Origin of the sequence: Clostridium sp. AF19-22AC, from assembly GCF_003479085.1 — a bacterium.
GTDB classification, from domain to species: Bacteria; Bacillota; Clostridia; order Lachnospirales; family Lachnospiraceae; genus Faecalicatena_A; species Faecalicatena_A orotica.
This window is the reverse complement of sequence record NZ_QUGN01000009.1, coordinates 115,343-220,224: the sequence shown is the minus strand read 5'-3', so window position 1 is coordinate 220,224 and position 104,882 is coordinate 115,343. Positions and strand designations below refer to the sequence as shown.

Sequence of the window (104,882 nt, the reverse complement as noted above, 5' to 3'; positions counted from 1 at the left end):
ATTATTTCACTTGTCTACCTAGAAGGGAGCATATCAAATTTATAGGTGCGGCAGCCTTTTTCTGTTTTATATTCGGAACTATATAAAATACACAAATAAAAACAAAAAAAGTGTTTCATTTTAGTACTATTACCTTATGAATTATGGACGCTTTTTGTGATACATGCTATTTTAATCTCATCAAACAGACAAGGAGGTATGCAAAATGCCAGTAGTAAGAAATTATAATTATGAGGATTTACCCGCATGGACAGAATTGAAGATGTTCCGGAAAATCTGCTTTCATCAGGAAGAAAGTATTCAGGTGAATGAAGACTGTCCGTCATTAGCATTCACTGTACTCTGCGGGGCATGCGAGGTTAATGACAAAGGAAAGGTTACGGTGGTAAATCAATATGAGACCTACAAGACAACTTCAAAGGAATTTACGGTAAAGGGTATTTTTAAACCCCCTTTCTTCTTTATCAGGAATGTCGATATTCTTCTGATTGGCGGGGAATGGAAGGACGCGGATATTAATCTGTTCATGGTGAATAACAGTGATATACCGAAAAACGAGAGTGCACTTGGAGCCGGAACTCCGTGTTACTATTACCGGAATACCAATTTTGATAACCACTATCATGATTTTGATGAATTCTGGATCATCTGTGAAGGAAGCGGAGTTGTACAGGACAACGGAGATTTCTACGAGGTAAAAGAAGGGGATTGTGTAGCGACGGGAAATGGAAATCATCATGATTTCCCAATTGCCCATTCACTTGTAAAAGCATTAGCTATTGAAATTGCACCAGAGGGCGATGCAAGACATGGCCACTTATGGGAACCTATTCATGGAAAGGCATCGGGCAACCCGGATAAGGCTTAAAAATAGCATAGAGATAATATCACATAGTCGAAATTGGAAGGAGAAAATTTATGAAAATAAGGAAATTAACATCAATCTTTATGGCAGCAGCAATGGTAGTTATGTTAGCAGCCTGTGGAAAAACAGAAAGCGGGACTCCAAAAGACACATCACAGCAGACAGAGACGGACAAGACTAAGGATTCTGGTAAAGGCGGAAGGAAGATAGCGGTTCAGGTGGGAACTCTGGAACAGACATTCTATACCATGTGTGTAACCGGCATTAAAGAAGCCGCAAAAGAAGGGGACGAGGTTATCGTTTATTCTCCGGAATGGGATCAGGAAAAACAACTTTCCCAAGTTGAGGATATGATTACCAAAGGTGTGGATTGTGTACTCATGGCCCCGATGGACGCTGACGGCTGCCTGCCAAGTATGGACCTTCTGAAACAATCAGGAATCCCGCTTTTGACCTTTGACCGCCCTCTTAATGAAGAGGACTATGATCTGGCTGTAGCACAGTGCCTGATTAGCGATTATGATATCGGCTATAACGGCGGAAAAGCTCTCGCTGAGGGGCTGAAAGAAAAAAACGGGGAATACAAAGGGAAGGTTGTAACCTATTGCTATACAAGTACATTAGCGGGTGTGGACAGGCTGAAAGGTTTTGACGATGCAATTGCTGAATACCCGGATATCGAAAGGATCTACAACTGCGATGATGAGTGGGACTCCGAGACGGCAACCAGAGTTATCGAAAACGTAATGACATCAAATCCCGATATGAATGGCTTCTGGGGATGGAGCAGCCCTTCCACCACAGCATGTGCCCAGGTATGTAAGTCGGCAGGACGTGACGATATTGTGATCACAACAAATGAGTGCACGAAAGAAGTATATGACTATATTGAGGAAGGTGCAATGTATGCCGGGTTAGATATCAATCCGGTCGGACTTGGGAAAACGGCAATGAATACGATGTATGATGCTCTTGATGGAAAGGATGTCGAAGGGATTATATACAACGATGTCACCCTGATTACAGCTAAGAATCTGAATGAAGCAGTCACGCCTTCTTATGAGGAGTAATAACAGGCGGATGATAGGAGGGTTGTATATTGAGTGGAAAACCATTTTTGGAAATGAACCATATCAATAAATCATTTTATGGCGTCACCGTTTTAAAAGATGTCAGATTTGCATTAGAGAAGGGTGAGGTACATGCACTTCTGGGAGAAAATGGTGCGGGAAAATCCACACTGATGAAAATACTCTCAGGTATCTACCCGATGGATTCCGGAGAAATATTCCTGCAAGGGGAAAAGGTAAATATCCATTCCCCGGGAGCCGCAAGGGACTTACATATTAGTTTCATTCACCAGGAAATCTGCCTGGTGAATGAAATGACAATTGCAGAAAATATTTTCTTAGGAACGGAGAAAAAGAAGGGAAAATACTTTTTCGACAATACCGAAATGAACCAGAGGGCACAGCGGATTCTGGATGAGCTGGGACTTGGCCTGGATGCCACGACTAAAGTAAAATACTTAAGTATTGCCAAACAGCAGATGGTGGAGATTGCAAAATCCCTGCTATTTAATGCAGAGATTATCATCATGGATGAACCTACGGCCGCCCTTACTGATTCAGAGGTAGAAAGCCTGTTTGTGCAGATAGAAAAACTGAAAAAGAAACAGGTTTCTGTTATCTATATCTCCCATCGGCTGGAGGAGATTTACCGTATCTGTGACAAGGTAACTATATTGCGGGACAGCCAGTTTGTGGCAACCAGAAAAATTGGGGAGATTACACAGGATGAAATGATCTCTCTGATGGTGGGAAGACAGCTGGAGGAGTTATTTGAAAAAATTGAATTTCAGGTGGGAGCTCCGGTTCTGGAAATAAAGCACTTCAAAAACAAGTATTTAAAGGATGTTAGTTTCAGCTTAAAAAAGGGAGAAATTTTGGGATTCGCAGGTCTTGTGGGCGCGGGACGCACAGAGCTTGCACGGGCCATCTTTGGGATAGACCCGCTAAAAGAGGGGGAAATGCTTATCAAAGGAGAGAAAATATCGATTCATTGCCCTGCGGATGCCATAGACCACGGAATTGCTCTGGTTCCTGAGGACAGGAAAGTATCCGGTCTGGTTTTGAAAAAGAGTGTCTCCTATAATATTACACTTACTGTGTTAAAGCAGTTTATCCGTGGAATCCATATAGACCGGAAAAAAGAGCAGGAGATTATTGATGAATATGCCCACCGTCTGTCTATAAAGATGGCGGACACCAACCAACTGTGTGAATTCTTAAGCGGAGGCAACCAGCAAAAGGTAGTTGTTTCCAAGTGGCTGGCAACGCAGGCAGACATCATTATTTTTGATGAGCCTACAAGAGGAATTGATATTGGCGCAAAATCAGACATTTATTACCTGATCTCGGATCTGGTAAAACAGGGGATATCAGTCATATTGATTTCTTCGGAACTTCCGGAGGTATTGAATTTAAGCAGCAGGATTGCCGTGATGTATGAAGGCAGGCTGATGACAATCCTGAACAACTCCGCAGAAGCCGGATTAACGCAGAAGGAGGTTATGAAATATGCAACGGGCTATACGACAGAAAGGAAAGAATGAGGGAATGAAAAACAATTTAGGTAAAAAGCCTTCTATATTAAAGCAGCAGCGGGGGATTTTAATTGCGTTTGCGGTCATGTTTGTTTTCATGTGTGTGGTATCTGAAAATTTTTTTACCGTAATGAATTTTAATAATCTCTTAAAACAGATTGTAACGAATGGTCTGCTGGCGTTTGCCCTTACATACTGTCTGATTATCGGTGAGATTGATTTGTCAGTAGGTTCCATAATTGCATTTGCAGGAGTGTTTATGGTCAAGCTGTTACAGCTGGGGTTAGGCTTCCCGGCCGCTCTGCTTGTTACATTTCTGGCTGCAGTACTGATTGGATGTATTACCGGTGCATTGGTGGCCTGTACGAAAATACCGGCTTTCATCGTGACACTTGCGATGCAGAATATCATTCGCGGCGCCGCATACCTGATATCCGGAGGCATTCCTATAAAGGCAAAAAATGAGCTGTTTTACAGCTTTGGAAATGGAAAGATATTGGGAATCCCGAATACTGTCTGTGTCTTGATTCTGGTTATCATTATTTTCTCGATCCTGCTGCACCGGACTATATTCGGCCGCCATATGTACGCGATCGGGGGTAACCGCAGTGCAGCAGTATATGCAGGGATTCCGGTCCGCAGGGATGTTGTGATTGTTTATGTCCTTTCGGCGGCACTGGCGATTCTGGCAGGAATCATGTCTGCATCCAGAATCTATCAGGGACAGCCAACAGCCGGAGAAGGACTGGAATGTGATGCAATCGCCGCTGCGGTTTTAGGCGGGGTCAGCTTTAACGGTGGAGTCGGCAATGCATTTGGAGTCGTGATGGGTGCTCTGGTTCTCGGACTGATGAGCAATGGACTAAATCTGTTGGGAGTTTCTTATTACTGGCAGCTTCTCTTTAAGGGAATTCTGATTATAGTCGCGGTATTTGCAGATGTGCAGAAGAAGGATGTATAAGACAAATTCATTAGTCGGAATTGAAAAATGGAGGGAAACGGCTTGAAAACAATAATGGTAATAGGGACTCTGGATACAAAGGGAGAAGAGAACATTTTTCTGAAGCAGAGTCTTGAAACATATGGATATCAGACACTGTTAGTAGACATTGGTATTATGGAACAGCCGGATGTCACACCTGATATTTCAGCCCGGGAGGTGGCTTTAAGAGCAGGATATGAACTCGAAGAACTAAAAAATAGCGGGAAACCGTCCTGGTGCCTGGAGATCATGGGAAAGGGAGCCTCCCGAATTGTATCCTCACTTTTTGAAGAACACAGAATCGACGGTATTATTGGAATGGGCGGAGGTCAGGGGACTTTCATGATTTCAAAGGCAATGGCGTGCCTGCCTGTAGGCTTTCCAAAGGTTCTGATATCGACGATTGCGACGCTTGACGGAGACCAGATGCAGTTCTTCGGCATAAAGGATACGATGGTTTTAAATCCGTTGGTAGATATATCCGGAGTGAATTCTATTTTCAGAATGATTGTCGGGAAAGCAGTGGCAGCACTTGATGGAATGCTCCGTGCTGAAGCGCCTTTGAAAGCGGCCGAAAAAAAGGTTATTGCGGTCAGTATGTGGGGTGTTGTAACACCGTGCGGAAATCACATCAGGGAAAAGCTGGAACAGGCGGGGTTTGAAGTCTGGGTATTTCATACAACAGGTATCGGCGGAAAGATTATGGAGGACCTGATTGACCAGGGAAGCATTCAGGGGTTGGTGGACTTATCCCTTCCGGAACTTAGCAATCCGGTCTGTGAGGGATGTTACCCTGACGGGGCATACCGGTGTACGGCGGCCGGAAGGGCGGGAATTCCGCAGGTAGTCATCCCGGGAGGAGTCGATATGATAAGAGTTGTCCCGCCGAATCCTGTCCCGGAACGTTTTGCGGGCAGAAAGACTTACCTGCATAATGCAAATTTAAGATTTGTAAGAAGTAATGCAGAAGAAAACAAGAGAATCGCTGGTGATCTCTCGGAAAAATTAAATCAGTCAAATGGGAAAGTAACTGTAATCCTGCCACTTGGGGGATTATCCGCTGTAGACAAAAAAGGGGCCGCTTTATATGAGCCTGGTACAGATGAGGTACTGTTTCAGACATTAGAAAATAAATTATGTCCACAGATTCAGCTGATAAAATCGAAATATCACATCAATGATGCGGATTTTGCTGAACTGGCTGCGGATACGATATTGGAAATGCTGGCGTAAAATGAATAAGGAAAACCACAGAATATGTGGGAATGGAGGAGAATATGGAAAATAATCATTTAAGATCCAGAAGGATTGAAAGGACTGAAATTTTAAGAAGGTTTCGCGAAAACATGGAACAGGGGATTCCGATCATCGGTACTGGTGCAGGAACTGGAATCAGTGCAAAACTGGAAGAGCAGGGGGGCACTGACCTCATCATAATTTACAATTCAGGGAAATACCGTATGAGCGGAATTGGTTCAACAGCAGGACTCATGCCTTTGGGAGATGCTAATACTACTGTGATGGAACTGGCGCGGGAGGTGCTGCCTATCGTTGAACACACTCCTGTTATCGCAGGAGTCTTTGGGAATGATCCGTTTCGGTTCATGGAGCAGTTTTTACAGGAAGTAAAAAATATAGGTTTTTCCGGTATACAGAATTTTCCGACAATTGCCAATTTTGATGGAAGAATGCGCCGTGAATTTGAACAGACTGGTTTTAAATTTGACAATGAAGTGGAGATGATCCATATTGCACACGAGATGGATTTGTTTACCACGCCTTATGCCTGGGCAGTTGATGAAGCGGAAAAGATGACGAAAGCCGGTGCAGATGTGATCGTTGCCCATTGCGGATGCACCACCGGAGGCAGTGTGGGAATGGAATGGGCCATGTCTCTGAACGAGGCTGCCAAGTTTGTACAGGATGTCTGCGACGCGTCAAAAGCGATTAACAGCGAGGTAATCGTAATGTGCCACGGGGGGCCGATTGCGACGCCTGAAGATGCACAGTATATTTTACAGAACACGAAGGGTGTTGCAGGCTTTTACGGGGCATCCAGTGCAGAGCGGCTTCCGATAGAACCCGCGATTACGCAGCACATCAGAAGATTTAAAGACATCCGTTTCTAATGATTTCGCACAATGTATCAGGAGGAGGTATTATATGGAAACAACGAAACGATTGAAGGATAAGGTCATTATTATTACCGGAGCCGGTTCTGGGTTCGGGAGAACAGGAGCCGTCCGGTTAGCGCAGGAGGGGGCTAAAATAATTGCCGCCGACATTAATGAAGAAGGGACGAAAGAGACTGTCCGTATGGTAGAAGAGGCCGGAGGCAGCGCAATTGGTGTCAGGACGAATGTGGCAGATAAAAATGATGTGAAAAATATGGTTCAGGCAGCAGTAGATAAGTTCGGAAGACTCGATGGGATCTGGAACAATGCCGGAATCCAGGGAGAGACAGACTATGATATTTTCCACTGTCCGGAAGATATGATTGACCGTTATCTGGATATAGATGTCAAAGGGGTCTGGTATGGCTGTCACTTTGCAGCACCGGAGCTGGTTAAGACAAAGGGTGTGATTCTGAATACAGCATCTATTGTTGCATCGCTAGGCACGTTTGGATGCAGTACATATGGTCCGGCAAAAGGGGCTGTTCAGACATTGACCTACACGGTGGCGTGGGAACTGGGTATGCATGGAGTGAGATGCAACTGTATTTCCCCATATTGTGTAGCGACGCCAGGAACGATTGATCAGGGACCAGAACTGCTAGAACTGCAGAGCAGCGGAACCGTCTACCACCGGTTGGCTGAAGTAGATGAAGTGATTGGGGCCGCCTTGTTTCTGCTTTCGGATGCCTCTTCTGCGGTAACAGGATTTGACCTGAGGGTAGACCTTGGTGCGGCTGTCCGGACGATGCCCTGGGATATTGAAAAATTTAAGCAAAAAAATCCCTATGAGATTTAAAGTGGTATAAAACAGAAACCATGAACAGGAAAACAAGGAGGTAAGCATGAAAATTTTGAACGATAAAGTTATTATAATCACTGGTGCGGCTTCCGGATTCGGAAAGGCCGGAGCAATCAGGTTTGCTGAAGAAGGTGCAAAGGTGGTCATCACAGATATCAATGAGCAGGCCGGGGAACAAACTGTGGAGGAGATACACACTTTGGGCGGTGAGGCGGCTTTTGTTAAAGCGGATGTAAGCAAGGCAAGAGACTGCGAGGAGATGGTCGCATTTGCAGTCAGGACTTTTGGCAGACTGGATATGATCTGGAATAATGCAGGTATTCAGGGCGAGACCGCATATGATATTGCGCATTGCGAGGATGATATGATTGACCGGTATATGGATATAGACGTCAAAGGAGTCTGGTATGGCTGCCGTTTTGCCGCACCGGAACTGGTGAAAAATAAAGGAATTATCCTAAATACGGCATCTATTGTAGCAAGCCTTGGTACTTTGGGGTGCAGCACGTATGGGGCAAGTAAAGGGGCTGTCCGTAATCTTACCTACGTACTTGCCAATGAACTGGGAGTGTACGGAGTACGCTGTAACTGTATTTCTCCCTATTGTGTCGCTACACCGGGAACGATTAAACAGGGAGGTGATCTTCTCCGGATGCAGGAAAATGGCACCGCACTCGGGCGGCTGCCTACAGTAGATGAGGTTGTCAATGTGGCGCTGTGGTTATTCTCCCCGGAGGCCAGTGGAGTGACAGGACTGGATTTCCGTGTAGATATGGGAGCGGGGGTACGGACTATGCCGATGCTGGTAGATGAATTCAAAAACAATAACCGTTACGAATAGTGAAAGGATGGTAGGATGAAATGAAACCTTTGATTGGAATTACAATGGGAGAACCTGCAGGAATAGGAGCTGAGATTGCGTTGAAGGCACTTGGGCATCCAGAAATCTATGACACCTGTATCCCTGTTATTATTGGTGACACTGCAGCGCTTGAGGATGCCCGAAGATTTCTGAATTCAAAACTTATATTGAGAGAAATCGAGGACGCAAAAGAAGCAAAGGGAGAATTCGGAACTGTCGATTATGTAAATATGGGATTTTTGGATCATCAGGACTGGAAGTATAAAGTCTCGACAGCTTTAGGAGGAAAGGCTTCTTACGGGTACATAGAAAAAGCAGTCCGCTGGGCAATGCAGAATAAGATAGATGCGGTGGTAACCGGTCCGATTAGTAAAGAATCCATCAATATGGCTGGTTATCTATACTCAGGGCATACGGAAATTCTGGGAGCATTAACGAATACTGAAAAATTTGCCATGCTGCTGTGCAGCGATGAACTTCGTGTGATTCATGTGACAACCCATGTATCTATGAAGGATGCCTGTGACCTGATTACAGAGCAGCGTGTTTATGATGTAATCGGACTGGCAAAGGAAGGAATGCGCCTGCTGGGGTATCAGGACCCAAAGATTGGGGTCGCGGGATTTAATGCACACAGCTCTGAAAACGGTCTGTTTGGTGATCAGGAGGAAAAAGCAATTATTCCTGCTGTCGAACGTGCGAAAAAGGAAGGTGTTAATGTAGAAGGTCCGGTACCTCCGGATACAGTTTTTGTAAAGGCTCTGGCAGGGCAATACGACATTGTAGTGGCTATGTATCACGACCAGGGGCATATTCCGCTGAAACTTAATGGATTTAAACTTGATATGGAAACCAGAAAATATACGAGCATGAGCGGAATCAATTGTACGATCGGACTGCCGATTATCCGTACCTCCGTTGATCATGGCACCGCCTATGGGAAAGCCGGAGAAGGGCGTGCAAATGAGGAAAGTCTTGTGGAAGCAATAGAGGCGGCAATTCTTATGTCAAAAAACAGGAAGGCTTGATATGGCAGAGTGTCTGGTGATTGCAGATGATTTCACCGGTGCTTTGGACTGCGGTGTATTGTTTGCAGAAAAAGGATATATGACAAAAGTTGTTAGGGAATATCCTGTAAGTATAGAAACGATGAAAGAAGATACTCAGGTGTTGGTAGTAACAACCGAATCAAGGCACTTAAAAAAAGAAGAGGCCTATGAACGGGTATATCGGACGGCGGCAGATGGAAAAAAAGCAGGAATCAGGTATTTTTATAAAAAAACAGATTCTGCGCTTAGAGGGAACATCGGAAGTGAATTAACAGCTTTTGCAAAGGCATTAAATATTCGGGAATTATTATTTCAACCGGCTTACTTGGATCTGGGACGGACAACGAAAGAGGGAATTCAGTATATACAGGAAATCCCAGTTGCACAAAGTACTTTCGGAAAGGACCCGTTCGAACCAGTCCTCAGTTCGGAAATAGCTGAAATCATAGCTGAACAGTCGGATTCGTTCTGTATGTCTTATAAGGTGTGGAGAGAGAATCCAGAAAGAGTCACAACCCACCCCTGTATTGTGCTGCCGGACACAATTATAGAAGCGGATTATATAAATCCTGTTCGGGAATTGAATGAACAGAAAGAAATTAAGGTAGCGGCGGGGAGCGGAGGTTTGGTTCCGGCATTTTCAGAGTTATTTGGATGTGTTGGGGGGATGAAAGGAAAAGAGATTTCAGATGGGAGAATGCTGATTGTATCAGGAAGCCTTCATCCAATAGCTGTTGAACAGAGCAAAAGTTTGAAGACAGAGGGGGTTCCTGTCTGCTACATGACAAATACTAGTGACCGGTATATTGTTAAAGAGATTAGGGGATTCTGGGAAAAAAACAGGGCTGCTGTATTGGCGGCAGACCCGCAGGTATCTGTACCTGATTTTGAGTGTGGTATCGAACTGGAAGACAGAAGGAAAAAGACGGCAAAAAGGTTTGGCAAACTGACGGCTGATATTCTGGAAGGAATGGAAACATATATTCTTTTAGTGGTCGGAGGCGATACCTTGTATGAGGTATTAAAACATCTCGCTATCCATATTCTACAGCCGTTGTACCAGATAGAACCCGGCATTGTAGTATCTGTGGCAAAGGACAGTAAGGGAAAAACGATAAGTGTCATTTCAAAAGCCGGAGGCTTTGGTGATCCTGAAACCCTTACCAGAGTTTATAAAAAATTTATTTGAAGGAAAATATTTAACAAATCAGATAGGTTTGGTGATATGATTAATAGAGAAACGAAAGTAAAAGGAAAATAATTGTAGGTATTCGTGACTTGAAAAAGTTCTTAATAATATATGGATACTTGTTCGTTTTTAAATGGGAAAAGGATGGATTGCAGATGAATAATAATCTTTTAGAACGTCAATTTGATGAAATCCTGTCGATGTCAATTGCACAGCATCATCCAGAAGCAAGAAAAGGGAATCTCTTTCCTATCATCATGGATATGCGCTATGTTTATCCGCTGCCGGTATTCTATTCGTACTGTATGCAGCGAAAAGTCATTAATACCATTGATTTGAAAAAGAGAATTAATGATTTTTTTCCGTGTACTATTATTGGGGAAAAGGGAACATCCAGAAGTACGTTAGCTTATATACTATACCAGTATGCTAACAGGGAGAAAAGTGTACTTTCCTATCGGGTGGACTGTGCCATGTTAGACCGTCCTATTTTCGAAAAATTATTTTTATCATCCAAATCTCCGCTTTATGCGCAGGATTCTTTTTTATTTTTATTTGACCTGCCTAAACTACAGCCGGAAGTGCAGATCCTTCTATATGATTATCTGGCAGAGAGGAACTGCAAAGTTGTAGCTGCAGTGAATGAAAATAGTGGTAATTCTGATGAGAGCCCTGAATTATATGAGAAGCTTTTAGAGTGGATGGGGAAAAATGTTTTTAAAATGCCTCCTCTCAGGAATCATAAAGGCGATATTGAATTCCTGAGCAATATTCTTCTGAATTATTATAACGCAGATTATGGTAAAAGAATTTTCGGTTTTGAGGAAACTGCAATGGATGAATTGAAAAAATATCCCTGGCCGGGGAATATTACTCAGCTTTCACAGATAATATCCCTATTAGTAATGCAGACAAAAGACTTATACATCAGTGAATCAATGGTACGTTACCAACTGGGTGAAGAAAAAACAGTGGAGGATGCATTCTTCCTGAAAGTAGATACATCTATGCCCCTAAAGCAGATAGATAAAAGAATCATTGAATGCGTCTTGCAGCAGGAAAACTGGAATCAGTCGAAGGCAGCCAAACGCCTGAAAATCAGCCGTAGTACATTGTGGAGGATGCTGCAGGAGAACTGATACTTCAAAATGTTAGCTATTTCCACCCCCGGTTGCGCAAATATACAGCCTCCTATATAGAGTGCAACCGTTTTATCTGCTATGATGGTGACATCAACTAAAGGAGGCTATGAAATGAATTTTTCAGAAAAATTATTAGCACTGCGAAAAAGCAGGGATTTAACACAGGAGCAGCTGGCGGAAAAACTAGATGTGTCAAGACAGTCGATATCGAAATGGGAATCGGGTCAGGCGGTACCGGAATTGGAGAAGATTGTAGCTTTAAGCGGTCTGTTTGACGTTACAATCGATTATCTTCTGAAACCATCTGAAATAGATGAACTTTCCATAAAAACAGAGATGCTTGAAAAGCAGCAGGAACAGATGCTGGTGAGGGAAAGAAAACGCACAAAAATGATCCACTGTATCTTGTATGTAGTTGGAATTTACCTGATATTTTTTGCAGTATACTTCGTTGGACACTTTTATCTTGAGATATGGAATGGTTCAGTGATATTTGCTGAATTTCTTATTGCAACGGCAATTGCAATCTTCGTTACACTGAAATGCATGAAATCCCGGACATAGTTTCCGGGATTTTTTGTGATTGGGCGATACAGTTGTTAAGTGGAGGTCCATATGTTAAAATAAGCAGGTGAAATAACCGTACTATTTCGGCGCTGTTTGGAGGAGGAAATAAGGGATGAATTTTGATTACGAAAAGAATAAAGATAGTGATATGAACAAAGACCCCTTTAAGGAATATTTGAAAGAGTCTGAGCCTGATAAGCGCAGTAAAGGTTATGCATGGAGTACAGCGATCGGTTTGCAGGCGGTAGACGGATTAAAACCTTCAAAATATCTGATTGACACCGCTATTCAAAATATCGAAGGTAAAATCACGATAAAGGAAGCTCAAGATATTATTGACAGTTATTATGAGGAAAGACCGGAGGCTTCCGATGGTGAGCGTACTGAAGAAGCGGATAAGGTATCGGCACGAATTGCAGGGATACTGTCGGAAACAGCGTTTTCGTTTTCTCCAAATGAATATATATCAATCCACCGAAAAGTGTTTCAGGGTATATATAAGCACGCCGGAAAGATAAGAGATTATAATATTACAAAAAAAGAGTGGGTTTTAGATGGTGCGACTGTTATATACGGAAGTGCTTCAGAACTTCGTGCTACTCTTGAATATGATTTCTCGCAGGAAAAGAGCTTTAGTTATAAGGGACTTTCAATGAACGATATTATCCATCATTTTGCGGTATTTGTTTCAGGGTTGTGGCAAATCCATATCTTTGGAGAAGGCAACACAAGAACAACCGCAGTATTCTTTATTAAGTATTTACAATCACTTGGTTTTTCTGTGACTAATGATATGTTTGCGGAAAATGCATGGTATTTCAGAAATGCACTTGTTCGTGCTAATTATACGAACCTGCAAAAAGGGATTTACGAAACAACAGAGTATCTCGAGGTGTTTCTGAGAAATCTGCTTCTGAACGAAAAAAATGAATTGCATAATCGCAATCTGCACATAAGAGGGCTTATGAAATAAGGTAAAGGGAGAGGACATATTTTCAAAGGAATTGTTATATTCGGGGTGCCGGTTAATTGCGGCACCTCTTTTTCATTTAGTTTAAGCAATGACAACCACATCAGAAAAATGCTATAATTTGTTTTATAATGCCAAAGCAGTACGTGACGCATGAAAAAGAGGTGGGAAATATGATTCGCATTGCGGTTGTAGAAGATGAAAAAGAATATCAGGGCAGGCTGGATGCCTATATCAAACAATTCGAGCAGGAGAACGGCCAGTCTTTCCAGGTTACATTTTTTAAGGACGGGCTGGATATTGTTGATGATTACAAGCCGGTATGGGATATTATCCTGATGGATATTAAGATGAAACATATGGATGGGATGGAGGCGGCAGAAAAGATCCGCCGCAGTGACCCGGCCGTTATTCTTATTTTTATAACAACAATGGCGCAGTATGCGATCAAAGGCTACGAAGTCGATGCTCTGGATTTTGTGCTGAAACCGATTACCTACGCACAGTTTTCCATGAAGCTGAAGAAGGCGTTAGTACTGCTGAAAAAGAAGGAGGAGAAATATCTTCTGCTTCCGGTTGATGAGCGAAAAGAGCGCGTTTCTACAAATGATATTTTATTCATAGAGGTGAAGAACCATAATCTCCATATTGTATCGAGGAATAAGACATATGTTATGCGCTGCTCCATGCAGCAGATGGAGCGTGAACTTGCGGAGTGTCATTTTGTGCGGTGCAGCAATTCCTATCTGGTTAATCTGAAAAATGTGACAGGGGTCCGGAAGGAAACTGTCATGGCCGGGGAATATGAACTTCCCGTCAGCAGGCCCAAGAAGAAACAGTTCCTGAAAGCATTGTCGGATTATCTGGGAACCGGGTATCTGTAGAAGGAGAAAATCGTATGGAAAATCTGTCTTTCCCGATAGAATTATTTACGGCCCTGATTGTTTATGCAGTGCGTCTGGAGAAAAGGGAAAATTTCTTGAAAAAGTTTGTGTTTACAGTTTTACTGGAGTGCATGGTTATGGTGGCCCTGTTTGAATATCAAGATGGTATTTCAGTGTTTATGACAGCGGACACCGGAATGACCGTGACGGGTACCATGCTGGTCTGTGCTTTTGTCTTTTTCCTGATGGCAGTACTGGTGTGGATTCCGTTCAGGGTATCTTTGAAGGAAGCTGTGTACTGTGCAACCTGCGCGTATCTTACGGAGCATATCGCATACTGCCTGAGGCTTATCATAAAAGGCTTCACTGGTTTAGGCACAGGTCCTGGCACGCTTCTGCATCTGGCCGTCCATGCAGGTGTTTATGTGCTGTCCTATTATATTTTTGCGAGGAAGATGGCAAAGGAGAAGCATTATGCGACCAGCGCCGTGAAGTCTTTTGGGTTTATGACAATCGTATTGTTCCTTGTTCTGGGGATGAGTGTGGCAGCTTCGGTCAGGGACTTCGAAACGATACACGGTATTTACGCCCTGTTCTGCTGTATCTTTGTCCTCTACAGCCAGTTAAAACAGATGAGCCAGCTTAGTCTCCAGGAGGAGCTAAATGTGCAGAAACAGCTTTGGATGCGCCATAAGGCACAGTACGAGATGTCGAAGGAGACGATTGATATTATTAATCGCAAATGCCACGACCTGAAACATCAGGTGGCGGCGCTTAGGGGTATCGATAATCTGGAAAAGAGGTCTGATGCGATTGACTCAATCGAGGAGTCGGTGATGATTTATGATGCCATGCCCCAGACCGGCAATACGATTCTGGATACTGTTTTGACGGAAAAAAGCCTTGTCTGCAGTCAGGAGCAGATTAACCTGACCTGTATCGCGGACGGCGGGCTTCTGGATTTTATGGATGCCGTGGATCTGTATACACTCTTTGGGAATGCGCTCGACAACGCGATTGAAGGTGTCCGGAAACTTCCGGCAGACCAGCGGTGTATCAGCCTGCTTCTGCATAAAAAGGCGGGACTGATTTTTATTCAGTTTGAGAACCCGTATCAGGATGATATCAGGATGGAAAACGGAATTCCGAGAACATCCAAGCATGACAGGAATTATCATGGTTTCGGGATAAAAAGTATCATCCATACGGCTGAAAAGTATGGGGGATTTGTGACAATAGAGACGGAATATAAAATCTTTCTTCTGCGCCTTACGATACCGGCTGTGCAAGTTACGACGCAAAAAAGGCAGACTGGGACAGACGGGAACGAATAAGGTATTTCTTGTGATATACTCCGATAAAAGCCGGTGTGGCAGGCACACTCCGGTGGGATGAAACAGGTTTAAAGGAGGAAATCATGAAGAGGAAAGAGAAAAAGGAAGGAAAAATGTTTGGCAAGGTAATCCGCACGATTATTTCAGGCGTCCTTGCCATTGTACTGGTTGTGCTGATGGTGGCGGCCAATACCGTGCTTGCGTCAAACGACAGGATGGTAAACTGCATTCTGGGTGATGTAGACAAGACAATCGATAACTCGAAAGCGGAAACAGAAGGTCTGGACTTAAACTACAACAAGGCAGACTATACAGAAGACGAGATCGGCGATGCGGAGGCAGACCTGTCCGGGCGGATTTCTCAGGAGGGGATTGTCCTTCTGAAAAACGAAGAGAATATGCTGCCGTTGTCGGAAGACTCTACATTCAGTTTCTTTAGTGCGAACACGGCAAAACTGACCGTAGGCGGCGGTATGCTGGGAGGCGGAACTGGCCTCAGGGATGTATATGAGGAAAAGGGAGCGAAAATCAACGATACACTCTGGCAGTTCTATGCCGAGGGGGCCGGAAAGGATTACGGACTTGCAAGTGGTTCCATCAGTTTTGGTGACGCCGAGGATTTCCGGATCAACGAGTGTCCTTTGTCAGAGTTTTCGAAGGAAGCACTGGACAGTGTAAAAGATACGGTTCCGGTTTATGTTCTGAAAAGGGTGGCAGGCGAGGGCCGCGATATGCCCCGTTCCATGTATAACCATGCAGACAGTCAGGAAGATAAAGAGAGAAGCTATCTAGAGCCGGATTCTGCGGAAAGAGAAATCCTGCAGTATTTGAATGACAATTATGACAACACCGTCCTTGTCGTGAACTCAAATGCGGCACTGGAACTGGACTGGCTGGCTGATTACCCGAATATTCACTCTGTCATCTATGCCCCGGGCAGTATGGATTCGGTCACAGACGTCCTGACAGGGAAAGCCAATCCTTCCGGACGTACTGTGGATACATTTGCGGCAGATGCACTGGCATCACCGGCAGCACAGAATTTCGGGGATTATGCGTATTACAATGAAGACGGAACGGTCACAAAATATAATTATGTCAGCTATGTAGAGGGCATTTATGTAGGCTATAAATATTATGAGACGAGATACGAAGACACCGTGCTTGGTCAGGGGAATGCAGGAGAGTTTGACTATGCATCGGAAGTCTGCTATCCTTTCGGCTACGGATTATCCTACACAGAATTCCAGTGGGAGAACTTCAAAACGGCATGGGACAAAGACACGTGCACAGTCACGGTTGATGTAAAGAATACGGGAGACGTTTCCGGCAAAGATGTGGTAGAAATCTATGCCCAGAGCCCATACACGGAATATGATAAGGCCAATGGTGTGGAAAAAGCATCGGTACAGCTTGCCGGCTATGCTAAGACCGAGGAACTTGCACCCGGCGAAGCACAGACGGTAACTGTCACATTTAAGGAAGAACAATTAAAAGCATATGACTATAAGACTGCAAAAACTTACATTTTAGATGCCGGGGATTATTATATTACGGCTGGCCGAAATGCCCATGATGCAGTCAATAATATTCTTGCAGCAAAAGGAAATGCTGATGTACAGAAAATGACAGCGCAGGGAAATGCGGGAATGACAGATGTTTACGTTCCTGAAAATCCGGATGTAGATACAGTTACCTATGCAAAGGATTCCTACAGTGGTCAGGAAATCAGCAATCTGTTTGATGAGGCGGCAGGCGATGTGACATATCTTTCCAGAAATGACTGGCAGGGAACATGGCCGGAGCATGACGGCAAGGCGATGGACCAGGTCAGCACGTGGGGAAATGAAATCAACGGGACAGATAAAGAAGGCAATCCGGCTTCGTTTGTCTACGGGAAGACGGTTAGCAGTGAACTGCTCGCTAAGATCGACTCCTTTGACTCCTTAAGCCCTGTGGATCCTAAGAGTTTTGACGATGAAATCGTGTATGGAAAAGACAATGGGTTATCACTGATCGATATGCGTGGTCTGGACTTCGATGATGCTCTCTGGGAGGATCTTTTAGACCAGCTGACGGCAGAGGATTACTTTACAATGATTGCACAGTCCGGTTACGGGACAGATTTTCTGGAATCCGTCAACAAACCGTTCTGTGTTGATGCAGACACCGCGTCAGGACTGATTTACGGAGGTACCGGGGCAATGTTCCCGAATATGATGACACTGGCACAGACATGGAATCAGGACCTTGCACTGGAATACGGGACAATGATCGGGAATGAAGCACTGATTGGCGGCGCTGACGGATGGTACGCCCCGTCCATGAACATCCACCGCACACCGTTTTCCGGCAGAAACGGGGAGTATTACTCTGAGGACGCCTTCCTTTCAGGAACAGTTGCTTCACAGGAAGTATATGGGGCCGCATCCAAGGGCATGTATACATATATCAAACATTTCGCATTTAACGATCAGGAAAACCACCGCGGTGACAGAGAGGGGCAGTTTGCAGTCTGCACCTGGCTGAACGAACAGGCAGCAAGGGAGATTTACCTGACTCCATTTGAAATGTGTATGAAGAACGGCGACGTGGAGTTGAACTACGTCCGGAAAAATGACGACGGGACATACGAAAACGCAACCCGGGAAATCCGTGCCTGCCAGGCGGTCATGACAGCATTTAACCGTGTGGGATATACATGGACCGGCGCGTCCTACCCGCTGATCACAGGAATCTTAAGAGACGAATGGGCATTCAATGGATTTGTCCTGACAGATAACGCAAACACAGGCGTATTCATGGATGGATACCAGATGATCGAATCCGGGGCAGACGGAAAGCTGACCTATGCAAAAGAATCCGCCCGGTTCGACTTCGATGAAAACGACCCGGCTGTATACCACTATGGAAGAGAAGCCATGCACCGCATGCTCTATACTATCGCTAACTCCAAAGCAATGAACGGTGCAATGCCGGGAAGTGTATTTAAAGATACGATTACACTGGTGGATAAAGTGAGACTGGCAATTAACATCATCTGCCCGCTGCTGATCCTTGGCATGGCTGTGCTGACTGTACGCAGATTCAGGAAGAAAAAGGCGAAAGTGAATGTTGAGTCAACAAGTGGACATGAAGAATCTTAAAACGAGTTATGACCAATAAGATTTAACAGATACAGGAAAGCGAAAGGGAGCTGCTGTACCGGCTGATGAATGACATCAGCGGTGTAGCAGCTCCCTTCAGCTTTTTCATGCTTTTTAAGGATGTTTTCCTGATGATAAAAGGGATGACTTACGTGTGGCGTAATGGTATAATGCTAACTGTGAGCGGACAAGAAAATAAAGAAGATAAAATAAAGTATATTAAGAAGCAGAAAGGATATGACAAATGAAGAAAAAAATATTAATAATCTCAGCCATTATGTTGGCTGCATTCTCACTTGCCGGCTGTCAGTCAAAGACAGAACAGGAACCAGAAGAGCAGGCACAGCAGAGTCGGGAAGACCAGAGCAATGCAGACCTCCTGTCAGGAAAGCATCATGCAGAGATAACCGTGAAGGATTACGGCACAATAAAGGTAGAATTAGATGCAGATACAGCCCCGGTCACAGTGACGAACTTTGTAGATCTGGCGAATGACGGATTTTATGACGGCCTTACATTTCACAGGATCATTTCCGGTTTCATGATTCAGGGAGGAGACCCACAGGGAAATGGGACAGGGGGTTCCGGTAAGACAATAAAGGGTGAATTTTCGTCGAATGGTGTGGAAAATCCTATCTCACATAAACGCGGAGTCATCTCGATGGCCCGGTCCCGGGACTATGACAGTGCCAGTTCCCAGTTCTTTATCATGCATGAAGACACAGACTCATTAGACGGAGAGTACGCGGCATTCGGGCATGTGACAGAAGGCATGGAGATCGTGGATAAAATTTGTGAAGATACAAAAGTAGAGGATGGCAACGGCACCGTTGCGGCAGAAAACCAGCCGGTAATTGAGACGGTGAAGATTACAGATTAAGTTTTTATAATGATACAAATATAAAATCAACAAAAATGAGCGTTTAAAGTATGACAGAGTGTCTTTAAAGATATGATGGATTCTTAAACGCCTTTTTTTATCTAAAATAAGATTGACGCATCCGGGTTTAATGTGTTAAACTCACAATAAAGGTTGAATAAATTAAACCCACAAGGAGGATGAACCAATGGATACACCGAAAGTTTTTGAAAGCGAATACCGTTTCTGCCTGATTCTGTGGGAGAATGAACCTGTTGGGAGCACACAGCTTGTTAAGCTCTGTAAAGAAAAGCTGGGCTGGTCCAAGGCAACAACCTATACAGTCATCCGCCGTCTTTCGGAACGCGGCGTTTTGAAGAATGAAAATGCCGTTGTAACATCTCTCATTTCAAAAGACGAGGTGCAGGCAGCGGAAATTGATGAACTATTGGAGAAAACCTTTGAAGGCTCACTTCCCGCATTTGTTTCGGCATTTACAAAACACAAAAAGCTGTCATCAGAACAGATAGAGGAAATCCGCCGAATGATTGATTCTTATGAGGAGGAATAAGCATGGAGGCAGTTTTTTTAAAACTTCTGAACATGAGTATTGCAGGCAGCTGGATGATTTTTGCAGTGATACTTTTACGTTTCCCGTTAAAGAAAGCGCCAAGGTGGGTTACCTGTGTACTCTGGGGCTTAGTTGGCATCAGGCTTATTTTTCCGTTTTCAATTGAGAGCATTCTCAGTCTGATTCCAAGTGCCCAGACGATACCGGAGAATTTTGTTCATATGGAACAGCCGGCAATCAGCAGCGGGATAGATGTAGTTAACCAGATTATGAACCCGGTCCTGTCACGGCAGTTTGCACCCGATCCTGCATCCAGTGCAGACCCACTGCAGATTATTACATATATCGTGTCTGTCATCTGGCTGATCGGGATGGCACTCATGTTGTTATATATGGTTTGCAGTTTTTTTATACTAAAGGCCAGAATGAGGACGGCCGTGCGGGTGCGCGGAAATATATGGCAGAGTGAGCGCGTCAGGTCTCCTTTCGTATTGGGGATGATCCGTCCCCGGATTTACCTGCCCTTCCACATGAGTTCTGCAAAGATGAAATATGTGATAGCACATGAGAAGGCCCATATACGCCGGCATGATCACTGGACAAAACCGATAGGATTTTTAGTCTTAACAGTGTATTGGTTTAATCCGGCCATATGGGCGGCATATATCCTGCTATGCCGTGATATTGAGGTAGCCTGTGATGAGAGTGCGGTCAGAAATATGGGGGTGGACGAAAGGAAATCCTATTCTATGACGCTGCTTTCTTTTGGAAGCGGGCATCATACACCGGCAATTTGTCCGCTGGCATTTGGCGAAGGAAACATCAGACAGAGAGTTAAAAATGTTCTGAATTATAAAAAACCAGTATTGTGGATGCTGATTGCAGCAGTAATTGTATGCACGGCTGTGGCAGTATGTTTCATGACAAATCCAAAAGAAAAGATTCAGAAAGTGGATGCACTGGAAGTAGCTGTTAAAGAAGCAATACTTGAGTATTGGAAAGACGACAGAGAAGAAGTTGATTTTCAATGTGAAAGCCATGTGACTCTGGCTGAGCTGTCAGGGGAACGTACGAACGACAAGACAGGAAAGACGATTGAAACAAAAGAGGTTTATGCAATGGTATGTGAACAGTCGGTCAGCTATGACGAGGAGCCATTCACACTTGTGGGTGCAAGTTCCATGCCGGCAGTACTGAGCTTTGACGTGGCTTCAGATGGTTCTTACAAGCTCACAGATTATTGGGTGCCTCAGGACGGAGATTATAATGAATCCAGCATCAGGGAACGTTTTGCGGCCCTTCCTCCGGAGGTGGCAGAGGAGGCACTGGATACGCAGAAGTATGCGGTTTCACAGATACAGGACTGCTATATGCAGATTGTAGAGCATGGCGGTGTGGACACGGACCGGGTTATAGAAAAGTTATTCGATGTGATTATGGCGTCACCAGATGAAACGTTGAGTCCACAAGATATCATACAGGCACATCCGGTAGAATATCGTGAGCTTATTTTCTATAACGATTACACCGTGCAGTATATACGTTCAAAAATCAAGGAAGACAAGGTTTCAGGAACAGAAGCGGAAGTCATGCGGCGTATCTTGGCGGAACTGACCGGGGAATAGACGAAAATGTAATGCTAGTACTGTTTTTATATTTCATAAGATTTAGGTTAAACAGGCATATCTCACAGGAGGTATGCCTGTTTGACTTTCCGGAAAAGGAATGAATTGCAGGTTATGTCCTCCAAGATGACAATCCGTGAACAACCTATTGTCAAATTGTTAAATTTATTTAAAATAAAAGCATAAGTTTTGTGCAAAGTAATTACTGCAATCTTATGCCAAAAGGATATATCAGCGCTGATATAGGAAAAAGGAAAATTAGGGAGGACAACATTTATGAAACGCAGCAGATTGTGGACCGGTCTTGCATCGGCCACCTCGTTCTTTCTGGTAGTGTCAACTCTGGGAATGAACTGTATGATGGGCTATCAGGGAACGATTAACCAGGCACTCGGGATTTCTACCAGCAAGGTTGTAAATGAAAGCGATTCAGAAACAGAGAATACGACATATTTTGAGAGTGAATATGGAGAGCTAAACGCGGAAAACCTTCAGAAATTAATCGCGGATACATATGACGAAAGCGTAATGGAGCAGGAGGAGGGAAGCGTCCTTTTGAAAAATGAAAACAATGCACTCCCGCTTTCGGCAGAGGAAACGAGGATCACCCTGTTCGGCCATGCAGTGGCACAGCCGCTCTACAAGTCAAATTCGGCCGGATCAAGTGGGTATGAGGGAGAATACTGTATCGACTTGTACACAGCAATGACAGATGCAGGCTTTGCAGTAAATGACACGCTGTTTGATGCTTACCAAAGCAGCAGCACATCTCGTTCAAGCGGGGTAGCAAGCTTCGGACAGGAAGAGACGGAATGGGCGCTTGGAGAGGAAGACAGTTCCTTCTATACAAAGGAGCTTCAGGAATCATGGCAGGATGACTATAATGATGTAGCAATTGTTATGCTCTCCAGAGAAGGCGGTGAAGGTGCGGAGGTTCAGACAGAAGATCCCACAGGAATCAGCCAGCTTGCCCTTCATCAGGAGGAGAAAGACCTTCTCCAGATGATTAAAGACTCTGGCAAATTTAAAAAGACCATTGTTCTGGTTAACAGCGGCAATGCGATGGAGCTCAACTGGCTGGACGAGTACAATGTAGATGCATGCCTCTGGATTGGCCTTCCAGGGCAGAGGGGATTCGAAGGTGTCGCCAACATACTGACCGGAGCGGCGAATCCGTCAGGACACCTTACCGACACGTATGCAGTCAATTCACTTTCAGCTCCGGCAGTGGTCAATGGGAGCTTTAACAACCAGAATTGGACAAATCTGGACTATGTACTGCAAAATACGGAAGATGCTGAAGAAAATCTTGCATGGTACAGTGTGCAGGCAGAGGGAATCTATGTGGGATATAAATATTATGAAACCCGCTATGAGGATACCATTTTGGGACAAGGGAATGCTGCTTCTGCAAAAGGTTCCACTACAGGAAAAAACTGGAACTACAATGAAGAGGTTCAATATCCGTTTGGCTATGGACTGTCCTACACTTCCTTTGAACAAAAACTGGACGGTGTGGAGATAGACGGGGACGACATTAAGGTTGCCGTGACAGTTACAAATACGGGCAATACTGCCGGAAAATCCGTTGTCCAGGTTTATGCACAGACTCCATACGGGGATTATGAAAAGACGAATAAAGTAGAAAAATCTGCGGTTCAGCTACTGGATTTCGGAAAAACAGATGTACTGGAACCGGGAGCATCCCAGACGGTGACGATTGACTGCGATAAATACCTTCTGGCGAGCTACGATTATGTAAATGCCAAAAGATATATCATAAGCGAGGGCGCTCATTACATTTCCATCGGTGATGATTCCCACGATGCATTAAATAACATACTTGCAGCCAAAGGGGCATCCGGCATGGTTGCGGTTACTGGAAGTGCAGCGGAAGGAAATGCAGATAAGGCTTATAAGTGGGATGAAACATTTGATGACACATCCTACCGGAATTCTGAATATACAGGCGAAGAGGTCACGAACCAGTTTGCGGACTGTGATATCAACTACTGGCAGGAGAATGCAGTCACCTATTTATCCAGAAATGACTGGGATGCGACTTACCCGGTGAGTGCAACGAAGATCGAAGCAACGGATGAGATGATAGAGGTGCTGAACGGGATTTACTATGAAAAACCGGAAGACGCCCTGTCAATCAGTGATTATACATTGGGCGATAATCAGAATATCCCGCTTGCAACTCTGATTGGAAAAGACTATGATGACGAGGCTTGGGAGACATATCTGAACCAGTTTACACTGGAGGAACTGTCAGTCCTGACGGCCGATAACTTCGGGACAGCAGAAATCGCAAGCGTTGGAAAACCGGCAGTTGTTGTCGGTGACGGACCGGACGGTGCGGGCGGAAAGTTTGATGAAAAAGAATACGGCGACGGCAGAGATGACTGCTGCTTCCCGTGTGAAAACATTCTGGCTGCAACATTTAACAAAGATTTATTAGAGCGAAGAGGGGAACTGATGGCAGAAGAGGCAATGTATCTGGGCATGGCTGAAATATGGATGCCGGGTACGAACCTCCACAGGACTCCATTCGGCGGACGTAATTTCGAGTATTATTCAGAAGATGCGGTCATGACTTATCTTTGTTCCGTGCAGGAAGTACAGGCAATGGAATCAAAGGGAGTGCATTCCGGAGAAAAACACCTGACAGGCAATGACCAGGAGAACAACCGTCAGGGAATCAGCGTGTTCTTTAACGAGCAGGCATTCAGAGAAGGTTCCTTAAGAGGCAGTGAAGGGGCATTAACAGAAGGCGGCGGTCAGGCAGTTATGCATGCATTTAACCGTCTCGGTATGAAATGGTGTTCTGCAAGTATGGCACTCTGTACACAAGTTTTAGGTAATGAGTGGGGCTTTAACGGACAGCAGGAAACAGATGCGGTCGCTACGGCTGAGGGGTACAAGGCTCATTTTGCAACCACTCTGGCAGCAGGAACGAATACATACTGTCTCGATTTCAGCGGCGCAAGTTCAAAAGCACTTGTGAAAGAGATCAAGGCAAATGATGACGGATACCTCCTCGGAAAACTCAGGGATTCCGCACACAATTATTTATATATTATCGCAAACAGTGCTGTCATGAACGGCTACAGCACAGACTCAAAAGTCGTATCCATCACACCTTGGTGGCAGCCGGCAATGTATGCGGCAATCGCAGTATTTGCCGTTCTTGAGATTCTATTTCTTGCGGTATTGATTCGAAGCAGACGAAAAGCAGCTATTAAGGTTGAGGAGGTGCAGAAATAATGAAAGAGAAATTACAGACAAAATCAGCTGGATTTTACTTTGTGGTCCTTGCCGTAATCGCGGCGGTTGTCTCTGTGATCCGCTTTATGATGTGGGCTCCTAAGCACAACAGTATGGACGGCGTAATTATTGCGGCACTTGCAGCGGGTATCATTCTGGATATTGTGCTGATGGTGAAAGATAATGACTATGTAATGGTTCTCTCCACGATCTGTTACAGTGTGGCAGCAGTAAAGATACTCACGGATTCCGTAGGGTCCTTCGTAGATGCGTTTCAGGGGATCAACATGTTTGGAGATGCAAGTCAGGTAAACACGATTATTTCCATCGCGGTTGTCATGGGAATCAGCGTGCTGCTCTCTATCATAGCCAGCTTTCTAAAAAGAGTGAAGGAATAGGTGGGATATCATATGCAGAAAATTGCATTTAACGAAGGATGGAAATGTTACAGGACAGGGCATCCAGACGGGGCATTCGCGATAGCGGTGCCCCATGATGCGATGCTCCTTGACAGCAAGAGTGAAAACAGTCCGGGCGGCGTAAATACCGGCTGGTATGACGCGCAGGATTATACTTATGAAAAACAATTCAGCGTACCTGATGAATACAAGGATAAGAAACTGCTCCTTGAATTTGAAGGGGTATACAGGAAGGCATCTGTTTATCTGAATGACAGGAAGATTGCATTCCATGACTACGGGTATACCGGATTTTATGTGGACGTGACAAAGGATCTTGTTTTTGGGGCAGACAATGTGCTGACAGTAGAGGTGAAAAATAGTGACCAGCCTAACAGCCGCTGGTATTCCGGCACAGGGATTTACCGCCCGGTATGGCTGCATGTATATCCTGAGAATCACATCCGGCCGGAGTCTGTCCGGATCACAACGCAGGATTACAAAAATCCGAGAATCCGGGTTCAGGCAGAGGCATCGGCGGCAGGCCAGATAAAGGTTGAGATTCTGGACACGATGTCAGGAGACGGTGCAAAAGGAATGTGTATTGCCGAAGTAACGAAAGAAACCGAGGGCAGGCTGGACTGTGAATTAGAGATTCCGGAGGCGGTGACATGGATGCCTGAACACCCGTATCTGTATACATGCCGGGTAACATATGGGGAAGACATGCAGGAGGAGCGGTTTGGAATACGCATGATCGAGTGCACCCCTCAAAAGGGGTTCTGTATCAATGGAAAGCGCATCATCCTGCGCGGAGCGTGCGTCCATCATGACAACGGCATCCTGGGCGCCTGCGCCTATGAGTTCTCAGAGAAGAGGAAGGTACGGCTTTTAAAGGAAAACGGATACAATGCAATCCGCTCGGCGCACAACCCATGCTCCAAAGCACTGCTCAATGCCTGTGATGAACAGGGGATGCTTCTGGTGGATGAGTATGTGGATGTATGGTACATCCATAAGACAAGATACGACTATGCAGGAGAAGTAGCGAAGCACTATAAAGAGGACCTGAAGGCAATCACTGACCGGGACTACAACCATCCGTCCGTTATCATGTATTCGACTGGAAATGAAGTATCCGAGACGGCGCAGAAACAGGGGATCGAGCTGTGTGGAAGGATGACACAGTGGCTGCATAAGCTGGACGGCACAAGGCCGGTGACCTGCGGAATTAATATTTTCTTTAACTTTTTAAGCTCTATGGGCTTCGGTGTGTACAGCGACAAAAAAGCAGAACAGGCAGTGAAAGACGCTAAGAAGAAAAAAGCAGTGGGCAGTGAATTTTTTAATACAATTGCAGGCATCTTTGGCGCCAACTTCATGAAATCCGGCGCAACGCTCTATCCATGCGACCTTAAGACGAAGGATGCATTTGCCCGGATGGATGTGGCAGGTTACAATTACGGTATTTTCCGGTACCGCCATGATTTGAAGAAATACCCGAAACGGCTGATTCTCGGGAGTGAGACATTTTGCGCGGATGCCTATCGTTTCTGGGAGGAAGCCAAGAAGAACAGACGCATTATTGGAGATTTCGTATGGGCGGGCATGGATTACCTTGGAGAAACGGGTATCGGCTCATGGGAGTATAAGGATTACGCCCCACGTTTTGATAACGGAATGGGATGGGTAAGCGCCGGTTCCGGAAGGATTGACCTCACCGGAAAGCCGCTTGCGGAAATGAAGTATACAAGGGTGGCATTTGAACTGGATAAGATCGGAATTGCCGTGGTTCCGGTAAACAATACAGATAAGAAACACTCCCCGTCTGCATGGAAGATGACCAATGCCATTGAAAGCTGGTCGTGGAATGGCTGTGAGGGGAAAGATGCCAAAGTAGAAGTCTATGCCCGTGCAGACCATGTCAAACTATACATCAATGGGAAATGTGTGGGAAAAGAAGCTGTAAAAAATGACTGCAGGGTGGTATTCCATACGAAGTACCACGCCGGCGTGATAAAAGCAGCTGCCTATGATTCAGGCGGAGTGCTTATCGCCGAGACTTCCCTCCGGACGGCAGGGGAGGAAACCTGTCTGACACTGGAACCGGAGCAGAAAGCATTCAAAGAGGGTGAACTGTGCTATGTCCGGCTGAAATATACAGATAAGAACGGCATCGTGAAACCGTTGGCGAAAGGTCCTGTAAAGGTTGCTGTAAAAGGAGGGACGCTCCTTGGACTGGGAAGTGCCTGCCCGTTTTATACGAGAAGCTATCTGGGAGACACTGCCGACACCTATTACGGCGAAGCAATGGCAGTGGTAAAGCCGGATCATACAGGAGAAATCACCATATTTGCGAAAAGCAGATACGGAGAAGCTCAGACTGTAATCCGGCCGGTCAAAGAAGAATAAAATCTTTTTTGCCCTGTATTAAAATATAAAAGCAATCATAAGGCAGGTTGGCGTATCATGGAAGAAAAACAAAAAAAGGGTCTGGCCGGCTGGTGGCTGGAAAAGTGGGGAAATTACAGCAAGGCGCACCCAAAAGCCGCCAAATGGATTTACCAGATATTTTACTTCTGGGTATTTAGTATGAGTGTTACCATTTTTCAATATCTGGCATTCACATTTCTCCCCTATCTGTTCGGCATCGGACTTGCGGGCACAGAGTTTATGTGGCCCCAGATACCTGTGCATATCGCCGGGTTTGATTATAAATGGAATATACTCGGGTATGAAGTGGCAAAAAATACTGCCGGGGAAGTGGTGATTGGCGGCGGGCTAGGATATTTTATCAGCTATGAACTGGGAACCTTCCTTGCCCAGTGCATTAATTTCCCGCTTCAGAGAAACATCACATTTAAAAGCCACGGAAAGATTTCCTGGCAGGTCATGTGGTACTTTATCGCGTGGGTGCTGATTTCACTTGTATGCAACGGCGTGAACGGACTGTGGATGCCGGTAGCACAAGCCTACTTTGCACCGGCGGTCTATAATCTGCTTGTTACATTTATTACAGGCGGGGTATCAATGATTATTTATTTCTTTGTATTTAAAATTATTTTTCCGGAAGGGGAAGCCGCAAAAAGGGCATAATATAGTTAGCGCAGATGGCGAAGGGAATATCTTGGGATGTATGGCGGATCAGGTTGTGCATGTGTCTGGATATTACCTCCGCCGTTTGCTATAATAAAAGAAATATGTACGCAAAAAGACTGTAACAAAGCCGGCAGGGTGAAATCAGACCCGGGTCCTGGTAACGTAAACAGGGGGATAAAATGGTAAAAATCGCAGTTGTGGATGATGAGGAACAGGAACGTAAGACGCTGTCTCAATATTTTATGGAATTGCAGAAAGAACTTGGAGAAGAGCTAAAGGTGCAGACATATGCATCGGGGGAAGAATTTTTACCGGCATATGATGATTCCTTTTCCCTCGTCTGTCTGGATATTGACCTTGACGGGATGGATGGACTGGACACGGCAAAAAAACTCCGCGAAATGGACAATGAGGTAACCATTATATTCGTGACAAACATGGCTCAGATGGCGATCCGTGGATACGAGGTACGGGCTCTGGATTTTGTGGTAAAGCCGGTGAATTACTATTCGTTTGCCATGAAGATGAAGAGCGCCTTAAGCATCATTGGCAATAAAAAGAGCAGGAATATCGTTGTAACGACTCCAAACGGGATACAGAAGTTTTCTACCGACCATTTGTACTACGTGGAGGTAGAAGGACATTACCTGTACTACCATACGGACGAGGGGGAGTTTAAACAGAAGGCTTCCATGAAAGAGCTGGAAGATAAGCTTGCGGGGCTGTCCTTTAAACGGTGCAATAACTGCTATCTGGTGAATCTGAAATATGTGGACTGTGTGAATAAGGAGGATATCAAGGTCGGCGGGCAGTGGCTGAAAATCAGCCGTCCCAGGAAGAAAGAGTTTCTCCAGGCACTGGCAAATTATATGGGAGGGGTTAGCTTATGATGGCGTTCTGGGATAAAATATCATATATGGTTCAGATCCTCTCAGCCTGTATTGTTTTCGCAGTTCCGGCAAGGAAACGGAGCCATTTTGCGGTCAGGGCATGGGGAAGCGCCGGGGTTCTGGTCGCCAGTTCCTATTTTGTAAACCTGTACTATGGCGTTCCCGAAAACGGAGCATTCCCGTTTACATACTGGGCCTTTTATATTGTTGTCTGCATCATGTTTGCGAAGTTCGTGCTGGATGCGACGTGGCAGCAGGCGGCTTACTGCGCCGTGTGCGGATGCGGGATGCAGCATATCGCATTCGATATTTATCTGATCTACCAGATTTCAGGAGGGGAAAGCGGCCTGATCTCCCTCTTAATTTATGTCGTGATCTATCTGCTCTTTTATCAGTTCTTCGCAAAGAAACTGCCTGAAAAGGGAGAATTTGCGGCAAGCAGGCAGGCGCTGTTCCCTATTGCTACGATCATTCTGCTGGTTTGGATTCTCAGTATCCTCGATAACTCTGCGATCGCAGGATTCGAGGCCGGAATGTGGCACAGAATCATATACAGGGTGATCGACGGGCTCTGCTGTTTCTATGTACTTTGGGTGCAGATTAACCAGAAAGAAAAGATGAGCCTGCAAAGAGAACTCGACGGCATCAACTCCGCGTGGCGGCAGCAGAAAAAGCAATATCAGGTAACGAGTGAGACGATAGAAAGCATTAACCGGAAATGCCATGATCTGAAACACCAGATCCGGGCACTTCGGGAGATCACGGATGAGAAGGAAAAGGAAGAATACTTCAATGAGATAGAGAACGATATTATGATCTACGACACTGCCCTGAACACCGGAAACAAGGCGCTGGATACGGTTATGATGGAAAAGGGCCTGTTCTGCAAGAACCACAGGATCCAGTGGTCCTGCATGGCGGACGGAACGAAACTGGACTTCATGAAGCTGGAAGACATCTATGCTATTTTCGGCAATGCGCTGGATAATGCGATAGCGGCAGTGCTGGACTTAAAAGAGCCGGAGAAACGGGTGATCAGTGTCAAGATTATAAATCAGAACAGCCTGTTAATGATACAGATACAGAACTATTACGAAAACAAACTGCATTTTGAAGGCGGCCTTCCGGTCACAACAAAGAAGAACAAGCGGGACCACGGGTACGGTATGAAGAGTATCCGGTATACGGCGGAAAAATATAATGGCACTATTACCGTGAATGGGGAAGGGAATATCTTCATGCTGCAGATATTAATACCGGTGCAGCGTGGGGGATGCTGATACAGCAGAAAATGAAGTTGACAATTCCAACTGTATCGTTTATAATCAAGAAAAAATTGCGAAAGAGGTAGTGTATGTTAATTGTGGCAGTAATGGAGAACATGGCTAATTAAATAGTTGTGAAGGGTGGCTGTATTCCCGTGCTTACGGGTGAACTGCGTCCTTTTATCTGCCTTACAAGAATGCTGCATAACACATAGCGTGTATATCTTTGAATTCATAGATTGCTTATAGCATGGCTGTATGGTCATGCTATTTTTGCGCCGCGGGGATAGTATGTCTGGAAAAGGCAGATTGACTATTCCCGTGTTTTTATTTTAATATGGAGATTTTAAAAGCAAAATGTCAGAAAGCTATAGCGGGTCCGTCCGCAGGCAGTGAAAAAGTAAAAGGAGTTTAGATTGAAATGTTAAATACAGAAAAAATACTTGAATTTGATAAGATAAAAAACAAGCTGTCAGAATTTGCATACACGGAGAAAGCAAAACTGGAAATTAAAAACCTGGCCCCATACCTGTCAGAACTGGAAGTCAGAAAGAAACTCAGAGAAACGACAGAAGCCAGGACGATGATAGAAAAGTGTGGAAATCCGCCTGCAACAGCCCTTCAGGGAATCGAAAGCATGATTGAGACCGCAGGGAAGGGCGGCTGCCTGACTCCCGAACAGCTTGAGATTGTGGCATCCACACTGACTTCTGTGAGAAGATTGAAGGATTATCTGAACCGGTGTAAAATGTATGAGATAGGACTGGCCTATTATGAAGAGAATCTGGAATCGCTGGATGATATATATGAAGAACTGAGCGCGAAGATCAGAGGAGGGAGAGTCGATGACTATGCCTCAAAAACCCTAAAATCCCTGAGGGAGGCAATTGACAAAACAGATGCAAAAATGCATGAAAAGGCAGATGCAGCTATCAGGGCAAATAAATCTTACGTGTCAGATAATTTTAGTACGATGCGAAACGGCCACATCTGTATTCCTGTCAAAAAGGAGTATAAGTTCAAAGTCAGTGGTTCCGTACTGGATAAGTCGTCGACGGGCAGTACGCTGTTTATAGAACCCGCTTCTGTGGGAAAACTTTATGATGAATTGCAGGAGCTGCGCATTGATGAGGAAAATGAAGAAATAAAAATTCTATATACACTGACGGGGATGCTGTCAGATAAAGAGGAGATAATCCGCAGGAATAACCAGTCAGTGGAAAAGCTGGACTTCATTTTTGCAAAGGCGAAACTAAGCCTGGAGTACGGAGGTATAAAACCTGAGATCAATACAGGGCGGTATATCCGGTTAAAGAATGCCCGCCATCCGCTGATGGATAGAAAGATCAATGTGCCGCTGGATTTTGAGATAGGCGGACGTTTGGCTGATGAGCAGGAAGTGAGGGGCGTAATCATTACCGGGCCGAATACAGGCGGAAAGACTGTGGCGATCAAGACCGTGGCACTGAACTGCATGATGGCGCAGTGCGGGCTGCATACGGCCTGCGAAGAGGCAGACATCTGTATGAATAATGCCATACTGTGTGATATCGGGGACGGGCAGAATCTGTCTGAGAATCTTTCTACTTTTTCTGCCCATATCAGGAATGTGATGGATATTTTGAAACAGGCTGGACGGGAAAGTCTGGTCATAATGGATGAACTTGGCTCCGGTACAGACCCGGCAGAGGGCATGGGGATTGCAGTTGCGATTTTGGAAGAACTGAGAAAAAGCGGTGCTCTGTTCCTTGTTACGACACATTATCCGGAGGTAAAGGACTATGCCGGCAAGACTCCGGGTATCATCAATGCAAAGATGACCTTTGACAAGGAAAGCCTGCGGCCCCTGTATCAAATGGTAATCGGGGAGGCCGGAGAAAGCTGTGCCTTCTATATCGCAGAGAAACTGGGAATGCCGAAATATATGCTGGAGAATGCAGCACGGGCGGCCTACGGAAAGGATGTGCTTAGAAGTGGGGAAGAACAGAAGTTAGAGAAGGCGCCGCAGCCTAAGATCCAGAGGAAGAAAAATGTTAGAAAGCAGACAGATGCATTGAAATTTCAGGTCGGAGACAGCGTAATGGTTATGCCTGACCGCAAGATTGGTATCGTGTGCCAAACCGCGAATGAAAAAGGTGTACTCAGAATACAGATGCGGGACAAGAAAATATGGATGAACCATAAACGGGTAAAACTCCACGTTCCGGCGGACCAGCTGTATCCTGAGGATTATGATTTTTCCATTATCTTTGACAGCGTGGAAAAAAGAAAAGCGGAACATGATATGTCGAGAAAGTATACGGAGCAGACAATCATGATGGAAGAATAAATTTATGGAAAGAAGTCTATGAAAAAATGAAAGAGAGGAACAGATATGAGGCTGAGATTAGAGGAAGAAAAAGATTATGAAGAGGTTGAGAACCTGACAAGAGAAGCTTTCTGGAACGTGTATAGTCCCGGGTGCAGTGAGCATTTAGTCCTTCATAATTTGAGAGGCCAGAAGTCTTTTGTGAAAGAGCTGGATTATGTTGCGGAGGATGAAGGAAAGATTGTCGGGAATATTGTATATAGCAGAATGTTCCGCGGCGGGGAAATGTGCGATGATATCATTGTATTCGGTCCGGTCAGTGTCCATCCCGATTATCAGAAAAAGGGGATTGGGAAAGCATTGATCCAGACAACAATGGAAAAGGCGAAAAAATTAGGCTTCCGGGCGGTTATAATTACCGGGAACCCGGATTATTACGGAAGGTTTGGGTTTCGTGCGGCGGCAGGTTACGGAATTTACCTGCCGGAAATGAATCCGGGGGAAGAGGCTGAATTCTTCATGGCGAAGGAACTGGAGGAAGGATATCTGCAGAAACATTCCGGGGTTTTGGAGTTTGACAGCTGTTTCGAGGTTGAACCGGCTGAATTAGAGCTGTTTGAAAAAAAGTTTCCTGCAAAACGGAAGCGGGATAAAAAGTAAGGAGATCTTATATAATAAATGCTTGACTCTTACCTTACGGGAGGATATACGATGTTTCCTGTAAGGAGGAATGAAAGCATGAAATTATGTATGGAAGTGAACCAACTCACAAAATCATTTAGGGGCAGGACTGTTGTAGATCATCTGTCTTTCCGGGTGAAGGAACAGGAAGTATTTGGCCTGCTCGGGCCGAATGGAGCGGGAAAGAGTACGACGATTGAGACTGTGCTTGGCTTAAAGAAAGCTGACAGTGGGACGGCCGAGGTTCTGGGGTGTGACCCGGTCAAAAAAAGACGGGAGATCTTTGAACGCATTGGCGTCCAGCTGCAGTCTTCTCATTATCAGAACTATATCCGCGTCGGGGAGATCTGCGAGGAGATGTCGGTATTGTACAGTCACCCTTCTGACTATCACAAGCTTTTACGTCAGTTCAAGCTGGAACAGTTTGAGAAACAGCCGGTGGATAAGCTGTCCGGCGGAGAACGGCAAAAACTGTCGGTAGTGCTGGCGCTGATTCCAAATCCGGAACTGGTATTTCTGGATGAACTGACAACCGGGCTTGATACCGAGGCGCGCAGGGAAGTTTGGCAGACACTAAAGGAGCTGAAAGAGAAAGGAACTACCATATTTCTGACGACACATTATATGGAAGAGGCAGAAAGCCTGTGTGACAGAATCCTGCTGATTAAGGATGGGAAGAAAGTCACGCAGGGGACGGTCAAAGAGGTTGTTGACGCCAGTCCCTTCGATAATCTGGAGGATGCGTATCTATGGCATATGAGAGGGGGGAGAGAGCATGAAACGTTTCTGGACCTTATATAAAGTAGAGCAGAAACTGGGACTGAGATGTCCAGATATGCTGATTTTCGGCGTGGGCATGCCTGTGGGAGTTCTTGTTTTGATTGCAGTGGTAGCAGGAAACAAGACGGCAGGAGGCAGCAGCTATACGTTTCTCCAGAGCGCATTCGCATCTCTGATGGCTGTAGGGATCTGTGCAAGCGCATTTATGGGGATTCCCCTTACTGTTGCGGACTATCGGGATAAGAAGATTTTAAAACATTTTTTTGTCACACCATGTACACCGATGACGCTGATGAGTGCGATCGTGGCCTGCTCTGTTGCAACGGCGGTTCTTTCCGGGATTGCAGTATCTGTTGTAGCGGCATTTGTGTTTCAATACAGGATGAAAGGCAGCCCATTCCTGTTTATATGCTCCTATCTGCTGGTGATGACTGCCATGTATAGTATCGGCGTATTTCTGGCGGGACTGTGCAAAAGTGTAAAGATGGCAAATGTAGTTACGACTGCAGTATATTTTCCGATGCTGTTTTTATCAGGCGCGACAATTCCTTTCGAGTTGTTCCCGAAAGGGATGCAGACAGTGGCATCTGTTCTGCCACTGACTCAGGGGATTAAGCTCATGAAACAGATTTCAATGGGAGATCCGGTTGAAAATGCGGCAGGAATTATTATTTTGATGATTGCTATCACAGTAATCTGCAGTTTATTGTCAAAATTCACTTTCCGATGGGAATAAAGTGGAGAATATCAGAAGAGAATGTGGATAACATAAAAAAGCCGGCGGCCTGTGTATGACTGCACAGGTCCCGGCGACAGGAGGGCGAGAGAATTGAGGAAAGATCATACATGTGAAAAAGTACCGAGTAAACTGTATAAGATCGGGATGTTTGCGGGGATGAACCATGTAACGGTGAAAGCGCTGCGTCATTATGACGAGCAGGGCTTGCTGGCCCCGGCTTATGTAGATCAGGAGAGCGGATACCGTTATTATACCGCAGGGCAGCTGCCGGTTATCCACCAGATCCTGGCACTGAGGAATATGGGATTTTCTCTGGAAGAAATAAAGGCGGTGCAGAACGGTGCATCTGAGCGGAAATTACTGCTCGCCAAGAAGCAGCAGATTCTGAGTGAAATAGCAGAGAAAACGGCTAAGCTTGCACAGGTAGAATGCTATCTCGCAGAAGACAAAATAGACACAAATTATCATGTGCTGATAAAAGAACTGCCGGAAGTCATTGTTGCTTCTATGCGGACGGTTATGCCTGATTATGACACAATGTTCGATATCTTTCCCGGAATGGGACAGGAGATGGAACGGCTAGGTTGTGTCTGTGCAGAGCCGGAGTACTGTTTTTCGATCTATCATGACGGCGGGTACAGGGAAGAAGACATAGACATAGAAATCTGTGAGGCTGTTGTTGAACAAAAGCCGGATTCTGAGATGATTCAATTCAAGGTACTCCCGAAAATCGAGAAGGCGGCCTGCCTGCTGCATAAAGGGCCATATGAAGGTTTCCCGGAGGCATATGGCGCTGTCATCAGGTTTGTAGAGGAAAACGGGTATGAAATATGTGGAAATCCGCGGGAATCTTATATTGACGGAATCTGGAATAAAGATTCCGAGGAGGAGTGGCTTTCGGAGATACAGTTTCCGGTCAGGGAGATCCGGTAAACAACAAATATACAGAACAATGAAAAGCCTTTTTCAACGCACCATTTATATAGAAGAAACAGGATAAAATAATAGAACTTTTGAATGGGCTTGGTATACCGTTATAGTCTGCGCCTTTGGGTCGTACTCTATAACGGTATTTGTCGTCAGAGGCAGAAATCTGTAGTAAAAAAATGTGTTTTTATGGTAGTTTTATGCCGGATTTATTGATTGCTGGTTGTTTTTTGACTTCTCCTGTGCTAGAATAGAACAGATTCTAGGGATAATAGAGGAGATTTTAACAATGGAAGAACAGTTAAGGGATGATGAGATAGAGATTGATTTACTGGAAATATTCCACGCATTATGGAGGAAGGCATGGCTGATTATATTGTGCCTGATAGGAGGAGCTGTGATTGCAGGCGCAGCTACTAAGTTTTTAATGGTACCTCAATATACCTCTTCCTCCATGATCTACATATTGACAAAGACGACAAGTGTTACATCCCTTGCAGATATACAGATGGGGACACAGCTGACAGTCGATTTTGAGACACTGGCAACAAGCCGTCCTGTTGTAACTGCGGTAATTGACGAACTGAATCTGGACGCTACATATGAAGAGCTGGTTGGTACAATTACCATTAATAATCCGGCAGATACACGTATTCTAAAGATCAGCGTGGAGAATCCGGACCCTGAGCTGGCAAAGGATATTGCTAATGCGATGGCTGATGCTACTGCTGACCGGGTTGCCGAGGTAATGAGCACAGACAAGCCGAGTATCGTTGAAGATGCCGTTGTGTCTGAGAATCCTTCCAGCCCGTCCTTGAAAAAGAATATAGCAATCGGAGGACTGCTTGCAGCATTTCTTGCAGCGGCAGTGATTATAGTAATGCTTCTTCTGGATGATACGCTTAAGACCGAAGAGGATATCAAGAAATACCTGGAGCTGAATACTCTGGCAATGATTCCATTGGAAGAAGGGGAATCCGCTGTTAAGAAGCAGCACATGGAGAAAAGCGGTCACGAGAAAAAGAAAAAGAAAAGGAAGTCCGGCGCTTCCCAGACTCATAAGAAATAGGAGGAAGGGAACAGACATTGAAAAAGACTACAAAAAGAATTTTAACAGTTGTTCTGGTTATCATTGCAGCAGTATGTATTGCGTATATAGCGTATTATTTTGTTTCACAAAATAAAAAGGGCAAGGTCTATGATGAAGTGCAAAAGCAGGTGAATCTGGAACCGGAAAAGGAAGAGGAACCGGAAGCAAAAGACCCAGAGGCTCCTAAGGAAAAGAACCCTATTGATTTTAAGCAGCTTCAGGAAACGAATAAAGACATTTATGCATGGATTACAGTTCCGGATACGAACATCAACTATCCAATCGTGCAGAGTTCCTGGGACAATACCTACTATCTTGACAATACGATTGATGGACAGGCAGGACTGCCGGGTTCCATATATACCGAGAATTACAATGCGAAAGATTTTACTGATTTTAACACAATCATATACGGGCACGATATGAACGATGGAAGCATGTTCCAGAACTTACATAAGTATGAGGACGAGACATTTTTCAAAGAGCATTCAAAGGTGTATGTCTATACTCCGGAGAAGAAGCTTACTTATGAGATCTTCGAGGCCGTAGTCTATGATGACCGGCACATTCTGATGTCCTTTGATTTTACGCAGGATAATCAGAGGCAGGCATATTTAGATTCACTAAAAGCGGTCAGAAATCTGAACAGTAACTATAACGATGATGTACAGGTAGGACCCGACAGCCGAATCATAACAATGAGCACCTGTATTGCAACCCAGCCTGATAACAGATTAGTAGTAGGAGCTGTATTGACAGATGAGTACGAATATGAAGCACAATAACAATAGGCGTCCGGAAAGTCCGAAGCGTAAGAGCGATATACAGCAGAGTCACAAAAAGAAGAATACCGGGTTTATTATTGGTATTATCATTGTCGTTATTCTGGTCGCAGTGGCTGGAACGCTGTTCTTCCTCCAGTCCAAGAAGAAAGAGTCTCAGGTTCAGGCAAAAGAAGGCACCGGGGAAACTGTGAAATCTGAAAGCCAGTCTTCTGGTGACAGTAAGACGATCAGCTATGAAGGCCAGACTTATGAATACAACAGGGATATTAAAACAGTCGTCTTTCTTGGGGTAGATAAAAAAGGTGATATGGGATATGCGGAACATATGGGGGATGGCGGTCAGGCAGACAGTATTATACTAATGGCCCTCAATGAGAAGGAACAGACTGTTAAGGTTTTCCAGATATCCAGAAATACAATGACAAATGTGGATGTATATTCCGAAAGAGGAGAATATCTGACAACACAGAAAATGCAGATTGCCCTCCAGTACGCGTATGGTGACGGTGAGAAGAAGAGCAGCTGGCTTATGAAAAAAGCAGTATCCGACCTAATGTACGGAGTCCCGGTTAGTTCGTCCATCGCTATGAGCATTGATGGTATTTCAGCAATTACCACCCTGATGGACGGCGTCGAGATCACAGTGCCGAAAGACTATACCTATGTGGACAAGTCCTTTGAAAAGGGGAAGACACTTTCATTGAAAGGTGCGCTGGCAGAAAAGTATGTGCGGTACAGAGATATCACAGTCACCGGAAGCAATAATGACAGAATGGAAAGACAGACACAGTTTCTTATGGCGTTGGTATCGCAGCTAAAAAATGCATCACAGAAGGATACCGAGATTTATTCAAAACTGATGACAGGTGCCAATCCATACTTCACAACAGACATGAGCGCTGATGAGATTATGGCGTTATCGAAATATGAGATAGACGGCGAGATTCAGACGATCCCGGGCGAAGAGAAAGCCGGTAAAGAACACGATGAGTTCTATACGAATGAAGCAGAATTAAAGGAAATTGTTGTCAAAACCTTTTACAAATTAAAAAATATGTGATACAATGTGTAAATGAACTAGATTAAATATATTTTACTTAGGAGGGACTAGTCATGAAAACAAGTAGAATGAGAAAGTTAGTGGGAGTATTACTTTCAGCCACAATGCTCTTCACTATGACAATGGGCGTATTCGCAGCAGGAAGCCCATCCGCTGATTTCAAGAGCGGAACAAAGGCCGTTGATAAAAACGGCAATGCAGTAACTGTAACATATGCAGCTGCAACACAGACACCTGACGAAGGAACTATTAAAGCAGTGGTTCCGAACGGAACACTTGTATCTGCATTTGATTTAACAGCACCTGACTGGGATTTTGAAAAAGACGGCGCTCTTACAATCACATTCCCGTTGCCGGGAGCAACATCCAGCACAAAAGCAGCAATTCTTCACTTTGGTGAGAACGGCTGGGAAGATGTAACAACAAGTGTTGGTGACGGTGTGATTACTGCTACATTTACAAGCTTATCACCAGTAGCAGTTGTAGTTGATAACAGCACATTAACAAACACAGGAAATGGAACAAGCAATGGAACATCACCAAAGACAGGTGAGTCTTCATTAGTTCTTACATTAGGTTTAATCGCAATGGCAGCAGCTGCTGGCGTTTACGGATTAAACAGAAAAAAAGCTTATAACAAATAATACATACTTTTTCAAGTATTATTAAATGGCTGAAAAACATAAGCGTACAAGATCTCTTTCTGACTTGAAATGGTTGGAAAGAGATTTTTTTGTTTTAAAGGAGCACATTCTATAAAATAAAAAATTCTCCTGGCAGTATCCCTCTCTGATCCGTTAAAGATAAATGCTAAAAAATAATGACATTTAAGGAAAATTTTACTTTTGTCAGATGTTAATAATTATAAGCCGAAATATTGGGGGAAACAGTGTATTTTTCATAAAGAAAGTATTCATGTGTGATTGCAAATAGGTTTTTATAATAAAAGAAACTGCCTTTTTTATGGGTTTATGGTCATTTGCATAATACGACAGTTTGTGATAAGATTCCATCTATTTTGCGCAGTTTCCTTGACAAAACAGGGAGTTAGCGATAGACTAAAGGATGTATCTGATGGTTCATATGATATAGGATAAATTTGATGCCATAGATGCTTAAAATGATAGGAATAGATATAAACGACTAGGAGACCGCCAGATGGAAAGATATATTGACATGCATTGCCATATTCTTCCCGGCGTAGATGATGGGGCTGCTAACATGGAAGAGACAGAGAGGATGCTTCGCATTGCGTATGAAGAAGGAGTCCGCTGTATGATAGCGACACCGCATTATCACCCACGCAGAGGGCACGAACAGCCTGAGATACTGAGAAAGAAGCTGACCCTGGTTCGTAAAGCTGCACAGAGGATTGACGACAAATTCCGCATCTACCTAGGTACGGAAATTTATTTTGGTCAGGATATCCCGGAGAAACTGCGGCAGGGAGAGGTTCTTTCGATGAACCGCAGAAATCAGGTGCTGGTGGAATTTTCTCCCGCAGATAATTTCAGCTATATAAAGCAGGGGCTTCAGCATATACAGCTCGCGGGCTATGAAGTGATTCTGGCACATGCTGAGAGGTATCTATGTCTGGTTGATAAGTTTGAACTTACAGAGCATATCTGGAATATGGGAGTTAATATACAGGTTAACTCAGGAAGTATAACAGGAGACTCGGGCAGAAGGGCAAAACAGTTTGTAAGAGAACTGCTGGAGCATGAGATGGTGTTTGCGGTAGGTTCGGATGCACACAATTCCGGCAGCAGAGCTCCACACATGGAGAAAGCCGCCGCTTATGTGAAGAAAAAATATGGCACTGAATATATGAAAAAGATATTTTATACTAATGCAGCAGCCATGCTGAAGAAAATAGAAACTGAGCCGGGACATGAAATGAGTCATTAAGGCTAGGAATGAGATAAATGAAAGAAGAAGGGTAACTAATATGCAGGAAATGATCTTAAAAGGGATGGATAAGGATTTCAGGAGTAATGAAGCGTACAAGACTCTTCGTACTAACTTGGAATTTTCCGGAGCGGATAAGAAAGTTATCGTATTTACAAGCTGCACACCAAACGAAGGGAAGAGTACGGTGTCCCTGTCCCTGTCAAATTCCCTGGCAGAGGCTGGAAAGAAAGTCTTGTTTATTGATGCGGATTTGAGAAAATCTGTACTCGCCGGACGTCAGAAGATGACAGGAACCATTAAAGGGCTATCACACTTTCTGGCAGGCCAGGCTGAAGTAGGCGACATAATGTACAAGACACAGCGCCCGGGGCTGGTTGTCATGTTCGCAGGCGTAGTACCTCCAAACCCGGCAGAGCTTTTGGGACATAAGAAGTTTGAGTCCCTGATCAGCAGCGCAAGAAAGGTATATGACTACATAATTATAGATGCACCGCCGCTTGGCAGCGTAATCGACAGCGCCATAATAGCAAAACAGTGTGATGCAGCGGTGCTGGTGATCGCATCCCAGGCAATCAGTTATAAGTTTGCAAGAAATGTAAAAAAACAGCTTGAAAAGTCAGAATGTCCTATTCTGGGAGTGGTACTGAATAAAGTAGATATGAAGCAGAATCAGTATTACGGCCGTTATTACGGTAAGTATTACGGCAGCTACGGCGAATAATAAAAGCCGTAACAGGTGGAGGCCTGTTGTTGATCTGAGTATTGTATGAGGGTGTGAGTGAACAATGAATCAGAACTTCCTGAAGGGGTGGACTAAGCATTTAGATTTTACCATAATTGACATACTGTGTCTGGAGACCGCATTTTTTATATCTTATTTAATAAGGAATGGTTTTCCAAAAGGTGGATTAACAGACCAATATCAGAATATGGTATGGGCGATTGTTTTCGTAAGTATTCTAGTAGTATTTTTCATGAATAGCTATGAGAATATAATTGGCCGTGGATATGTGGCTGAGATAAAACAGTCCCTGTTCCATGCAGGAGCAGTTACAGTCGGACTGATTGTATGGATGTTTATTTTTAAAGAATCAAGTTCGTATTCCAGAATTATCGTAATGGCGATGTATCCGGCTAGTGTTTGCATGATGATTGTTGCAAGATTGTTTTGGAAGAGAATCATCCGAATCAGAATCCGCGGAAAAAAAGTACTCAGAAAAGTCCTGATTATTTCCACGGACGGCAGGATTGAGGATACAATTGAAGGACTCCTGCAGCCGTATAGAGACTACCAACTAACAGCATGTGCAGTTTATGATAAACCTGATAAAGTAGGGCAGGTTATTAAATATGTCCCTGTCGTAGCTGATAAGGACAATATCATTAAATACATACAGGATAACATTATAGACGAAGTGTTTATCGATCTTCCGGGTTATGAAAAAGAAGCAGAAAGGCTGATGAGCATTTTTGTGAGCATGGGTCTGGTCGCTCATGTGAACCTTGCAAGATTCACAACGAATGTTGAGAATAAAAAGATTCAAAGGTTTGCAGGCTATATGGTATTATCCTCAAGCATGAAATTTGCAACACCGCGGCAATTGTTCTTCAAACGAACCCTGGATATTCTGGGTGCCCTGGTGGGATTACTTATAACAGGAATTGCATTTCTGATATTTGCACCGATCATCAAGAAGCAGTCACCGGGCCCTGTGTTCTTTTCACAGGAAAGGGTGGGACGCAATGGAAGACGGTTTCGAATATATAAATTCCGCACAATGTATCCTGATGCAGAGGAGCGGAAGAAAGAGCTGATGGCTCAGAACAAAATGAGTGGGTTCATGTTCAAGATGGATAATGACCCGAGAATCATTCCGATAGGACATTTCCTGAGGAAAAGCAGCATTGATGAACTTCCCCAGTTCCTGAATGTTCTTAAAGGCGAGATGAGTCTGGTCGGCACAAGGCCACCGACAGTGGATGAGTATGAGCAGTATGAAGTCAGGCATCGCAAGCGGCTCGCAATGCGGCCGGGACTAACCGGTATGTGGCAGGTAAGCGGGAGAAGCGACATCGTGGACTTCGAGAAAGTCGTAGAGTTGGATGCCCAGTACATAACAGAATGGACATTGGGGCTGGATCTGAAGATCATTTGGAGAACAGTGCTTATTGTGTTGGGTCAGAAGGGGGCAGTCTGAGGATGGAAACTCAAAATAATAACAATTATTTGGAACTGAGGGGGGATTTGTGTGATACAGAAGGTTCTAAACAAAGCGACAGGTGAAGTTGGTCTTCCTCTGTCGCCTTGCTCTGTGTGCAGTAGCCGATACTGGTTATGTAGGACTATCTCTGGCAGTGCTTTTAGCACAGCACAATAAGGTCATAGCTGTAGATGTTATGCTTGAAAAAGTTGAGCTGATTAACAATAAAAAATCGCCCATACAGGATGACTATATTGAAAAATATCTTGAGGAAAAGGAACTGAATCTGACAGCCACACTGGATGCGAAAGCAGCGTACTCGGATGAGGATTTTGTGGTAGTCGCAACCCCGACAAATTACGACAGCCGGACACAGCACTTTGATACATCTGCTGTTGAAGCGGTGATCAAGCTAGTAATAGAGTATCCCCCCACGCCGTCATGGTTATCAAGTCTAACATCCCAGTTGGATATACACAGTCTGTACGTGAGAAGTTCGGCAGCAAAAATATCATCTTTAGCCCGGAGTTTTTGTGTGAATCCAAGGCTTTCTACGATAACTTGTACCCGTCCCGTATTATCATGGGCACAGATATGAATGACTAACGACTGGTTGATGCTGAGAAGGTCTTTGCAGAGCTGTTGGCTGATGGTGCATTGATACGCTGTTTATGGGATTTACTGAAGCAGAGGCCGTAAAGCTCTTTGCCAATACATTTCTGGCTCTGCGTGTTGCATATTTCAATGAGCTGGACACCTATGCGGAGATGAAAGGGCTGAATACGCAGCAGATCAATCAGGGTGTCATGAAGCGCATCAAGGCTAAGGGGGCGACCATTGTAATATATGAGCCGACATGGGAAGATGGTGAAACCTCCCTCGGTTCTGTGGTTGTGAATGACTTGGCAAATTTTAAGTCAATGAGCAATGCAAGCATTGCGAATAGATATGGCAGTTGCCTGAACGATGTGAAGGATACGGTTTATACAAGAGATATTTTCCAAAGGGACTAACAAGACATGCAGAATTCTATAGCAGGAGAAAATGTGAAAAGGAATCGTATAAATCGTAGTACTAAAGTAGGTGTAATCCCGATGCTCTACCCGGATGATAAGTAAGGAAAGGATCTGAATGAATGAGTGGAAAGAAAAATTTGTTGATTTATGCTCATTATTACATCCCGGATACTGCCTCTACCGGTCAGATCCTGAGAGAGTTGGCGGAAGGAATGCAGGAAAAATTTGATATCACAGTGATTTGTGTTGTACCTAGTTATTTAGGGATCGTGGAAGATGAGTATAAGACACAGAGGTTTTATAGAGAAAGTATAAATAATGTAGAGATTCTTAGAATTCGAGTTCCTGAATTTAGTAAGACCAACACGAGAAGCCGCATCAAGAATATATTGACCTATTTCCTTGGTTCTATGCTGGCAACTTTCAAAGTTGGTAAACAAGACTATGTGTTTTCTATTTCTCAGCCGCCTATTCTCGGAGGTTTGCTGGGTGTGTGGGGAAAATGGATGAAACACGCAAAGTATATTTATAATATTCAGGATTTCAACCCAGAGCAGATACTGGCGATTAATTTCAGTAACAATAAACTTATTACTGGTGTAATGATGTTTTTCGATAAGTTCAGTTGCCGCCAGAGCGACTTGATAATCACAGTTGGCCGAGATTTAGTTCAGACCGTACATAACCGTTTTAAAGGTCAGAAAGTGCCTAAGACAGTAATGATCAACAATTGGATTAATGAGAAAGAAATCTATCCAGTGGAAGCAGATCATCCTAAGGTCGTAGCTTTTAAAGAAAAGTATGGGCTAGTAGACAAATTCATCATAATGTATTCCGGTAATATTGGCTTATACTATGATTTGGAAAATTTGATGAAAGTTATTGAGATGTTTAAACCGGGAACCAAGACTGCGATTGGTCGAGAGGTTGCATTCGTGTTTGTCGGGGCAGGTTCCGTATTTGATAAGCTAGTATCTTATAAAGAAGAAAAGAACATGCATAATGTAGTCTTCATTCCTTATCAGGACAAAAATGATTTGATTTATAGTTTGAATGCGGGTGATGTTCACTGGTGTGTAAATACAAAGGGGATAAAAGGCGTTAGCTGTCCAAGTAAATATTATGGAATTGCTGCAGTTGGCAAGAGTGTACTCGCTGTACTGGAAAAAGATAGTGAAATTCGTTGCATTATTGAGGAAACTAAAGGCGGATTGTGTTCTGACCCAGGCGATTACGAAGATGTAATCGCTAAAATAAAATGGTTTATAGAAAATGATGGCACAAATAAGGTAATCGAGATGGGAAAAAGAGGCCGTGAGAATTTGGTTAAGAATTTGACTCGTGATGTATCAGTAAAAAAGTATGTTGAAGAGATTTTGAAACTGTAAGGAGGTGTAGATCGGTGAAAATTGTTCAGATTAACACCTTTCCATATAAAGCTACTGGGACAATCATGCTTAACTTGCATAATATATTATTGCAAAACGGACATGATTCTTATGTGGCATGGGGACGGGGACGAAATGCTAATGACGATAGAGAAATAGTGATTAAGGACGATATAGGTGTGAAAATACATGGCTTGTACACAAGATTGACAGACAGAACGGGATTTGCCTCTATAAGAGCAACTAAAAAGCTTATATGGTATCTTGATAAAATTAAGCCCGATATAATCCATCTACATAATGTGCATGGGTATTATATAAATATAGAACTCTTATTTAAATATATTAAGGATAAAAAGATTAAAGTTGTGTGGACACTGCACGATTGTTGGGCGATGACAGGGCATTGTGCATGGTTTGATATGGCGGCATGTAATAAATGGAAAACGGGTTGCTCTAAATGCACACAACTGAGAGCCTATCCGGCATCCAGTCTAATAGATGGTTCGCAGTTTAATTGGAACAAAAAAAGAGAATTATTTACGGGTTTAAATTGTACAATCGTTACTCCATGTAAATGGTTGTCTCAAATAGTCAAGCAGTCTTATTTAAATAAGTATCCATGTAAAGTTATTTATAACGGAATTGATTTGGAGATTTTCAAACCTAGTTCGGTTGAACAAGCAGCTTCTACAATCAAAAAATATGAACTCACAGATAAACCAATAGTTCTTGGGGGTGCAAGTGAGTGGACAGAGCGCAAAGGACTAAATGACATAATAAAAATTTCCGAAAAATTATGTGGTAAATATCAATTTGTTGTCGTTGGATTAACAAAGAAACAATTAGAATCCATTCCCAAAACGATTACTGGAATCACACGAACGAATAATATTACTGAATTGGTAAATCTATACTCTGTTGCAACTTTATTTTTTAATCCGACATATGAAGACAACTTTCCCACCACAAATATTGAAGCCTTGGCATGTGGAACACCAGTATTAACATACGATACTGGTGGCAGCCCAGAGGCTATCCAAATGGCTAAACAACACACTAATATTTTTGTGGGAAACGTTGTGAGCAAAGCATCTCCTAATACTGTGGATTTATCAACGGTGTCAAAAGTATTGACAGACAGTGTAGAACATACGATAGTCCATCGTAGCAAAGTACGTGAGGCTTGCAGAAAAGTTTCAATGGAATTTGACAAAGAAAAAAGACTTGGCGAATACTTAAATCTTTATTTTTAGTTCACCTATTTTATGATTTATAGATAGGAGAAAAAATGAAATATCATATATATGGAGCCATTCACAAACACGCTAAAAAAATATTAAAAAGAGATAATTCATTGCCTGCAACAGTAAAAATAGTTGATTTTCCACCAACTATTTTAGATGAACTTGAGCAGAATTCAATGAATAAAGAAATTGAGATAAATGGAGAAATATATTCAGGAATTAAAAAATCTGATATTTATCCTGTTGAGAACTTGGTAGCAAATGAGGAATTTAAGAATTGTCCAATGTCTTTCAGTATGAAAGGGCACACCTTAAAAAAACTGAAGAAATTTGAAATGGCAGAAGGACTTTGGAAACAATTTCTTGAGAGTTCTTACATTCCTATTGGCTACAAATACTCAGGATTACATTATGGCGGGTATATCGCCGAGAAAGCTTCTTGGTGTTTACCAAGCTGGATTTGGACTAACGCTGCAGTAGTACGTTATCACTGCTTAGTTGGTGAAATGGATAAAGCAAAAAAACTAGGTGATATTATCCTTTTAAATCAGCATATTAGTGGTGGCTGGATTGTAAGAATTGATTATATGGATGATGGGGCACACCCTATTTTAGCCCCAAACGATTCTTGTTATATCGCACATAATTGCTGTTTGAAGTTATTTCAATCTACACACGATGAAAAATATTTAAATGCAGCGGAAAAAACTGCGGCTTGGATAATGGAAACAGCCAGAAAAGATGGAATGGTTTTATTCGGCTATGATATAAAAATGAAATATTGGATAACTAAAAAGAATATTGTAGACATTGGTTTTACAGCAGGACTGTTTGCTGAACTATTCTCTCTAACCGGAAAAAAAGTATATAGGGATTTTTTGGAAGGTTTCGTTAATAAATATATAGATATCTTTTATATAAAGGGAAAGAAATGTTTTGCTACTTGTATCGATGAAAATGACAGGATACATGGAGGTGCATTTGGCAGAGGACAAGGTTGGGCATTAGAAGGGTTAATTCCAACGTATAGGGTTCTGCAATCGGATAGTATACGAAATATAATAGAAGAAACTGTAGAAACTTTGCTACATTGTCAAACATCAGATGGAGGATGGGCATACAATTTATTATCGCCGTTGATGGGGATAGATTGTAAAGCTGTTCCTGTGATAGCGAAAGCACTGTTAGAGTGGTCGAAAGTTGTGCATAGTACAGTATATGATGAAGCAATATCTAAAGCGATGTACTGGTGTAAAAAAAATACTGTTGCAAAAGGCGAAGCTGCAGGAGGAATTTTCTCATATACCGTAGAAGGAGCAATTGTACACAATAAATATACAAGTACAGCCCTTGTATATGCCAGTTCATATGCTCTGGAAGTTGAACATGAACGAATGAGGGAGATTAACTACTCATGAAAGTAATCTTTTTAAATGATAATATTTCCAAATTAAAAATGGTATTTGATACTAATAAAGTGCTGTATACAATAGGATGTAATTTAAATGATATTTGTTTTACTAAAAATGATGTATTAAAAAGAAAAAGAGAGTTTGATGATGTCGAAGTTATTTTCTCAACATGGTATATGCCTCAATTTACCCAAAATGAAATAGTCGATATCTTTCCAAATTTAAAAGCCGTGTTTTATGCGGCAGGAACTGTGAAATACTTTGCAGAACCATTCTTAGAGAATGGTATAAAGATTTTTCAATCAGGACAAGCAAATGGTATAGCTGTTGCCGAGTTCACTGTGGCTCAAATCTTATTGGCAAATAAAGGGTATTTTCAAGCACAACGTATATACAAGTCTCCACTGTATCGATATAACTACAATAAAGCTCATAGCATAATTAAAATTAAGCCCGGAAATTATGAAGCTACGGTAGGCATAATTGGTGTTGGCGCTATTGGCAGTTATGTAGTGGAACTACTCCGCCCCTATAATCTCCGGGTACTGATATCTGATCCTGCCATATCTAAAGAAGAAGCAAACGAATGGGGAACAGTAGTAGTTAGCCTCGAAGAAATTTTCGAAAATTCAGATGTAATATCAAATCATTTGCCAGATATACCATCTACAAAAAATTTATTAAATTATAAACTGTTTAACTCCATGAAAAAAGGAGCTACTTTTATAAATACCGGAAGAGGGTCTACTGTTGTTGAGAAAGATCTGGTGAAAGCATTAAAGAGAGATGCCACAAAGTGTGCATTGTTGGATGTAACTGGACATGAGCCTATATGGCCGTGGTCACCATTACTTTATATGAGGAATATTTTTTTATCACCCCATATGGCGGGGAGCACTGGCAAAGAAGAGAAAAGACTTGGAGAATATGCTCTTGAAACATATAGGCAGTATATAAAAGGGTTCGATTGTCATGGCGAAGTAACGAAAGATATACTTTATAAAATGACGTAAGGATTGAAAAAAATGGACGTTATAAAGAAGATAAATACTCGATTTAAGGACTATACAAATTCCCGTAGGCCGAAAAAAAATCCAATAAAATGGGGAATAATTGGAACAGGTTATATGGCTACGACATTTTGCCGTGCAATTCAGGGGAATGAAAAAAGTATTGTTAGTGCAGTCTACTCAAGAACAAATGAAAAGGGAAAGACTTTTGCTAAAAGATTTAACATTCCATTTTCAACAAATAAATTTCAAGATTTTTTTGATGGTAACAAATTTGATATTGTTTACATAGCGACTCCAACACACCACCATTATGAACATGTGAAAAAATGTTTATGTGCAGGATTTAATGTGTTGTGCGAGAAGCCTCTTGTAACATCCTTAAAAAATTTTGATGAATTGCAAGAAATTGCAAGGAAAAACAAGTGTTTTTTGATGGAAGGTATGTGGAGCAAATGCCTTCCTACATTTGCCCAAGCTCAAAAGTGGATAAAAGAAAAACGGATTGGTTCAATTGAGTTGATTCGAGTTGATTTTTATAAAAATCAGATTCGAATGAATCCTGATCAATATATAAGCAAGAACGATTATGGTGTGCTGAATGATTATGGGATTTACGCACTCTCCTTTCCGCAGGAATTTTTATCAGGTAAATATATTATGTCTTGGAACAAACGAATTATAGAGAACAACATAGATACAGATTGGGCAATAATATTAGATTCAACTGAGTCTAAAGCGTTTCTAAATATTTCTTCAAATTTCAAGGGAGAAAGTCGGGCACGTATCTATGGAAACGATGGCTCCATTGAGTTTGGCAGTCAGTTTAATAGAACAAATACCGTAAGTCTATATAATCGTCAAGGTAATCTGCTCGAACGAAAAACCTATCAATATATTTTTGATGGTTTTGAGTATCAGGTTAATGAAGTTCATTCGTGTCTTCAAACTGGACGATTGGAAAGTAATTTAATTCCTTTGAAAAAAACGCGACAAACACTATTAATAATGAGCATTTTGAGGAAGGAAAATGATGAAAGAAGAAGAGAAATTCAAATCTAGGCTTGACCTTCCAATTGTTGAAATACTTAACAAATTGAGAAACGGGATAAAGTATAATCCCAACGGCGAGGGAAGTGTATTAGTTGATTTGGTAGATAAAAAAGTTATCGGTTTTCATTATGGAGAGACACATTTGGCTGTAGCATTGATAATATATGGTTACCAAATCTCGAACGAGGAATATATAAGGGAAGGAAAAGCGCTTTTAAAGGGTTTCATGATAAATTCAATTGAATACCAAAAAGAGCCAGCGTATCATTGGGATTTTAATAATTTTGCAATTTGTGTGTTAGTTGAGTTCTTGGGGAAAAAACAAAATAATAAGCAGAATACATTCTTTGGGGATATTGCAAGTTATATAAATGAGTTGAAAGACTTCATTTTAATACAAAAAGATAGCAATAATGCAACAATAAATTGGCACCCAATGCGTATTTATGTTAATTATTGTAAGCATAAATGGACAGATGATCAGACCTATTTAAAGATAATTGATGATTTAAAGAAAAAAGTGGATCTTGCCTGTTTTAATGATGGTTTCTACGAGGATCTGCTGCCAAAAGGACGTAGCTTTAACTTTCAGTACCATGTTTTTACTGTAGCAACATTATTGTTTTTAGAGCGTAATGGAATAGACATTCATTATAACGAAAAGTCAATTCAGCAAGTGATTAACATGGTGGACCCGGCAGGAGACCTGAATTACTTGGGGAGAGGAATTAATCAAATTTTCGCCTGGGGGCCGGCTGTTTATTTACTCAACTCAGTTTCTGCAGTGGAAGCAAGGAATAGAGCATGGAACTATTTTGAAAGTAAAATATATAAAGCATTGGAGAATAACAATTTAATTATGAATGATCTGCCGGGGGAACAAAAAAATTGGTGGTGGGACTATCATTACTCATCTGTATATTTTTCTCATTTAGCGCTTTGGTTGGTTCTGACGAAAATATCTGATTTTGATAATGATGAATGGAATAATATAAAGATTAATGAATCCGATAGTGGTGTTGCTTTCAGAAGGGGAGACGAATTCTTTGTGTGTCTTTTTAGTGGAAGAAAACACTATTTAGCTGAAAAGGGCCCGATCATCGCAAATATTTGCTCTAACTCTGGTGAATACGTATTTAAAGGTGCTTTAGGTCCATACTGTGGAAGCCAATATGGTAGAAGATATAGCGTATCGTCAGAAACAATCCATAACTATTGCGGTTTAATACAGGAAAAAGATTTCTTTGGATACTATACGCAAAAAGTAGTATTTCCAGAAGATATTTTAGTTGATGAACAAGGTCTGGAAGTAACGATTACATTAAAGCTAAAAAAATCAATGGGAAATCTTTACTTTAATATTAGTACAATGTCTCCCTTGTTTAAGATTGAAGTTCTAGCTAATGATTCCGTTTGTGTTTTAAAATCTGTCGGCAGCACTGTAGGCGCATATGGACTCACCACACTGGTTCAATCCAATAAATTCACGGCCAAAACTGTGAAGATAAAGATTTCCAAGATGGAGGCATTAAATGAAACTTCTTTATATCAATGATGAATTAGGAACTAGCGATGGGAGTAATTCGCACGCTCTTGGCATGTGTCACGCCTTTGAGAAAATAATTGGTCGTGAAAATGTGCGAACGTATCCAGTTCCGCAAGATGGATCTCAGAAGCCTGTTAATGTAGGGGTAAATAGATGGAAAAGCAGATTAAAAGGTATTTTAGCTGTTATTAGATGCGTCAGAAAAAAGTATCTATCATTGAAAAAAAGTAAGTATATTATCAACAAATTAAAGAGAGAGAACTTTATACCTACCCATGTACTTGCCCGCTCAACTGATTTTGATATCACTGCTATCTATATTGCAAAAGTGTTTGGAGCAAAACTAATTTACGAAGTAAATACCCCTATGTTTTATGAACGTGGTGTATTAAAAAAAGAACCTATGACCCGTCAATTGGAAAAGTGGGAGAAAAAGATTTTATTTGCTGCTGATAAGGTGTATGTTGTTTCAAATATTTGTAGGGATATGCTCTGTGAGCATTATGGATTTAACCATCGAAAGTTTCTTGTTATCCCAAATGGTTATATGGGAGACTTGTATTTTGAGGATAAAAACACTATAGAGAAATTAAGAACAAACGTACGCGAGAAAGAAGATTTTGAAGGTAAATTTATAGTTACATTTGTTGGAAGCTTGAAAATATGGCACGGAATTAATAATTTTTGTACTGCCGTAGAATTACTTGAAAAGCACGAAAACATTCTTTTTCTTGTACTCGGAGATGGAGAGCTTCACGATTACATTGTCAACTATACAAGAAGTCATTCAAATATGATTTTCAAAGGAAAAGTTAGCCTGCAAGAGATGAAAGAATATCTCTATGCATCTGATTTAGGAGTGATGCCTTATGAAAAAAATAATTATTTTTACTACTCACCGTTAAAGATGTATGACATGATTGGAGCTGCGTTGCCATTTATTGGAACGAATGTTGGTCAAATTGAAGAAATCTGTATGGATCAGCTTTCGAAAGATTTTTTGGTTAGTGATAGTTCACCTGAATTGTTATCAAAGGTGATTTTAAATATTTACGATAATCCTGGGCTTCAGAATTCAATGAAAACTGTTGTTGAAGAAAAAAAAGCATGTATGACATGGATTAAAAGAGCTGAAATGTTACTAAACGATATAGATTGCTAAATCTCCCCCTTAGTTAGAAAGGATTTACAAAAAATAATACTCAAAAGAGATTGTGTCAGTATAAATAATTAGTTTTTAAACCTATTTAGGGATATTATTTTGCTCAACCGTTTGGCATTACTGTTAAAAAGGAGAGATAAGGATGAAAAAGAGTTTGGTAAATGTACCAGTGGCGCTAAATGTATTCATCAGGCCGAATGCCCTGCAAAGGGTTTTTGGGGCTGTAAAAAAAGCAAGGCCATCGATTCTGTTTCTATTAGGCGATGGACCACGAAATGAAAATGATGCCGAAAAAATTAAAATTTGCAGAAAAATAGTTGAAGACATTGATTGGGAATGCGAAGTATATAAACTGTATTCAGAAGAAAACATGGGGTTATATGCAAAATATTTTGATTCGCAAGAAAAAATATTTTCTATAGTGGATCGATGTATTTTTTTAGAAGACGATGTCTTGGTTTCTGATAGCTTTTTTAGATTTTGTGCGGAATTATTGGAAAAATATAAGGATGATTATCGTGTTCATTATGTCACAGGCTTGAATTATTTAGGGGAATATAAAGACCCAACTGCGGATTACTTTTTTGCGGGAGAAGGATCAATTTGGGGATATGCAACTTGGAGAAGAACATATTTAAGTCAAAATATGGAATATGCGGATGACGATTATATTACCAATTGTATGTGTAGAGTAGCAAAACAATTAAAACCGGGGTATCAAAAGAAAATAATGGGGTATAAGTATGATATTCATTATGAAGGGCATATTCCAGGTCCGGAATTTTATAAGAATGCATCGCGATTTTCTCAAAACCAGGTATATATAGTTCCTGCCAAAAATATGGTTAGTAACATTGGTATTGGTGATGGATCTGTTCATTCGTCAGATGATATCCGAAAAATGGCAAAGGGTAATTCTCAACTTTTCAATATGAATCTTTATGAATTAGATTTTCCATTAAAACATCCGAAATTCATAGTCAGAGATATAAAATATGAGAAAAAAGTTAATAAAATACTGGGGTGGAATCGCCCTCATGTTTTCTGGTTCAGAAAAATTGAGACTACTATCAGATGCTTGGTTTATGGAGACTTAAAATCAACAGTTAAAAAGATACAGCGCAATATAAAAAGAGAATATGAAAGGTAGTTAGTTAATGAAGGTTTCAAAGAGAGTTTTCAAACGATCGTTATTACTAGCGATTATGACAATTATAGTTCTTTGGAAAACGGTTGGATTCTCTGATGCACCCAATGTGTTTGTATTGAGAGTGATTGCAACTGCAATTCTATTATACTGTTTAATCAAGGGGGTAAAAAACCGGGATATATTAAATCCATACATATATTTTGCGTTAGTTCCTTTTTCTTTAGTGATATTCACACACTCTATTAGCAGTGTGTATTATGTTCCTTTGAAAGCCAGTACATGGTTTCTCGGAATCATTAATATGCTAGCTTACGTTGTGATACTTTCGCTTGTGATGAATAAGAAACAACTAATTGAAAAGAATGAATTAATTATTCAAAAGGCTTATGAGCCAACGTTTGATGAAATTAAGTCATTACAATTTCATAGCATTGTATTGATGTGCATTGGCCAATTTGAATTAATTTTGAAACTAACTACAGGAATTAGATTTTTCTTAGGAACAGTAACGTCCTATTGTATCTTCCCGGCTATAGCTATGGCTTGGAAAACTAAAAAAACAGGGTTTATTTTAGGGACATATGCAGTATTACTTTTGACATGGACTGTACAATTTAATAAGTCGGTATTTCTCGCAATTGCTTTGATTACTATTATCGCAATTAGAAGATATTACCCCATGAATAAAAAAAACAGCAGGAAATTGTATATAGCTATTGGGATTATGGGGTTATTTTTTATCTTTGTTGCTTTCCCCTTAAAAGGACTGGTACAGGATCAAAGTAATTTTTCTATAGAGAGTTTTGTAACTGCAATTAAAGACTATTATTATAATAAAAATGATTATTATGCAAAAAGTATTGACTGGAATGGATTACCCGCGCTCAGATTTCCATATATATATTTGACATCGGCATGGAACAATGTCCAGTATGTGCTGGAAACGCAAAACACACGAACATATGGTTTGTGGATGTTAAAACCTTTAATATCCTGGCTTCAATTGGATGGCTATTTTGCTGATCTCTATGTATTAACTCCAAGATCTAGTTTTAATACATTTACATATATTACCGTTTTATTTAAAGATTTTGGCTATTGGGGATCTATGATAGGATCTTGTTTTCTGGGGTGGTTTGTAGGTCGTATTTATAATAATTATAGAAAGACGTATTCGGCTTATCATGTTGCAATGTATGCTGTAGTATCACAGGCAGCAATAGAAATGTTTTTTAGTAACCATTTCTTTGGACTATTTTACCCGTTTACGATTTTGATAATTTGCTGGTGTTATAGAAGACTTTTTAAATCCGCACGTTATTTGTAGAAGGAAGTCAAATACATATTAATGTAGAAAAGAGGGTGGGTATGGTTATGTTGTATTTATATCCAAAGCTATCAAATTTAGATTGTGGAATAGTAAGACTTGGGGGATCTGGACTTGGTAATTTATTGTTTACCTATTCTAAGGCAGCAATTTTAGCTGATGAATTAGGTGCAGATTTGATCTTTCCCACCTGGCCATCTATAAAAATTGGTCCATGGTTAAGGAAAGAAAAAGATAAAAGATTCTATTCAGGGTTGTTTAGACCGTCTAAAACTCAGGTGGCAGGTTTCAATAAATTGGTAGCCTTAACGTTTTGTGAAAAAATCAAGAATAGAGAAGAAATTAAGTCTGGACGTAAACAAGTATATATTTATGATGAATGTAGTATGACTTTATCCGATATTTTGGATAAGAGAGATTTTGTAAATAGACTGATAGCCAGTACACTTCATCCTAAAAATAACAGCTATTTAACTCATGATTTTAAAAATGAAATTAATATACATATTCGGTTAGGCGATTTTTCAAGAAATTATACAGATTTAAATAATGTCAACTGTGTAAATACAAGTACCCCTATTGACTGGTATGTGGATGTTGTAAAAATAATCAATAAGGAATGTCCTGGCATTTCTTTTAATATTTTTTCTGACGGAAAAGATGAGGAACTGGAAGCGTTGATTAAAATACCAAATGTAAGACAGATTACATTTGGAAATAGTATATCAGATATACTAGCGTTGTCGAGAAGTAAAATAATTATTGCTTCAGGGTCAACGTTTTCACTTTGGGCAAGATATTTGGGCAACTGCTCCTGTATAGCACATTTGAATCAGACAAAGGAAAATGTCTGTACAGATGAAAATGGATTTGAGTATGAATGGGGTGGGAAAGAGACATTCGATATACAGATTTTAAATAAGATAACAGAAATGTATAGTTTAGCATAAGGAGTTACGATATGGATAAACAAATTTTAGTTACTCAATCATCTATGCCGAGTCTGGAAGAATACATTGAAGAAATTAAGGGGATTTGGGATTCACATTGGTTGACCAATATGGGACCGAAACATCAGCAGCTAATGGGATTGTTGAAAGATTATCTTGATGTTCCCAATATTGATATGTTTACAAATGGACATATGGCTATTGAATTATCCATCCAAGCATTAAAGTTTCCGTTGGGCTCTGAAATAATTACAACGCCATTCACATTTGCATCTACAACACACGCTATTGTTCGAAATGGTCTGGAGCCTGTATTTTGCGACATAAATCCTGTTGATTTCACAATCAATGTGGACAAAATTGAGGATTTGATTACAGATAGAACGGTTGCAATTATGCCTGTGCATGTGTATGGAAATATTTGTAATATTGAGAAAATTCAAAAGATTGCCAATAAATATAGCTTGAAAGTAATCTATGATGCCGCACATACATTTGGAATTAAGTATAAAGGCAAGGGAATAGGATCTTATGGTGATGTATCTTGTTTCAGTTTCCATGCTACAAAGGTATTTAATTCAATTGAAGGCGGTGCAGCTTGCTTTAAGGACAAAGAATTCGGACTTGAGTTATATCGATTAAAGAATTTTGGGATTCGTGGACCTGAAGTTGTGGACGGCGTAGGTGCTAATGCAAAAATGAACGAATTCTGCGCAGCAATGGGAATTTGCAATTTGCGTCATCTTGAGGAAGAAATTGAGAAAAGAAAGATTGTTGTTGCCCGTTATAGAACGTATTTGTATGATATTGAAGGAATCCAGTTGAATCCTATTCAGGAGAATGTAGAGACTAATTATGCCTATTTCCCGATAATAATAGATGAAAAAAAATTTGGCGCAACGCGTAATGAAGTGTTTTCTGTTTTAGCCGAAAATGGTATTTGTGCACGAAAGTACTTTTCCCCATTAACTAATTTTTTTGACTGTTTTCATGGGAAATATGCTCCGGATAAGACCCCGGTTGCATTACATATTAGTAAGCGAGTATTGACGCTGCCATTATATGCAGATCTTGAGTTGGAAAACGTAGATAGAATATGTGAAATTATCCTTAGCTGTAAGGTTGAGTGACTAAATTTAGAGGTGTTAAATGAATAGTTTTTACACAAACAAGGAATTAGCAGCAATTGGATTTAAATCTGTTGGTGAGAATGTATATATTAGTAAAAAATCTAGCATTTACAGTCCAGAGAAAATGACAATTGGTAATGATGTTAGAATAGATGACTTCTGTATTTTAAGTGGTAAGATTACAATAAAAAACTTTGTTCATATAGCCGCATACTCGGCTTTATATGGCGGCTCTGATGGTATTGAAATTGAAGATTTTGCAAACATCTCTTCAAGAGTATCTATTTACAGTATAACAGATGACTATTCCGGTGAAACGATGACAAATCCAATGATTCCGCATGATTTCAAAAAGGTATGCAGTAAGCAGGTTTATATTGGAAAGCATGTGATTATTGGGTCAACAAGTGTTGTTTTACCCGGATGTATAATTAAAGAGGGCGGCTCCTTTGGAGCTTTTTCCTTTATTAACAAAAGCACATGCGCATGGTCTATATACGCAGGAATTCCCGTAAAAAAATTGCGAGACAGAAAAAAAGATCTCTTAATTTTAGAAAAGAAATTTAAATCAAAATTAGGAATTTTAGAAGAGAGCTGAAACGAAATTAGCGGATGGTGTCAAAAGGGCTACTCAGTGGATATAGATAGCCGTAAGTGGAGTATCTGAATTGCTGTGATAAGATTTAATCCAATAGAGGAATATAATATGTTGAATCAGAAAGTAAGACAATCAAATTTTGAGTTGTTAAGAATTTTAGCGTTATTAGGAATTATTATAATGCATGTAAATGGTCCCTTTCTAGGTGTCGGAGGAGGATATAGGATATTTAGTGTTTTAGAAAATACTCTATTTAATTCAGGGGTCAGTATTTTCATACTTATTTCTGGATACTTTGGTTTAAGAGGCAATAGAGAAAAAATAATACGCTTTGAAGTAAATTTGATTCTGTATTCGTTAATTTCATTCGTCATTGGAGTTATTGCAACAGGAAGTTTTTCGGTTTTAGAATGCGTTAAATCATTCATGCCAGTTATAACCCAAAAACATTGGTTTATGACGGTATATATGTTGTTGTTGATATTTTCTCCATTTACTAATATAGCAATAGAAAGACTGTCCAAAAAAGAGTTCCAGAAGCTTATAATAGCTTTGTTTGTTGTTTTCAGTGTACTGCCGACCCTATTATATTATCATCCAATGGGAGACCGTGGGAAAGGATTAATGAATTTATTCCTAATATATTTAATTGGCGTCTATATAAGAAAATATTTTGACACAAAACTAAATATTGGGAAATTAATAGTTGGCGGTACACTTATATATTTGATTACTGTATTATTGAATTTACTTGTATCTGTTGTATTATCTGAGGGTGCGAGTACTCCTTTTGCGCGAGATTGTTCATCCTTGATAATAATTCAAAGTGTGATAATTTTTCTTATCTTTAGAGAAATTAATCTATCGTCAAAAGTAATTAATTTTATTTCTAAACAAGTATTTTGTATCACAATGATTGAGGGATCAATTAGAATGTTTATCAGTAATAGAGTATTTTCTGTGGAAAATGTCTATTATCAAAATTTGCCAATATGCGTAATCACAATTGCTGCTATTGTACTATTAGTTGGGCTTATTATAGGTATTTTCTTGGATTGTATTTTGGGTAAAATCAAAGAAGTGTTAATAAAAGCACTGAATACTATAGCTATCTATATCGTTAATAAATGCTCTACATATAAATGTTACATCCGTAAGATAATTATTTACTGGCTGCACTGAGTAAATTTGAAACCGTATTTAAGAAGTTTACGTGGAATTTTAAGCTAGCCTGCGAGCATATGGAGAATTAAAATGTCATTCAGTGTAGTGGATTAGTTATTAAGATGAATGACAGTTAAGGTACAAATTATAAATAGAAAGGAAAACATGGTGTTTTTAAAGGTATTATAATAAAAAATGAGCAATTTAAAAGATAAGGCTATTTTTTCTCTTCTGTGGAAAGGCGGAGAAAAATTGATTAGTCAGGTTATTACACTAGTTATATCGATAGTATTGGCTAGATTGTTAGGCCCGGAAGAGTATGGGTTAATTGCATTAACGACGGTTTTTATATCATTCGGCTTTGTTTTTGTTGATTGTGGCCTAGGAACAGCACTTGTACAGAAAAACGAGGTTACAAATTCTGATATGAACACGATAATGATTTGCAATATTGTTATTGGTGTTATATTATATGGCCTTGTGTTTATCGCGGCTCCGTTTATTGGAATGTTTTATAACGAAAACAGAGTGGTTCCCATTTTAAGAGTACTATCGTTAGCGTTTGTGCTTGGTGCGATATCGGCTATTTTTATAGCTAAGTTGTCTAGAGAATTTAAATTTAAGCAGATTGCAGTGGCAAACATTTTGGCAAATACAGTGGCCGGTATTTTGGGAATACTTGCTGCATTTTATGGTTTTGGCGCATGGGCTTTAGTTATTCAACAATTTGCGATAAGATTATTGGTTTGTATTTTTTTAGGAGTTCAAAGTGAATTTAAGTTTATCTTTACTTTTTCTAAAAAAGCTGCTGCTGAAATGTTAAGTTTTGCGTGGAAAATAACATTCTCACGGTTCATTTCTAATGCGTATTTTCAGTTGAGGAGCCTTATTATAGGTAAAATGTATTCACCGGTTGATTTGGCCTATTTTAATAAGGGAGAGCAATTCCCGGCAGTAATTAATACGAGTACCGATTATGCATTGCAGCAAGTTATGCTTACTGTTTATGCGAAAGAACAATCTGATAGTGTGAAATTAAAAGCAATGATGAGAAGATCTATGAAGCTTAGTTCTTTTTTCTTCTTTCCAATTATGATTGGTCTTTCTGCTGTATCAAAAAATGTTGTATTAATTTTATTAGGTGAAAAATGGGCTCCATCTATACCTTTTATGCAATTATGTTGTTTGGTATACGTATTTTATCCGATAGGTACTGCTAATGTACAGGCAATTAATGCGATGGGCAGGAGTGATATAACCCTTAAAACAGAATTATATACACGAATTGTCTCATCAGCCTTGATCATAGTTTCAGCATTTATAGGACTTTATCAGTTGGCAGCTTCTGCTGTAATTGCATCCTTCATAGAGACAATAATAAGAGCTACCCCTAATAAAAAATTACTAAATTATACATATAGAGAGCAAATAAAAGATATTGCTCCACAACTATTGTGCGCTGCCATAATGGGTATACTTGTATTTACCCTTGGATATTTACCAGTAAATATTTATGTGCAGTTGCTAGTACAATTAGTTGTTGGTGTATCTTTTTATATGCTGTTATCTATTTGCATGAAAAATGATAATGTAGAGTATTTATTAGAAATCTTAAAGAATATAAGGAAAAAATGAAAAATGCTTGAGTTTCCGCAGATTTGAGCATGTGAAATTTTTTCTGTAAATAAGGTTTTAAAGGGTCTTCTATGGTAAAATAAAAAAATCATAGGAGGCCTTTATTATGGCAAGAGAAAAGAAACCAGTACACAAAGTACAAATGACAGACGGAAAACGTAACATTATTCAGCAGCTTCTGCAGGAATACGATATCCAGTCAGCAGAAGATATCCAGGATGCCCTCAAGGATCTGCTTGGCGGCACAATCAAAGAAATGATGGAAAGCGAGATGGATGAGCATCTGGACTATGAAAAGTCTCAACGCTCCGATGGTGATGATTACCGTAACGGCTACAAACGCAAGCGTATTAACAGCAGCTATGGCAGTATGGATATTCAGGTTCCTCAAGACCGAAAGTCTACTTTTGAACCACAGGTGGTCAAAAAGCGACAGAAAGACATCTCTGACATTGACCAGAAAATTATTTCTATGTATGCCAAAGGCATGACCACACGACAGATCTCTGACACACTGGACGATATCTATGGTTTTGAGGCTTCAGAAGGCTTTATTTCAGACGTGACAGATAAAATCATGCCTCAGATTGAGGATTGGCAAAATCGCCCGCTCTCTGAGATATATCCAGTGCTCTATATAGATGCCATCCACTACTCTGTGCGAGATAATGGCATCATTCGCAAGCTTGCGGCCTATGTGATTCTTGGCATTAACCAAGATGGTCTTAAAGAAGTTCTAACTATTGAGGTTGGTGAAAACGAAAGTTCCAAATACTGGCTGGCTGTTTTAAATGGTTTAAAAAATCGAGGCGTAAAGGATATTCTGATCATCTGTGCCGATGGTCTGTCCGGTATCAAAGAGGCCATCACTGCTGCGTATCCAAAAACAGAATATCAGCGTTGTATCGTGCATCAGGTGCGTAATACCATGAAATACGTATCAGATAAGGACAGAAAACCGTTCTGTGCTGATTTGAAGACTATTTATCAGGCACCTACAGAAGAGAAGGCACTGGATGCTTTGGAACGGGTCACTGAAAAGTGGAGGGAAAAATATCCCAATTCCATGAGAAGCTGGAAACAGAACTGGGATGCCATCTCCCCAATCTTCAAGTTTTCCACAGCGGTAAGAAAGGTGATTTACACCACAAACGCGATAGAGAGCCTCAACGCCACCTATCGTAAGCTGAACCGTCAAAGAAGCGTGTTTCCAAGCGATACGGCACTACTGAAAGCACTGTATCTATCCACCTTTGAAGCCACAAAGAAATGGTCAATGCCCATCAGAAACTGGGGACAGGTTTATGGTGAACGGAGTATCATGTATGAGGGGCGTCTGCCGGAATAGATCGTTATAACCAGTTCTATACAGGCGGATTTTTCGCCTGCACTTGACATGCAAGGGCATGTACTGTTATAAATAAAACAAGGGCTGAAAGCTCCAATAGGTACTATCAGCCCAATAATTATCATAGAAGATCAGTATTTACAGACTTTTCTTCACACACTCGCAGATTTATCCACAGACTGAATATTCTTGTGCGGTGAGAGAAACGCTCCTCCATAGTGCGTACCTCTATTTAATAGCCTACAGAAGCTCTTATGATTATCTATATATTAGCTGCACCTTTCCTTGGAGTTGTAAATAACCAATTGTTCTTTCATAGTAATAATCTTTCAAAATACTTGAACAGCAATTGTTTATAGCGTTCCGTACTAAATTCAAAATCATTTTACAAACCGTTTTATTCTTCTTGCTACTCTTCTAAATACTGATCCATCCATTGATTTTGATACAGCCACTTCAAAGGGGGTATTTTCAAGCAAACTAAAAAACTTCTCTCTCTTAGGATGCATCTGTGTAGGTTTGCTTAACTGCGCATTCGTTTCCACAGCCCATGCAATATTCATTTTTTTAACTTCCATTTGTTTTTTTATGTCATCAAATAAGGACTTCCCTTTTGGTGAATTTAAGAGTATAAGTGAAACGCCCGCTAAGGAATTCCATTCAGGATAATCTCGCTCTATATGCCATGCATCACCGATTGTTATGTCAGATACTCGTTCCGGTCTCGCAAACCGACAGTCCCCACACGCCGGTCTGTAAAAAAGCCGGCCGTAATAAGCTTTTATAAAAGGATCATTCTGGGAATCTAAAATATATGATTCTCCTTGTGGTGAAATCATCTCAGCAGATCTAGAATTAACTTTTCCAGAATAAGGGGTTTTGTTTTTAAAATTGTAGATATATCCAGTAATATTTGATTTACTCCCTATTTTTTCGCTGATGTACTTGTCAAACAAGTACTGATTTGGTGCTCCGTGACAAATAATATCCACTACAATTAAATTATCACATCTTATATGTTTGCTATTCAAATAAGCTAACAAAGCGGCGCATTGGCAAGGTGTTCCTGAAAAACAAACCTTTTCAGAATTTACTAAATGCCCTTCTATTTTCGAAAACACTTTGTTAGTATCGCTTAGAACATATTTGGATTTTCTGAAGTTTTCACATCCCTGCTCCGTTTTTGCAATATCATGAATAACTTGAAAGTTTTCTGACCAACGGACTCCATAGAAAATATAGTTTTCTTTCAAAAGTGTTTTGTATATAGCAGTGTATGCTCCACCAGAAGAGCTATCAAATATAACATTTTGTGATTTATATCTTCCTACCCATACTTCACTTTTGTTAGAACTTTTAAAAATATGACTACTAATAGGACATGTTTTTTCACACAAATTACAATGAGTACACTCGGTCTTATTTACAACTGGATAAATGAAATGCTCATTATCCTCTTTTAAGGATATACATTTTTGAGGACAAATTTCCACACACGCTTTACATCCACAGCATTCAAGTTTATCTCCACTGGTCAAATACATTCTCCGTCCCCCTGTATCAAATTTATTCATTATCATCCTGAATCTTATGTAGGACTTCAGATAGCAAAGTCGACGATACCCCTGATGTATGTGGCAAAAACACTACTTCCGTTCCGACATCATGAAATTTTTCGATGAGTCTATTGTACATATCGCTTCCCTTCCAATCAGAACCGTGAAACATAACATCAAAATGTAGTTCATTCCAAGCCTCCATTTTGTCCATTGTAGTCTGCGGGACAACAAGATCTACATATTTAATTGAATCAACAATGGCAAACCTCTCTTTATAGGGGATGATGGGTGTTTTACCTTTATAACTTTTTACAAGCTCATCAGTGCTCACTCCAACAATTAAGTACTCACACTGTTCTTTTGCTCTCTTTAAAATGTTCAGGTGTCCAATATGAAACATATCATATACACCTGTAGTGTAGCCAATCTTATATTTTTTCATAGTATAGCCTCCTTTAGTTTTTCAGCCTTTTCTGAAGCTTGGTGCAACTCTATTAACTAAATTTCGGAAATCTTTAGTCCATCCAAGTTCTATAAGAAAAACCACATTTGCTGTAATGGAAACAATAATAACTTTCACAAAAAAACCAATCCAACCTGTTATTGGTACGAGACCTATCAACCAATATTGAATCAAACCATTTATTACAACAGCCAAGGATTCAGCAAAATATTTAAAATAATATTCAAAAGGCTTTTTACTGAAATTATTTTTATAGACGAGCCAAGGATCAACAAGAGTTGTTGTTAAAAGTCTGGATATTCCTGTTGCTATGAAAATACCAGACAAGCCGATAGTCTTTCCCCACCATACTGATAAAATAATATTTATTATGGCCGAGATCATAGGGACCCACCGGCTTTGTATAAAAAGTCCCTGAGTAGTACGAAATGTATATGCTGCATACTGAACGCCATTAATGTAAATACTAAATAAAATTGCAAAAACGACACTTTGATCTAACAAATATTTAGGACCAATCCACAATTCTACAAACTCATTAGCTAAAACAAAAAAACATATACCAATGAATCCATATAACCATACACATATCATAAGAAGCTGATGCATGATACTGCGAATCTGTTCCTTACTACCTTTAACAGAAAGATTACCAACGCTTGCAGTTAGTGAATTAATTGCACCGCTAATTATATTTGTTACATTATTCATCAACATTGTATAGTTTGATGCAATACCGACTGTAGCAACATTAATAATTGACGAAATAATAATATTATCTGTACCATTTAAAATTACAGATCCAAATTTGTACACAAACAATGCCTTAACGTTATCAAAAATTGAGTTTGTTTCCTCTTTACTTAGTTTATTATCATTTTTCTCGGCAATAAACGGATACATTTTATCTGCTTTAATTGATAATACTATATTCTGACCTACTGTACAGACTATGTGAATTATCAAATAAATAATATACTCATGTGTTAGCAATAAAAAAATACTCTGAAGGACAATTTGGATTAGCTGAAATGCTCGTGTATATAACTGAACAATATAGTCCTTCTGGTTCGCGGTGATCAGAGTTTTTTTATAGCTATATAAATAGGATACAGATGTATTCAATAAGAAGAGAATATATATAAGGATAATATTTTCTTTAATGTCAGGTGCATCCTTAATTAAATATCTCATAAAGGGGATGACACATAAACCTAAAGCAAAAATCACACCCCCAATTAGTTGATAAGCCTTTTTGTATAGTGTCATCAAAGCCTGTATTTTCGATTTATCATGATTAGCAATTGGTTTGTAAAGGCTAAACACAATTGCATTTCCTATTCCCAATTCGGCAAAAGACAAAACTGTCAATATATTTGTGTATAGGCTGTTAACCCCTAAATAATCAGAACTTAGAAGATGAATAAATATCGTTCTACTAATAAATCCTAGAATGACATTTACTATTTGCATTATAGAACTCGTCAAAGTATTTATTGCAGCATTTTGAGTTCGTGAATATTCCCGCATAAATATTTAGCGTCCTTCCTTTTTTAAATCAAATATTATATTAGTTGGATTATGATTTCGTCTTTCTTCTTCTGGAGGTAACTGTTTCCAATTTTCAAATAACTGTTCCAAATATTTTATGTATAGAATAGGCGCGCAAAATTTTCCATTTTCAAATGATACTTTTATTCCTTTTCCATATATTGATTTATCCATAGTCTGTTTAGTGTATTTATAATTAGAAGCATAATTAATTATATATTTTCCAGATTTTTGCTTTGTGCACAGTGTATCCCTGAATAAAGTAATAGTTTTTATGCTAAACGGTCTTGTGATCAGATATATGACTTTTGCTTGTATGGTCTTAATCTTACATTTTCTAACACGCATATTAATTACAAAATTTAAAGTCTTTACTATCTTCGCTCTTAAATGATATGTTAATCCTGAATTTTTTGCACATGAATCAAGTGGAAAAACATCAATAAAAATTCCTTTCCTACAATCTAACATTTTTATATCTGTTTCATTAAATAATGTATTCTTCTTCCTGATTTTTGCAAAAGGAAGCCAATAATTTTTGTCTGTAGAAATATGATGCAACTCATAATTTTTACCTAAACCACCACATAAACATATTTCTATAAATCGATTATAATCCGCTCTGGGAATTGCAATATCTAAATCATCATCCCATGGAATAAAGCCTTTATGGCGGATTGCACCTAATAAAGTCCCACCAACTAAGTAATATTGTATCCCCTCCTTCATACATAGGGCATCAACCGTTTTCAAAATCTCCAATTCTGTTAGTTGTAATTCTCTTAAAATTTTCTGTTCCATTATTCTCCTTCCCACATATATGTTAGGAATTGCTTGTATCATTTATAATATATCTGTAATTGTCTATTGACTTTTCAACTACATAATCCTCACCTTGTTTGCGCCTAATCCATTCATAGGAGGACTTTGAGAACTCCTCTGCTAACTTATCAGAATCAAAGATTCGAGATATATATTCCGCAAGCATTAATGGCTCATTGAAGGTATATAAAAATCCATCTTGTCCATCACGTAACATTTCCGGTACACCGCCGACAAAACTTGCAACACAGGGAATACCAACTAATTGCGCCTCACAAAGAGAATTCGGACTATTTTCAATTGAAGACGGAAGAACCATAACATTTGACTTCTTTAGTTCATTCACTATTTGCTCAGCATTCAATATTCCAGTAAAATGGATACATCCCTGTAAGTTATATTCATTTATTTTCTTAAAAAGATATTTTACATATCCTGGTTGAAGTAATTTATCCTTTACAGATTCATTTTTCATTATATTTGTTCCAGACATATAGAGCTCTATGTCAGGATATTTCTTTTGTAATTCTTTAATAGCATTTAATAAGATATGTAGTCCTTTTATTGGTTTGAAACCTTGATGCATGAATATACGATGTCTATGAATATCATTTACACTCCATCTGGAAGCAGTATAAAACTCGTGTCGGATCAGTTCAGGAGCAAAGATATATTTGGCCTTTGGATTGACTGCATGAGATGACACTTTATCCCATGTTGTTCTCCCCCCAAGATATCCGACACCTTTCAACATTTCTTGTTCATATTTACTTTTCTTTATTTCAGCCTTCTTGTCCCAAATTATTCCAGAATGGCGTATAACATCTCTAAGTGAATAGTTTGCCAAAATTTCACCTATCTCCAGTCCAGCATAAGCATCTTTATAATAGTTGGAAAGAATACCTTGTAGGGTCAGAAAGAGTGGTATTTTAGGATTCATCCTAATAAGTTCATATGGAACCAAAGATTCGCTGCCATGAATGTGAATTACATCTGGCTTAAAATCTGCCAAGATTTCTTCCCAAGCCTTTCTGGCATTTTTTCCTCCTCCAGTATGTAAAACTTCTTTTCTGTTTGGCAAAAAATAGAAATCAACCTCATTTATATTGTATTTCTGGATTGTCTTTGCATCAGCAACAGATACTATCGCTAGATCAACATCTCTCCTATATCTAATTTTCTCAGCTAGTGCCCTCGCCCAAGTACATGCATATTCTGATTTTCTTCCAACTTTATTAGCCACCTCAGGGAAAGTAACAAATATGGCCCACATTATTCTCATAGTATATGTCTCCTACAACTGAATTTAGTTAATCTCAAAACCCTTATCTTTTCTTCAATATTGACTAACCAGATGCCAATTACAGCATACCAAATATTAGATTCTATTATATTTGTATTAACTGCCATAAATAGAGATGTCCAAAACACAAGTACAACATAATATATTTTCTTGTAAAGTGAATTTGTAACCTGCAGTTTCCTATCACACCATAATGCAACCAATACTAATATAACAGAATAAGTTGGTGCAAAAAGAATGCTAAACTGCATCATGCCTTCAGTCACCGTCGGCATAATTAAATCATAATGCCCGGTGAAGGAGCGAAAAAGATCATTTGCAGGAGTCTCACCAGAAAGCCCCATAATCTTCATAGCATATGGAAAATTATAAAATGTATCAACAAAAATGCCTGATGGTGGACGAGGATATACCTCGGCCACCTTCATACCATTTGCAACAGGTGCTATTCCGTTAAAATATTCATCAAAATATTCATTATTAAAATATTTCATTGTCGAATCGACCAATGTATACTCCGTATGTCCGAATGAAAAAACTTTCAGTAAAGAACCGATTAGTATTAATACGATAATTCCTACAACGCCTGCAGAAATTATTAGTTTCTTTTTCTCTGGAAAAGAGTATATCAATAGATATACACTAATAATTGCAGCTATAAGCATTCCCCATCTGGAAACTGAAAAGCCAGATGTCCACATACTTGAAATGAATCCAATACAAACTAAAATAAGAAGTGTTGCCTTTAATATTTTATTAATTTTTCTGTTAGATATTAACCTTACTAGGGTTGTCATGATTGTTACTAGGCCAATTTTATAAAATACCCTAAACAATCCTGGAATATCTGACAAATATTCTGATTTAGATGTTCCGGCAGCAAGCCCCAGCTCTTCTCTTGTTAATAACGAAAAATTAAGCAAATTTCCCCTAAGCTTAGCATTTACTACAATAATAAAGAAAAAAAATAAGATAGTAAAAATGGTAGTATATTTTAATGAATTCACTTCTTTTATTTCAGATACTACATATGGATCCTTATGTTTGATTTTACTCCACACAAACATAGCAAGCCCCACTGATATAATTTCATATGAAATAAGCCAAACTGCATTCGTCAAATCAGCACGGTACACAATAACACCGGTATATGACTGGTCGAATGCATAAAGCATAGGTATCATTATACATCTACAAAATAATATTATTTCTATAATTGCAAGGGCCAATCCTGGCTGTCTTGAAAATATTCGTCTTGAAATAAGGAGATTTACAACATATGATGCAGGCAGGATGGCGAGATTACTGACTATAATTACTGATCTATTAAAAAAAATAACGATGATTGTTGTAATGATGCCAACCAGTATCAATGCATTCCACAAATTCAGAGCCAATTTCCTCCTTCGCTCCATCATTATGAATTCTTTAACTTCCATTAGTACCTCCCCGCTATTACCTCGTAGGAATTTTAATCCAGTCTTTTAAATAGATTGAGTTATCATTCTCAAAGCTTAAATTCCATCTTTCCGGTACCAGTACGACTTTATTTAATGCAGTAGATAGATAAGCTGCCCACCAACTAAAGGTGCTATTAGAAATAATAAAGTGTCTACAACTTTTCATGAGCCGTAATTCTTCATAATCGGGATTACCCAAATCAACATAAACTAACCGCAATTGTTTATTGTTTACACTATTAGTAAAATGATAGTTTTCTTTAATCCATTCAATATCCTGATGCGTATTAGTAAAAATATAAAATACAGGATTATTAGTTCTTTTCATTATTTCATTAATTGCTCTATTATAATATTCAAAAGTGCAAATCTGAAGATTTCTCCATTCTGGGTTGAGATAGTCACCACGTCGAATATGTAAACAAATGGCTTCCGTTGACTCTATCTGCCGCAACATAATTTTATTTTGCTCATTGGGTTCTGTTTTGAATTCAAATTCTTGTCGGATTATATCCGAGATCGGGGCGAAATTCGATTCACCTTGAAAACATCCAAATACATATTTATTTTTTGCTTTTGATAACACAGTTTTAAATTCTGTTTGAGAGCGATATGTATAATAAAGACCTCTTCGGGAGCGCTTTAAAAATTTTTCTTCTCCTAATGGTTTTGATTTCTTCAGAATTTTCCAAGATATTAAATCTGTACCATTAGCAATTATCGTTCTAGCCATAAACGCATTCATATTTGCATTTTGTTTTGCTAAATTCATGAATGTTACAGAATCATTGAGTTTAAAGTTTTGCAGAGAAACCTTTCTATAATCGTACTTATTTATATAATATGGGTTAATAACTATCTCTTCTTCTTTCCCCTGCTGTTCATATTGATATTTCAGATATCTAGTGTATGCATACTGGAACATCTGATTACCCAAACCATCTTTAATAATTAAATTGATCATACTTACTTCTCCTCAATCGTAAATATCATATGGAAATGCTGCCTTCAACTTGCTTCGTAGTTCCTCCATTTTAGGCAAAGCTGTAGGATGGATAGTTAAAGCCTCTTCTATTGTCCTTGCAACTGGAAATGTTAGTCTTCCAGTACTATAATAATAATCAGAGTATTTTAATATATCAATTTGGGGTTCCAAAAGAATTGCATGAATACCATAAGATTCAGCAAGTATAATTCCATGTAAACTGGATGATATTACCACCTCCACACTATTTAATTCATCAATAAAAGTTTTATAATCTGCAGTACAAATATTGAGCGTTTTTATAGCTTTATTCTGGAAGTTTTTTTTTGCTACTTTCGAGAGATCATAATCTTTATGCGCAATTAACCCAAATTTATATTGTTTCTGAATTTTTTGGGGCATGTATATTTCCGGCAGTAATATTGCAGGATCTCCATATACTTCTGGAACCTCATAACCATGATCCATGAGAATTATTCGAGTTACTGGGCCTCGCACCGCTCTAACATCGAGTTTCCTTTTTTCAAGTCGGTAATTGAGACTGGCATTTAATATACCACTTCCCCAGATAGTCGCATCTTGGATACCTGCAGTTAGAACGCTTCCCACGGCATATAGATGTTTTTTCCCCTTTACTTCTTTGTCAGGCGAGATTCCTCTTAGAGCAAGTAGATGGTTAACAATAACAGGTGATAGCGTATCTCCTAGATTTTCGGTCTCATCCCAGTAGTCGAGATTAACATGATTATTCTGTGCCTTTTTAGACCAGTTAAAAAGAATAAATTGATTTCTCCAAGGATGTATCATTTTAACGAGCACTTTTTTTGCTCTTCTACCAAGAATCTTTTTTATCTTCAAATTTAACTTGTCCGCTCTCATTCCTAGCAACCTTCCTACATTTATTTTTTCGTAATATTTACAAATGTATCATATAAGTTATCCTGTATCACAGACCTCTGATGATTTCGAACACCACACTCCCATGCATTCTTTCCATATTGTAAAATTTTGTGATGGTCAGATATCAAGTTGTATAAAGTAGTTTCTATTTTATCATCTTTAGTTTCAACTATAGCAGCAGCATTATTTTTCATGTAATCAATTGATGCCGTCATGCCCCCCACCGCAAAAATACATCGGGCATTATACAAATAGTCTACAATTTTTGTGGAAAAAGATAATCTAAAGAAAAGTCTTTCTTTCTCTGAAGTTGGCTCAACATACAGCAGTATATCCGCTGAGTTCATTGTTGGCAGTACTTCTTCATAAGGTACTGGATCCATTAGTTTTGATGTGCCTTTTATTGTCAAAGCTCTCTTAATAGCTTTAGATTTGGGGGACATCGTGTATATAAAAAGCTCAGCCTTCTTTTCATTATGATTTATGTTTGAAATAGCCTTTGCAACTTTCGCTAACACCTGCCAGCGTCCCGAGCCAATATTCCCCATATAAACAATTTTTACAGGAAAACTAACCGAATCTTTAACTGGAGCTTCCCCCAAAAAATCATAGCCTTTATATAAAACTTTGCATTTCTTATTGAAGTACTGTTCATATTCTTGTTGCATCGGAATAGTAATAGTATATAAGAATTCACTAGCGTCAACACATCTCTTAATGTACTTTCTCTCAATAAATGTTTTAATCCAAAAAAAGGGAGACAGTGCTCTCTTTTTTAATGAATAATGGTCATCCCAGGCATATGGTACTATCGGTATGCTATATTTCTCGTGCACATATTGCATCAAAATGTTTGCAGCTGGAACACGACCAAGTGGACCAAACACTATATCAGGTTCAAATTTATTAATAAATTCATTAAGTTCTTCAGATTTCCATTTCCCACATATGCCTATTAAATCTTGCACTAAGAGCATTGACTCCCATCTCATCTGTCGAGCTTTATTATATATACCGTTATCTGGAGAAATAGTTTCATGTTCATTGCATTTAGCTATAATTTCTTCACCAACCGGTCTTTTTGTAATGATACTTTTGGCTAATTGTTTTTCTGAAATATAGAAATGGAATTCCGCTACATTATTCTGCGGTTTGCCACCTTTAAAATATATATTTGCAAATTCCATCTTCTTCTGAAGCCCCTCAAATAAATTCGTCAGCGTATTACCAGTACTAACATCATTTCTCCATGGAAGATAAGAAATGACGAGTACTCTTATTTTTTCAGATTCCATTTTAAATTTCTCCCGCTTTTAAACTCAATAGCTTTTTATACCACAGAGTCATTTTTTTGGCAGCAGTGTTTATATCATATCCCGAAGCAACTGCTTCATTCTTCATATTTTTTCTTTCAAAACCATCTGCATATTGTAATATTTCCTCTGCCCACTTTGTAGCAGAATCTTTTAAAGAATAATACTTCATATTTTCACATATCTTTGCCTCTATAGGTATTGTATTTGCACAAATGACTGGGAGCCCCGAAATCTGCGCTTCAACAGCAACCATTCCTAATCCTTCATAAAAACTTGGCATAATAAAAACATCCATTGCCTGATATATGTCCTCTATATCATTTCTGTTACCTGTAAAAATAACGACATCGTCTAATTCAAGAGCATGTACTTTTTCTTTAATAATAGGCATTAGTGCGCCATTACCCACTAAAAGTAGAATAGCGTTCGAATTCTTTTTGTAAATCTCATTGAAAATATCTATAATAAAACCATGATTTTTTTGGTGAATAAATCTTCCAACATGTGCTATCACAAATCTGTCATTAACTCCTAATGCACATCTGGTAATATCTCTTCTTTCTTCATTAAAAAGAAACTTATCAATTTCTACCGCATTTTGCCAAATAGTTACTTTACCACTATCCATAGTTCTTTTACCAAAAATCCACTCACCAGCAAAGTTTGAACAAGCACATAATGTAGTTGGAAATATTTTAGAAAGTGGCCGTAAACTATACTTTATTAAATTCTTTTTCCATTCTCCTTTCCCAGCAGTACTGTGATTATGTACCACTCTAATTGGAATGTTTGCTCTCCAGGCCGCAAACATGGGGAAAACAGATAAAGTATTTATATGAGAATATACGAGAGGATACTTATTTTCTTTCAAAATCTTATAAAGCTTTTTCTGATATGAATACAAGTTTTGATAAGGTGGAATTAAGATTATATGTCCTCCTAGCTGCTCGATCTCTTCAGGAATGTAAGTTGAATCTTCATCTATTAGAAAATCATACTGGATTGCTGAACGATCAATATATCTATAATAGTTAAGAACTGTTGACTCCAATCCTCCTCCAACCATTTTCCCAACAATGTGAGCAACGCGTATTGCTTCTCCGTCTGTTTTCATTTGTATCTTGTTTTTCATAAACTACACTCCCTTAATCTAACTGATCTCAAACTACAGACTTTTTAGTCATGGATTTATTTCTTTAATCAACTTAGCAGAGTTTCTTAACAATAATATTTAAACATTTTTCCATCGGCACCCCTTAATCACACTCTTAATTTCGTAAAAGTATTGAGAACACCCCTTGGCAACTGTTATATATAAACGAGTAGCCTCAAGAATAGTAGTATGAAGTATATTTGTCGTTTCCACTATTGTCACAGAGTAGCAATAGTTAATGGAAGTCACCTAAATGGGTCTTCTCTATTATTTACGAATTTTACTACTCGTTTATTATCGGGGAGCGTGTAATAAAAACTACCATTAATAATTAATTTTGTATTTACCTCCAAATAATTGTTATTATTGATTCGGAAATAATTACTCTATTGTCCTTTTAATAATGGGATTTTGATTTGATTTATCTAAGAATAGGAATATCCACGAAAAGATATGGGAATACTTTATACAATCACTGTATTTAAAATCCTCCCATACATAAGAAATATGACTATTTATAAATTATAGAAATCTGAAAAATCATGGAGTATTTTCAATAAAAAGTAAAATTAAGAAAATTCAACATTATATCTCTATAGCACTTACAACTAATAAAGCGACCAATTCCAACTACGAAGTTTATATTGTAACCAAAAGATAACCTTGATATTTATTCATTTTTGCGTCATACTGTTTAAATATGAAAACAGACATCTTAAAATTAAGAAAACCTCTTACTATTTATATAATACTTAGCAATCTTTGCATAACCGTTCATTACATAGACTTCTAAGTCCTGATTATGCAGAACGCAACGGAGATTAAGTGTAAGAGCCGAGGTAATCTAAATGAGTTATATTATAAACGACATCTTATCGGCAATGAATTATTTACCTATTGGAATTATGTGTGGGTTTTTGGGAACAGCAATGCATTATATTCTAAAAAGTAAGGTAGTCAATAAGAAAACATGTATTTTTGAATTTTTTCTTATTACATATCTCACAGCAGTTCTTTTTATTGCACTTCTGTCCCGGGAACCTGGTTCTAGAGATATGGTGTCTTTGATTCCATTTTCTACATTTGGAACAACACCCCAGAGTCATGCGTATGTAGTTGAAAATATCATTATGTTTATTCCCTTTGGTTTTTTGCTACCACTACTGTGGACACGTATGAATAACTTGTATTTCTGCTTATTAACGGCCTTTTTTACAAGTTTGGCAATTGAAGTGACACAGGTGATTACAAAGATGGGATATGGCCAGACAGATGACGTAATTACAAATGTTCTTGGTGCCGCAGTTGGATTTGGGATATTAAGGATTATACAGAAAGTAAAATAAAAATACGGGCATGTCGGCAATCGGCATGTCCGTATTTTATCCTCTTAATTATAGAAGGTTTACTCGTATATTTTTTCATTAATATCATAGAAAGAAACCAGCATAGTATCGTTGTGCTGTTCTGCATAGTCTATGGCTTGTTTGGTAAATCCGGATTTTGAAAAAATAATATAATATTTATTTGTATATTGAAATAATGTGCCCCGTTCTTTCAGAAGTTCAATAACGTCTAAAGCTGCAGGGCTGTTTCGCCATTTACATTCGCAAAAAAGTGCACTCGGTTCCTGTACAGACATTATATCAATTTCCTCCTGCCGCTTTTTTACCGGATTGTTCCCCCACCAGCGCCCACTGTTCCCTATCGGAAATGGAAGTGCTGTATAAATGTCGGGGAGATAAAGGTATTGCTGACAGATTTCTTCAAATACACTCCCCATGAAGTCGTTAAGCTGCGGACGCACCAGTGTTTTATAAATTGTTTCACCTATTCCACGTATAATACTGCTCAGATTGGGGCGGACGAAACGATACCAAAACAGAAACATGTTATCATCTAAGTGGTAAAGCGTTTTTTTACTTGATGCATTTTCTGTTACCGGAACCTCTTTACTCACGATTCCTAATGTTATGAGTGAAGAAATCTGGTTGCTGCACCCGCTTGTTTCAAGACCTGTTTTTGTAGCGATCTCATTCATACGGCTGGCGCCGCTGGCAATTGCGGAGATAATAGAATGATACGTCGCCGGCTCTTTCAGCTCCTGCTTCAACAGGTTAGAAGGTTCATCAAATAACCGGCCGCTTTCATCGAAGAACAGATTAATAATATTTTCATCCATAGACAGGGAGGAATCAATTCTTGAAAGATATTCAGGAATCCCCCCTGTTACGCCATATAAAACTGCCTGCTCTTCAGAAGAAAATTTTTCCAGCATGGGCCTGAATTCGAAATAGCTAAATGGATGTATCTTAAACTGTGCAGTTCTTCTGCCATACAAAGGACTTTTGTATCCAAGCACCTGTTCTTCCATGAAGCTCATTGAGGATCCACACAAAATTAGAAATAATTTGCTGTTTTTCCAACATTGGTCGATATGGCTTTGGATCATGGATGAAATAGCAGGATAGGAAGAAGCCAGATAAGGGAATTCATCTATAGCTATAATCAACCGCTCATTTTTATCACACAAGCTGTCAATATAATCTAATAGTTTTGCAAAATCTGAAAATTCAGGAAAATGAGATTCGATACCAGTATTAGAAAATAATGCCTTCGAAAATCCCTGGAGGTTTTCCTTTTTGGTTCCCTCAACGGCCATGTAGTATATGCTGTTCTTATCATTTATAAATTCATTAATTAAAGTCGTTTTGCCTACCCGTCTTCTCCCATAAAAGACAACAAATTCAAACTGGTTGCTTCCATATAACGTGTTTAACTTTTTTAATTCTCGTTCTCTGCCAATAAACATTAATATACCTCCTATAATAAAGCTGCTTTTTATTCTATAGCTGTGTGTCCCATATCACAAGTTAATTGAAGTACATTTCAAATTACTAATTGTGTAATTAGTAATCATAAGATGAGTTTATCATTTTTTATCTTATTATGCAAGAGGAGAACTTGTTAATCCCCCGACCTCTCCGACCTGACGGGTAGATATTTTTCCACTATTTACTTTGATGGTAATCATGAAATTTCAGAATTCCCATATACTTGTTTGAATTTTCTTGTATTTTCATAAAATAATATAATATGTGTCATATCTCCACATTTTTCCTGTATTCGTGGCACATTGCCACGAAATGTGTAATAATATATCTGTCACTTTTTTAACAGATATGGGTAATTATTATGAGACAACGTCCTCCGAACATTCGATCGCCATGTCCACATTTTTCTTTCTTTATATCCTGCGTTAACATACAAAAGAGAGAGGTGATCATCATGAAATATAACAACAGGCAGCAAATGTTACTCGCCCAGGAATTTGTAGACGTTCTTTCTATTGAACGGAATTTGGGGGAGAAGACTCTGTATGCCTATAAAAACGATGTCGATAATATGATTAGATGGATTGATCTGCGCCATTATGATGATTTGAACGATGAAACAGTTATGATGTATTTTTTATATCTCCAAAACGAAATTGAATTATCCTGCCGGAGCATACGCCGAAAGTATGTATCTATAAGGCAGTACTGTGATTTTTTAAATAAAACATTGGAAATGAACGAGGTCTTTTTTAAGTTCTCGTCCAGAAAATTTCAAATTCCCCGAAACCTGCCTAAGACACTTTCCAAAGCAGAGATACAGAGTCTGATTGCTTCAGTAACTGCGGAGTTTCAAAATGTTTCTTCGGATTATCATCGTAGATTGTGCATAAGGAATATGTGCATCATAGAGCTTCTGTTTTGTCTTGGACTGCGAATTGGAGAAATAGCTGCGCTGGATATTGAAGATTATAATCGGGAGGAGTGTTCTGTTCTGATTCACGGGAAAGGGAAAAAGGAAAGAATGCTGTTTATCTCATCGCCGGTAGTATGCCAAAAGCTGAATCACTGGCTCATAACGAGGTTGGAAATGAATCCACAGGATTCAGCTATGTTTGTGAATAAATCAGGGGGAAGGCTGAGTATTTTTAGTATTGAAAACATTTTTTATAAGTATAGAGAATTGTCAAAGATAAATCCCCACTCGACTCCGCATTTTCTGCGCCACAGTTTTGCAACACAATTGCTGAATAACGGTGCCAACATACGTGATGTACAGGAATTGATGGGACATAATAGTATCGTGACAACACAGATTTATACAGAAGTATCTTTGAATAGGAAAAGGGAAGTACTGATGAAGTATAATGGGAGAAATTTTATGAATACCGTATAGATGATGGTAATATTGAGTGAAAATGGCTGAATGGAGAGGCAGGTAGACTTACCTGCCCCATTTTGTAAGTGATTTGATGTTATCCTATTCTGCAGTGATAGTGTCTAAATCAATAAGATAAACGGCAGAATCATTTTTTTCGATTTTTGGTGAGAAACCACTTTTTGAGAAAAGAAAATAGTATATGTCCGCGTCCTTTCTGGACGGGGTAAATTTTTCCCGTGTATGTTCAAATTCAGACAATTCAAATGCTCTATTTTTAAACTTGCATTCACCTACCATAAAAGCGGTACGTTCCCGGTTTACTGCCATAACATCAATCTCATCCGTTTTGTTCCACCATCTGCCAATCTGAGAAAAATGGAATGGTAAATGTCCTCTTTGATTTTCCCTGCGTAAATATTGGCGGCAGACATCTTCAAAAACATACGAAATAAATTCTTCAAGCTGAGGCTCAACGATGTATTTGTATACCCCCTCAAAGTCTCCGGCCTCTAGCTCAGACATATTCGGGAATACAAATGCATACCAAAAACGGAAAAACGGATCTGTTATCTTATATAAACCACGATGTGTATTTGCCTGCTCCTTAACACTGTCCGTCACTGAAAACTCGCGTTCAATAATTCCTAAATTCATCAGATTTTTTAAATACGCCATCAGCTTGCTTCTTTCAATCTGCGTTTTCTGGGAGATATCATTTAGCCGCGTATTTCCCAGTGCAATTGCTTCTATAATAGTATTATAAACCGTAGTTTCTCTAAGCTCCTGCCGCATCAGAAATTCAACTTCACTATATAAAATGCTCCCGCGCTGCAAAACATTTCTGCATATATTTTCGCCCACTGATTTTTGGCTGTCAAATTGCTTGAGATAATGTGGGATTCCGCCTAATATGCCATAGGTTCTAATCTTATCAAGTGCTGAGTAATCCGGGAAAAACCGGATAGCGTCATAAAAATCCATTTCATTCATCTTTAATATACCTGTTGCACGGCCATAAAGTGGATTTTTCTCCGCCAGAATCTCTTTCTCTATAAAGCTCATAGCGCTGCCGCACAATATGATCATTACATTTTCATCTTTCAGTTTCAAGTCCCAAAGATTCTGCAGGATTGATGGAATTGTCCGGTTGGCTTTTACCATATAAGGAAACTCATCAATTATTAACAGTTTTTTGCCGGTATCCTTTAACTCCGTAATACTGGAGAAAGCCTGTTCCCAGTCGGAGAAGGTGGTTATATATTTTGATGCGGGAATATCCTTCTGGAGCACCCTGCTGCTGAAGGAATTCAATTGTTGTGAGTCAGTGCATTCAATACAGGAATAAAACACATGGTCCTTTCCCTGACTGAATTCCCGGAGCGTTTCAGTTTTACCAACCCTCCGCCGCCCATAGAGCACGATCAGCTCACTATTGGGGGATTCATATCTCTGATTTAAAAATTGTAATTCTTTTTCACGTCCGATAAACAAGCTGCATCTCCTCCATATCAAAAGTTTTCCCTTGGTTAGGTTAAATATACTCTACAAGTTTCAGATTGTCAATAATATATAATCGTGATTTTAATAATCATGGTTATATTATTGCCTGCATTTTGATCTACCAGAACCTATCTTATCACTCCAATTCGCATAAATACTGGGTATAAATAGCTGGCCCCAAACACCCCCAGTTTTTTTGGTCCTGTAACAATTCCCTCCAGTTCCAGTACTTTCTGATATGCTATTTCCACACTGCTTCTCGTAATACTCTTATTCTTTCTATCAACCTTCATTTCACCACCGTGGACTTCATATTGAAACTTCAGCCCTTTTGCTGTATAGAACGGATAGGTTTCCCCTCTGTATATATCGATACAGCATCGACTACCAACTCTCGTAGCACTTTGTCTGGATTATAATCTATATCTTCCCTGTTACTGCCAATTATAGCCCTCCATTTTTATGTTAATAAATACATATTTAAAAGAACAAAACAACTTATTCTGTGTTGTTTTGATCATAGCTTATCATAGAAAAGATGGGGTGCAAGTTCTGGGTAGCAAAGTTCTGAACGGCGGATGATCCTTATTGAGAAACAAGTTTTCTTGTGGTATTATTTTAAATAGGTGGTGCGTTTCTAGATTGAAAGTCAGGTCATTTTCTTTTCAAGGATTAAATTGTGAAAGGAAGAGAAAAATGATTAGTTTGGATGCGAAAGAAAAAGTGGTAGATACGAATGAATTGAAAATCTATCAGAATACATTGATTTATAGCGATAGTGTTATTCAATTGGACAATATTTCGCGAATTAGCGTTGCGCCTATGGAGAAAATGAAAGTTCCAACATGGGCAGTTGTTTGTATATTGGTAGGGGTTATAATGATGGGGTTCAACGGATTGATCGGATTCTTAATTTTGGCGGCAGGAATTGGTATGTGCGGTTATATCCTGTATTTTAATAGTCAATTGGGACATTACCTGACAATTGAATTAAATTCTGGCCGTCTTATATATTTTAGCGGGAAAGATGCTGGTTTTCTAAAACGAATTATGAAGGTGCTGGCGGAATGCATAAATAGCAGTCAGGCAAACTATGTAGTAAATATGGGAAATGCTCAAATTGAAAAAGTACAGTTCGGTGACTATAATCAAATGCGGTAGTTTATAAGGAGTGGTACAATGAGTGAATTTCATTTTAATGGAGCGATTAATGCTTCTAATTTCCAGGCTGGAGATTATAATACAATGTCGAATAAGGCGAGCGGGAATATAGATTGGGAAATGCTGAGGTCTGGATTTGAAGCAATAGAATTTAGGGATTTTACAAGAAAAGAGACGAAGGTTTTGAATGATTCATTGGAAGCCATTGATAAAAAAGACAGTAAATCATTAAAAAAATTGGTTCAAAGTAATTTATGGGATATTGGCAAGGATATATTTTGTAATCTGACGGCAGGGGTATTAGTGGAATTAATGAAGGTTTTAGTACTATAGTACGTTATGAACAATCACATGGGGAGAGGTCGTATAACTAAAAAGTACAAAACATATCAGGTTGTTCTAGAATTAAGTACTAAGAAGGTGATTCTCGTAAAGGGGCAGTATATTGCATACATGCCTCTTTTATTTTAGCCTCCCCTCTTATGAGTGCGGGGCATGCCGTTTCCGCTGTAAGTAATCATTCATATCTAAATATCACCTTTCCATCTGATATAAGATAGAAAGGTGATATTTATAAGTACGAAGGACACTGTAAACGCTAAGACTGTCCTCTGGACAAACCAACTTCAATTCTAAAATAATCCAGATAGGCTTTGTACTTATCCCATGCCATGAGACAGGTATCATATTGATACAGCAGAAATGATTTGCTTTTCGATTACATCATCTACATTAAGAATTTTATTATCAACACCGATGGTATTGGTTTGAAAGATATATCGGGTCTGTTCATGAGTAAGGCTGCTGCCTCAATGTGGTTCGAACTGTACGTCAGGTCAATTTGTGTTTTATGGTAAATGCTGCCGGAATATTCCAAGTCCTGTCGGCAGGAAATGTTCCTGTTACACGAGTATAGTATATCATATTATCGGCAGGATAATATTGAATTTTCAATCTTATGTGCATTATTTTTGTCATCCTCAGAAGAGGAATAAAGTTTTTAAGATTGACAGGTTACGAAATAGTTTCCACAGCATACAGAGGCAAATTAATCAGCCATTCTTCTTCTTTGTAATCGGCCATTGAAACACGCAGCGATAATTGAGGATGAAATTTTTCACGATAGCTTTTCAAACTTTTTGCCTGCAAATTTTGTTCAGCCTTCACTTCAATCGGAATTACATCATGCCCATTATCAATGACAAAATCTATTTCTGCTGTACCACGATCATTTGTCCAATAATATATATTGAGATTTTTGATTGTTTCGAGTTGCTGAAGGACATATTGTTCAGTCAACGCGCCCTTAAATTCTTTGAAAAGGTTATTTCCATCCAACAGTGTTTCCTGACGCAATCCTGTCATACAGGAAAGTAAACCAATATCTAAAAGAAACAATTTAAATGCTTTTAAATCCTCATAAGCACTTAAGGGAAGACTAGGTGCCTTCACCCGATGGATTTTATGAACCAAACCACAATCCGTAAGCCATAACAGTGCCAATTCATATTCCTTCGCTCTTGCCCCTTCTTTAACAAGTCCGTAAATAAATTTCTTGTTTTCCTTTGCCAATTGTCCCGGAATACTGTTCCAAAGCATTCTGATCCGCGGAACGGTCTCATTAGGTGCATGTTTTGAAAAATCCTGTTCATATGCTGACAGTATTCCTTGCTGGATTTCACGTACTTCATTAAAATCTTTATTTTCAGTAAAACTCATGACAACTTCTGGCATTCCACCAACATAATAATAGTATTTAAGCAAATCAATATAATCCTGTTTAAAGGCAGAAGCCATTTCAAAGTCTTTGTTTTGAAGAAGAGTTACATGTGGTGTTTTCCCCAACGCCATTGTAAATTCAAAGAAAGACAGTGGATAAAGATCCATAAACTCTACTTTTCCCACTGGGAATGACGTTCCATTATGCAAAGCTACATCAAGAAGACTCCCAGCGCATACAATTTGATAATGAGGTGCATCTTCATTGAAGTACTTGAGGGAAGTCAATGCTTTTGGTACCTCTTGGATTTCATCAAAAATTAAAAGTGTATTATCAACATCTATTTTATGTCCAGCATATAATTCAATTCCAGTAACAATTCTCTCAATTTCAAGACTTCCATCAAAAAGATTTTTCATCCGCTCGTTATTGTCAAAATTAATATAAACTACTTTACTATAATTCTCTTTACCAAATTCTTTCATGAGCCAGGTCTTTCCAACCTGACGAGCTCCTCTAATGATGAGAGGTTTCCGATTCTTCTTATTTTTCCAATTGATTAATTGTTGCATTGCTATTCGATACATCAAAATTACCCCCTAACAATTATATTAACTTAAACATAGCATATTAACAGCAAAAATCATAGGACTTTTTAATGAAAATAACATTATTTAATTGGAGATAATGTCGTATGCATGAGTTTTTCTGCTTAGTGGTGTATTAATTAAAAATATATTCTACACTTTTCTGACTGCCCCACAGGTGTACTATAAAGCACAAATTGCTTCAGATCATTTGTACTTTTTTGATGCACAAATTTGTCTGGATTACGTTAATTTCCAGAGATGACAGGATATTGTATATGCATTATGGAATGTATTTCCGAATCAATAATAACAATTATTTGGAGGTAAGGGGAGAAAATTGTTCCTGTAGGCAGTAGAAAATATGGAGTATATGGAGAAGGGGAACTGCGTAAGTGCGTGGTTGCTTTCAATAATTTTCAGCATACAAAGTGGAAACTTGTTTTGTTATGAAAGCCGGATTTATGGGATTGATATTTAAGCCGACAAGTATGATTTATGGGCTTGTCGGTTTTGAAGCAAATATGGGGAGTGCAAAAACACATTTTGTCTGATAGATAGTATGTACATCTTATACAAATTTTAATAAGTTGAATAACTATGCAGATATGACAGGACTTCATTACTGATTTAATTTTGAAGATGTCTAGCTACTACGGTTAAAAAGAAGATTACCAACACAGTAAGTGCAAGAAGCAATTGGCAGTGGTTGTAATCTACAAGCTATATGACAAAATGTTCTTGAAATCTGTCGGGGCCAACGATTTGGAGAAGTTCAAGGCAATAAACAATGCGATTATCACAGATAGTTATGATGCTTGCATGGAAGATATGAAGGATAACGTTTATTCAAGAGATATTTTCCAACTGAATTAACAAGGTCTCTCTTGCAATATATGAAGGAACAAAATGGCCGTAGATTTCAAGCGCAAAGTAAATAAAGAAAAAATCCCTGTGTGCGAAATAATGGGCGAAAACGTAGCTGCCATTAATATGAGTTGGCTGTTGGAGTTTACAGATAAACACATAAAAGACTTATCAGGAGATTATCTTTGCGTTTCAAATGTTTACCCTTCAAGATTTGTTTTGAATTGAGATGGGTTTTGTACATAAGGGAAAACGTTTTTGCGAAGGATAGACCTGTATGGGTGTAGGTGTCAGTGGAGTTATTAAAACATTTTCGTGAAGTGTACACCTACATAATAGCGGTCAATCGCTGATGGATAGAAAAATATGTACAAAACACGATTGAAATCCACAATGTTTCTCCGACCGTAAAGGTAGACCTAAGATGATGTAGGCGTTTCGTTGGAATAAATGCACAGTTGGAGTCGCTGAGAGATAGCTGGTTTGTGTGTAAAGTGATGATTGAGTGCGGCGGTCAAAGAACCTTTGTGAAAAGCAATAGATATATGTACATCTTGACAGGTCTACACGATAGGAAAATGTTTTAAGAAATAGCAGTTGTGGTGTCTGTACAGGTGTAGGCGAAATGAAAATGTTTTATACATTCACACGCTCGGTCAGTCATTACTAGACACAGCAGTTAACCACACAATTTTGAAAACTGAAACAGAACCGACAATCGTACAATCGTAGAGTTATTGGGCATTGTCGGTTTTGAACATATATAGGCAAATGTGAATATCCACATCTAAGATTGAAACGATTAAAAATTAAATCAAAGAGAGGTAGATCCTAATGAATGATTTGAAGATTGCAGTTGCCGGTACCGGTTACGTGGGCTTGAGCCTTGCTGTTCTTTTGGCACAGCATAACCACGTGGTTGCTGTGGACATAGTACCAGAGAAAATCGAATTGATTAACAATAAAAAATCTCCGATTCAGGATGATTACATAGAAAAGTATCTGACAGAAAAGGAATTGAATCTGGTTGCAACACTGGATGCAGAGGCGGCTTATTCTGATGCTGATTTTGTAGTAATCGCTACACCTACAAATTATGACAGCCAGAAGAATTACTTTGATACATCTGCGGTTGAGACGGTCATCAAGTTGGTGATTCAGTACAACCCGGATGCAATTATGATCATCAAGTCCACAATCCCTGTTGGATTCACTGCAAGCGTGCGTGAAAAATACCACTGTGACAATATCATTTTCAGCCCAGAATTCCTGCGTGAATCCAAGGCTCTGTACGATAATCTCTATCCAAGCCGAATTATTGTGGGTACGGATGTGGAGAATGCCCGTCTGGTGAAGGCGGCGAATACATTCGCAAGATTATTACAAGAGGGCGCAATTAAAGAAGATATCGACACTCTCATTATGGGATTTACAGAGGCAGAAGCGGTAAAATTGTTTGCCAATACATATTTGGCATTGCGCGTGTCTTACTTCAACGAGCTGGATACTTATGCCGAGATGAAGGGATTGAATACCCAGCAGATCATCAACGGCGTGTGCCTTGATCCACGTATCGGTAACCATTACAACAATCCGTCTTTCGGTTATGGCGGTTACTGCTTACCGAAAGACACGAAGCAGCTACTGGCAAATTACCAAGATGTGCCGCAGAACATGATTGAAGCAATCGTGGAAAGTAATAGAACGAGAAAAGACTTTATTGCAGACCGTGTGCTAAAGATAGCTGGTTATTACGACTACTATAACCGTGGGGATTTCAAGGCAGAGGAAGAATGCGCCTGCGTGATTGGTGTGTATCGCTTGACTATGAAGAGTAATAGCGATAATTTCCGTCAGAGTTCTATCCAAGGTGTTATGAAGAAAATCAAGGCTAAAGGCGCTGTTGTGATTATTTACGAACCGACTTTGAAAAATGGGGAAACTTTTTTCGGAAGTAAGGTCGTAAACGATCTGGAGAAATTCAAGGAGTTTAGTCAGGCGATTATTGCGAATAGATATGATGCTTGCTTGGATGATGTGAGTAAGAAAGTTTATACACGTGATTTGTTCGGTAAGGATTGAAAAATAGGAGATAAAACTTATGAGATACGATTATTTGGTGGTAGGTGCAGGTCTATACGGATCGATTTTTGCCCACGAAGCAAAAACTCATGGCAAGACTGTGCTGGTTATCGATAAAAGACCTAACATCGGTGGTAATATCTATACCCAAAATGTGGAAGGTATCAATGTCCATGTGTATGGTGCTCACATTTTCCACACAAACAATAAAAAGGTCTGGAATTACATAACTCAGTTCGCAGAGTTCAATCGTTTTACAAACAGTCCGGTTGCAAACTATAAGGGGGAGTTGTACTCTATGCCTTTTAATATGTACACATTCAACAAAATGTGGGGGGTAGTAACCCCTCAGGGAGCAGAAGCGAAGATTAATGAGCAGCGTAAGGAAATTACAGGCGTACCTCACAATTTGGAAGAGCAGGCTATTTCTTTGGTTGGTCGTGATATTTTTGAAAAACTGGTCAAGGGATACACAGAGAAACAATGGGGACGGGACTGCAAATACCTGCCTTCTTTCATTATCAAACGTCTGCCAGTGCGACTTACGTTTGACAACAACTACTTTAATGCGTTGTATCAAGGTATTCCGGTGGGTGGCTACACAAAACTCATTGAGAATCTGCTGGATGTGATAGAAGTCCGGCTGAACACGGATTATCTGGAACATAAAGCACAGTTAGATGCCTTGGCAGATAAGGTCGTATACACAGGTCCTATCGATGCTTATTTCGGCTATAAACTGGGTACGTTGGAGTATCGCTCTGTGCGGTTTGAAACGGAGCTCCTTGATATTCCGAACTTCCAGGGTAACGCTACGGTGAATTACACGGATAGAGAAACTCCTTGGACTCGCATCATCGAACACAAGTGGTTTGAATTTGGTAAGGATGCAGAAGGAAATGACTTGCCCAAAACGGTCATCAGCCAAGAGTATAGCTCCGAGTGGAAGCCTGGCGATGAACCGTATTACCCTGTAAACGACGAGAAAAATGAGAAACTTTACGCTGAGTACAAGACTCTAACAGAAGCAGAAGAGAATGTAATTTTCGGTGGCCGTTTGGGTGAGTACAAGTATTACGATATGGATCAGGTTATCGCAGTAGTGTTGGATAAATGTGAGATTGAGTTTGGGAGTACGATGAGATGAAAAAGATATTGATGATTTGCGAAGCCTTTGGTGGAGGCGTGTTTACTTATGTCAGCCAGCTCTGTAACGATATGTGTGAATGCTTTGATGTGTACCTTGCATATTCTGTACGCCCACAAACCCCAAAGAATTACAAGGATTTTCTGGACAAGAGAATTCATCTTATTGAAGTAGAGCATTTCGGGAAAAAGGGAATCACAAGTATATATAATGATTTAAAAGTCATTAATGAACTGCGTTTTATAGAGGACAAGGTGAAACCCGATGTGATTCATTTGCATTCTTCTGTTGCAGGCGGGCTAGGTAGACTTGCTTATCAGGGAAAAAATAATACTGTAATATATACTCCTCATGGATATGCTCACATTCTTATGAGGGGTGGGACGAAGTGTAAAATGTATGGCGTTATGGAGACTATTTTAGGAAAAATATCGAATGCCATTACATTAACATGCTGTGAGAGTGAGGATGAAGTTGCGAGAGGTCTGACGAAAAGAACAGCTTACATAGAAACAGGCGTAAATTTAGCTGATCTCGCAGCTTCCTTGGATGGAATTGAGCCGATTAAAAATAAAAAGTTTACAGTTTTCACTTTAGGTCGTGCCTGTGTTCAAAAACAGCCGCAGTTGTTTAATCGCATTGCAGAATTAGTTCCAGAAGCAAGGTTTGTATGGATTGGCAATGGAGAATTGGAGGGTTTACTTACTGCACCGAATATGGAGGTGACAGGATGGAAACCGAGAAAGGAAGCTCTTGCGATGGCAAAGGGGGCTGATGCCTTTATTCTTTGTTCACTCGGTGAAGCTATTGCCATGAGCTTGATTGAAAATATGTATATAAAGAAGCTAGTTTTGGTCAGCGATGTTATGGGAAACAGAAGTGTCATCCAAGATGGCGTGAATGGTTATGTTTGTAATACTGCTGAAGAGTACGCAGAAAAGATTGTGTCTGCGATGAAAGAATTTCCGATTGAATTGCCGGAGAGAGCTTATCAGGATGTGCTAAATATATATAATACAGAAACGATGAAGGAAAAGTATATTAATTTTTATAATGAATTATAATAGGAGTGATAAAATGCCAAGGAAAAAGAAAGTGTGCTTTATATCATCATCCGGTGGACATCTTGAGCAAATTAAACAATTAAAAGAGGTTGCTGAGAAGTATACACATTATTATGTTTTACCTAAAAACAGCAGCACAGAAAAATTTTCTGAATACAAGTATTTAGTCGGTGATTTTTATCGAAAGAATAGGGTACAGTTTGTATTTCGCTTTATCTATACGGCTATACAACAACTTGCTATATTTATCAAAGAACGCCCGGATATAGTGATTACGACAGGGGCGGGTGTGGTAATTCCAACATGTATATATGCGCATTTGTTTAGGAAAAAACTCGTTTACATAGAAAGTTTTGCACGTATGACAGATTTAAATGAAACTGCTAAATTGTTATATAAGTATGCTGACCTATTTATCGTTCAGTGGGAAGAACTGTTACAATATTGTCCCAAGGCAGTTTATGGGGGGTGGATATATTGATTTTAGTTTGCGTAGGTGCATCCGAGTACCCATTTGATCGTTTGCTGAGTGCAGTAGACGATTTATGCGATAAAGGAGTAATTTGCGATGAAGTGATTGCTCAAGTCGGATCATCAAAATATTGCGCCAGAAATTTCAAATGCTTTGATTTGGTTTCTAGAGAAGATTTTCAGGATTATTTGAAAGCTACAGATTTAGTAATAACACATGCTGGAACGGGAAGTGTAGTTCCGCCACTTAAACTCGGGAAAAAAGTAATTGTCTTTCCGAGAAGAGAAAAATATAAAGAACATTTAGATGATCATCAACTGGAACTTGCAGATGTATTTTCTAAACGCGGGTATGTCCTTCAAGCAACTTCGGAAGACGAATTAAAAAATGTTTTACAGCATATTAACGAATTCAAACCAGAGCCATTTGTTTCCAACAATTCATACATGAACAAATTGGTAATTGGATTTATTGAAAGCTTATAGTCGATAGGGAGAGCACAATGAAAGGCATTATTCTTGCAGGCGGCAGTGGCACGAGGCTTGAGTAAGGCTCCTCGTCCGTTTAATAGCAGACTGGATAAGCGTAAGCTGATTGATAATGGTTTTGAACCTCTGCCCACTTGGCAGGATGCGTTGGTAAGATACCTGAAGGAGATTGAGTACTAATGGGGCAGATTACAATAGAAAAGAGTGTAGGTGGAATTGAGGGACTTTGTGTCATCACTCCTGCAGTACACGGTGACAGCCGTGGATATTTCATGGAGACATATAGCCAGCGAAATATGGGAGAAATTGGCATTAATGTAGACTTTGTTCAGGACAACCACTCTATGAGCACTAAGGGCGTGCTGAGAAGGCTGCATTTTCAGAAGAATCTCCCTCAGACCAAGCTTGTTAGAGCAATTAAGAGCAGTGTGTTTGATGTTGCGGTGGACACGGCAAGTGGTACGGTGTAGAACTGACAGAGGAAAACAAGAATCAGTTCTTGATTCCGAGAGGATTTGCACATGGATTCTTGGTGCTGACGGGCACAGCGGAGTTCTGCTATAAGTGCGATGATTTTTACCATGCCAATGATGAGGGCTGTCTTGCTTGGAATGATCCTACAATTGGTATTGAGTGGCTACAGTTGATTGGAGAATATAGAAGTTCAACTAGTGCTGAAGGGTATTGCTTAGAAGATGGGACGAAGCTGAATCTAAGTGATAAAGATCAGAAGTGGCTTGGGGTTATTTGAGGTAGTATTAATATAGATATATTTATTTCGAAGGAGTTTAATGTGATTACATTTGTAATATTACACTATCAGAACATTGATGTGACAAATAAGTGTGTAGGGTATTTGAAAGAATTAAAAGAATTTGAGTACTGTCATGTTGTTATTGTGGATAATGCATCTCCAAATAAATCAGGAGATATACTTCAAATGACTTATGGAAAATATAAAAATATTGATGTCATTATCTTAGAAAATAATCTCGGGTTTGCAAGCGGCAACAATGTTGGCTATTGCTATGCCAAACAAAAATTTTGTAATGATGTAATTGTTGTGATGAACAGTGATGTATACATAGAAGATACAGAATTTGTTTATAAAGTAAAGAAAAGCTTAGAAATAAACAATACCGTTTCAATTATAGCTCCCAATATATATGCCATGAAAGGTTTTTATCAGAATCCATTGGATGATAAATACCCTAAAACAAGAAGTGTAAAGAAGTGGAGAATGAAAGTAAGCTTGTTATATATGCTACTTTGCATTCCAGGTTTATCAAAGTATTTCGCCATACTGTTGCAGAAGACCCACAATAATAGAGATGAACAAAAAAAGATTCCAAGTACTCAAATAGAAAATCATATTGTGCCACATGGAGCATGCGTTATTTATAACAAGAATTGGATTAAACGTGAAGATTTTGCATTTGTTCCAGGGACTTTTATGTATTGCGAAGAGTATTTGGTTGCTGCATATTCGACAAAACATGGGCATACTATATGCTTTGATCCGTCTATATCAGTAGTGCATGAAGCAGGGGCGTCGACTAAACATGACAACGATAAGGACATTCAGAAACTAAAATTTTTTTACAAAAATGAGGGAAAGTCATTATCCTTATTAATCAAGCTACTGAATGAAAAGAGGTAGACGCATGAAATTATCAATAGTTTTTACATGCTACAATAGAATTGAAAAAACAAGGAACTGTATATTATCGTTGCAGCAATCTTTGAATTCGTATCATGAAAAGTTAGAAACAAAGTTCTTTGTTTGTGATGATGCGTCAAACGATGGAACGATTGATATGTTACGTGCATTGGGTAACAACATCGAAATCATCGTTGGAGATGGGAACCTTTTTTGGGCAAAGGGCATGGCAGCTGCGTTAGATGTTGCAGAGAAGAGAACCACAGATTTTTTCTTGATGGTAAATGATGATGTAGAGTTTTATGAAAATGTTATACCGATTATGTTTGAAAAAATGAATTCTTGTGAAAAACCAACTGTCATCGTAGGGGCGACGCAGAGCAAAGATGATGGTTCTTTTTCGTATGGTGGGCATTGGTGGAATGGTAAAGCGATAGGAAAGACGATAACACCTGTTCCGCCAGACACAAAAAGTGATATGTGTAATTTAGCTAACTGGAATTGTATTCTTATACCTAAAGAGATATATTACACAGTGGGTCAAATTGATCGAAAGTATGAACATTCTTTTGCTGATTTTGATTATTCTAATAGGGTTGTTGCAGCGGGGTTTGAAATGCGCGTTGCAGGAAAATACATCGGTCGATGTGATCGAAATTTTAACAAAAACACATGGCGTGATAAAGAGTTATCAATACAAAAACGAATAACGCTTTTGCACAAGCCGAATGGTTTCCCACCAAAATCTAGTTGGCGATATGCAAGAAAATATTATGGATGGGCAGCTCCAGTATTGTTCTTACAACCGTATTTCAGCATTGTGATTAATGCTGTAAGGAAGAAAGTATTATGTAAGCGAGGCAAATAATATGGTGCTAAGTATTAGAAAAAGTGCATTGTGGCAATATGTATTTATTTACATAGCACTTATCTTTAATCAATCAAATTTATATTGGCATATTCTGTATCGAGAAAGACTCACAATACTATTTTTGTTGTTTATTTTATTTATATTCAAATTCTCGCGAGAGGCAATAAGAGTGACTGATATAAACATAGTATTTCTTATTGCTTTGTTTCTGGCAGTTATTTTTATCAGATTAACGCAAGGCGGAATAGGATTGGAAACATTTGCTGATTATGCGATACCAATATTGGCAATAATTTTTGCCATCAAGGAAGATCAACGCATGTTTTTAACTAGGCTGGTTAAAGTATGTATGTTTTTAGCTGTTGCCAGCTTGATGGGCTATATGATTGGTATAGTTGCCCCTAGTTTATTTCGTAATTTCTTTTTGAGTTTCAAAACAGGTTGGGGGGTATCCACTTGGACATCAGCCGTTGATTATGCAACAAGATATTATACGGGGTATGGTGTATTTTTGTTTTCTTGGATTGATCGAATGGGATTACCCAATAGAAATATAGGTTTCTATACAGAACCTGGAGTATACCAAATTGTGCTGAATACAGTTCTATTTATCTTACTTTTTCTTCGAAAGCATCTTGAATTATCTGATAAAAAAGTTAGGAAATATGTTATTCTTACTATTATAACTTTGATATCGTGTCAATCAACATCGGGATTGTTAGGTATACTTGTAATTATAATCTGTTCAGTGCTTACCAATCAGAAAGAGACGGAGAAACAGCGATATAGGATGATAATTCTTTTGTTAATAGGTATTGCACTGCTAATTGCTGATTATAATATTCGAATTGAGGATAGTATATTATCAAAAGTTGTGTTGAAAAAACTATTTTCCGACAATATGGATTTTTCATTAAGTGCATCCAGCTCAGGAGCCGCAAGAATAGGGACTATTTTTGTTTGTCTACAGGCAATGTTCCAACACCCATTTGGCATGGGAACTACTGCATTAAGTACTCTTCTTACATCAGTAAGTACCGACTATGTTGCAGGTGCACTGTTATCATTTGGGGCTTCTCTTGGCGTCATTCCATTAGCGATTACATTGCTTTGGGTGTTTGCTCCCTTTAAGAAAAGTGGGTTGCCTAAATGGGCAGTTATAGCCTATATATTTATGTATTTCAATGTGACTTTGTCACAATCAAGCGCATTTTATCCAATGTTGATAGTGATTCCGATGTGGCTTCGATATAAGAAAAATATGCTTCTCGATAATGAAGTTTAGGAAGGAAGGTAATGATGCCTAATATTTCAATTGTAGTACCTGTATATAACATTCCAGAGACGTTGCTTAGAGGATGTTTGGACAGTATTATAAATCAAACAATGAGAGATATTGAAGCAATTATTGTTGATGATGGATCAACGAATGGTAGTGAAATCATTTGCGATGAGTATGCTCAAAAGAGTAGCTCCATGAAAGTAATTCATACTAAGAATGCTGGAGTTTCTAATGCAAGAAACGTAGGAATTGAATGTGCTACTGCTGACTATGTTATTTTTGTTGATGCAGATGATATATTATTACCGGATGCCTGCGAGAAGATACATGGAGCTGCGATAAAAGCGAATGTCGATATTTTGTTTTTTAAGCCGACTGGTAGTGGAAAGACTGATGCTTTTTTCATAGAAGAAAAAGACAAGAATTATATTAATGATATGCAGGTGAGAATCATTAGCCACACTGATACCGTTAACGGTTTCGTATATGGAAGCCCTTGGTGCAAGGTGTTTCGCAGAGAGTTTCTTGATAAGAAAGAATTACGTTTTACATTAGGAGTTAAACGGTCGCAGGATCGGTTATTTATGCTCTATTGTTTAGATGCAACCAACAAGATAGCATTTTTTGATTACAGTGGATATAAATATGTTCGAAATGAAGAATCAATTTGCAATAAATATAATGAGAACATTGTTGACATACTGAATAATGCGGAAAATCACATTGCTAAATTTATTCTTTGTTACCATCAGGAAGACAAGACTTATCTACGAGCACTTGATATATTAAAGATACGCTTTATTTTGACAGAGATGCAGTTGTTCTTCCTGAACAAAAAGAGAGGTTTGTCTGTTCAGCGGCGTGCGGATGAGTTAGCGCAGATCTTCTCGGCATCAGATGTGCGAAGAAGTATAGAAAACATAGATATTAAGGTCTTTAGTGGTAAGCAAAAAGTACAGATGTTTTTTTTGAAACGTAAAATGTACATGTTGACAGTGATAGTTTTTGATTTAATGAACATTCTTACGAATATGAGAAATCGAGTTGTTCATAGATAAGGAGTAATTGAATGAATGATAAAGAACTGAAAACTAAAGTGGCATCAGGCATGATATGGGCATTTGGTGAACGATTTCTGTCACAGATTGTTTCTTTTGTCGTTTCTATTGTTTTGGCACGTATGTTGGTGCCGGATGCTTATGGTGTCGTTACTTTGGTTACGGTTTTTATTAATATTGCAAATGTATTTGTGACAAATGGATTGGGAGAAGCATTGATACAGAAGAAAGACGCAGATGACTTGGATTTTTCTACAATGTTTTATTGTAGTATCGTTCTTGCGTTGGCAATATACCTCATATTATTTTTTTCTGCACCATATATTGCGATGTTTTATAAGAATGAACACGTAAAAACGGTACTTAGGGTAATTGCATTAAAGATTCCACTTTCTTCAATTAGTACAATACAAAATGCGTATATTTCAAAACGGATGATGTTTAAGAAATTCTTTTTTTCTACATTTTCTGGAACATTACTTTCTGGTACTGTAGGTATCATAATGGCATATGCAGGATTGGGCGTATGGGCGCTTGTTGCTCAATATTTGCTCAATACAATAGTGGGAATCATTGTGCTACTGTTTATTGTTCCCTGGCATCCAAAGTTGTTGTTTTCTATAGAATCGGCGAAGGCGCTTGGGAGTTACGGCTGGAAATTGATGTCTGCAAGTCTAATACAAGAGTTATACACTCAATTAAGAAGCCTAATAATTGGAAGAATGTACACCACTGCTGACCTTGCATATTATAATAAAGGAAATAATTTTGCAACGTTAGTTATTACTAATGTTGACACATCGATAAATAAGGTCGTTTTTCCAGCTTTGGCTAATTCTAGTGATAATCCAAGTAAGATGCGGGCAGTCGGACGTAGAGCTATGAAAACGACATCTTTTGTTATTTTTCCAATCATGGCGGGGTTGTTTGCTGTTGCTGATACATTAGTATATATTTTACTTGGCGAGAACTGGATGGAAGCTGCGGTATATTTGCAGATTGCGTGCGTTACATTTGGAACCGTACCTGTCCAAACGGCCAATTGGCAAATAATCAAAGCGATGGGGAGAAGTGATATTTGTCTTAAACTTGAAATTGTGAAGAAGATTATAGGTGTAATATTTATTATACTTTCGATGGGATTTGGAGTTAAGGCGATTGCAGTTTCAGCTGCGGTTGTTGCAATTGTGTCAATGCTGATTAACATGGGACCCAATAAAAAGCTTATTGGATATTCGATTAAAGATCAAATAATTGATTTATTGCCTTCGTTGGTAAATTCAGTAGTGATGGCCATAGGCGTTGTGCAAATTGCTCGACTTGCACTTGCGCCTATACTTACAATAGTAATTCAGATTTGTGTAGGTGTTGCTATCTATATTTTACTTTCGATAGTATTTAAAGTGGATAGTTTGTATTATCTTTTGGATATTTTGAAAAAATTCGTAGATACGAGAAAAATTAGGAGGAAATAAATGCTGACGGTTTTGAGTGATGGAAATGGTCAGATGTGTAATAAAATTCTGTTTCAAGCAAATGTATTGGCGAGCGCCTGCTACAGGGGGTACATTGTTGAATACTATGCAATGAAAAGATATGATAGCTTTTGCTATTCGGAGCCAGAACTTGATAAGATTTTGAAAGTCAGAACTGAAGAACCGAAAAGACGATTGCTATTTGCACGTATCTGGCGCAAACTGATGCTTAAACTAAATGTTGAAAGCAAAAAAGTAATTATGGTTGGTACAAATCATCAAGAAAGTATAAAAAAGGCTTTGAGTCAAGATATGCTTATTAAACATCGAGTGTTTTTATATGGATGGCCTTTTTATGATTTGGAAGCGCTAAGGGCAACTGGAGATATGATACGAACTTATTTCGCACCGACTTCGGAGATGAAACAAAAAATACAGGGATTGTTATGCGGGATTAAAAAGGGAAAAGAAGATTGTTTGCTTATAGGCATCCATTTGCGCAAGGGCGACTATAAAGAATGGCGAAATGGAGAATTCTACTATACTAACGATATATACAAGCAATATATGTTAGATATAGCTCTGTCTATGAAAGAGCGATGCATTTTTGTTATGTTTTCTAATGAGCCTGTAGAAACTAGTGAATTTATAGATTCCGCTTATGATATATATGTATCACATGGAACAGCATATGAAGATTTTCATTTGATGGAGCGGTGCGATTATCTGGTTGGTCCCCCTTCGTCTTTTAGCGGTTTAGCTTCGTTTTTTGGTAAAGTTCCTAGGTATATGATGATGAATGGAACACGGAAATTTGACAGTAAAGATTTGCATATATGGTTGGAAGAAACGAATACGTGGGGAGATACATAAATGATTGGATCAAAAGATGACTTCAAGTACTATGTAAACTGTGATCGGAAGGCAATAGGTTTAAAACAATTAGGGTTTAAACAAGAAATACATGCTTTTTTCGTTCCACAAATATGGAAATATCAATACTTATTGAGAAAGTTGGAGTATTACTCGAACTGCAATTTGAATCCGATTATTCGGAAAATTACTCAAATTAGATATGAGAGATTAGGAATAAAATTGGGATTTACTGTTCCGATTAATGTGTTTGGGCCTGGCTTGGCGCTTTGCCATGTTGGCACAGTTGTGATTAACCGATATGCTAGGTTTGGATCAAATGCAAGAGTACATGCAGGGGTTAATGTAGGGACTAGCGCGGGTCTGGATGAAAAAGGGAACCTTGATAATACGAATGCTCCTGTATTCGGCAACAATGTATATTTGGGTCCGGGATGCAAGGTGTTTGGAAAAATCAAGATTGGTGACGATGTAGCAATCGGTGCAAATGCAGTGGTAAATAAGGATGTCCCCGCTCATGTTACGGTTGCTGGAGTACCAGCAAAGATCATCAACTCAAAAGGGTCGGTTGGCTTGTTTGTTTATGGGGATGATAAGACGAATGAAACCGATATGAATACCAATTAAGACGAGACTCAACCGAATTCGTAAACAAATATGGGTGCATTTGAATAGAAGTATAATTTTGAAAGCGAATGGAATTTCATTTGGCCAAAATTGTTGTGTACACAGAAAAATGTATATTGATAATCGCGGAGTGGTTCGCTTTGGAAATAACCTGACGATTAATTCTGCATATTGGGCAAATCCGATTGGGGGAAATATGCTAACCTTCCTTCAAATTCGGGGGGGGGGTATTGATTATTGGAAATAATGTGGGGATTTCTTATTGTGCAATAACCTGTTCAAAAAGCATTTGGATTGGCGATAATGTTTTGATTGGAAGTGGTTGTAAAATATATGATACAGACTTTCATCCAATAGACAGCCGTTATGGGGATACGATGGATAATAGTCGATCGGGTTCGGAGAAAATTGTATTGGAGGATGGCTGCTTTGTCGGTGCCCATTCGATCATTCTGAAAGGGGTAACAATCGGAAAGAACGCTGTGATTGGTGCTGGATCCGTTGTCGCAAAGGATGTTCCGGCGGGAGAGATTTGGGCAGGAAATCCAGTGAAATACATAAGAACAATATCTGATTGATGGAAACATAGGGGGATGTATGAATAAAAGTGAGAGGAACAATGCTATAGACGTAATCAAGGGTATTGCCATTGTATTGGTGGTATTGGGGCACTGTATTCAGTTTGGATCTGGAAATGACTTCTTATCTGGTGAGGCATTTTATGATAGTATGCTGTTCAAAATTATTTACAGTTTTCATATGCCTCTATTTATGCTTGTTAGCGGTTTTTTGGGCTATAAAAGTATAGAAAAGCATGGGACAAGGAAGCATATGGTTCATCAGATAAGGTCACAAAGCATACCCATTGTGACCTGGAGTGTAATCTTGTATGTTTTGAAAGGGATCAGCGGCAGTTTAAGCGGGGGGACATTGAATTTGCTCAAAGAGTATGTTTGGACCTTTTTGGGGACGTTGTGGTTCCTCTGGGCACTGATAATGTGTAGCTGTGTCTTTTGCTTGTTGTATTCGATAAGCAAAGGGAAATGGTGGATCCATTTGCTTACCATTTTGACTTTTTTTGTTATTCCGGATCGCTTTAACCTCGTGTACTTTAAGTTCTTATATCCTTATTATGTGGTTGGTTTTTATTGGAACAAACAAATATCTGTAAATGAAGGCATACTCTATAACATGTGGACGACTGTGAGAAGAAAGCGGCGTGCAATGATAACAGGGGGACTTTTTTGGGTGGCAAGCTTTGCTGGACTGCTCTGTTTCTTTAATAGAGATGCGTTTATTTATAGCACAGGCGTGATGATTGACTTTGGAAATGCTCCCATGAGGCAGATAGGAATAGATGTATATAGGTGGGCGATTGGATATGTTGGCGCATTAATACCGATAGGTACGGTGACTCTGATCAGAAAATTGACGGATTGCAAGTGGCTAGCTTATTTTGGTGCGCGGTCACTTGGGATATATATTACAAACACATATATTAATTTATATGTGTTAAAATTTATAACATGGGAATTTCAGTTTAATTGGGTGATGCTGCTGATTGAAACAATTCTTGTAACAGTAATATGCTGCGTATTTGCAGAGTTATTGAGGCAAAGCAAAATCACCAAAAAGCTGTTTCTTGGTAGATGAAATAATATTCAAAGGAGGAATTGCCCATATGGATATAACAATGCAATCTCAAGCAGAAAAAAGACCCGTGATCTGATGATTGATCTACCGTGTACGTTGACATGAAAAAATACGGTATTGGCTATTTGGGATTTGTAGTGTTATTTACTGTATAGATGATAGTATTATATGCGCTCTTATACAAATGCTTTTTATGAGGATGACACTGCAGTTAATTGCGTGAAACCTGAGCAGTTCACAACAACAGCAATTTATTCCTTCTTCCTCTTGATATGAAAAAAGCCGTTAATAGAATCCATAACATACTTAAATTCATCTGTACGATAACTAACACATATTATCAATGCATTAGGGATTACACAACACAATGCACATTTGAAGATAAACCGTATCCACACCGGGTATCCACCATTTATTTGGGAAATCCAATTTATTAATGCAACACAAAATATAAGCATAACTAATTCGATAATTTTTTTCAAATAGTATCTCAACACTTTTTTATCGAAAAACACTTTAAAAAGTTTGTAGGGTTCAAACCACATATTTGTCAGTACTCTTGCCAAAATTGTTGCAAACAGTATTCCTTCTATTCCAAATATCTTACCCAACACCACTGACAAAATAATATTGATTGTTGCTGTATAAAATAGAATATTCTTTGTATGTTTGAATAGACCCGCAGTTTCACGGTAGCACGCAGTCGGATAGAGTATACCTAAACAATAAAAATTCAGAGCCATAATATATACCATGTTTTGCGAAAGCAGATATTCTTTCCCAAGCCACAGACTAATAAAATCCTGTAACAAAACAGAAAAACAAATTGAACAAAACCCATAAATCCAAAAGCTAACAAAATCCAAAACTTTAAATATCTGATATTGTTTTTTTACATTCCCCTCAACTGCAAGGTTTCCAACACTTGCTAAAATACCTAAAAAAATAGAACTTGTTATTGCTGAGACAGATTTTACAGGCAAATAATAATTCGAGTATAAACCAACGACCTCAGTACTAACTAACATAGATATTAACAACTGATCCGTATTATTAAGAATTACACCTCCTAGTTTATAAGAAAAAATCGACATGACATTTGCCCATAGGCTCTTTTTTTCTGTATCAGATATTTCTGATACATTTTTCGTAATATACGGATACTGCTTGTTTGCAGCATGCGCACTATAAATATTATTAAATACAGATACCGTAATTTGAATAAGAATATATAACGCAAAGTTCTGAAATAAAAGCATTAAGATGATTTGCAAGATAATTCGTACTGTATCAAACACACCTCTATAAATATTCAACTTATATGCCTTTTGATCCGCATTCAGAATCGCGGTCTTGTACATGCATAGATAAGAAACCACTGTGTCTATCAAATATAAAAGATAGTATATCGTTATGTGGTCAATCGGTTTTTCAAGATGAATAATATCTGATAGGAAGGGGATTAACCCCAAACCAATTACAAGAATAACTCCCGCAATCGAAAAATACACCTTGCGAAAGTACTGCACCAGTGCGGCAAGCTTTTTTTCATCTTTTTCTGCTAACGGACGATATAGGCTATACATCATCGCACTGCCGACTCCAAGTTCAGCGAGCGATAAAATGGATAGAATATTTGTAAACAAACTACTCAGACCGAGAACTCCTGTGCCAAGTACATTAATAAAAACTGTTCTCGACACAAAGTTCATAATGATTGTAAAAACCTGATATCCTACGCTGCTCATTATGTTGATTAATGACTTTTTTTTTCTCGAATCACTCATCTTACCATACCTCGTAGTGTCCGCGCAATATCACGTATTTTCATTTTTAAATTGATGTAACATTTTTTTGCCAAACTATACTGGTCGTGATTTTCGTACAATTTTTGATTCAAAAAGTTTCTCATTTCTTCAGTATACCAATGCACTTCTTGTCTATTCCGCAGTTGTGCATAGGTCATACATTTATATTCCGGGATTACTCCCATTGAGATGAAGTGACTAGAATTAATACAATATCGGCTTTTACAGTTGTTTCCAACCGCTTGATATCTAATCGGTTTTGATAAATCATTAAAAATATTCTGAGAAATTCCGCTGTGGTAACATGCCTTCAGGTTACCTGTCTTTAGATCCAAATTAAAGGACCAATCTCCAGCATAGCAAAATTCTTTTCGTGTTACATTGAAATTATGCATTGTAAAGCGAAAAAGAGGTGAATCGAATTGTTCTCCCACCTCAAAATACTCTTGCTCCGTCAAGTCAGTATGCAATTGAATATTGTCAAAAACATCGCCATCCATTTCTCGTCTTGTCGCAGCAACTTGTGGAAGTGCACCAATTTCCTTTAAACAACGATTTCTAATCTCCTCAAAATATGGCATATATCCATCGTAAAGATTTATTTGTACTAAAACTGATGCTCCTGACACCCGAACTTTTCTAACGTTCTCAAAAAAAGCATCCAATTTTCCAATTCGCTTTAGTTCCAAATAATGGAGAGAAAACGATATGTGCAGATGCTTCAATAATGCACAATTAAAATCAAGCAGTTCCTCAATGCGATTGGTAACTGTGCCATTTGTCGTTATATTTACATAATGTCCTTCTTCGAGAAGTCCATGTATCAACGGAACAAGTTCTTTCTGCAGAAAGGTTTCACCAGTTCCACACAAGCTAAAATAGCATACACCGCCAACTCTCTCAACAGAAAGTGCTTTTAATATATGTTCCACACTATAATCAAGTCCTATCTGCCTCATTCCTCGCCGGTTTTCTTGAATGATATAGCAGTATTCACATTTAAGATTACATTGTGTAGTCGGCAGCAAACATTCAAAAAATCTGGCATTTCTGTCCATCACATTCACCTCTCCAGCATTCTATCAATTCTTTTTGCCAATTCGTCAAACTTTCGATTAATAGTTTTATCATCGTATATGTTACTTTCTTTGGCATAATACTCATTTAACAATTGCATTGAAAATACTTTGCTATCAATGCAAGTAATATAAGGCAATGATGTTTTTATCCACGCGTACACACCTGAAACCTTATGGCTTAAGTTATCTAATGCAATGCATGGTGTTCCAGTAATCGCTGCAAATATCATGCCATGCAATCTGTCTGTTATTAATAACTTTTTACTGGAAATAGCATCCAATATTTTCTTCAATTCCCGATTCCTTTGCTTGGGAGATACTGATTTTGACAATACTGTTGTCAATCTCTCTAGAGTTATTTCTCTCTCCTTTGCAAACAAACCAATCTGGTCATCAACAAAATTGGGGCGCTGTTTTTCTTTGTCCTCTCTAAGGCATATTCCAATACCACTTCTATTTTCATTTGATCGAATCTTATTGATAAGCACTATATCTGGAACACAAATACAGCTTGAATTATCTCCTATAAACTGGCAAAACAGGTTATAGGAAGTCTCTTCTCTTGCACAAATAAGCAAATGTTTTTGTTTTCTATAATATTGAGCGTACTCCTGTGGAATAACGCCATCCTCAAAGAAACAGGTCTGCGGCATAATAACTTTTGTATTCTCTTCAAAGAGCTCCAGTACCTGTTTCATAACAACCTCATGTCTCGGCCATAAGCTGCCCATGAATCCACCGCCCTGAAGCATAATCAAATCCCGACTTCTGATATATTTCCGCAATAATTTCAATCTATTAGGTAAACATTGATCCTCTGGAATTTCAATAAACTTATATGTACTAAAATAATCCTTTATAAATTTTCGCTCTCCAACTGCAATTGCATGATCACCTAAATTCCCATGAACTGGTGTATTAAACATGATTATTTTATCTTTCAATGAAAATAATGCACCAATGATTCCAATTATTTCAATATCCCTTTTTAATTTATTTCTGAAGTGCATATAGTTCTCTCCATTCTACTATTTTTGTGTTTCTCTTCCCATAATGAGATCAATGCACTTTTTAAGCAGAACGGTATTCTTACCCGCTTCATTTGCAAGGCAATATCTTGAAATCAATAGAGCAGATACAAAGGCTTTTCTAATGTCTGCACGATAAGCATACTTCCTCTTTTTCAGAAAACCACGGCACATTTCACGCATCAGCTCAACCGACACTACATTTCGCATATACTCATCAATTTGATTCCAAGAAAGCGCATTGAGTTCAAGCATCAAAAGTTGAAAATATATAATCGAGATAATTTCATCATATCTCCCCTCCGTATATATCTTCACACACATTGCCAAGTTTTCCATTTCTTTGATCTTAGGTTCATTTTTGGTTCCCATTATTGAAGAATCCCGGAGCAAATACACATACAGTTTTTCCTCAAGAGTGGATACTGTGTTACACTTAGAAAAAAACATCAAATTAAAGCAGATATCCTCTGCAAAAACCTTTTTGTTCGGTTGAAATTCCAGTTTTTCTGCTTGAATCAATTCTCTCCGATATAGTTTATTCCACACTTCAAAACCATATCGATTTGTGAGATATCTGTATACAAACGTATACAATTTATCATTGGAAAAAAGCTCAATTCTTGCATTCTGCAAGCAGCTCTCTAAGACAAATTTTCCATCTTCTTTCACTCGGGTATGATTAAAGCAGTACAAATCCATATTTTCTTCGGCTTTTTTTATCAAAAATGCAATCGCTCCATCGCAGATATAATCATCACTATCTACAAACCAAACGTATTTGCCACTTGCATTTTCCAAACCTGAATTTCGGGCTGCAGACAATCCACCATTTTTCTCTCTGCGAACAATCCGGACATTTCCCAGTCCGTTTGAAAGCCTTTCTGCAATTTCGATAGACGCATCTGAGGTACAATCATCTACAATGATGACCTCAACTTCTTGCGTCAACTGAGAAAAAATGCTTTGCAAACATTTTTCAATATACTTTTCTACATTATATACTGGAACAATAATACTCAATACCATATGCCTATTCAAAAATATTACTCCTATTCTTCTTTCACTTTGTGCCCACCGAAAACACCTTTTAACGTACGATACGCTTTCCGTACCGAAAAATATACTCCCATCCGCAAAAGTGTAACTTGAACTATGTCTTTAGGCGTAAGAGTTCCACTTTTCATTAATTCCTTATAATTCCTTATGAACATCTGTTCATATTTATTGTAGTCATTATAATAATTCTCCCTAATGATTGGATCTGATCCAATGGTCATGAGTAGCATATAAGAGTACCGTCCTTCCAACACACCAATCGCCTCCAGCAATTCTTCTGACCGATGCGCGAAGTCATTCCGTATCTTCCGTAAATTGGAAATCACCATGGATTTCTTTTCAGTGTACTGTGATTTGCTGATTCCTGTAGGATTGTACCGATAATAGTATTTGGGTTCCCCAATATGAACCACCCGATTACAACGTTCAATCACATAAGGGATTGTCACCAAGTCCTCGTTGACCTCGCCCACAGGAAAGAAGATTCCATCAAACAGACTTCTTTCGTACAACTTATCCCAAGTTGCTTCCTCAAGTACATCGCCTTTGAATAATTCAACCAAAGCCTTTTCCGAGCTAAACTTCAAGATGCATTTCCCGCAATGTTTTTTTTGAATCATTTGGTCGCTATAAATGTATCTTCCGCAAGCTGCAACCTGCGCATTATACTCCACACAGGCCGAAAGCAACGCTTCAACCATATCATCCTGAATAAAATCATCGCTGTCCACAAACATCAGATAGTCACCGGTTGCAGATTTGATGCCCGCATTTCTAGCATCAGATAATCCGCCGTTTTTTTTGTGAATTACTCTGATTCGACTATCATTTGTAGCATATTCATCGCATATCTCGGGACACTGATCGGGCGAACCGTCATCCACCAGTATGATTTCAAGATCCTTGTATGTCTGATTGATAACACTATCCAAACATTCTCTAATGTATTTTTCTACGTTGTATATCGGAATAACAATGCTTACTTTTTTCATTATACACCTTGTACTTTCTCAATTCCTTCTGTCCGAAATTCTATGCCGCTATTATTATTCAGAAATCTACATATCATTTCACACTATTCAGAAATTCGTCAAAACTCGCAAATAGCTTTTTATGCTCTTTTAGTCTGGCATAAGATAATTCTGAATTGCTACACAACTCCATCATTGACCTATATGAATCGAACAACTCCTTTTCATTGTCTTCAAATAGGAAAAAGAACTCATGAAGTGCTTCTTTTCCCGGATCCTTGCCATATCTTTCCCGGTACTTTCTTACCAACTGAGACGCTTCTTCATATTGCACTGCTTTTCGCTTTTCATAGTATTCTTCTAATGACATGATCACCCTGCATGGATTCCCCGCCGCAATACAATTATCTGGAATATCTTTATTTACAAGACTGTTTGCCCCAATAATTACATTATT

The 104,882-nt window shown here is 39.3% G+C and carries 91 protein-coding genes and 3 pseudogenes (1 of these 94 cut by a window edge); 74 read left to right on the top strand and 20 right to left on the bottom strand.

Annotated features, from left to right (window positions below; translation table 11 throughout):
* Nucleotides 1-205: 205 nt before the first annotated feature.
* The 54 genes and pseudogenes from DWX43_RS12655 to DWX43_RS12390 all read left to right on the top strand — a co-directional run bounded on the left by DWX43_RS12655 (nt 206) and on the right by DWX43_RS12390 (nt 62,166).
* Nucleotides 206-868: a cupin domain-containing protein gene (locus DWX43_RS12655; RefSeq protein ID WP_118620521.1), complete on the top strand. Its 663-nt coding sequence runs from the start codon at nt 206-208 to the stop codon at nt 866-868.
* A gap of 50 nt (nt 869-918) precedes the next feature.
* Complete coding sequence (locus DWX43_RS12650; protein WP_118620520.1) at nt 919-1,935, top strand: sugar ABC transporter substrate-binding protein; 1,017 nt, start codon at nt 919-921, stop codon at nt 1,933-1,935.
* A 29-nt stretch (nt 1,936-1,964) separates the two neighbouring features.
* On the top strand, nt 1,965-3,479 hold the full coding sequence (locus DWX43_RS12645; RefSeq protein ID WP_243099307.1) for a sugar ABC transporter ATP-binding protein: 1,515 nt from the start codon (nt 1,965-1,967) through the stop codon (nt 3,477-3,479).
* Nucleotides 3,445-4,431: an ABC transporter permease gene (locus tag DWX43_RS12640; RefSeq protein WP_118620519.1), complete on the top strand. Its 987-nt coding sequence runs from the start codon at nt 3,445-3,447 to the stop codon at nt 4,429-4,431. The genes DWX43_RS12645 and DWX43_RS12640 overlap by 35 nt, the downstream gene beginning before the upstream one ends.
* 42 nt (nt 4,432-4,473) lie before the next feature.
* Nucleotides 4,474-5,685, top strand: a complete 1,212-nt coding sequence (locus tag DWX43_RS12635) for a Tm-1-like ATP-binding domain-containing protein (RefSeq protein ID WP_182440686.1) — start codon at nt 4,474-4,476, stop codon at nt 5,683-5,685.
* Nucleotides 5,686-5,729: 44 nt separating this feature from the next.
* The gene (locus DWX43_RS12630; RefSeq protein WP_118620517.1) at nt 5,730-6,581 is read left to right on the top strand and encodes a phosphoenolpyruvate hydrolase family protein; all 852 of its coding nucleotides are present in this window, start codon (nt 5,730-5,732) and stop codon (nt 6,579-6,581) included.
* A 34-nt stretch (nt 6,582-6,615) separates the two neighbouring features.
* Entirely contained in the window at nt 6,616-7,425 is an 810-nt protein-coding gene (locus DWX43_RS12625; protein WP_118620516.1) for an SDR family oxidoreductase, read from the top strand.
* A gap of 46 nt (nt 7,426-7,471) precedes the next feature.
* Nucleotides 7,472-8,269 (top strand): SDR family oxidoreductase, encoded by a 798-nt coding sequence (locus DWX43_RS12620; RefSeq protein WP_118620515.1) that lies wholly within the window; start codon nt 7,472-7,474, stop codon nt 8,267-8,269.
* A 20-nt stretch (nt 8,270-8,289) separates the two neighbouring features.
* A complete protein-coding gene (pdxA, locus tag DWX43_RS12615; protein WP_118620514.1) occupies nt 8,290-9,318 on the top strand; it encodes a 4-hydroxythreonine-4-phosphate dehydrogenase PdxA in 1,029 nt (342 codons plus the stop codon).
* Nucleotide 9,319: 1 nt separating this feature from the next.
* The gene (locus DWX43_RS12610) at nt 9,320-10,528 is read left to right on the top strand and encodes a four-carbon acid sugar kinase family protein (protein WP_118620513.1); all 1,209 of its coding nucleotides are present in this window, start codon (nt 9,320-9,322) and stop codon (nt 10,526-10,528) included.
* Between the two features lie 155 nt (nt 10,529-10,683).
* Nucleotides 10,684-11,667, top strand: a complete 984-nt coding sequence (locus DWX43_RS12605; RefSeq protein ID WP_118620512.1) for a helix-turn-helix domain-containing protein — start codon at nt 10,684-10,686, stop codon at nt 11,665-11,667.
* A gap of 114 nt (nt 11,668-11,781) precedes the next feature.
* Nucleotides 11,782-12,234 (top strand): helix-turn-helix transcriptional regulator, encoded by a 453-nt coding sequence (locus tag DWX43_RS12600; RefSeq protein WP_118620511.1) that lies wholly within the window; start codon nt 11,782-11,784, stop codon nt 12,232-12,234.
* Nucleotides 12,235-12,349: 115 nt separating this feature from the next.
* Nucleotides 12,350-13,210 carry a Fic family protein gene (locus DWX43_RS12595; RefSeq protein ID WP_330582249.1) on the top strand — a complete coding sequence of 287 codons (861 nt, stop codon included), beginning with the start codon at nt 12,350-12,352 and terminating at the stop codon, nt 13,208-13,210.
* Between the two features lie 170 nt (nt 13,211-13,380).
* Nucleotides 13,381-14,091, top strand: coding sequence for a LytTR family DNA-binding domain-containing protein (locus DWX43_RS12590; protein WP_118620510.1), 711 nt, complete (start codon nt 13,381-13,383; stop codon nt 14,089-14,091).
* Nucleotides 14,092-14,105: 14 nt separating this feature from the next.
* Nucleotides 14,106-15,425: an ATP-binding protein gene (locus DWX43_RS12585; RefSeq protein ID WP_118620509.1), complete on the top strand. Its 1,320-nt coding sequence runs from the start codon at nt 14,106-14,108 to the stop codon at nt 15,423-15,425.
* An 83-nt stretch (nt 15,426-15,508) separates the two neighbouring features.
* Nucleotides 15,509-18,571 carry a glycoside hydrolase family 3 N-terminal domain-containing protein gene (locus DWX43_RS12580; RefSeq protein WP_118620508.1) on the top strand — a complete coding sequence of 1,021 codons (3,063 nt, stop codon included), beginning with the start codon at nt 15,509-15,511 and terminating at the stop codon, nt 18,569-18,571.
* 65 nt (nt 18,572-18,636) lie between these two features.
* Nucleotides 18,637-18,819, top strand: a complete 183-nt coding sequence (locus DWX43_RS12575; protein WP_118620507.1) for a hypothetical protein — start codon at nt 18,637-18,639, stop codon at nt 18,817-18,819.
* Nucleotides 18,816-19,451: a peptidylprolyl isomerase gene (locus DWX43_RS12570; RefSeq protein ID WP_118620506.1), complete on the top strand. Its 636-nt coding sequence runs from the start codon at nt 18,816-18,818 to the stop codon at nt 19,449-19,451. The genes DWX43_RS12575 and DWX43_RS12570 overlap by 4 nt, the downstream gene beginning before the upstream one ends.
* A gap of 187 nt (nt 19,452-19,638) precedes the next feature.
* On the top strand, nt 19,639-20,001 hold the full coding sequence (locus DWX43_RS12565) for a BlaI/MecI/CopY family transcriptional regulator (protein WP_118620505.1): 363 nt from the start codon (nt 19,639-19,641) through the stop codon (nt 19,999-20,001).
* A gap of 2 nt (nt 20,002-20,003) precedes the next feature.
* Complete coding sequence (locus tag DWX43_RS12560; protein WP_118620504.1) at nt 20,004-21,626, top strand: M56 family metallopeptidase; 1,623 nt, start codon at nt 20,004-20,006, stop codon at nt 21,624-21,626.
* A gap of 276 nt (nt 21,627-21,902) precedes the next feature.
* Nucleotides 21,903-24,896, top strand: coding sequence for a glycoside hydrolase family 3 C-terminal domain-containing protein (locus tag DWX43_RS12555; RefSeq protein ID WP_118620503.1), 2,994 nt, complete (start codon nt 21,903-21,905; stop codon nt 24,894-24,896).
* Nucleotides 24,896-25,294: a hypothetical protein gene (locus DWX43_RS12550; RefSeq protein ID WP_118620502.1), complete on the top strand. Its 399-nt coding sequence runs from the start codon at nt 24,896-24,898 to the stop codon at nt 25,292-25,294. The genes DWX43_RS12555 and DWX43_RS12550 overlap by 1 nt, the downstream gene beginning before the upstream one ends.
* A gap of 12 nt (nt 25,295-25,306) precedes the next feature.
* Complete coding sequence (locus tag DWX43_RS12545; RefSeq protein ID WP_118620501.1) at nt 25,307-27,706, top strand: glycoside hydrolase family 2 TIM barrel-domain containing protein; 2,400 nt, start codon at nt 25,307-25,309, stop codon at nt 27,704-27,706.
* Nucleotides 27,707-27,763: 57 nt separating this feature from the next.
* Nucleotides 27,764-28,390: a hypothetical protein gene (locus DWX43_RS12540; RefSeq protein WP_118620500.1), complete on the top strand. Its 627-nt coding sequence runs from the start codon at nt 27,764-27,766 to the stop codon at nt 28,388-28,390.
* A gap of 182 nt (nt 28,391-28,572) precedes the next feature.
* Nucleotides 28,573-29,283 carry a LytTR family DNA-binding domain-containing protein gene (locus DWX43_RS12535; RefSeq protein WP_118620499.1) on the top strand — a complete coding sequence of 237 codons (711 nt, stop codon included), beginning with the start codon at nt 28,573-28,575 and terminating at the stop codon, nt 29,281-29,283.
* Nucleotides 29,280-30,563, top strand: a complete 1,284-nt coding sequence (locus tag DWX43_RS12530) for a sensor histidine kinase (protein ID WP_243099306.1) — start codon at nt 29,280-29,282, stop codon at nt 30,561-30,563. Before DWX43_RS12535 ends, DWX43_RS12530 begins: the two co-directional genes overlap by 4 nt.
* Nucleotides 30,564-30,969: 406 nt before the next feature.
* On the top strand, nt 30,970-32,877 hold the full coding sequence (locus tag DWX43_RS12525) for a DNA mismatch repair protein MutS (RefSeq protein WP_118620498.1): 1,908 nt from the start codon (nt 30,970-30,972) through the stop codon (nt 32,875-32,877).
* A 45-nt stretch (nt 32,878-32,922) separates the two neighbouring features.
* A complete protein-coding gene (locus DWX43_RS12520) occupies nt 32,923-33,516 on the top strand; it encodes an N-acetyltransferase (RefSeq protein WP_118620497.1) in 594 nt (197 codons plus the stop codon).
* 78 nt (nt 33,517-33,594) lie between these two features.
* Nucleotides 33,595-34,338 (top strand): ABC transporter ATP-binding protein, encoded by a 744-nt coding sequence (locus DWX43_RS12515; RefSeq protein ID WP_118620529.1) that lies wholly within the window; start codon nt 33,595-33,597, stop codon nt 34,336-34,338.
* Entirely contained in the window at nt 34,313-35,053 is a 741-nt protein-coding gene (locus DWX43_RS12510; RefSeq protein WP_118620496.1) for an ABC transporter permease, read from the top strand. The genes DWX43_RS12515 and DWX43_RS12510 overlap by 26 nt, the downstream gene beginning before the upstream one ends.
* A gap of 93 nt (nt 35,054-35,146) precedes the next feature.
* Complete coding sequence (locus DWX43_RS12505; protein WP_243099305.1) at nt 35,147-35,989, top strand: MerR family transcriptional regulator; 843 nt, start codon at nt 35,147-35,149, stop codon at nt 35,987-35,989.
* Between the two features lie 283 nt (nt 35,990-36,272).
* Complete coding sequence (locus DWX43_RS12500) at nt 36,273-37,052, top strand: Wzz/FepE/Etk N-terminal domain-containing protein (protein ID WP_118620495.1); 780 nt, start codon at nt 36,273-36,275, stop codon at nt 37,050-37,052.
* 17 nt (nt 37,053-37,069) lie between these two features.
* Nucleotides 37,070-37,858, top strand: a complete 789-nt coding sequence (gene srtB, locus DWX43_RS12495) for a class B sortase (protein WP_181368862.1) — start codon at nt 37,070-37,072, stop codon at nt 37,856-37,858.
* On the top strand, nt 37,833-38,918 hold the full coding sequence (locus tag DWX43_RS12490) for an LCP family protein (protein WP_118620494.1): 1,086 nt from the start codon (nt 37,833-37,835) through the stop codon (nt 38,916-38,918). Before srtB ends, DWX43_RS12490 begins: the two co-directional genes overlap by 26 nt.
* A 53-nt stretch (nt 38,919-38,971) precedes the next feature.
* Nucleotides 38,972-39,562 (top strand): LPXTG cell wall anchor domain-containing protein, encoded by a 591-nt coding sequence (locus tag DWX43_RS12485; protein WP_118620493.1) that lies wholly within the window; start codon nt 38,972-38,974, stop codon nt 39,560-39,562.
* 514 nt (nt 39,563-40,076) lie between these two features.
* Complete coding sequence (locus tag DWX43_RS12480; RefSeq protein WP_118620492.1) at nt 40,077-40,826, top strand: CpsB/CapC family capsule biosynthesis tyrosine phosphatase; 750 nt, start codon at nt 40,077-40,079, stop codon at nt 40,824-40,826.
* A 40-nt stretch (nt 40,827-40,866) separates the two neighbouring features.
* Entirely contained in the window at nt 40,867-41,550 is a 684-nt protein-coding gene (locus DWX43_RS12475) for a CpsD/CapB family tyrosine-protein kinase (protein WP_118620491.1), read from the top strand.
* A 64-nt stretch (nt 41,551-41,614) separates the two neighbouring features.
* Nucleotides 41,615-43,027: a sugar transferase gene (locus DWX43_RS12470; RefSeq protein ID WP_118620490.1), complete on the top strand. Its 1,413-nt coding sequence runs from the start codon at nt 41,615-41,617 to the stop codon at nt 43,025-43,027.
* Between the two features lie 112 nt (nt 43,028-43,139).
* Nucleotides 43,140-44,043: pseudogene (locus tag DWX43_RS12465) on the top strand (hypothetical protein).
* A gap of 122 nt (nt 44,044-44,165) precedes the next feature.
* A complete protein-coding gene (locus DWX43_RS12460) occupies nt 44,166-45,434 on the top strand; it encodes a glycosyltransferase family 4 protein (protein WP_118620489.1) in 1,269 nt (422 codons plus the stop codon).
* Between the two features lie 14 nt (nt 45,435-45,448).
* Nucleotides 45,449-46,690, top strand: a complete 1,242-nt coding sequence (locus tag DWX43_RS12455; protein ID WP_118620488.1) for a glycosyltransferase — start codon at nt 45,449-45,451, stop codon at nt 46,688-46,690.
* Between the two features lie 35 nt (nt 46,691-46,725).
* Nucleotides 46,726-48,099, top strand: coding sequence for a glycoside hydrolase family 88 protein (locus tag DWX43_RS12450; protein WP_109733767.1), 1,374 nt, complete (start codon nt 46,726-46,728; stop codon nt 48,097-48,099).
* A complete protein-coding gene (locus tag DWX43_RS12445) occupies nt 48,096-49,106 on the top strand; it encodes a hydroxyacid dehydrogenase (protein ID WP_118620487.1) in 1,011 nt (336 codons plus the stop codon). Before DWX43_RS12450 ends, DWX43_RS12445 begins: the two co-directional genes overlap by 4 nt.
* Nucleotides 49,107-49,118: 12 nt before the next feature.
* Nucleotides 49,119-50,165, top strand: a complete 1,047-nt coding sequence (locus DWX43_RS12440; protein ID WP_118620486.1) for a Gfo/Idh/MocA family oxidoreductase — start codon at nt 49,119-49,121, stop codon at nt 50,163-50,165.
* Complete coding sequence (locus tag DWX43_RS12435; RefSeq protein ID WP_147356304.1) at nt 50,134-51,711, top strand: hypothetical protein; 1,578 nt, start codon at nt 50,134-50,136, stop codon at nt 51,709-51,711. Before DWX43_RS12440 ends, DWX43_RS12435 begins: the two co-directional genes overlap by 32 nt.
* The gene (locus DWX43_RS12430; protein ID WP_118620484.1) at nt 51,689-52,864 is read left to right on the top strand and encodes a glycosyltransferase; all 1,176 of its coding nucleotides are present in this window, start codon (nt 51,689-51,691) and stop codon (nt 52,862-52,864) included. Before DWX43_RS12435 ends, DWX43_RS12430 begins: the two co-directional genes overlap by 23 nt.
* A 142-nt stretch (nt 52,865-53,006) precedes the next feature.
* Nucleotides 53,007-54,014: a hypothetical protein gene (locus tag DWX43_RS12425; protein ID WP_118620483.1), complete on the top strand. Its 1,008-nt coding sequence runs from the start codon at nt 53,007-53,009 to the stop codon at nt 54,012-54,014.
* Between the two features lie 7 nt (nt 54,015-54,021).
* Nucleotides 54,022-55,341, top strand: a complete 1,320-nt coding sequence (locus tag DWX43_RS12420) for an oligosaccharide repeat unit polymerase (RefSeq protein WP_109733760.1) — start codon at nt 54,022-54,024, stop codon at nt 55,339-55,341.
* A 47-nt stretch (nt 55,342-55,388) separates the two neighbouring features.
* Nucleotides 55,389-56,291 carry an alpha-1,2-fucosyltransferase gene (locus DWX43_RS12415; protein WP_182440685.1) on the top strand — a complete coding sequence of 301 codons (903 nt, stop codon included), beginning with the start codon at nt 55,389-55,391 and terminating at the stop codon, nt 56,289-56,291.
* 11 nt (nt 56,292-56,302) lie between these two features.
* Entirely contained in the window at nt 56,303-57,421 is a 1,119-nt protein-coding gene (locus DWX43_RS12410; protein ID WP_118620481.1) for a DegT/DnrJ/EryC1/StrS family aminotransferase, read from the top strand.
* 19 nt (nt 57,422-57,440) lie between these two features.
* The gene (locus tag DWX43_RS12405; RefSeq protein WP_118620480.1) at nt 57,441-58,019 is read left to right on the top strand and encodes an acyltransferase; all 579 of its coding nucleotides are present in this window, start codon (nt 57,441-57,443) and stop codon (nt 58,017-58,019) included.
* A gap of 108 nt (nt 58,020-58,127) precedes the next feature.
* A complete protein-coding gene (locus DWX43_RS12400; protein WP_118620479.1) occupies nt 58,128-59,201 on the top strand; it encodes an acyltransferase in 1,074 nt (357 codons plus the stop codon).
* A gap of 177 nt (nt 59,202-59,378) precedes the next feature.
* Nucleotides 59,379-60,818: a lipopolysaccharide biosynthesis protein gene (locus DWX43_RS12395; protein ID WP_118620478.1), complete on the top strand. Its 1,440-nt coding sequence runs from the start codon at nt 59,379-59,381 to the stop codon at nt 60,816-60,818.
* A 106-nt stretch (nt 60,819-60,924) separates the two neighbouring features.
* Nucleotides 60,925-62,166 carry an IS256 family transposase gene (locus DWX43_RS12390; RefSeq protein WP_118620477.1) on the top strand — a complete coding sequence of 414 codons (1,242 nt, stop codon included), beginning with the start codon at nt 60,925-60,927 and terminating at the stop codon, nt 62,164-62,166.
* A 380-nt stretch (nt 62,167-62,546) separates the two neighbouring features.
* Here the strand turns inward: DWX43_RS12390 and DWX43_RS12385 are convergent, their stop codons facing one another.
* From DWX43_RS12385 to DWX43_RS12340, 10 genes are read right to left on the bottom strand one after another with little or no spacing between them, the layout of a single operon-like run.
* On the bottom strand, nt 62,547-63,710 hold the full coding sequence (locus DWX43_RS12385) for a Coenzyme F420 hydrogenase/dehydrogenase, beta subunit C-terminal domain (protein WP_182440684.1): 1,164 nt from the start codon (nt 63,708-63,710) through the stop codon (nt 62,547-62,549).
* A gap of 22 nt (nt 63,711-63,732) precedes the next feature.
* Nucleotides 63,733-64,167 (bottom strand): adenylyltransferase/cytidyltransferase family protein, encoded by a 435-nt coding sequence (locus DWX43_RS12380; RefSeq protein WP_109733752.1) that lies wholly within the window; start codon nt 64,165-64,167, stop codon nt 63,733-63,735.
* 21 nt (nt 64,168-64,188) lie between these two features.
* Nucleotides 64,189-65,718, bottom strand: a complete 1,530-nt coding sequence (locus DWX43_RS12375; RefSeq protein WP_109733751.1) for a sugar translocase — start codon at nt 65,716-65,718, stop codon at nt 64,189-64,191.
* A gap of 6 nt (nt 65,719-65,724) precedes the next feature.
* The gene (locus tag DWX43_RS12370) at nt 65,725-66,540 is read right to left on the bottom strand and encodes a LicD family protein (protein ID WP_181368863.1); all 816 of its coding nucleotides are present in this window, start codon (nt 66,538-66,540) and stop codon (nt 65,725-65,727) included.
* Between the two features lie 22 nt (nt 66,541-66,562).
* Nucleotides 66,563-67,843: a glycosyltransferase gene (locus DWX43_RS12365; RefSeq protein WP_109733749.1), complete on the bottom strand. Its 1,281-nt coding sequence runs from the start codon at nt 67,841-67,843 to the stop codon at nt 66,563-66,565.
* Nucleotides 67,840-69,303 (bottom strand): hypothetical protein, encoded by a 1,464-nt coding sequence (locus DWX43_RS12360; RefSeq protein ID WP_118620475.1) that lies wholly within the window; start codon nt 69,301-69,303, stop codon nt 67,840-67,842. The genes DWX43_RS12365 and DWX43_RS12360 overlap by 4 nt, the downstream gene beginning before the upstream one ends.
* 16 nt (nt 69,304-69,319) lie before the next feature.
* Nucleotides 69,320-70,288, bottom strand: a complete 969-nt coding sequence (locus tag DWX43_RS12355) for an alpha-1,2-fucosyltransferase (protein WP_109733747.1) — start codon at nt 70,286-70,288, stop codon at nt 69,320-69,322.
* A 12-nt stretch (nt 70,289-70,300) separates the two neighbouring features.
* Complete coding sequence (locus DWX43_RS12350) at nt 70,301-71,188, bottom strand: polysaccharide pyruvyl transferase family protein (protein ID WP_118620474.1); 888 nt, start codon at nt 71,186-71,188, stop codon at nt 70,301-70,303.
* A 20-nt stretch (nt 71,189-71,208) separates the two neighbouring features.
* Entirely contained in the window at nt 71,209-72,504 is a 1,296-nt protein-coding gene (locus tag DWX43_RS12345; RefSeq protein ID WP_118620473.1) for a hypothetical protein, read from the bottom strand.
* Nucleotide 72,505: 1 nt separating this feature from the next.
* Nucleotides 72,506-73,657 (bottom strand): glycosyltransferase family 1 protein, encoded by a 1,152-nt coding sequence (locus DWX43_RS12340; protein WP_243099304.1) that lies wholly within the window; start codon nt 73,655-73,657, stop codon nt 72,506-72,508.
* A gap of 869 nt (nt 73,658-74,526) precedes the next feature.
* Between DWX43_RS12340 and DWX43_RS12335 the strand changes: the two genes are divergently transcribed.
* The gene (locus DWX43_RS12335; protein ID WP_118620472.1) at nt 74,527-75,024 is read left to right on the top strand and encodes a VanZ family protein; all 498 of its coding nucleotides are present in this window, start codon (nt 74,527-74,529) and stop codon (nt 75,022-75,024) included.
* 59 nt (nt 75,025-75,083) lie between these two features.
* On the opposite strand, the gene DWX43_RS12330 is transcribed toward DWX43_RS12335, so the two are convergent.
* Nucleotides 75,084-76,490, bottom strand: coding sequence for an ATP-binding protein (locus DWX43_RS12330; protein WP_118620471.1), 1,407 nt, complete (start codon nt 76,488-76,490; stop codon nt 75,084-75,086).
* A 476-nt stretch (nt 76,491-76,966) separates the two neighbouring features.
* On the opposite strand from DWX43_RS12330, the gene DWX43_RS12325 reads away from it, so the two are divergent.
* Nucleotides 76,967-77,908 (top strand): tyrosine-type recombinase/integrase, encoded by a 942-nt coding sequence (locus DWX43_RS12325; protein ID WP_118620470.1) that lies wholly within the window; start codon nt 76,967-76,969, stop codon nt 77,906-77,908.
* A gap of 84 nt (nt 77,909-77,992) precedes the next feature.
* On the opposite strand, the gene DWX43_RS12320 is transcribed toward DWX43_RS12325, so the two are convergent.
* Nucleotides 77,993-79,384: an ATP-binding protein gene (locus DWX43_RS12320; RefSeq protein ID WP_118620469.1), complete on the bottom strand. Its 1,392-nt coding sequence runs from the start codon at nt 79,382-79,384 to the stop codon at nt 77,993-77,995.
* 137 nt (nt 79,385-79,521) lie between these two features.
* Complete coding sequence (locus DWX43_RS12315; protein WP_243099303.1) at nt 79,522-79,686, bottom strand: hypothetical protein; 165 nt, start codon at nt 79,684-79,686, stop codon at nt 79,522-79,524.
* Between the two features lie 403 nt (nt 79,687-80,089).
* On the opposite strand from DWX43_RS12315, the gene DWX43_RS12310 reads away from it, so the two are divergent.
* Together DWX43_RS12310 and DWX43_RS12305 are read left to right on the top strand one after the other, a co-directional pair.
* Complete coding sequence (locus DWX43_RS12310) at nt 80,090-80,554, top strand: hypothetical protein (RefSeq protein WP_118620467.1); 465 nt, start codon at nt 80,090-80,092, stop codon at nt 80,552-80,554.
* A gap of 18 nt (nt 80,555-80,572) precedes the next feature.
* The gene (locus DWX43_RS12305) at nt 80,573-80,887 is read left to right on the top strand and encodes a hypothetical protein (protein ID WP_118620466.1); all 315 of its coding nucleotides are present in this window, start codon (nt 80,573-80,575) and stop codon (nt 80,885-80,887) included.
* A gap of 681 nt (nt 80,888-81,568) precedes the next feature.
* Here DWX43_RS12305 and DWX43_RS12295 read toward each other — a convergent pair.
* Complete coding sequence (locus tag DWX43_RS12295) at nt 81,569-82,861, bottom strand: ATP-binding protein (RefSeq protein ID WP_118620465.1); 1,293 nt, start codon at nt 82,859-82,861, stop codon at nt 81,569-81,571.
* 1,710 nt (nt 82,862-84,571) lie between these two features.
* On the opposite strand from DWX43_RS12295, the gene DWX43_RS12280 reads away from it, so the two are divergent.
* From DWX43_RS12280 to DWX43_RS12205, 16 genes and pseudogenes are all read left to right on the top strand, one after another.
* A complete protein-coding gene (locus tag DWX43_RS12280) occupies nt 84,572-85,810 on the top strand; it encodes a nucleotide sugar dehydrogenase (protein WP_118620526.1) in 1,239 nt (412 codons plus the stop codon).
* Between the two features lie 19 nt (nt 85,811-85,829).
* A complete protein-coding gene (gene glf, locus DWX43_RS12275; RefSeq protein WP_118620462.1) occupies nt 85,830-86,957 on the top strand; it encodes a UDP-galactopyranose mutase in 1,128 nt (375 codons plus the stop codon).
* A complete protein-coding gene (locus tag DWX43_RS12270; RefSeq protein ID WP_118620461.1) occupies nt 86,954-88,021 on the top strand; it encodes a glycosyltransferase in 1,068 nt (355 codons plus the stop codon). Before glf ends, DWX43_RS12270 begins: the two co-directional genes overlap by 4 nt.
* Before the next feature lie 13 nt (nt 88,022-88,034).
* Nucleotides 88,035-88,502, top strand: coding sequence for a PssD/Cps14F family polysaccharide biosynthesis glycosyltransferase (gene pssD / locus DWX43_RS12265; protein WP_118620460.1), 468 nt, complete (start codon nt 88,035-88,037; stop codon nt 88,500-88,502).
* A complete protein-coding gene (pssE, locus tag DWX43_RS12260) occupies nt 88,499-88,978 on the top strand; it encodes a PssE/Cps14G family polysaccharide biosynthesis glycosyltransferase (RefSeq protein ID WP_182440683.1) in 480 nt (159 codons plus the stop codon). Before pssD ends, pssE begins: the two co-directional genes overlap by 4 nt.
* A 54-nt stretch (nt 88,979-89,032) precedes the next feature.
* Nucleotides 89,033-89,161, top strand: a pseudogene (locus DWX43_RS12255) (dTDP-4-dehydrorhamnose reductase); the annotation flags it as partial.
* Nucleotides 89,161-89,732: pseudogene (rfbC, locus tag DWX43_RS12250) on the top strand (dTDP-4-dehydrorhamnose 3,5-epimerase). The pseudogenes DWX43_RS12255 and rfbC, both read left to right, overlap by 1 nt.
* Nucleotides 89,733-89,774: 42 nt before the next feature.
* Nucleotides 89,775-90,641, top strand: a complete 867-nt coding sequence (locus tag DWX43_RS12245; RefSeq protein ID WP_182440682.1) for a glycosyltransferase — start codon at nt 89,775-89,777, stop codon at nt 90,639-90,641.
* A 4-nt stretch (nt 90,642-90,645) separates the two neighbouring features.
* Nucleotides 90,646-91,509 carry a glycosyltransferase gene (locus DWX43_RS12240; protein WP_182440681.1) on the top strand — a complete coding sequence of 288 codons (864 nt, stop codon included), beginning with the start codon at nt 90,646-90,648 and terminating at the stop codon, nt 91,507-91,509.
* A gap of 172 nt (nt 91,510-91,681) precedes the next feature.
* The gene (locus tag DWX43_RS12235) at nt 91,682-92,797 is read left to right on the top strand and encodes a hypothetical protein (protein WP_147356303.1); all 1,116 of its coding nucleotides are present in this window, start codon (nt 91,682-91,684) and stop codon (nt 92,795-92,797) included.
* A gap of 11 nt (nt 92,798-92,808) precedes the next feature.
* On the top strand, nt 92,809-93,852 hold the full coding sequence (locus tag DWX43_RS12230) for a glycosyltransferase (RefSeq protein ID WP_118620455.1): 1,044 nt from the start codon (nt 92,809-92,811) through the stop codon (nt 93,850-93,852).
* 11 nt (nt 93,853-93,863) lie between these two features.
* Nucleotides 93,864-95,327, top strand: a complete 1,464-nt coding sequence (locus DWX43_RS12225) for a lipopolysaccharide biosynthesis protein (RefSeq protein WP_118620454.1) — start codon at nt 93,864-93,866, stop codon at nt 95,325-95,327.
* On the top strand, nt 95,328-96,200 hold the full coding sequence (locus DWX43_RS12220; RefSeq protein WP_118620453.1) for an alpha-1,2-fucosyltransferase: 873 nt from the start codon (nt 95,328-95,330) through the stop codon (nt 96,198-96,200).
* Nucleotides 96,201-96,827: a serine acetyltransferase gene (locus DWX43_RS12215; RefSeq protein ID WP_118620452.1), complete on the top strand. Its 627-nt coding sequence runs from the start codon at nt 96,201-96,203 to the stop codon at nt 96,825-96,827.
* Between the two features lie 230 nt (nt 96,828-97,057).
* Nucleotides 97,058-97,405 carry an acyltransferase gene (locus DWX43_RS12210; RefSeq protein ID WP_118620451.1) on the top strand — a complete coding sequence of 116 codons (348 nt, stop codon included), beginning with the start codon at nt 97,058-97,060 and terminating at the stop codon, nt 97,403-97,405.
* Between the two features lie 19 nt (nt 97,406-97,424).
* Nucleotides 97,425-98,480: an acyltransferase gene (locus DWX43_RS12205; protein ID WP_118620450.1), complete on the top strand. Its 1,056-nt coding sequence runs from the start codon at nt 97,425-97,427 to the stop codon at nt 98,478-98,480.
* A 251-nt stretch (nt 98,481-98,731) separates the two neighbouring features.
* Here the strand turns inward: DWX43_RS12205 and DWX43_RS12200 are convergent, their stop codons facing one another.
* From DWX43_RS12200 to DWX43_RS12175, 6 genes are all read right to left on the bottom strand, one after another.
* Nucleotides 98,732-100,267 carry an oligosaccharide flippase family protein gene (locus DWX43_RS12200; protein ID WP_118620449.1) on the bottom strand — a complete coding sequence of 512 codons (1,536 nt, stop codon included), beginning with the start codon at nt 100,265-100,267 and terminating at the stop codon, nt 98,732-98,734.
* Nucleotides 100,264-101,346, bottom strand: a complete 1,083-nt coding sequence (locus tag DWX43_RS12195; RefSeq protein ID WP_182440680.1) for a radical SAM protein — start codon at nt 101,344-101,346, stop codon at nt 100,264-100,266. The genes DWX43_RS12200 and DWX43_RS12195 overlap by 4 nt, the downstream gene beginning before the upstream one ends.
* A gap of 5 nt (nt 101,347-101,351) precedes the next feature.
* Nucleotides 101,352-102,377 (bottom strand): polysaccharide pyruvyl transferase family protein, encoded by a 1,026-nt coding sequence (locus DWX43_RS12190; RefSeq protein ID WP_118620447.1) that lies wholly within the window; start codon nt 102,375-102,377, stop codon nt 101,352-101,354.
* 18 nt (nt 102,378-102,395) lie between these two features.
* Nucleotides 102,396-103,436: a glycosyltransferase gene (locus DWX43_RS12185; RefSeq protein WP_207666090.1), complete on the bottom strand. Its 1,041-nt coding sequence runs from the start codon at nt 103,434-103,436 to the stop codon at nt 102,396-102,398.
* A gap of 11 nt (nt 103,437-103,447) precedes the next feature.
* Nucleotides 103,448-104,446: a glycosyltransferase family 2 protein gene (locus DWX43_RS12180; protein ID WP_118620445.1), complete on the bottom strand. Its 999-nt coding sequence runs from the start codon at nt 104,444-104,446 to the stop codon at nt 103,448-103,450.
* 73 nt (nt 104,447-104,519) lie between these two features.
* Nucleotides 104,520-104,882: the 3' portion of an acyltransferase gene (locus tag DWX43_RS12175; RefSeq protein WP_243099302.1), read on the bottom strand. The gene runs 342 nt beyond the window's last position; the window shows 363 of its 705 coding nt (coding positions 343-705); its start codon lies beyond the right edge, outside the window — the gene reads right to left on this strand; it ends in the stop codon at nt 104,520-104,522.

What these genes read in the sequence shown, in the direction of transcription:
- DWX43_RS12270 (WP_118620461.1), top strand. Translation starts at nt 86,954, where the DNA reads ATGAAAAAGATATTGATGATTTGCGAAGCCTTTGGTGGAGGCGTGTTT.
- DWX43_RS12335 (WP_118620472.1), top strand. Translation starts at nt 74,527, where the DNA reads ATGAGTTATATTATAAACGACATCTTATCGGCAATGAATTATTTACCT.
- DWX43_RS12525 (WP_118620498.1), top strand. Translation starts at nt 30,970, where the DNA reads ATGTTAAATACAGAAAAAATACTTGAATTTGATAAGATAAAAAACAAG.
- DWX43_RS12490 (WP_118620494.1), top strand. Translation starts at nt 37,833, where the DNA reads ATGAGTACGAATATGAAGCACAATAACAATAGGCGTCCGGAAAGTCCG.
- DWX43_RS12550 (WP_118620502.1), top strand. Translation starts at nt 24,896, where the DNA reads ATGAAAGAGAAATTACAGACAAAATCAGCTGGATTTTACTTTGTGGTC.
- DWX43_RS12570 (WP_118620506.1), top strand. Translation starts at nt 18,816, where the DNA reads ATGAAGAAAAAAATATTAATAATCTCAGCCATTATGTTGGCTGCATTC.
- DWX43_RS12205 (WP_118620450.1), top strand. Translation starts at nt 97,425, where the DNA reads ATGAATAAAAGTGAGAGGAACAATGCTATAGACGTAATCAAGGGTATT.
- DWX43_RS12200 (WP_118620449.1), bottom strand. Translation starts at nt 100,267, where the DNA reads ATGAGTGATTCGAGAAAAAAAAAGTCATTAATCAACATAATGAGCAGC.
- DWX43_RS12445 (WP_118620487.1), top strand. Translation starts at nt 48,096, where the DNA reads ATGAAAGTAATCTTTTTAAATGATAATATTTCCAAATTAAAAATGGTA.
- DWX43_RS12370 (WP_181368863.1), bottom strand. Translation starts at nt 66,540, where the DNA reads ATGGAACAGAAAATTTTAAGAGAATTACAACTAACAGAATTGGAGATT.
- DWX43_RS12590 (WP_118620510.1), top strand. Translation starts at nt 13,381, where the DNA reads ATGATTCGCATTGCGGTTGTAGAAGATGAAAAAGAATATCAGGGCAGG.
- DWX43_RS12500 (WP_118620495.1), top strand. Translation starts at nt 36,273, where the DNA reads ATGGAAGAACAGTTAAGGGATGATGAGATAGAGATTGATTTACTGGAA.
- DWX43_RS12655 (WP_118620521.1), top strand. Translation starts at nt 206, where the DNA reads ATGCCAGTAGTAAGAAATTATAATTATGAGGATTTACCCGCATGGACA.
- DWX43_RS12560 (WP_118620504.1), top strand. Translation starts at nt 20,004, where the DNA reads ATGGAGGCAGTTTTTTTAAAACTTCTGAACATGAGTATTGCAGGCAGC.
- DWX43_RS12385 (WP_182440684.1), bottom strand. Translation starts at nt 63,710, where the DNA reads ATGTATTTGACCAGTGGAGATAAACTTGAATGCTGTGGATGTAAAGCG.
- DWX43_RS12190 (WP_118620447.1), bottom strand. Translation starts at nt 102,377, where the DNA reads ATGCACTTCAGAAATAAATTAAAAAGGGATATTGAAATAATTGGAATC.
- DWX43_RS12220 (WP_118620453.1), top strand. Translation starts at nt 95,328, where the DNA reads ATGCTGACGGTTTTGAGTGATGGAAATGGTCAGATGTGTAATAAAATT.
- DWX43_RS12400 (WP_118620479.1), top strand. Translation starts at nt 58,128, where the DNA reads ATGTTGAATCAGAAAGTAAGACAATCAAATTTTGAGTTGTTAAGAATT.
- DWX43_RS12625 (WP_118620516.1), top strand. Translation starts at nt 6,616, where the DNA reads ATGGAAACAACGAAACGATTGAAGGATAAGGTCATTATTATTACCGGA.
- DWX43_RS12375 (WP_109733751.1), bottom strand. Translation starts at nt 65,718, where the DNA reads ATGCGGGAATATTCACGAACTCAAAATGCTGCAATAAATACTTTGACG.
- DWX43_RS12530 (WP_243099306.1), top strand. Translation starts at nt 29,280, where the DNA reads ATGATGGCGTTCTGGGATAAAATATCATATATGGTTCAGATCCTCTCA.
- DWX43_RS12475 (WP_118620491.1), top strand. Translation starts at nt 40,867, where the DNA reads ATGCAGGAAATGATCTTAAAAGGGATGGATAAGGATTTCAGGAGTAAT.
- DWX43_RS12640 (WP_118620519.1), top strand. Translation starts at nt 3,445, where the DNA reads ATGCAACGGGCTATACGACAGAAAGGAAAGAATGAGGGAATGAAAAAC.
- DWX43_RS12535 (WP_118620499.1), top strand. Translation starts at nt 28,573, where the DNA reads ATGGTAAAAATCGCAGTTGTGGATGATGAGGAACAGGAACGTAAGACG.
- DWX43_RS12515 (WP_118620529.1), top strand. Translation starts at nt 33,595, where the DNA reads ATGAAATTATGTATGGAAGTGAACCAACTCACAAAATCATTTAGGGGC.
- DWX43_RS12450 (WP_109733767.1), top strand. Translation starts at nt 46,726, where the DNA reads ATGAAATATCATATATATGGAGCCATTCACAAACACGCTAAAAAAATA.
- DWX43_RS12410 (WP_118620481.1), top strand. Translation starts at nt 56,303, where the DNA reads ATGGATAAACAAATTTTAGTTACTCAATCATCTATGCCGAGTCTGGAA.
- DWX43_RS12480 (WP_118620492.1), top strand. Translation starts at nt 40,077, where the DNA reads ATGGAAAGATATATTGACATGCATTGCCATATTCTTCCCGGCGTAGAT.
- DWX43_RS12575 (WP_118620507.1), top strand. Translation starts at nt 18,637, where the DNA reads ATGAATGACATCAGCGGTGTAGCAGCTCCCTTCAGCTTTTTCATGCTT.
- DWX43_RS12355 (WP_109733747.1), bottom strand. Translation starts at nt 70,288, where the DNA reads ATGATCAATTTAATTATTAAAGATGGTTTGGGTAATCAGATGTTCCAG.
- DWX43_RS12460 (WP_118620489.1), top strand. Translation starts at nt 44,166, where the DNA reads ATGAGTGGAAAGAAAAATTTGTTGATTTATGCTCATTATTACATCCCG.
- DWX43_RS12365 (WP_109733749.1), bottom strand. Translation starts at nt 67,843, where the DNA reads ATGAGAATAATGTGGGCCATATTTGTTACTTTCCCTGAGGTGGCTAAT.
- DWX43_RS12215 (WP_118620452.1), top strand. Translation starts at nt 96,201, where the DNA reads ATGATTGGATCAAAAGATGACTTCAAGTACTATGTAAACTGTGATCGG.
- DWX43_RS12520 (WP_118620497.1), top strand. Translation starts at nt 32,923, where the DNA reads ATGAGGCTGAGATTAGAGGAAGAAAAAGATTATGAAGAGGTTGAGAAC.
- DWX43_RS12325 (WP_118620470.1), top strand. Translation starts at nt 76,967, where the DNA reads ATGAAATATAACAACAGGCAGCAAATGTTACTCGCCCAGGAATTTGTA.
- DWX43_RS12470 (WP_118620490.1), top strand. Translation starts at nt 41,615, where the DNA reads ATGAATCAGAACTTCCTGAAGGGGTGGACTAAGCATTTAGATTTTACC.
- DWX43_RS12585 (WP_118620509.1), top strand. Translation starts at nt 14,106, where the DNA reads ATGGAAAATCTGTCTTTCCCGATAGAATTATTTACGGCCCTGATTGTT.
- DWX43_RS12420 (WP_109733760.1), top strand. Translation starts at nt 54,022, where the DNA reads ATGAAGGTTTCAAAGAGAGTTTTCAAACGATCGTTATTACTAGCGATT.
- DWX43_RS12600 (WP_118620511.1), top strand. Translation starts at nt 11,782, where the DNA reads ATGAATTTTTCAGAAAAATTATTAGCACTGCGAAAAAGCAGGGATTTA.
- DWX43_RS12440 (WP_118620486.1), top strand. Translation starts at nt 49,119, where the DNA reads ATGGACGTTATAAAGAAGATAAATACTCGATTTAAGGACTATACAAAT.
- DWX43_RS12620 (WP_118620515.1), top strand. Translation starts at nt 7,472, where the DNA reads ATGAAAATTTTGAACGATAAAGTTATTATAATCACTGGTGCGGCTTCC.
- DWX43_RS12315 (WP_243099303.1), bottom strand. Translation starts at nt 79,686, where the DNA reads ATGAAGGTTGATAGAAAGAATAAGAGTATTACGAGAAGCAGTGTGGAA.
- DWX43_RS12595 (WP_330582249.1), top strand. Translation starts at nt 12,350, where the DNA reads ATGAATTTTGATTACGAAAAGAATAAAGATAGTGATATGAACAAAGAC.
- DWX43_RS12345 (WP_118620473.1), bottom strand. Translation starts at nt 72,504, where the DNA reads ATGGAATCTGAAAAAATAAGAGTACTCGTCATTTCTTATCTTCCATGG.
- DWX43_RS12395 (WP_118620478.1), top strand. Translation starts at nt 59,379, where the DNA reads ATGAGCAATTTAAAAGATAAGGCTATTTTTTCTCTTCTGTGGAAAGGC.
- pssD (WP_118620460.1), top strand. Translation starts at nt 88,035, where the DNA reads ATGCCAAGGAAAAAGAAAGTGTGCTTTATATCATCATCCGGTGGACAT.
- DWX43_RS12340 (WP_243099304.1), bottom strand. Translation starts at nt 73,657, where the DNA reads ATGAAAAACAAGATACAAATGAAAACAGACGGAGAAGCAATACGCGTT.
- DWX43_RS12425 (WP_118620483.1), top strand. Translation starts at nt 53,007, where the DNA reads ATGAAAAAGAGTTTGGTAAATGTACCAGTGGCGCTAAATGTATTCATC.
- glf (WP_118620462.1), top strand. Translation starts at nt 85,830, where the DNA reads ATGAGATACGATTATTTGGTGGTAGGTGCAGGTCTATACGGATCGATT.
- DWX43_RS12305 (WP_118620466.1), top strand. Translation starts at nt 80,573, where the DNA reads ATGAGTGAATTTCATTTTAATGGAGCGATTAATGCTTCTAATTTCCAG.
- DWX43_RS12415 (WP_182440685.1), top strand. Translation starts at nt 55,389, where the DNA reads ATGTTGTATTTATATCCAAAGCTATCAAATTTAGATTGTGGAATAGTA.
- DWX43_RS12360 (WP_118620475.1), bottom strand. Translation starts at nt 69,303, where the DNA reads ATGGAAGTTAAAGAATTCATAATGATGGAGCGAAGGAGGAAATTGGCT.
- DWX43_RS12390 (WP_118620477.1), top strand. Translation starts at nt 60,925, where the DNA reads ATGGCAAGAGAAAAGAAACCAGTACACAAAGTACAAATGACAGACGGA.
- DWX43_RS12545 (WP_118620501.1), top strand. Translation starts at nt 25,307, where the DNA reads ATGCAGAAAATTGCATTTAACGAAGGATGGAAATGTTACAGGACAGGG.
- DWX43_RS12230 (WP_118620455.1), top strand. Translation starts at nt 92,809, where the DNA reads ATGATGCCTAATATTTCAATTGTAGTACCTGTATATAACATTCCAGAG.
- pdxA (WP_118620514.1), top strand. Translation starts at nt 8,290, where the DNA reads ATGAAACCTTTGATTGGAATTACAATGGGAGAACCTGCAGGAATAGGA.
- DWX43_RS12225 (WP_118620454.1), top strand. Translation starts at nt 93,864, where the DNA reads ATGAATGATAAAGAACTGAAAACTAAAGTGGCATCAGGCATGATATGG.
- DWX43_RS12310 (WP_118620467.1), top strand. Translation starts at nt 80,090, where the DNA reads ATGATTAGTTTGGATGCGAAAGAAAAAGTGGTAGATACGAATGAATTG.
- DWX43_RS12565 (WP_118620505.1), top strand. Translation starts at nt 19,639, where the DNA reads ATGGATACACCGAAAGTTTTTGAAAGCGAATACCGTTTCTGCCTGATT.
- DWX43_RS12485 (WP_118620493.1), top strand. Translation starts at nt 38,972, where the DNA reads ATGAAAACAAGTAGAATGAGAAAGTTAGTGGGAGTATTACTTTCAGCC.
- DWX43_RS12580 (WP_118620508.1), top strand. Translation starts at nt 15,509, where the DNA reads ATGAAGAGGAAAGAGAAAAAGGAAGGAAAAATGTTTGGCAAGGTAATC.
- DWX43_RS12405 (WP_118620480.1), top strand. Translation starts at nt 57,441, where the DNA reads ATGAATAGTTTTTACACAAACAAGGAATTAGCAGCAATTGGATTTAAA.
- DWX43_RS12330 (WP_118620471.1), bottom strand. Translation starts at nt 76,490, where the DNA reads ATGTTTATTGGCAGAGAACGAGAATTAAAAAAGTTAAACACGTTATAT.
- DWX43_RS12650 (WP_118620520.1), top strand. Translation starts at nt 919, where the DNA reads ATGAAAATAAGGAAATTAACATCAATCTTTATGGCAGCAGCAATGGTA.
- DWX43_RS12510 (WP_118620496.1), top strand. Translation starts at nt 34,313, where the DNA reads ATGAAACGTTTCTGGACCTTATATAAAGTAGAGCAGAAACTGGGACTG.
- DWX43_RS12195 (WP_182440680.1), bottom strand. Translation starts at nt 101,346, where the DNA reads ATGGACAGAAATGCCAGATTTTTTGAATGTTTGCTGCCGACTACACAA.
- DWX43_RS12605 (WP_118620512.1), top strand. Translation starts at nt 10,684, where the DNA reads ATGAATAATAATCTTTTAGAACGTCAATTTGATGAAATCCTGTCGATG.
- DWX43_RS12555 (WP_118620503.1), top strand. Translation starts at nt 21,903, where the DNA reads ATGAAACGCAGCAGATTGTGGACCGGTCTTGCATCGGCCACCTCGTTC.
- DWX43_RS12430 (WP_118620484.1), top strand. Translation starts at nt 51,689, where the DNA reads ATGAAACTTCTTTATATCAATGATGAATTAGGAACTAGCGATGGGAGT.
- DWX43_RS12435 (WP_147356304.1), top strand. Translation starts at nt 50,134, where the DNA reads ATGATGAAAGAAGAAGAGAAATTCAAATCTAGGCTTGACCTTCCAATT.
- DWX43_RS12180 (WP_118620445.1), bottom strand. Translation starts at nt 104,446, where the DNA reads ATGAAAAAAGTAAGCATTGTTATTCCGATATACAACGTAGAAAAATAC.
- DWX43_RS12540 (WP_118620500.1), top strand. Translation starts at nt 27,764, where the DNA reads ATGGAAGAAAAACAAAAAAAGGGTCTGGCCGGCTGGTGGCTGGAAAAG.
- DWX43_RS12350 (WP_118620474.1), bottom strand. Translation starts at nt 71,188, where the DNA reads ATGAGAGCGGACAAGTTAAATTTGAAGATAAAAAAGATTCTTGGTAGA.
- DWX43_RS12295 (WP_118620465.1), bottom strand. Translation starts at nt 82,861, where the DNA reads ATGTATCGAATAGCAATGCAACAATTAATCAATTGGAAAAATAAGAAG.
- DWX43_RS12630 (WP_118620517.1), top strand. Translation starts at nt 5,730, where the DNA reads ATGGAAAATAATCATTTAAGATCCAGAAGGATTGAAAGGACTGAAATT.
- DWX43_RS12610 (WP_118620513.1), top strand. Translation starts at nt 9,320, where the DNA reads ATGGCAGAGTGTCTGGTGATTGCAGATGATTTCACCGGTGCTTTGGAC.
- DWX43_RS12240 (WP_182440681.1), top strand. Translation starts at nt 90,646, where the DNA reads ATGAAATTATCAATAGTTTTTACATGCTACAATAGAATTGAAAAAACA.
- DWX43_RS12380 (WP_109733752.1), bottom strand. Translation starts at nt 64,167, where the DNA reads ATGAAAAAATATAAGATTGGCTACACTACAGGTGTATATGATATGTTT.